The sequence below is a fragment of the Oricola thermophila genome, from assembly GCF_013358405.1.
GTDB classification, from domain to species: Bacteria; Pseudomonadota; Alphaproteobacteria; order Rhizobiales; family Rhizobiaceae; genus Oricola; species Oricola thermophila.
Window position 1 is genome coordinate 1,523,789 of record NZ_CP054836.1, and the last position, 113,919, is coordinate 1,637,707.

The 113,919-nt window shown below is 64.1% G+C and carries 104 protein-coding genes and 2 tRNA genes (2 of these 106 only partly in view); 42 read left to right on the plus strand and 64 right to left on the minus strand.

The window, feature by feature from the left end; genetic code table 11:
• The 14 genes from HTY61_RS07420 to HTY61_RS07485 all read right to left on the minus strand — a co-directional run.
• Positions 1–1,132, minus strand: the 5' portion of a protein-coding gene (locus HTY61_RS07420) for a GIY-YIG nuclease family protein (RefSeq protein ID WP_175276190.1). Its footprint begins 53 nt before the window's first position; only the first 1,132 of its 1,185 coding nucleotides appear in the window; the start codon lies at positions 1,130–1,132; its stop codon lies off the left edge, out of view.
• Positions 1,125–3,179 carry a DEAD/DEAH box helicase gene (locus HTY61_RS07425; RefSeq protein ID WP_175276191.1) on the minus strand — a complete coding sequence of 685 codons (2,055 nt, stop codon included), beginning with the start codon at positions 3,177–3,179 and terminating at the stop codon, positions 1,125–1,127. The genes HTY61_RS07420 and HTY61_RS07425 overlap by 8 nt, the downstream gene beginning before the upstream one ends.
• Positions 3,176–4,915 (minus strand): DUF262 domain-containing protein, encoded by a 1,740-nt coding sequence (locus HTY61_RS07430; RefSeq protein WP_175276192.1) that lies wholly within the window; start codon positions 4,913–4,915, stop codon positions 3,176–3,178. Before HTY61_RS07430 ends, HTY61_RS07425 begins: the two co-directional genes overlap by 4 nt.
• A gap of 69 nt (positions 4,916–4,984) precedes the next feature.
• Positions 4,985–7,783: a class I SAM-dependent DNA methyltransferase gene (locus tag HTY61_RS07435; RefSeq protein ID WP_197945375.1), complete on the minus strand. Its 2,799-nt coding sequence runs from the start codon at positions 7,781–7,783 to the stop codon at positions 4,985–4,987.
• Between the two features lie 438 nt (positions 7,784–8,221).
• Positions 8,222–8,295: transfer RNA gene (locus HTY61_RS07440), tRNA-Gly, on the minus strand.
• 222 nt (positions 8,296–8,517) lie between these two features.
• The gene (locus HTY61_RS07445; RefSeq protein WP_246272960.1) at positions 8,518–9,555 is read right to left on the minus strand and encodes a DUF475 domain-containing protein; all 1,038 of its coding nucleotides are present in this window, start codon (positions 9,553–9,555) and stop codon (positions 8,518–8,520) included.
• A 40-nt stretch (positions 9,556–9,595) separates the two neighbouring features.
• Positions 9,596–10,603, minus strand: coding sequence for an ABC transporter ATP-binding protein (locus HTY61_RS07450; protein ID WP_175276193.1), 1,008 nt, complete (start codon positions 10,601–10,603; stop codon positions 9,596–9,598).
• The gene (locus HTY61_RS07455; RefSeq protein WP_175276194.1) at positions 10,600–11,568 is read right to left on the minus strand and encodes an ABC transporter ATP-binding protein; all 969 of its coding nucleotides are present in this window, start codon (positions 11,566–11,568) and stop codon (positions 10,600–10,602) included. The genes HTY61_RS07450 and HTY61_RS07455 overlap by 4 nt, the downstream gene beginning before the upstream one ends.
• The gene (locus tag HTY61_RS07460; RefSeq protein WP_246272961.1) at positions 11,565–12,407 is read right to left on the minus strand and encodes an ABC transporter permease; all 843 of its coding nucleotides are present in this window, start codon (positions 12,405–12,407) and stop codon (positions 11,565–11,567) included. Before HTY61_RS07460 ends, HTY61_RS07455 begins: the two co-directional genes overlap by 4 nt.
• A gap of 5 nt (positions 12,408–12,412) precedes the next feature.
• Positions 12,413–13,330, minus strand: coding sequence for an ABC transporter permease (locus HTY61_RS07465; protein WP_175276196.1), 918 nt, complete (start codon positions 13,328–13,330; stop codon positions 12,413–12,415).
• 81 nt (positions 13,331–13,411) lie between these two features.
• The gene (locus HTY61_RS07470) at positions 13,412–14,920 is read right to left on the minus strand and encodes an ABC transporter substrate-binding protein (protein WP_175276197.1); all 1,509 of its coding nucleotides are present in this window, start codon (positions 14,918–14,920) and stop codon (positions 13,412–13,414) included.
• Positions 14,921–14,968: 48 nt separating this feature from the next.
• Complete coding sequence (locus HTY61_RS07475; RefSeq protein WP_197945376.1) at positions 14,969–16,405, minus strand: aldehyde dehydrogenase family protein; 1,437 nt, start codon at positions 16,403–16,405, stop codon at positions 14,969–14,971.
• Positions 16,402–17,544, minus strand: a complete 1,143-nt coding sequence (locus HTY61_RS07480) for a mandelate racemase/muconate lactonizing enzyme family protein (RefSeq protein WP_175276198.1) — start codon at positions 17,542–17,544, stop codon at positions 16,402–16,404. The genes HTY61_RS07475 and HTY61_RS07480 overlap by 4 nt, the downstream gene beginning before the upstream one ends.
• Positions 17,541–18,650: an alcohol dehydrogenase catalytic domain-containing protein gene (locus tag HTY61_RS07485; RefSeq protein WP_175276199.1), complete on the minus strand. Its 1,110-nt coding sequence runs from the start codon at positions 18,648–18,650 to the stop codon at positions 17,541–17,543. The genes HTY61_RS07480 and HTY61_RS07485 overlap by 4 nt, the downstream gene beginning before the upstream one ends.
• 123 nt (positions 18,651–18,773) lie before the next feature.
• Here HTY61_RS07485 and HTY61_RS07490 point away from each other — a divergent pair, with 123 nt between their 5' ends.
• From HTY61_RS07490 to HTY61_RS07500, 3 genes are all read left to right on the plus strand, one after another.
• Positions 18,774–19,766: a GlxA family transcriptional regulator gene (locus tag HTY61_RS07490; protein WP_175276200.1), complete on the plus strand. Its 993-nt coding sequence runs from the start codon at positions 18,774–18,776 to the stop codon at positions 19,764–19,766.
• 380 nt (positions 19,767–20,146) lie between these two features.
• Entirely contained in the window at positions 20,147–21,640 is a 1,494-nt protein-coding gene (locus tag HTY61_RS07495; RefSeq protein ID WP_175276201.1) for a hypothetical protein, read from the plus strand.
• 19 nt (positions 21,641–21,659) lie between these two features.
• Positions 21,660–22,553 carry a hypothetical protein gene (locus HTY61_RS07500; RefSeq protein ID WP_175276202.1) on the plus strand — a complete coding sequence of 298 codons (894 nt, stop codon included), beginning with the start codon at positions 21,660–21,662 and terminating at the stop codon, positions 22,551–22,553.
• Positions 22,554–22,695: 142 nt separating this feature from the next.
• Here HTY61_RS07500 and HTY61_RS07505 read toward each other — a convergent pair whose 3' ends face one another.
• Positions 22,696–23,127 (minus strand): VOC family protein, encoded by a 432-nt coding sequence (locus HTY61_RS07505; RefSeq protein WP_175276203.1) that lies wholly within the window; start codon positions 23,125–23,127, stop codon positions 22,696–22,698.
• A 98-nt stretch (positions 23,128–23,225) separates the two neighbouring features.
• Entirely contained in the window at positions 23,226–23,678 is a 453-nt protein-coding gene (locus HTY61_RS07510) for an Lrp/AsnC family transcriptional regulator (protein ID WP_175276204.1), read from the minus strand.
• Positions 23,679–23,797: 119 nt separating this feature from the next.
• Here HTY61_RS07510 and HTY61_RS07515 point away from each other — a divergent pair, with 119 nt between their 5' ends.
• Positions 23,798–24,799: a nucleoside recognition domain-containing protein gene (locus tag HTY61_RS07515; protein ID WP_175276205.1), complete on the plus strand. Its 1,002-nt coding sequence runs from the start codon at positions 23,798–23,800 to the stop codon at positions 24,797–24,799.
• A 26-nt stretch (positions 24,800–24,825) separates the two neighbouring features.
• Here HTY61_RS07515 and HTY61_RS07520 read toward each other — a convergent pair whose 3' ends face one another.
• Positions 24,826–25,638: an enoyl-CoA hydratase gene (locus HTY61_RS07520; protein WP_175276206.1), complete on the minus strand. Its 813-nt coding sequence runs from the start codon at positions 25,636–25,638 to the stop codon at positions 24,826–24,828.
• A 102-nt stretch (positions 25,639–25,740) separates the two neighbouring features.
• Between HTY61_RS07520 and HTY61_RS07525 the strand changes: the two genes are divergently transcribed.
• From HTY61_RS07525 to argC, 5 genes are all read left to right on the plus strand, one after another.
• Positions 25,741–26,187 (plus strand): PaaI family thioesterase, encoded by a 447-nt coding sequence (locus tag HTY61_RS07525; protein WP_175276207.1) that lies wholly within the window; start codon positions 25,741–25,743, stop codon positions 26,185–26,187.
• A gap of 220 nt (positions 26,188–26,407) precedes the next feature.
• Complete coding sequence (gene rplM, locus HTY61_RS07530) at positions 26,408–26,872, plus strand: 50S ribosomal protein L13 (RefSeq protein WP_175276208.1); 465 nt, start codon at positions 26,408–26,410, stop codon at positions 26,870–26,872.
• A gap of 5 nt (positions 26,873–26,877) precedes the next feature.
• The gene (gene rpsI / locus HTY61_RS07535; protein ID WP_175276209.1) at positions 26,878–27,363 is read left to right on the plus strand and encodes a 30S ribosomal protein S9; all 486 of its coding nucleotides are present in this window, start codon (positions 26,878–26,880) and stop codon (positions 27,361–27,363) included.
• 111 nt (positions 27,364–27,474) lie between these two features.
• Entirely contained in the window at positions 27,475–28,428 is a 954-nt protein-coding gene (gene speB / locus HTY61_RS07540; RefSeq protein WP_175276210.1) for an agmatinase, read from the plus strand.
• A 59-nt stretch (positions 28,429–28,487) separates the two neighbouring features.
• Positions 28,488–29,414, plus strand: coding sequence for an N-acetyl-gamma-glutamyl-phosphate reductase (gene argC, locus HTY61_RS07545; protein WP_175276211.1), 927 nt, complete (start codon positions 28,488–28,490; stop codon positions 29,412–29,414).
• Between the two features lie 10 nt (positions 29,415–29,424).
• Here the strand turns inward: argC and HTY61_RS07550 are convergent, their stop codons facing one another.
• Positions 29,425–29,832 (minus strand): OsmC family protein, encoded by a 408-nt coding sequence (locus HTY61_RS07550; protein WP_175276212.1) that lies wholly within the window; start codon positions 29,830–29,832, stop codon positions 29,425–29,427.
• Positions 29,833–30,291: 459 nt separating this feature from the next.
• On the opposite strand from HTY61_RS07550, the gene HTY61_RS07555 reads away from it, so the two are divergent.
• Together HTY61_RS07555 and HTY61_RS07560 are read left to right on the plus strand one after the other, a co-directional pair.
• Positions 30,292–30,828, plus strand: a complete 537-nt coding sequence (locus HTY61_RS07555; protein ID WP_197945377.1) for a hypothetical protein — start codon at positions 30,292–30,294, stop codon at positions 30,826–30,828.
• A 288-nt stretch (positions 30,829–31,116) separates the two neighbouring features.
• Complete coding sequence (locus tag HTY61_RS07560; protein ID WP_175276214.1) at positions 31,117–32,091, plus strand: hypothetical protein; 975 nt, start codon at positions 31,117–31,119, stop codon at positions 32,089–32,091.
• A 306-nt stretch (positions 32,092–32,397) separates the two neighbouring features.
• Here the strand turns inward: HTY61_RS07560 and HTY61_RS07565 are convergent, their stop codons facing one another.
• Positions 32,398–33,534, minus strand: a complete 1,137-nt coding sequence (locus HTY61_RS07565) for a COX15/CtaA family protein (protein WP_428978282.1) — start codon at positions 33,532–33,534, stop codon at positions 32,398–32,400.
• Between the two features lie 128 nt (positions 33,535–33,662).
• Here HTY61_RS07565 and HTY61_RS07570 point away from each other — a divergent pair, with 128 nt between their 5' ends.
• Positions 33,663–33,887 (plus strand): DUF2842 domain-containing protein, encoded by a 225-nt coding sequence (locus HTY61_RS07570; RefSeq protein WP_175276215.1) that lies wholly within the window; start codon positions 33,663–33,665, stop codon positions 33,885–33,887.
• On the opposite strand, the gene HTY61_RS07575 is transcribed toward HTY61_RS07570, so the two are convergent.
• Positions 33,877–34,896: a polysaccharide deacetylase family protein gene (locus HTY61_RS07575; protein WP_175276216.1), complete on the minus strand. Its 1,020-nt coding sequence runs from the start codon at positions 34,894–34,896 to the stop codon at positions 33,877–33,879. The two genes, HTY61_RS07570 and HTY61_RS07575, sit on opposite strands and share 11 nt — an antisense overlap.
• A gap of 127 nt (positions 34,897–35,023) precedes the next feature.
• Between HTY61_RS07575 and HTY61_RS07580 the strand changes: the two genes are divergently transcribed.
• On the plus strand, positions 35,024–36,196 hold the full coding sequence (locus HTY61_RS07580) for a GNAT family N-acetyltransferase (RefSeq protein WP_175276217.1): 1,173 nt from the start codon (positions 35,024–35,026) through the stop codon (positions 36,194–36,196).
• 6 nt (positions 36,197–36,202) lie between these two features.
• Here the strand turns inward: HTY61_RS07580 and HTY61_RS07585 are convergent, their stop codons facing one another.
• Positions 36,203–38,356: a GumC family protein gene (locus tag HTY61_RS07585; RefSeq protein ID WP_175276218.1), complete on the minus strand. Its 2,154-nt coding sequence runs from the start codon at positions 38,354–38,356 to the stop codon at positions 36,203–36,205.
• Between the two features lie 194 nt (positions 38,357–38,550).
• Here HTY61_RS07585 and HTY61_RS07590 point away from each other — a divergent pair, with 194 nt between their 5' ends.
• From HTY61_RS07590 to HTY61_RS07605, 4 genes are all read left to right on the plus strand, one after another.
• A complete protein-coding gene (locus tag HTY61_RS07590) occupies positions 38,551–39,126 on the plus strand; it encodes a polysaccharide biosynthesis/export family protein (protein WP_175276219.1) in 576 nt (191 codons plus the stop codon).
• A gap of 19 nt (positions 39,127–39,145) precedes the next feature.
• Positions 39,146–40,288: a glycosyltransferase family 4 protein gene (locus HTY61_RS07595; protein WP_175276220.1), complete on the plus strand. Its 1,143-nt coding sequence runs from the start codon at positions 39,146–39,148 to the stop codon at positions 40,286–40,288.
• An 84-nt stretch (positions 40,289–40,372) separates the two neighbouring features.
• Entirely contained in the window at positions 40,373–41,905 is a 1,533-nt protein-coding gene (locus HTY61_RS07600) for an undecaprenyl-phosphate glucose phosphotransferase (protein ID WP_175276221.1), read from the plus strand.
• Entirely contained in the window at positions 41,902–43,176 is a 1,275-nt protein-coding gene (locus HTY61_RS07605) for a hypothetical protein (protein WP_175276222.1), read from the plus strand. Before HTY61_RS07600 ends, HTY61_RS07605 begins: the two co-directional genes overlap by 4 nt.
• Here the strand turns inward: HTY61_RS07605 and HTY61_RS07610 are convergent.
• The 8 genes from HTY61_RS07610 to HTY61_RS07645 all read right to left on the minus strand — a co-directional run bounded on the left by HTY61_RS07610 (position 43,139) and on the right by HTY61_RS07645 (position 48,764).
• A tRNA-Pro gene (locus HTY61_RS07610) sits at positions 43,139–43,215 on the minus strand. The two genes, HTY61_RS07605 and HTY61_RS07610, sit on opposite strands and share 38 nt — an antisense overlap.
• A 174-nt stretch (positions 43,216–43,389) precedes the next feature.
• The gene (locus tag HTY61_RS07615) at positions 43,390–43,983 is read right to left on the minus strand and encodes an FkbM family methyltransferase (protein WP_175276223.1); all 594 of its coding nucleotides are present in this window, start codon (positions 43,981–43,983) and stop codon (positions 43,390–43,392) included.
• A 372-nt stretch (positions 43,984–44,355) separates the two neighbouring features.
• Positions 44,356–44,919 (minus strand): MerR family transcriptional regulator, encoded by a 564-nt coding sequence (locus tag HTY61_RS07620; RefSeq protein ID WP_175276224.1) that lies wholly within the window; start codon positions 44,917–44,919, stop codon positions 44,356–44,358.
• Positions 44,920–45,048: 129 nt separating this feature from the next.
• On the minus strand, positions 45,049–45,381 hold the full coding sequence (locus HTY61_RS07625; protein WP_175276225.1) for an integration host factor subunit alpha: 333 nt from the start codon (positions 45,379–45,381) through the stop codon (positions 45,049–45,051).
• A 98-nt stretch (positions 45,382–45,479) separates the two neighbouring features.
• The gene (locus HTY61_RS07630; protein ID WP_175276226.1) at positions 45,480–46,451 is read right to left on the minus strand and encodes a beta-ketoacyl-ACP synthase III; all 972 of its coding nucleotides are present in this window, start codon (positions 46,449–46,451) and stop codon (positions 45,480–45,482) included.
• A 12-nt stretch (positions 46,452–46,463) separates the two neighbouring features.
• Positions 46,464–47,528, minus strand: coding sequence for a phosphate acyltransferase PlsX (plsX, locus tag HTY61_RS07635; RefSeq protein WP_175276227.1), 1,065 nt, complete (start codon positions 47,526–47,528; stop codon positions 46,464–46,466).
• Positions 47,529–47,652: 124 nt separating this feature from the next.
• Entirely contained in the window at positions 47,653–48,213 is a 561-nt protein-coding gene (locus HTY61_RS07640) for a YceD family protein (RefSeq protein WP_175276228.1), read from the minus strand.
• Positions 48,210–48,764 (minus strand): ubiquinol-cytochrome C chaperone family protein, encoded by a 555-nt coding sequence (locus tag HTY61_RS07645; RefSeq protein WP_197945378.1) that lies wholly within the window; start codon positions 48,762–48,764, stop codon positions 48,210–48,212. Before HTY61_RS07645 ends, HTY61_RS07640 begins: the two co-directional genes overlap by 4 nt.
• Positions 48,765–48,915: 151 nt before the next feature.
• Here HTY61_RS07645 and HTY61_RS07650 point away from each other — a divergent pair, with 151 nt between their 5' ends.
• The gene (locus HTY61_RS07650) at positions 48,916–49,395 is read left to right on the plus strand and encodes an outer membrane protein assembly factor BamE (protein WP_175276229.1); all 480 of its coding nucleotides are present in this window, start codon (positions 48,916–48,918) and stop codon (positions 49,393–49,395) included.
• Positions 49,396–49,474: 79 nt separating this feature from the next.
• On the opposite strand, the gene HTY61_RS07655 is transcribed toward HTY61_RS07650, so the two are convergent.
• The 11 genes from HTY61_RS07655 to HTY61_RS07705 form a co-directional block, all read right to left on the minus strand.
• Positions 49,475–51,607, minus strand: coding sequence for a sodium-translocating pyrophosphatase (locus HTY61_RS07655; protein WP_175276230.1), 2,133 nt, complete (start codon positions 51,605–51,607; stop codon positions 49,475–49,477).
• A 154-nt stretch (positions 51,608–51,761) separates the two neighbouring features.
• Positions 51,762–53,000, minus strand: coding sequence for an MFS transporter (locus HTY61_RS07660; protein WP_175276231.1), 1,239 nt, complete (start codon positions 52,998–53,000; stop codon positions 51,762–51,764).
• Complete coding sequence (gene nusB / locus HTY61_RS07665) at positions 52,997–53,476, minus strand: transcription antitermination factor NusB (RefSeq protein WP_175276232.1); 480 nt, start codon at positions 53,474–53,476, stop codon at positions 52,997–52,999. Before nusB ends, HTY61_RS07660 begins: the two co-directional genes overlap by 4 nt.
• Positions 53,469–53,915 carry a 6,7-dimethyl-8-ribityllumazine synthase gene (locus HTY61_RS07670; protein WP_175276233.1) on the minus strand — a complete coding sequence of 149 codons (447 nt, stop codon included), beginning with the start codon at positions 53,913–53,915 and terminating at the stop codon, positions 53,469–53,471. Before HTY61_RS07670 ends, nusB begins: the two co-directional genes overlap by 8 nt.
• Positions 53,916–53,954: 39 nt before the next feature.
• Positions 53,955–54,581, minus strand: a complete 627-nt coding sequence (locus tag HTY61_RS07675) for a riboflavin synthase (protein WP_175276234.1) — start codon at positions 54,579–54,581, stop codon at positions 53,955–53,957.
• A complete protein-coding gene (gene ribD / locus HTY61_RS07680) occupies positions 54,581–55,687 on the minus strand; it encodes a bifunctional diaminohydroxyphosphoribosylaminopyrimidine deaminase/5-amino-6-(5-phosphoribosylamino)uracil reductase RibD (RefSeq protein ID WP_175276235.1) in 1,107 nt (368 codons plus the stop codon). Before ribD ends, HTY61_RS07675 begins: the two co-directional genes overlap by 1 nt.
• 18 nt (positions 55,688–55,705) lie before the next feature.
• Positions 55,706–56,200, minus strand: a complete 495-nt coding sequence (gene nrdR, locus HTY61_RS07685) for a transcriptional regulator NrdR (protein ID WP_175276236.1) — start codon at positions 56,198–56,200, stop codon at positions 55,706–55,708.
• Positions 56,201–56,209: 9 nt separating this feature from the next.
• A complete protein-coding gene (gene glyA / locus HTY61_RS07690) occupies positions 56,210–57,529 on the minus strand; it encodes a serine hydroxymethyltransferase (protein WP_175276237.1) in 1,320 nt (439 codons plus the stop codon).
• Positions 57,530–57,702: 173 nt separating this feature from the next.
• Positions 57,703–58,974 (minus strand): L,D-transpeptidase family protein, encoded by a 1,272-nt coding sequence (locus HTY61_RS07695; RefSeq protein WP_175276238.1) that lies wholly within the window; start codon positions 58,972–58,974, stop codon positions 57,703–57,705.
• A gap of 299 nt (positions 58,975–59,273) precedes the next feature.
• Positions 59,274–59,786 (minus strand): transcriptional regulator LdtR, encoded by a 513-nt coding sequence (gene ldtR / locus HTY61_RS07700; RefSeq protein ID WP_175276239.1) that lies wholly within the window; start codon positions 59,784–59,786, stop codon positions 59,274–59,276.
• A 137-nt stretch (positions 59,787–59,923) separates the two neighbouring features.
• Complete coding sequence (locus HTY61_RS07705; RefSeq protein WP_175276240.1) at positions 59,924–60,355, minus strand: DUF6163 family protein; 432 nt, start codon at positions 60,353–60,355, stop codon at positions 59,924–59,926.
• 105 nt (positions 60,356–60,460) lie between these two features.
• Between HTY61_RS07705 and hemB the strand changes: the two genes are divergently transcribed.
• The 4 genes from hemB (at position 60,461) to HTY61_RS07725 (ending at position 63,743) form a co-directional block, all read left to right on the plus strand.
• Positions 60,461–61,465, plus strand: a complete 1,005-nt coding sequence (gene hemB, locus HTY61_RS07710) for a porphobilinogen synthase (protein WP_175276241.1) — start codon at positions 60,461–60,463, stop codon at positions 61,463–61,465.
• A 59-nt stretch (positions 61,466–61,524) separates the two neighbouring features.
• Positions 61,525–61,998, plus strand: coding sequence for an RDD family protein (locus HTY61_RS07715; protein WP_175276242.1), 474 nt, complete (start codon positions 61,525–61,527; stop codon positions 61,996–61,998).
• 70 nt (positions 61,999–62,068) lie between these two features.
• Positions 62,069–62,818, plus strand: coding sequence for an arginyltransferase (locus HTY61_RS07720; RefSeq protein ID WP_175276243.1), 750 nt, complete (start codon positions 62,069–62,071; stop codon positions 62,816–62,818).
• Positions 62,819–62,846: 28 nt separating this feature from the next.
• Complete coding sequence (locus tag HTY61_RS07725) at positions 62,847–63,743, plus strand: DMT family transporter (protein WP_175276244.1); 897 nt, start codon at positions 62,847–62,849, stop codon at positions 63,741–63,743.
• Here the strand turns inward: HTY61_RS07725 and HTY61_RS07730 are convergent.
• The gene (locus HTY61_RS07730; protein WP_175276245.1) at positions 63,724–64,227 is read right to left on the minus strand and encodes a flavin reductase family protein; all 504 of its coding nucleotides are present in this window, start codon (positions 64,225–64,227) and stop codon (positions 63,724–63,726) included. The genes HTY61_RS07725 and HTY61_RS07730 overlap by 20 nt on opposite strands.
• A 366-nt stretch (positions 64,228–64,593) precedes the next feature.
• Here HTY61_RS07730 and HTY61_RS07735 point away from each other — a divergent pair, with 366 nt between their 5' ends.
• Positions 64,594–65,271, plus strand: coding sequence for a hypothetical protein (locus HTY61_RS07735; RefSeq protein ID WP_175276246.1), 678 nt, complete (start codon positions 64,594–64,596; stop codon positions 65,269–65,271).
• On the opposite strand, the gene HTY61_RS07740 is transcribed toward HTY61_RS07735, so the two are convergent.
• From HTY61_RS07740 to HTY61_RS07750, 3 genes are all read right to left on the minus strand, one after another.
• A complete protein-coding gene (locus HTY61_RS07740; RefSeq protein ID WP_175276247.1) occupies positions 65,228–65,977 on the minus strand; it encodes a glutamine amidotransferase-related protein in 750 nt (249 codons plus the stop codon). The two genes, HTY61_RS07735 and HTY61_RS07740, sit on opposite strands and share 44 nt — an antisense overlap.
• Complete coding sequence (locus HTY61_RS07745) at positions 65,974–66,948, minus strand: glycoside hydrolase family 25 protein (protein WP_175276248.1); 975 nt, start codon at positions 66,946–66,948, stop codon at positions 65,974–65,976. The genes HTY61_RS07740 and HTY61_RS07745 overlap by 4 nt, the downstream gene beginning before the upstream one ends.
• A 222-nt stretch (positions 66,949–67,170) precedes the next feature.
• Positions 67,171–68,199, minus strand: coding sequence for a hypothetical protein (locus HTY61_RS07750; RefSeq protein WP_175276249.1), 1,029 nt, complete (start codon positions 68,197–68,199; stop codon positions 67,171–67,173).
• Positions 68,200–68,597: 398 nt separating this feature from the next.
• Between HTY61_RS07750 and HTY61_RS07755 the strand changes: the two genes are divergently transcribed.
• Genes HTY61_RS07755 through HTY61_RS07765 form a run of 3 tightly spaced genes read left to right on the plus strand, consistent with a single transcriptional unit; the run spans position 68,598 to position 71,529 of the window.
• On the plus strand, positions 68,598–69,590 hold the full coding sequence (locus HTY61_RS07755) for a tripartite tricarboxylate transporter substrate binding protein (protein WP_210268626.1): 993 nt from the start codon (positions 68,598–68,600) through the stop codon (positions 69,588–69,590).
• A gap of 1 nt (position 69,591) precedes the next feature.
• Entirely contained in the window at positions 69,592–70,047 is a 456-nt protein-coding gene (locus tag HTY61_RS07760) for a hypothetical protein (RefSeq protein WP_175276251.1), read from the plus strand.
• 3 nt (positions 70,048–70,050) lie between these two features.
• A complete protein-coding gene (locus tag HTY61_RS07765; RefSeq protein ID WP_175276252.1) occupies positions 70,051–71,529 on the plus strand; it encodes a tripartite tricarboxylate transporter permease in 1,479 nt (492 codons plus the stop codon).
• Here the strand turns inward: HTY61_RS07765 and HTY61_RS07770 are convergent.
• Positions 71,513–72,430 carry a LysR family transcriptional regulator gene (locus HTY61_RS07770; RefSeq protein ID WP_175276253.1) on the minus strand — a complete coding sequence of 306 codons (918 nt, stop codon included), beginning with the start codon at positions 72,428–72,430 and terminating at the stop codon, positions 71,513–71,515. The two genes, HTY61_RS07765 and HTY61_RS07770, sit on opposite strands and share 17 nt — an antisense overlap.
• A gap of 74 nt (positions 72,431–72,504) precedes the next feature.
• Between HTY61_RS07770 and HTY61_RS07775 the strand changes: the two genes are divergently transcribed.
• Positions 72,505–73,287 (plus strand): LamB/YcsF family protein, encoded by a 783-nt coding sequence (locus tag HTY61_RS07775; protein ID WP_175276254.1) that lies wholly within the window; start codon positions 72,505–72,507, stop codon positions 73,285–73,287.
• Positions 73,288–73,297: 10 nt separating this feature from the next.
• Here the strand turns inward: HTY61_RS07775 and parC are convergent, their stop codons facing one another.
• Positions 73,298–75,580, minus strand: a complete 2,283-nt coding sequence (gene parC / locus HTY61_RS07780) for a DNA topoisomerase IV subunit A (RefSeq protein ID WP_175276255.1) — start codon at positions 75,578–75,580, stop codon at positions 73,298–73,300.
• 183 nt (positions 75,581–75,763) lie between these two features.
• On the opposite strand from parC, the gene HTY61_RS07785 reads away from it, so the two are divergent.
• On the plus strand, positions 75,764–77,152 hold the full coding sequence (locus HTY61_RS07785; protein ID WP_246272962.1) for a putative bifunctional diguanylate cyclase/phosphodiesterase: 1,389 nt from the start codon (positions 75,764–75,766) through the stop codon (positions 77,150–77,152).
• On the opposite strand, the gene galE is transcribed toward HTY61_RS07785, so the two are convergent.
• Positions 77,145–78,152 (minus strand): UDP-glucose 4-epimerase GalE, encoded by a 1,008-nt coding sequence (galE, locus tag HTY61_RS07790; RefSeq protein ID WP_175276256.1) that lies wholly within the window; start codon positions 78,150–78,152, stop codon positions 77,145–77,147. The genes HTY61_RS07785 and galE overlap by 8 nt on opposite strands.
• A gap of 107 nt (positions 78,153–78,259) precedes the next feature.
• Between galE and alc the strand changes: the two genes are divergently transcribed.
• Positions 78,260–79,279, plus strand: coding sequence for an allantoicase (gene alc / locus HTY61_RS07795; RefSeq protein WP_175276257.1), 1,020 nt, complete (start codon positions 78,260–78,262; stop codon positions 79,277–79,279).
• A gap of 9 nt (positions 79,280–79,288) precedes the next feature.
• Here alc and HTY61_RS07800 read toward each other — a convergent pair whose 3' ends face one another.
• Entirely contained in the window at positions 79,289–80,479 is a 1,191-nt protein-coding gene (locus HTY61_RS07800; protein WP_175276258.1) for a pyridoxal phosphate-dependent aminotransferase, read from the minus strand.
• A 70-nt stretch (positions 80,480–80,549) separates the two neighbouring features.
• A complete protein-coding gene (mscL, locus tag HTY61_RS07805) occupies positions 80,550–80,963 on the minus strand; it encodes a large conductance mechanosensitive channel protein MscL (protein WP_175276259.1) in 414 nt (137 codons plus the stop codon).
• Positions 80,964–81,135: 172 nt separating this feature from the next.
• On the opposite strand from mscL, the gene HTY61_RS07810 reads away from it, so the two are divergent.
• Complete coding sequence (locus HTY61_RS07810; RefSeq protein ID WP_175276260.1) at positions 81,136–84,645, plus strand: NahK/ErcS family hybrid sensor histidine kinase/response regulator; 3,510 nt, start codon at positions 81,136–81,138, stop codon at positions 84,643–84,645.
• Positions 84,646–84,651: 6 nt separating this feature from the next.
• On the opposite strand, the gene HTY61_RS07815 is transcribed toward HTY61_RS07810, so the two are convergent.
• Positions 84,652–85,320: a response regulator gene (locus tag HTY61_RS07815; protein WP_428978283.1), complete on the minus strand. Its 669-nt coding sequence runs from the start codon at positions 85,318–85,320 to the stop codon at positions 84,652–84,654.
• Positions 85,321–85,547: 227 nt separating this feature from the next.
• Between HTY61_RS07815 and HTY61_RS07820 the strand changes: the two genes are divergently transcribed.
• Entirely contained in the window at positions 85,548–86,537 is a 990-nt protein-coding gene (locus tag HTY61_RS07820; protein WP_175276261.1) for an alpha/beta hydrolase, read from the plus strand.
• On the opposite strand, the gene HTY61_RS07825 is transcribed toward HTY61_RS07820, so the two are convergent.
• The 3 genes from HTY61_RS07825 to HTY61_RS07835 all read right to left on the minus strand — a co-directional run bounded on the left by HTY61_RS07825 (position 86,527) and on the right by HTY61_RS07835 (position 88,637).
• A complete protein-coding gene (locus HTY61_RS07825) occupies positions 86,527–87,021 on the minus strand; it encodes a lytic transglycosylase domain-containing protein (RefSeq protein WP_175276262.1) in 495 nt (164 codons plus the stop codon). The genes HTY61_RS07820 and HTY61_RS07825 overlap by 11 nt on opposite strands.
• 141 nt (positions 87,022–87,162) lie before the next feature.
• On the minus strand, positions 87,163–87,930 hold the full coding sequence (locus HTY61_RS07830) for an N-acetylmuramoyl-L-alanine amidase (protein WP_175276263.1): 768 nt from the start codon (positions 87,928–87,930) through the stop codon (positions 87,163–87,165).
• Entirely contained in the window at positions 87,927–88,637 is a 711-nt protein-coding gene (locus HTY61_RS07835; RefSeq protein WP_175276264.1) for a J domain-containing protein, read from the minus strand. Before HTY61_RS07835 ends, HTY61_RS07830 begins: the two co-directional genes overlap by 4 nt.
• A gap of 98 nt (positions 88,638–88,735) precedes the next feature.
• Between HTY61_RS07835 and HTY61_RS07840 the strand changes: the two genes are divergently transcribed.
• From HTY61_RS07840 to HTY61_RS07860, 5 genes are all read left to right on the plus strand, one after another.
• Positions 88,736–89,620 (plus strand): DMT family transporter, encoded by an 885-nt coding sequence (locus HTY61_RS07840; protein WP_175276265.1) that lies wholly within the window; start codon positions 88,736–88,738, stop codon positions 89,618–89,620.
• A gap of 72 nt (positions 89,621–89,692) precedes the next feature.
• Positions 89,693–93,340, plus strand: a complete 3,648-nt coding sequence (locus HTY61_RS07845; protein WP_175276266.1) for a hydantoinase B/oxoprolinase family protein — start codon at positions 89,693–89,695, stop codon at positions 93,338–93,340.
• Positions 93,337–93,864: a cupin domain-containing protein gene (locus HTY61_RS07850; RefSeq protein ID WP_197945380.1), complete on the plus strand. Its 528-nt coding sequence runs from the start codon at positions 93,337–93,339 to the stop codon at positions 93,862–93,864. The genes HTY61_RS07845 and HTY61_RS07850 overlap by 4 nt, the downstream gene beginning before the upstream one ends.
• Before the next feature lie 122 nt (positions 93,865–93,986).
• Entirely contained in the window at positions 93,987–94,487 is a 501-nt protein-coding gene (locus tag HTY61_RS07855) for a lytic transglycosylase domain-containing protein (protein ID WP_428978284.1), read from the plus strand.
• 460 nt (positions 94,488–94,947) lie between these two features.
• Positions 94,948–95,859, plus strand: a complete 912-nt coding sequence (locus tag HTY61_RS07860; protein WP_175276267.1) for a mechanosensitive ion channel family protein — start codon at positions 94,948–94,950, stop codon at positions 95,857–95,859.
• Here HTY61_RS07860 and HTY61_RS07865 read toward each other — a convergent pair.
• Positions 95,849–97,225: a serine hydrolase domain-containing protein gene (locus tag HTY61_RS07865; RefSeq protein WP_175276268.1), complete on the minus strand. Its 1,377-nt coding sequence runs from the start codon at positions 97,223–97,225 to the stop codon at positions 95,849–95,851. The genes HTY61_RS07860 and HTY61_RS07865 overlap by 11 nt on opposite strands.
• Before the next feature lie 193 nt (positions 97,226–97,418).
• Between HTY61_RS07865 and HTY61_RS07870 the strand changes: the two genes are divergently transcribed.
• Complete coding sequence (locus HTY61_RS07870; protein ID WP_428978285.1) at positions 97,419–98,213, plus strand: glycoside hydrolase family 25 protein; 795 nt, start codon at positions 97,419–97,421, stop codon at positions 98,211–98,213.
• A gap of 37 nt (positions 98,214–98,250) precedes the next feature.
• Entirely contained in the window at positions 98,251–99,429 is a 1,179-nt protein-coding gene (locus HTY61_RS07875) for a lytic murein transglycosylase (protein WP_175276269.1), read from the plus strand.
• A 300-nt stretch (positions 99,430–99,729) separates the two neighbouring features.
• Here HTY61_RS07875 and HTY61_RS07880 read toward each other — a convergent pair whose 3' ends face one another.
• From HTY61_RS07880 to HTY61_RS07895, 4 genes are all read right to left on the minus strand, one after another.
• Entirely contained in the window at positions 99,730–101,496 is a 1,767-nt protein-coding gene (locus HTY61_RS07880) for a bifunctional helix-turn-helix transcriptional regulator/alpha/beta hydrolase (protein WP_175276270.1), read from the minus strand.
• A gap of 105 nt (positions 101,497–101,601) precedes the next feature.
• Positions 101,602–101,847, minus strand: coding sequence for a hypothetical protein (locus HTY61_RS07885; RefSeq protein WP_175276271.1), 246 nt, complete (start codon positions 101,845–101,847; stop codon positions 101,602–101,604).
• Between the two features lie 61 nt (positions 101,848–101,908).
• On the minus strand, positions 101,909–103,111 hold the full coding sequence (locus HTY61_RS07890) for an MFS transporter (protein ID WP_175276272.1): 1,203 nt from the start codon (positions 103,109–103,111) through the stop codon (positions 101,909–101,911).
• A gap of 2 nt (positions 103,112–103,113) precedes the next feature.
• Positions 103,114–104,334 carry an alanine racemase gene (locus HTY61_RS07895; protein WP_175276273.1) on the minus strand — a complete coding sequence of 407 codons (1,221 nt, stop codon included), beginning with the start codon at positions 104,332–104,334 and terminating at the stop codon, positions 103,114–103,116.
• A gap of 82 nt (positions 104,335–104,416) precedes the next feature.
• Here HTY61_RS07895 and HTY61_RS07900 point away from each other — a divergent pair, with 82 nt between their 5' ends.
• Positions 104,417–105,655 carry an amidase gene (locus HTY61_RS07900; RefSeq protein WP_175276274.1) on the plus strand — a complete coding sequence of 413 codons (1,239 nt, stop codon included), beginning with the start codon at positions 104,417–104,419 and terminating at the stop codon, positions 105,653–105,655.
• A gap of 397 nt (positions 105,656–106,052) precedes the next feature.
• On the opposite strand, the gene metF is transcribed toward HTY61_RS07900, so the two are convergent.
• Entirely contained in the window at positions 106,053–106,973 is a 921-nt protein-coding gene (gene metF / locus HTY61_RS07905; RefSeq protein WP_175276275.1) for a methylenetetrahydrofolate reductase [NAD(P)H], read from the minus strand.
• Entirely contained in the window at positions 106,970–107,989 is a 1,020-nt protein-coding gene (locus HTY61_RS07910) for an ArsR/SmtB family transcription factor (protein WP_175276276.1), read from the minus strand. The genes metF and HTY61_RS07910 overlap by 4 nt, the downstream gene beginning before the upstream one ends.
• A 76-nt stretch (positions 107,990–108,065) precedes the next feature.
• On the opposite strand from HTY61_RS07910, the gene HTY61_RS07915 reads away from it, so the two are divergent.
• Entirely contained in the window at positions 108,066–108,407 is a 342-nt protein-coding gene (locus HTY61_RS07915; RefSeq protein WP_175276277.1) for a DUF2293 domain-containing protein, read from the plus strand.
• On the opposite strand, the gene HTY61_RS07920 is transcribed toward HTY61_RS07915, so the two are convergent.
• Both HTY61_RS07920 and HTY61_RS07925 read right to left on the minus strand, forming a co-directional pair.
• On the minus strand, positions 108,395–108,988 hold the full coding sequence (locus HTY61_RS07920) for an MOSC domain-containing protein (RefSeq protein WP_175276278.1): 594 nt from the start codon (positions 108,986–108,988) through the stop codon (positions 108,395–108,397). The genes HTY61_RS07915 and HTY61_RS07920 overlap by 13 nt on opposite strands.
• Before the next feature lie 20 nt (positions 108,989–109,008).
• The gene (locus HTY61_RS07925; protein WP_175276279.1) at positions 109,009–109,689 is read right to left on the minus strand and encodes an SDR family oxidoreductase; all 681 of its coding nucleotides are present in this window, start codon (positions 109,687–109,689) and stop codon (positions 109,009–109,011) included.
• A gap of 248 nt (positions 109,690–109,937) precedes the next feature.
• Here HTY61_RS07925 and HTY61_RS07930 point away from each other — a divergent pair, with 248 nt between their 5' ends.
• The gene (locus tag HTY61_RS07930; protein ID WP_210268627.1) at positions 109,938–111,092 is read left to right on the plus strand and encodes a hypothetical protein; all 1,155 of its coding nucleotides are present in this window, start codon (positions 109,938–109,940) and stop codon (positions 111,090–111,092) included.
• 57 nt (positions 111,093–111,149) lie between these two features.
• Here the strand turns inward: HTY61_RS07930 and HTY61_RS07935 are convergent, their stop codons facing one another.
• Positions 111,150–111,770, minus strand: a complete 621-nt coding sequence (locus HTY61_RS07935; RefSeq protein WP_175276281.1) for a pyroglutamyl-peptidase I — start codon at positions 111,768–111,770, stop codon at positions 111,150–111,152.
• A 21-nt stretch (positions 111,771–111,791) separates the two neighbouring features.
• Positions 111,792–113,585, minus strand: coding sequence for an aspartate--tRNA ligase (aspS, locus tag HTY61_RS07940; protein ID WP_175276282.1), 1,794 nt, complete (start codon positions 113,583–113,585; stop codon positions 111,792–111,794).
• Between the two features lie 242 nt (positions 113,586–113,827).
• On the opposite strand from aspS, the gene HTY61_RS07945 reads away from it, so the two are divergent.
• A protein-coding gene (locus HTY61_RS07945) for an MFS transporter (protein ID WP_175276283.1) crosses the window boundary here: on the plus strand, positions 113,828–113,919 show its beginning. 1,192 nt of this gene lie beyond the right edge of the window; the window shows 92 of its 1,284 coding nt (coding positions 1–92); its start codon is at positions 113,828–113,830; its stop codon lies beyond the right edge, outside the window.

Consider the following 113,919-nt stretch of genomic DNA (forward strand, 5'->3'; position numbering starts at 1 on the left):
CGGCAATCGTCCCATCCCTGATTTTCCTGATGGCCTCGTCGATGGCCGAAAGCGGAACGAGGAACCACTCCCGCGGCACGACCGGATTGCCGAACCGGTCCCTGATCTCGATGTCCAGCCTCGCCGGATCGAAGATGCGATGGATCAGCTTTTCAAGCCTGGAGCGGTTGATGTTGAAGAGTTTGTAGGTTGCGACCACCTCGACATCCGCCATCAGGAAGGTCGGCTGCAGCCGCGCACCCGCTATGCGTTGCTCGACGCTCATGTTGGTGACGCCGATCTTGTGAACCAGATCGCGGTTCTCGGCTACAAGCGGCAGATCCGACTTGCTGCGCAGGACATAGATCGTGCCACTCGCCTGGTCCTCGTCACCGTGCTGATCGGAAAACAGGGGGCCGGCAACGGGCTCCGTGATGCGCCGCCCCGCCTCGTCCTTGTTCAGTGCCCGCTGGAGCGAGCGCATGAGCATGTTGCTTTCCGTTCCGTTGTCGAAGATCACGCGCAGCCGTGCATCGGATCGCCCCTGATCGTTTGTGAAGACCTCGCCCATGTCCGCGACATAGGCCTTCTGGCCACCAACGATGAACCATGCGCCCGGCCTGATTTCGGCTTTCAGCTCAAATGGCCGAGTTTCGCGAACTCCGGCATCAAGCTCTTCCTGAACTTTCTGGAACAGTGGTTTGAATTTACTGAAGTCTTCGCAGCGCTGACGACTGGCGATCTCCTCTGCCGCCCGCTTCTCTGCGCTCGGGCGGACATGGCGAAGCTCGGTGATCTCGAATCCGTTGATGGTGCCGAGTTCGGCTGCGAGCTCATCCTCGTCCATATCGTCCGACCCGGCATCAGCTGTCGTCCCGGCTCCACTCAACAGGCCTTGTCGGTCCAGCGGCGCGAGCAATGTCCGGCAATCCTCCAGCTTGCGTATCCGGTCAAGCCGCACTGCATAGAGCCGCTCGAAGATGTCTCGGTCCTCGCCGTGCCGGGGCGCGCGGCCATGCTCGTCCACGAAGCGCTGGATCTCCTCGAAACCGGCAATGATGCGCTCCTCGCGAGGCGATCGACTCGCCTTCTTCTCGGGCTGGGCAAATTCTTCAAGTTCGGCGCGAAGCTCATCAAGATCGGGATCACGCATAGCGGCCCTCGTCCTTGTACCGAACGAACGCCGCCGCGCCTTCCGCCAGATGCCGCTCCCATGGATCCGTCGCGGTCACAGAAGGCAGACGCCCCCTCTCCCGTTTGAACTCGACTGCCCGCTTGGCGATCGCTTTGGCATCTTCCGGCGAAATGCGCGTCTTCTTTGCCGCGATGGCCGTCGCGACCTGCTTGAGACTGTCCTCGCTCATCGTCTTGGCAAGAATGGCGTAGGCCTCCCCGAACGGATTGATCCGGTCGATGAGGTCGATATCCAGCTCGCGGACATCCATTGCGAAACGCCGAACACCGTCGATCAGCGCCGTGTTGCCCTTCACCGCGTCTTCACCCTCGATGATCGCCTTCTTGGCCTGCTGGGTCAGGTTGAGCGCCGCGATGGCATGCTGGCGGATCGCTTCCTGGTCCTCGTCCTCAAGTTCCGGGTATTTGTCCTTGACGATCTTGCCCATGCGTACCTGGGTCAGTTCCTCGGGCACGAGTTCCTCGTCGAACAGGCCGCGCTCGATCGTGTTCTTGTCCTGCACAAAGGCGGCGATGACCTCGTTCAAATCCTCCTGGCAGATGCGTTCGGCCTCCTTGCTCTTTGGCTCCGCCAGTCCCTTGATCTCGATCTGGAACTGCCCGGTTTCTTCATTGAACCCGACATTGCATTTTTCCGGATCGTAGCCCCCCTCCCCGTAATCGTAGCCTTCGGCGGGGCCACTCGTATCCGTCTTCGGCGTAAAGTTGAAGCGCGGCGCCAGCACCTGCTCCATGAGCAAGCTTGCGGCAATCGCCTTCAGCGTGTCGTTCACCGCCTCGGTCACTGCCTCTTCGGAAGCGTCCGGCTCGGCGATCAGGTTGGTGAAGCGAGCCCGCGTCTTGCCCGGCGCATCGCGTGTCGCCCGTCCGATGATCTGCACGATCTCCGTCAGGCTGTTGCGATAGCCGACTGTCAGGGCGTGTTCACACCAGATCCAGTCGAAGCCTTCCTTCGCCATGCCCAGCGCGATGATGATGTCGACATGGTCGCGGTTGTTCTTCTGCGCCGGATCCTTGAGAGCGGCGAGCACCTTGGCATGCCGATCCGGTCCGTCATCGACAAGATCGGCAATCCTGAGCACGCGGCCATCCGCGCGCTTGACCAGGTCGAAGCCTGTCACCGGATCCTTGCCTTCCCAGGTTCCCAGCGCATCCATGATTTCGCTGACCTCGGTGGTCTTTCCGCGCTGGGTGCTCTCGCGCGAATTGACATTGGGAATGTGAACGATGGTCTTTTCGTCGGTGTCGAGCACCTTGGCGATGTCGTCGACATAGGGCCCGTTGTAGAAGAAATAGCCGATGTCAAGCGACTTCAGGTGCTCGTAGCCATTGAGCTGCTCATAGTAGGTATAGGTAACGGTGTCGAACTTTGCCTCGTCATGGGGCGCCAGCACGGGCTCGGCATCGCCCCGGAAATATGAACCTGTCATCGCCACGATATGCACCTTGTCGCGCGCGATGAACTGACCGAGATGCTGGCCCAGCTTGTTGTCGGGATTGGCCGAGACGTGGTGGAACTCGTCCACGGCGATCAGCCGGTCGTCGAAGGCCTCCACGCCGAATCTGTCGACGGCGAAACGGAACGTCGCATGGGTGCACACCAGCACCTTGTCACCGCTTTGAAGGAATGAGCCGACGGCATCGACCTTGCCGCCATTGTCACCGCCGGGCGCGTTGCACAGATTCCATTTCGGCTCCACCTTCCAGTCGGCCCAGAAACCAAACTTGCTCAGCGGCTCGTCGTGGAAGCTGGCGCCGATCGACTTTTCCGGCACGACGATGATTGCGTGCTTCAACCCCTGGTTCTCCAGCTTGTCGAGCGCGATGAACATCAGCGCACGGCTCTTGCCGGATGCAGGCGGCGACTTGATCAGCAGGTATTGCTCGCCGCGTTTCTCGTAGGCGCGCTCCTGCATCGGCCGCATGCCGAGCTCGTTGGACCGGGTCGAACTGCCGGTTTGCGCATAGGAGACGGAGACAAAGGGTACGGAGCTCATGTCACTCATTGCACGGTTCCAGGGTTTGTCGGGAACCATGACGGAATATGTCCATCGCATAACGCCTTCATGTGGCACGCAATCAGCTCGGCACGTGCATTCAGGAAAGCGTCATAATCGCCGGCTATCAACGCATCATACGGTATCAGATGAGTTGCCAGCCTTTGGCGGACAACCTCTTCACCGAGATTTGCCGCTTCGGCCCGCGCCTCGATATATTCCCTTGGCGTCTTGGCGGCCACTTTCCGGTTGGTCCGCCACGTGATGAGTGCGCAATTGAGTGCGCGATTGACCAGCGCGTCGCGACGGTCTCCGCTCAGTATCGCGACGGGATAGAGATGGTGATACTCGCGCCGGGCAATATTGCCCGGACCGATCGGGGCACCGTCGGCGAAGTCATGCCCGCCGGCACGCAATGCCGTTGCAAGGATTGCGCGAGGCAGCCGATCCTTGCGACCTGGCCAGCCGGCGCCAATCAATTGGCTGACGTCGGCAATCGGATACTGTTCCTCGTCAAAGAGCTCACAGGCATCCGCGCTGCCCCCGCCGTCGAGCGCACCTGACAATCTTGTAAAATCGGCATAGGCCCGTGTGGCGGAAGTCTTGCCGTATCGGTCGGTATAGCATGCGCGCCACAATACCTTCCTGATCAGCGCGCGGGCATTGCCTTCCGCATCGAACCCTTCCTCGGGCGCCCGTGCCCAAAGCGCGCAGGTCAGATAGACGGCGACGTCCGTCGGCAGGCATTTCTCGTTGAACAACGCCTCCTGCTGCAGGAACGGAAGCCCGCGCGCGAAGCCGCGCTTCACCTCCTGCCAGACATTCGCAAGCTCGTTGCCGAAGCCTTTCTCCAGATATGTCTTCTTCAGGGGTGCACGCCCCATGAGAAGGGCGCCGACAGACAGGACGATATCCTCGACCTTGCCGTATTCGCGCGCCTGCGGAGCGTCGTCGAGCAATTCTTCCACCATGTCGTGCAGGGACTGGCCTGTCGCCTCCTCCAGCTGGGCCACGACGATATCGAAATCCTTCAGCGGTGAGGCGGACGTATTCATGCGAATGAAGACATCGAGTGCGGTTTCGCGTCCGGTCTCCACGCCAAGGGCCAGGAAAGGAATCATGTAATTGGCAACGCGTCCCCTCAACTCGTAGAGACGCGGCAGCATTTCCGCCGTGCTGGCGCCGCTCTCGCCGACCGTGGCAAGCCATGTCTTCAGGGCCTTTTCGCCGCCACTGCCCGGAACGAGAAGCGAAGCCGGAAACAGGCCACGCTCGAATTGCTGAACCGGGTCATCCGCCCAGACGGGCTGCCGTATGTCCTTGCGGAACCACCGCTTGACCGGAACCACCTGCGGCGCATCCACCTGCGCGGCCTCGTCTGGATCGATTTCGGGATCGGCCTCCCTGAACGAGATGAACAGCGTCAGGTCGTCATAGTCGTCGTTGAGGCTGCGCCAAAGCGCCGTCATGCGCTGCTGGCCGTCCAGCAGGTGCATGGATGGCCGGGTTCCCGTGTCCGGGGCGGGTGCGCCAACGATCGGGCGAGAATGGAACGGCTCCTCGTTCCCGATCTCCAGTACGAGCAGCGTGCCCATGGGCAGTGGCGGCTTGCGGACAACGTTTTCGAGCAGGGCCGCGATCTGCCCCCGTCCCCAGGCCTCGTGGCGCTGGAACCTGGGCAGCACCACCTGCCCCTGCTGGATCATGGAAAACCACTGCTCAATGGTCTTGTTGCGCGCTTCCAATGTCTCCTCCTTGATTTCGTGCCCGGCCTTCCGGCTTCACTCCTGCCTGGCGCTCTGCGACGTGCAAGCTCAATGGAACTCGTGCTCGCCATTCCCCTTCTGCGAGGCCGAAGCGGTCGGCCGCCCCTTCCCCTTCGTCATTTTCGTGTATAGCTCGAACAACTTCTCCAGCCGCTCGGTGTCGTTGCGGAAGCGGCGGCCTATGTAGATGCGCTCCAGTACCTCATCGTTGCGGTCATGGGCGGCGCGGAGGTTTTCGGGCATGGCGTCGGGTTTGTAGAGGTCGGCGATGGTGGCGGGAAAATGCGCCTCGCGGGCCAGAAGGATATCCTCGGCGCAGCGGGTCAGGTCTTCCTTGTTCTTCTCTGTCAGCTTGGGGACGGGGAAGGTGTTCCAGCCGAGGGTGTTGGAATAGCGGTATCGGGTTTCCAACTTACCGCAGACCGTGGCGATCCAGACAAGGTGGAGGCGTGACGCGATCAACGACATGTTCCACAGCGGGGCATCGTAGAGGGCGAAGGCGAGGTTTGATACAATTGTATCTCCGCTCAACAAAGACGCAGGCAAATAGTGCCTATTCTCGGAAGTGACCGTCGGCACAGCAAGTGAATGCACCTGCGCCGTTCCTGCAATTTGCACAAACCTATGCGGTCTCTTCGCGAACTCTTGAGTTGAAGCCGCAGGACTCTTCATACGGTTTTCACTGACAGCGGCAAGTACGCTCGACAAGTAAGCATGCCCCGCCGCGAATTCTTGATCTGAATCTTCGATCCAAAAACACCACCGCACTTTACCTTGGATAATTTCTTCTGACCCGAGATACGGACGAATGAAGCGGTCAAGGTCCGGATACTTCTCCAAAAGGTTTTGTTTTTCTGTGTCTGACAACACTAAATGACCGCCATCTCGGGGCATGTTTCCAAACAGCATTTGGCTGAGACCACTGAGATTATCTCTGCGCTGCGAAATAAATGCACTTGGCCCCTGAACAAGATAGCCGTTAATTTGTTCAACCTCCTTCATTACGGTCTCGCCGTCGGCACCTAAACTGTAGAGCCTGAACGTCTGGTTGGTCATATTCGAGACCGCTATGATCGCCACGGTGACACCTGCATTATGGCTGGCAAGATTGGCCCATTTGAACGAGGTATGGGCAAAGGCGATGTGGAACCCCATCTCGAAGATCGCGGGCCAGAGGATTGGCACTTGCTGCCCCTGACAGATCGAATTGGTGGACACGAAAGCGGCGGTGCAGTCTGTGTGCTGGCCGTAATCGGCGGCCTTCATGAACCAGCCCGCGACATAGTCGAGCGATTTCCAGCTTTTCACCCGCCCGTCAAAGATGACTTTGAGATCCTCTTTCTGTTCCTTGCTCTGCCATTTCGAGCCAAGATAGGGCGGGTTGCCGCAGATATAGGTCTCGCCGCCCTCGTTCTCGAAATCTATCTGCGCCTGATCGAGCGGCGAGTGAAACAAGTCATCAGCATGGTGCTTCACGCCCGTTCCGGCCGGCGGGCAGATGCTCAGCCAGTCGAGCCTGAGGGCGTTGCCGCAGGTGATCCAGTTCTGGCTGTCCAGCGGCAGAAACTCGGCCAGCGCCTCTTTCTGGCCGCGATAGAGCACGTCGCACTGATACTCGGCGATGATCAGCGCCAGCCGCGCGATCTCGGCGGAGAAATCGCGCAGTTCGATGCCGCGGAAATTGGTCAGCGGAATGTCGCTGCGGCGGTCCGGCTCGCCGCGGCGGCGGTTGATCTCCGCCTCGATCTCGCGCATCTGCTTGTAGGCGATGACCAGGAAATTGCCCGAGCCGCAGGCCGGGTCGAACACCCGGATGCGCGCCATGCGCTTGCGCAGGTTCAACAGCTTGCGCGGATTGTCGCCCGCCTCGTCCAGCTTTTCACGCAGATCGTCGAGAAACAGCGGATTCAGCACCTTCAATATGTTCGGCACGCTGGTGTAGTGCATGCCGAGCGCGCCGCGCTCTTCGTCATCCGCGACCGCCTGGATCATCGAGCCGAAGATGTCCGGGTTGATCATCTTCCAGTTCAGGCTGCCGATATGCAGCAGATAGGTCCGCGCTATCTTCGAGAAGCGCGGCACAGCAACGCTGCCCGAGAACAACCCGCCATTCACATAGGGAAAGGCATCGGCCCAGCGCGGTATCCTGGCGTCAGCCCGGTCGGCGGGCTTCGTGTTCATGGCCCGGAAGATTTCCGAGATCACCTCATGCGTGTTGGAGGAATCCCGCGTGCTCATCTGGTCGATGGTGGCGGTAAACAGGTTGTCCCCCATGAAGATGTCCGTATCCTCGGCGAAGAAGCAGAAGATGAGCCGCGCCATGAAGTGGTTCATGTCGTGCCGGCGATCCACCTTCGCCCAGTCGGGGTTGTCCTTCAGCAGCTGGACATAGAGCCTGTTCAGCCGGCCGGTGGCCCGGATATCGAACGAGCTTTCCCTGATCTGCCTGACGGTCGAAATGCCGGCAAGCTGCAGAAAGAAGCCGAAATGGTCCGGAAAGTCGGGATAGGCGCAGGCCACCGTTTCGCCCGAACCGAGATCTTCGGCCTCGAAGTCCTCGCCATCGGTCGCCAGGATGAATTTTGCCTTGTGCTTCGTCGTGGCAGCGCTTTCGCGAAGGGTCGCAAGCGTCGCCGTGACCTCTCCCCTCGAACAGGTCTTGATGTGGATCTGGTTGGCATGCAGCACGCCACCTATGTCCGACTTGTTGGCTGCTCCTTTGCGCAATCGCTTGAGCGTCGCGTCCTTGTGCCCGAATGCCTGCAGGAACGCATAGGGAAACTCCTCCGCGTCGAACGGCTGTTCGGCCAGTTGGGATACCGCTTCCTCGATCTCGACCGGATTCATGTCCGCCTGCCCCTTGCCCGAATCTGTCGTCTCCCGACTTTCGAGATGAACGAAATTCCCTTCTGCACAGTCAAGACATCAACAACCGGGCTGCCTGGTGGCTGTCAATGGGAGCGTGCGGATTGGTGGCAGTGTCGTGAGGGCTGGAGGGCCGGTAGAATGAATGCCAGGGCATGATCGCCCCTGAAGGCCCTACCCGGCCGCGCATTATCCGAATCGCGCCGACGATATCCGGATGACCGACTCACCCGATCAGACATCCAGCGCTATCGAAACACAGATCCCGACCGAATCGAGAACCCGCCGCTGCGGGCAAAGCCCAGCCAAATCGCCTCAATTGTTGCACAGTTTGTTACACAAAAAACAGTCCTACAACAAAGCTGAAAACTTGGAATTGGGGCAATCTGTTGATTTTTATAGGCTTCTTTGAGGAGGCATTGGAGCGGGTGAAGGGAATCGAACCCTCGTCGTCAGCTTGGGAAGCTGCTGCTCTACCATTGAGCTACACCCGCGGCGGCCGGAAATTAGCCACGGCATGAACGATTTGACAACCGGAAAATCGCAAGCCGCCCCTTTGCATTCACGCGAACTCCCGCCGAAACGGTTTTCCGCCTGCCGGCGCCCGGCCCGGACGCGACCGCCAATGCCGCGTCCGTTCCGCAGTATCCGCGCGTTCGACCACCCGGCAGAACCACCCGTCACCGGCTGCGCGTCCCCGACCGGGTCGCGACCGGTCAGGTCGACATCGCCCGGTTGAAGCGGATCGACGACAGCAGCGACAGCCCGATTATCGATGCGCCGATCAGTCCCGTGACCACTTCGGGTATGTGAACCAGGCTCTGGCCGAACATGACGACGGCGAGACTCAGGATTGAGTAGAACGCCCCGTGCTCGAGAAAGCGGAAACGATTCAGTGTCCCCCTCTCGACAAGCATGATCGTCATCGAACGGACATACATCGCACCGATGCCCAGCCCGATCGCGATGAGAAACAGGTTCTGCGTCAGCGCGAAGGCGCCAATGACGCCGTCGAAGGAAAAGCTGGCGTCCAGGACCTCCAGGTAGAGAAAGGCGCCCAGCCCTCCCTGGCGGGCGGCTGCGCGGATCGCGCTGCCCTCGTCGAGGACATGGCTCAGCGCATCGACCATCAGGAAGACGACCAGCCCCAGGATCGCCGACCGGAAGAACGTCGCCTGCTCGGCCGGGGGCAGAGCAACGGAAAACGCCAGCACGACCAGCAGGACGAGCCCGTAGGCGACGCCGCGAATGTCGGCCATGCGGCACAGGCGCCCCTCGATGGAATGGAGCCAGTGAACCTCCTTCTCGTGATCGATGAAGAAGCTGAGCGCGACCATCATCAGGAAGGTGCCCCCGAAGGAGGCGATCGCCAGGTGGCTCTCGTGCATCAGGCGGGCATAGGCGCGCGGTTCGGTGACCGCGAGGATGACTGCATCGAAGGGGCCGGTCCGCGCCGCGACGGCGACGACGGCAAGCGGAAAGACGATCCGCATGCCGAACACCGCAATCAGGATTCCCCACGTCAGGAATCTCCGGCGCCAGACCGGCGACATTGTCTTCAGCTTGTTCGCATTGACGATGGCATTGTCGAAGGAAAGCGAAATCTCGAGCACGGCGAGAACCGTCCCGATCAGCAGGAATGTCAGCGCGCCGCCGGCCGTGCCGACATGCTGCCACCCCAGCCAGAAGCAAGCGACCAGTCCGGCCGCCGTGGCGACGAACGCCCATTTCAGGTAGGCGAACAGCGATTTCACTCGATATCTCCGATGCAGTTCGTGGACGATGAGCAGCCGGCTAGCGGCCACTGTCGGCAGGAAAATGACAGGCGGCGAGATGGGTCTCCTCGACTGTCTCCAGCGCCGGCTGCCGGTCGCAAGACTGTCGCGACCTCCAGCAACGCTTCTGAAACACGCACGCCTCGCTTTTCGTGGACGGACCGGGTGGATCGCCGCGCAGTATGATCCTTTCCCGCGCCGCGCCCTTGCGCGCGAGCCTGGGCTCGGACGAGACGAGCGCCTGCGTATATGGATGTGCCGGATGCCTGAGTACAAGGCCCGTCGGCCCCGTTTCCACGATTCGCCCGAGATACATCACCGCCACGCGGTCGCAGACCTGCCTCACCACGGAGAGATCGTGGCTGATGAACACCATCGACAAACCGCGCGTTTCCCGGATGTCGGCAAGCAGGTTCAGTACCTGAGCCTGGATCGAGACATCAAGGGCCGATACCGGCTCGTCGCAGATCAGCAGGCTCGGATCGACCGCGAGCGCGCGCGCGATGCCGATCCGTTGCAGTTGGCCGCCCGAGAGGCCGCGGGCGCGGCGCCCCATGTACTGCTCGCCCAGCGACACTTCCTCCAGCCGCTCGCGGACGATTCGCTGCCGTGCCGCCCGGTCAAGTTCCGGGCGCTGGAGCAACAGGGGTTCCTCGACGATTTCCGCAACCGTCATCCGCGGATTGACCGAGGCATAGGGATCCTGGAAGACCATCTGTACCGCCCTGCGGTATTCGGCGGCCTGGGCCCTGTCCGCCGGGTCGACCGCTCGGCCGCCGAGTTCGATTGTGCCGCCGCTCGCCCGCTCCAGAAGCAGAAGCGTGCGCGCGAGGCTCGTCTTGCCGCACCCCGATTCCCCGACTATGCCGAGCACCTCTCCGCGTCCCACGACGAGATCGACCTCTTCCACCGCCCGAATGTCCACCGGGAACCGTTTCAGACCGTGACGCTCCTTGATGCGGAACGTTTTCGACAGCTTCCTGGCCGCAAGCAGCGGCGCCATCCCGTCGCCATTTGCATGGTTCATGCCGGCACCTCCAGGGCGTGATGACAGAGTGCCGCATGGGTGCCGTTCTCCACACGGGGCGGAGAAACCCTGCCGCAGAGTTCGGACGCGCGCGAGCAGCGGGGGGCGAAGGCGCATCCTTCGCCCAGCCCGGTCAGGTTCGGCGCAGTGCCGGGAATTGCCTGCGGCAACCGCCCTTCCTCCTCGGTCGGCGATGCGGCCAGCAACGCGGAGGTGTAGGGATGGAGCGGCCGGAACAGCACGTCTTCCATGTCGCCCACCTCGACCACCCGCCCCGCATAGACAACGGCAATCCTGTCGGCGATCTCGGAAGCGACGGCAAGATCATGCGTTACCATGATCATCGCCGCGCCGCTTTCGCGCTGATGCCGGTTCAGGAGCTCGAGAATCTGCGCCTGGATGGTCACGTCGAGCGCCGTGGTCGGTTCGTCGCAAACCAGCAGCGACGGTCCGGAGGCAAGGGCGATCGCGATCATGATGCGTTGTCTCATCCCGCCGGAGAACTGGTGCGGAAACGCCCTGTAGCGTTTTGCCGCGTCCGGGATGCCGACATCCTGCATCAGCTTGATTGCGCGATCCGTTGCAGCGCCCCGGGCGACGCCCTGCATCCGCAGGCGTTCGGCGATCTGCCAGCCGACCGTGAACACCGGGTTCAGCGAGGTCAGGGCGTCCTGGAAGACCATTCCGATCTCCTCGCCGGCCAGCCGGCGCCACTCGCGCAACGGCATTGACAGGACGTCCCGGCCGTTGAACCGGACAGAGCCTCCCGTCACACGGAAGGGCGGATCGGAAAGAAGGCGCATTGCCGACAGCAGGCCGACGCTCTTGCCGGAGCCGCTTTCGCCCACGATGACAAGGGTCTCGCCCTCCCCGACCGAGTAGCTGAGCTCGTCGACAGCCCGCACGGCCCCGCCCGGGGCGCCGATCTCGATCCGGAGACCTTCGATATCCAGTACCGGTTTCAACGGTCTCCTCCATCGGATTGTTCACGGAACCAGTTCGAAACGATGTTCGCCGACAGGGCCGTGAGCATGATCGCCAGCCCCGGCAGGAAGGCGAGCCACCACGCCTGGGCGACGTATGTGCGCCCCTGCGACACCATCAGCCCCCATGTCACGTCGGGCGGCTGAATGCCGATCCCGAGGAACGAAAGGCCGGCTTCGGCAAGCATGACGACCGCGAAATCGACCGTGGCGATCGACAGCAGGGTCGGCACGACGATCGGCGTGATGTGCCTTCGCAGGATGTAGGCCCCGCTTCCGCCGAAACTGCGCGCCGCGTCGGTGAACAGCCGGGTTCGAAGCTCCAGCGTGAGGGCGCGCGCCGTCCGCAGATAGACCGGAGCGCGGGTCACCGCGAGTACCATCACGATATTGAGCGGCCCCGAGCCGAAGATGTAGAGCACGACGATCGCGAGCAGCACCGCCGGGAAACTCTGCAATATGTCGGCTATCCTCATGAGGACAGCGCCGACGACCCCGCCGAAATAGCCGGAGATCAGCCCCAGCGTGCCGCCGACGACAAGCGAGAACAGCACGGCGCTTCCGGCGATCAGCAGAGTCATTCGCGCGGCGAATGCGAGGCGGGCGAGCATGGAGCGTCCGAGCGAGTCGGTTCCCAGTATGTTGAGAAACCCGCCTTCCAGCGTGCCCGGCGGGACCATGCGCGCTCCAAGGTTCATTTTCGTCGCGGCGCTCCCCGCCAGTGCGGAACCGAAGACGACGCAGATCAGAAGGAGCGCGAGGAACCCGAAAGCCAGCCAGGGAAATCCGGCACCCGGTCGCATCTTGTTTAGCCAGTTCATTGAGGTCACGGCCGCACCCGCGGATCGAGCCATGCGTAAAGCAGGTCTATGACGAGGTTGATGGTGAAGACGGTTATCGCGACGACGATGATGACAGCCTGCACCACCGAGAAATCGCGCTGCTGGACGGAATCGATCATGACGCGTCCAATCCCCGGCCAGCCGAACACGGTCTCGACGATCACCGCGCCGTTGGCGATGGCAACCGCCTGGTCTCCGGCGACCGTCAGGACGGGGAGAAACGCATTGCGCAACGCATGCACATATATCACCCGATGCTCGCCCACCCCCTTGGCGCGCGCGGTCTTGACATAGGCCGAGGAGAGCGCATCCAGCATGGAGGCACGAACGACCTGGATCATGACGCCGAGCGGTCTGAGGAGCAGCACCGCGACCGGCATGACCCAGTAGGCAGGTCCGCCTGTTCCCGAGGTCGGCAGCCAGCCGAGCGTGACGGCGAAGAGCGTGATCGCTGATATCGCGATCCAGAAATCCGGCACGCTGGCGGCGAAAAGCGACAGAACGCCCGCCGTCCGGTCGACGAGGCTCCGCGGACGGTAAGCCGCGATTCCGCCCAGCGCCACGGCGACCAGCATGGCAATGACCATGGTCACCGCACCAAGACGGAGCGTCGTCGGGTAGGCGTCGAGCACCACGTCGATCGCCGGCCGCGCCTGGCGGATGGACTGGCCGAAATCCCCGACCATGAGACCGGAAAGGAATTCCCCCAGCTGCACGATGATCGGCTGGTCGAGACCGTGGTTGCGGGCAAAGTTCGCGCGTTCCTCGAGCGAGGCGTCGAGGGGCAGGTAAAGCGCTGCCGGATCGCCGGTCAGCCGCACCAGGAAGAACACGATGAGAAGAACCGCCACGAGGGCGATCAGTGTCTGCAAGCTGCGCCCTATGAGGAAATTGTCGTTCATTTGCAGCCTCTGGGGTTCGATACAGACAGCGGCGGGACCGCCATGTTGGGGACCGGCCGCGAAGGGCCGGCCCCCGTTGTCCTACTTGAAGCTGATCTTTTCCAGCGGCAGCTCGGAATTCGTCGAGATGTCCGGCGTGAAGGACAGCCGCTCGGAAACCCGCGTGTAGCCGACCATGTGGAACAGCATGACATCGGCGATGATCCGCTCCTCGATGATCGAGAACGCCTTCTGGAACAGCTTGCGCCGCTCGTCGCCCGTCGCCTGCTCGGCGGCGCGGATCGTCCGGTCGAGTTCCTCGTCATGCAGCGTCGAGTTGGCACCCTCGGAGTGGTACTTGTTGAAGACCGTGAACACCGCGTCGCCGTTGTTGTTGTCGTGCTGGTCTATCAGCAGGATCGGCGGCCGATCCTCTGCATAGGGCTTGAGGATGAGTTCAAGCCACTCGCCGACCTCGACCATCCTGAGCGACACGTTGAATCCCGCGTCCTGGAAGAATGCCTGCAAGGCCTCCATGGTCTCCGCGGAGTTCGGGAACATGCCTGTTCGGCCGATCAGATGAATCTCGGAATCCACCGGTGTCCCGTCGGCCTTGGCCTGCGCGATCAGTGCGCGCGCCTTTTCCACGTCGTAGCCCCAGGACACGATGTCCGGATTATGACCGTTGATCGACGGAGCCACGAGCTGTGTCGCCAACATCACATCGGGCGAAAGTATCGTGCCCTTGATGGCGCTGCGGTCGACGGCAAGGTTGAGCGCCTCGCGGATACGGATGTCATCGAGCGGCGCCGTTTCGGTGTCGATGCGCAGCCGCGTCGTCTCCGAATTCGGGTAGGAGAAATCCGCGGCCGGATCCGCATCCTGGACCGAGATGTTCGGCGCGATGTCGGCTTCGCCGGCAGCCACCATCGCGGCACGGACCGGGCTTTCCGAGCGGAAGATGTACTTCGCACCTTCAACCGCCGGCATATCGCCCCAGTAGCCGTCGAACCGCGACAGCGTGATCGAATTGCCGACATCCCACGCCTCGAACGTGTAGGGGCCGGTGCCGACCGGCGAACGCGTGTATTCGCCCATCGCGGTATTCGGCGACACGATCACGACCGTACCCATCATCGTCGGAAGGATCGGCGACGGCGCGTCGGTCTTGATGTCGACGGTCAGCTCGTCGACCGGCGTCACCTCCAGCGCGGTGCCGCCGAAGAACTTGGTCCGGATCTCGCAATCGATGGAAGTGTCCATCATGCGGTCGATCGAATGCTTGACCGCTTCCGCGTCGAAGGCCGCACCGTCATGGAACGTCACGCCCTCGCGCAGCGAGAACCGCCAGGTCAGATCGTCGACCTGTTCCCAGGCGGTCGCCAGCCTGGGCGCGATCCCGCCATCTGTCGGATCGATCTGCGTCAGCGTCTCGACTACGTTCTGCTTCAGTACCTTTCCGACATCGGAGCGGCTTGCCTCGCATGGCTCCACGAAGGACGGTTCCTCCGCCAGCACGATCGTCACCGTCCCCCCGTCCTGTGCCAGGGCAAGCCCCGGCGCGACGAGATACGTCGCAACGGCCAATCCCGCCATCTTGAGTATTCGCATTGCACTTCCTCCCGTTATACTGCGCCATACGGCGGCGCGACCGATCTGCTAGCTCAGCGCAAAGCAGACATTCTTCGATTTCGCGTAGTTCATGACGGCTTCCGCGCCGCGCTCGCGGCCGAAGCCGGAACGACCGAAGCCGCCGAAGGGCGACGCGATCGAGGCGGCATGCCAAAGGTTTCCGTACACCTGCCCGGCCCGCAGGCGTTGGGCGAGCCAGAGCGCGTCGTTCAGACGATCGGTGAAAATCCCGGCGGCAAGCCCGTACTGGGTGCCGTTCGCCAGCTCGACCGCCTCCTCACGCGTGTCGAAGGGCATTACCACCAGCACGGGACCGAATATTTCCTCCTGGGCGAGGCGGCTGGTGGCGGGAACGTCGGCATAGACAGTGAAGTCCATGAACCATCCCGCCCGGTCAGGCACCCCTCCTCCCGTGACTAGGTCGAGCTTTTCGTTCGCGCCGATCGAAAGGTATTCCTGCACACGGTTGCGCTGTGTTTCGGACACGAGGGGCGTGAGAACCGAATTGTCCATGCCGGGGCCGACCGTGATCTCCTCGGCAAGCTTCCCGAGCTCGGCCAGCGCCTCGTCGTAGCGGGAGCGATGAACGATCAGCCGCGTCATGCCGGAGCAGATCTGCCCGGCATTGGAAATCGTCGAGGCGCGAACGGCCGCCATGACCTTCGACATGTCTGCATCGTCGAGCGCGATGCCGGCGGACTTCCCGCCCAGCTCCATGACAGTCGGCACGATGTTCTCGGCCGCGGCCGAAAGGATCCAGCGTCCGGTTGCAACGGATCCGGTGAAGGTGATCTGGTCGATGGCGGGATCGGTTACCAGGTGGCGTCCAGCGTCGCCCCCGGTGGCGCAGATCACCGAGACCGTACCAGCGGGCGCACCCGCAGCGTCGATGGCGCGCGCCATGTAGTGCAGCCCGACCGGCGTTATCTCCGGGCTCTTGAGAATGACGGAATTGCCGGTCGCCAGCGCAGCCGCGACCGACCGCGCCGCGATGGACACCGGGAAGTTCCACGGCACGATCTGCAACGACAGGCCAAGCGGCTCCAGGATGGTGAAATCGACCATCCCGTCTCCGAGCGGTATCTGCCGCCCCTCCGCCTTGTCGGCGAGGCCACCGTAATATTCGAATGCCGCCGCCGCCTTCTCGAACTCGTCCTCGGCGGACTTGAGCGACTTGCCCTGCTCGAGGCAGAGCATGCGACCGCCTTCCTGCTTGACCTTCCGCAGCTCGGCGGCAATGTCGAACAGCAGGCGCATGCGAACCGTCGGCTTCGCCCGGCTCAGTACGCCGCTTGCGAACGCGGCTCGTCCGGCCTCCACCGCGCGGGCGCAGGTTTCCGCCCCGGCAAGCGCGTGAAGGGCGACGGTCTCGGCGGTCGCCGGGTTTTCGACTTCCAGTGTCCGGTCGTTTTCCCCCGTGACGAATTCACCCGCCACGTAGTTCTCGTAAGCGCCCTGTGTCACGATATGGCCTTTCCTGCATGCCTTGTTTCCATGTCCGCCAGCGCCGACTCTCGCCACTGCGCGCCCGCCAGCCAGTCATCGTCCGGCGCGACGCCCCAACCCGGCGCGTCGCCGAGCGCCACCGCGCCGTCGTCGACCGCAAGCGGCGGGGAAAAGAACCGGTCGAGCGAAACGTCGTGAAACGCGTTTGGCTCGATGTTGAATTCGCAATGCGAGCCGGCATTCGGCAACGCGGCCATGACATGGAGCGAGAAAAGCGTGACCAGCGAGGAATTGGCCGCGTGGAACATGACGGGCTTGTTCCCGCCCTCGGCGATTTTCGCGACCTTCAGTGCCCGCGAGACGCCGCCGACATAGCAGAGGTCGGGCTGGCAGACATCCACCACGTCCGTCGCCACCATGTACTGCCAGGCCGGCAGGTAGTTGTCCTGCTCGCCGCCGGAGACCGGTATATCGAGCTCTCGGGCGACTGCTCGCGTGTCGTCATACTGCCAGTACGGGCACGGTTCCTCGAACTGGGATATGCCGGCGTCCTCCAACATGCGGCCGATCCTGAGCGCATGCTCCACGTCGTAGCAGGAGTTTCCGTCGACCAGCAGCTTCACGCGGGTGCCGGCGAAGGCCTCGCCCACCGTGCGGATCATCGCCGGCGTCCGCCCTTCCCAGGCGTCTCCGTTCCGGCCGTTTTTCTGGCCGATCCTGAACTTGAAGGCACGGAACCCGTACGCGTCCCCCAGTCGCCGGAAACGTTCGACCTCGCCATCCGGCGTGATTTCCCGGCTCATGGATGACGCATATACCGGCACGACACCCCCGCCCGCACCGAGCAGCGCCCATACCGGCTTTTCCTCGCGCTTGCCCGCCGCATCCCAGAGGGCGGTGTCGAGTCCTGCAATCGCCCGGCACAGGAACGTGCCGGGGAATTTCAGCTGCTCGGAGAAGACATGCTCCACGACGGCCTCTATCCGGGTGCCGTCCTGCCCGAGCGCCTTCGGCGCCACGAGGCGGTGGAACACCTCCGTCGAGATGTCCGCGTGATAGGGCGACATCTGTCCGAAGCCCTGGCTTCCGTCCTCGAGCGTCACCCTGACGATGGCAACGAACGGGCGTGTGAAGGTCTCCAGGCGCACGATCCTCATGCGTCACCCCCGAACTCGATGACGCATTTCAGCTCGCGACCCGAGCGCACGAGGTCCAGTGCCTCGTTGATGTCGTCGAGGCGGAACCGGCGCGCCACCAGTTCGTCGAGATGCATGTGGCCGGCGTGGTGGAGATCGACCAGGCGCGGCACGTCGACATGCGGCCGCGCGGATCCCATCTTCGATCCCAGGATCGAGATGCCCCGGCCGCCGAAAGTCCGCGCGATGATCTCCGCGATGTCGTCGCGGCCGGGGATGCCGGCGACGATCACCTGCCCCCCGTCGCGCGTCAGGTCCACCGCCTGCTGGATAGCAGGTGGATGGCCCACGGCCACGAAGGCGAAATCGACGCCCCTGCCGTGCGTGAGGGCTTTCACCTCCGCGGCCAGGCTCGCGCCGTCCATGTCGGCGCGGAAGGCGTGGGTCGCGCCGAACCGCCTGGAGATCTCCAGTTTCTCGTCATGGATGTCGAGGGCGATCACCGGCGTCGCACCGGCCAACGCGGCGCCCTGCACGCAATTGATGCCGACGCCGCCGGCACCGATCACCAGGGCGGAGGAGCCCGCGGCAACCTCGGCGGTGTTCGCGACCGCGCCGAACCCCGTCATCACGCCGCATGAGAGCGTGCAGGCGATGTCGCCGTCCAACCGCTCGTCCACCGGAACGCATTGAGACTGGTGCACGACCGCCTTTTCGGCGAATGCGCCGACCTTCATTCCGTGCACGACCGGCGTGCCGTCGGAAAGCGTCAGCGGCGACCTCGACGCCAGACCGAATTCCGCTTCGCAGAACGCCAAGTCGCCCTTCTGGCAGTAGTAGCAACGGCCGCAGAACCGGATCAGGCTGAGAACGACCCGATCGCCTGCCGACAGCCCCGTCACCGCCTCGCCTACCGCCTCGATTCGCCCCACGGCCTCGTGGCCGAACACGGCGGGAAGCTTGCCCTTCCAGCGACCGGAAATGGCCATGATGTCGCTGTGGCATATCGCGCAGGATTCCAGTGCGACCAGCACCTCGTCCCTGACGGGATCTGCAAGCTGCACGGACTCCACGGAAAGCGGTTCGCCAAACAAGCGGCACACTGCCGCCCTGATCGCCTGGGGCATCATCGTTCCTCCTCTAGCGACCGGAGGATTGACGCAAACGAACGCGACAACTTTCGATTTTTGTTGCCCGACTTTCAAAAATTGCTGCTATGGTGCGATTTCCGCGTGGCCGAGGGAGGAACGATGCGCCGGATCGATAATGTCACGCGTTTCGGCGTGGTCATCTCCAACGGCTTCGGCATGCTGTCCTACGCCTCGGTCGTCGATGTTCTCAAGCAGATGAGGGACTATCATTCCGGGCGGGCGATCAGCTGGACGACGCTCAGTTCGAGGGCCGAACCCGTGCGCGCGGCCAACGGGCTGCGCGTCCTTCCGGACGAGACCTTCGAATCGTCGCCCCTCTACGACTATGTGGTCGTCATCGGCACCGTCGACGCCTCGGTGATGGTGGACCCCGTTCTCGAGGCATGGGTGCGCCAGCAGCACAGCCACGGGGCGACCACATGTGCGACCGCGTCCGGCACGTGGGTACTGGCACGCGCCGGTCTGCTCGCCGGGCGCAGCTGCACCCTCCATTGGCGCGACATCGACGTGTTCAAGGAGGTGTACCCGGACATCGAGATCCTCGACGAGGTCTATGTCCATGACGGGCGCATCGTCACCTGCTCGGGTGCGCGAACCGCATCGGACATGATCTACTCGGTCCTCGGGCAACGTTTCGGACGGGAGTCCGTGCAGCGCGTGCGCGAGATCCTGTTCCACGAACGTCTCATCCAGCCGCACGAGAGCCAGCGGCCGCTGCAGGAGCGCCTGCGGACGCTTTCGCCGCCCGCCTACCGCCTGCTTCAGGAAATCGACGACGGCGTGGACACGCACGAGTCGATCGCGTCGATCTGCCGGCGGCTCGGTCTGGCACGGCGCCCGGTCGAAAGGGCTTTCCGCGAGCACGTCGGTGTCACACCCAAGCAGTATCAGCTCGATCTGCGCCTGCTTCGCGCCGCGAACCTTCTCAAGAAGAGCAGCCTGGCGATTTCGGAGATATCGGAAGCGATCGGCTTTTCATCGCCGGGCGCCATGTCGACCGCCTTCATGGCGAAGATGGGCTGCTCGCCCCGCGAATACAGGAAAATGGCACCCGCCCTTGTCCCGGCAAAGGTCTGGCGAAACAGGGAATGAGCGCCGCCTTGCCATCGAATTTCGCGGTCATTTCCGGGTCGTAGCGGACGATGCGAAACACGGATTCGTACTTCGAAGGTTGATACACGTGCGGCCCCTTCACGGGATCGTCATGGCGGACCTGCCCCGGCCTGCAACGTAGCCCGCAGGCAGGCATGACCGGCCTGCGCAAAGCGATAGGGCAGCAAATGCGCAACCGGGTGGGCCTCCCAATGGTGACCGCTGCAGCACGTTATTTGCCTGCTGTCCGGAAACCGGCAGGCCGCCGCTTCGGTTCGATGACACTTGATCTGGCTCAAGCCGAAGCCGGTCGATCACGGATATGAACAGGGAGGCCCCACCGACGACAGAGAGGATCAGGACAACAAGCAGGAGGCATGATGCGCGGATTTTCAGGCTTGCGGGCCGCTTTCGTCGCCCTTGTTGCAATGTCGCCGTTGGCCACAATGGTCCGGGCAAACGAACTGCCGGAACGGTTCTATCTTTTCTCGGCCATCTACTACGAGCCAGGGGTGGGGCTTTATTCCGAGTGGCCCGAGGAATTCGGTGGCGGTCCGGCACCGATCCCCGAAGAGGTGGCGGCGCTCGGGCTGACCACCGGGCAACGCACGGTGTCGTGGGCAAACGGTTTTGCCATTTTCGACATCGTCTGGCCGTGGATCGTTTTCGACGGCGGCCGTCCCGTCGCCTTTTCGCTCGACCACGACCACCCGGCAGATGCCGCGTTTCCCGATCGACGGACCGTCGAAGCCGAAGTCGGCGATCACCAATCCCGCAATCAGACCTACGAGAGGATCCGTGAACTGTCCTACGAGAGATCGGGCGAGGCGATCCGTTTTCGCGCACGTTATTTCACCGGTGACCACTACATGACGAAAGCCGGCGAGCGGATCTACGGAATCAACATGCGGGAGGGCGAAATCGCGCCCGAAAATGAGCCCGGTTGTTTTCGCATTTCGAACGAAATGTCACGGGAGGAGTACTACATCGGCACCACCACCCTTTTCGACCGGCGCTTCGATACAGAGCCCCATGCCCGGGTGACGGTCTGCCTCAACGTCGTCGAAAGCGCGGATTTGCCTGACGGCAGCAGTGCGCATCGAATGGAGGCCCGCATCAAGGGCATATGGGGCCTGAAAAAGGCCAAGAAAGCGCCGATCGACATCACGAGATACATGATCGCGGTGGCTCCACCGCACGACGACACGTCGGGGCCCTATCTCGCGGCCAGCGGCATGGATGGTCTGCACGGCGAAACACTGGTCGACGACATCAACCGTTTCGCCGCCGAGCTGGAACGCAGCATCACGGCACACCGGTTCGACCTGGCCGCCCGACAGATCGAGAGCATCAACGCCTACCTGGCGGAACTGGAGACCGAGGGCGTCGACTGGTACTGGTCGCGTCGGCCCACCGCCGTCGGCGTCACGCGCTACAACGAGCTGATGGAGGCGACCGAACTGTATCGCCTGGCCCACCTCGACATTCAGGCTCGCCTGAACGACGTCCGCCAGCAATTGCTTGTGCTGCGCACCAACTTTTCCGCCAACGTCGTAAAGTCCATGCTGAAATCGACGATCAACTGGCTGGACATGGTGCCGACCGATCCCGTTTCGGGGCTGGCCGGCTATTCCGACATCGCCGGCGCGTTGCTGATGCCGCAATCATTGCTGGAATGGCAGGAGACCGCGCGGTCCGATGCCTCGATCCTGGCAAATCAGGCTGCGGCGATCCGGCATTTCGAAGCGTTGGAAAGCAAGCTGGAGCAGCGCCTCGACACCGTTACCGATGCGCGACGAGCGCTGTACGAGCGCATTCGGGAAAACGACGAGCAGCGCGCGCTCGCGCTCGATGCCGCGCTGCGCAGCGATTGAAAAGGAAAGGAGATCCGAATTGTTCGTCCGTTTCTGTCTCGCCTTCGCCGCGCTTGCCATGGCGCCGTGGCCAACCGCTGCGCAATCGCTCAACCCCGGATACAGGCTGGTGCTGGAGCCCGGCGAACTGACCGTCACGCTTGACGGCGAGGTGGTGTTCGAGGTCAGCCAGGATCCGGCAGACCCGCTCTTCATGGTGCGCGGCGTGCGCGACATGACCGGAAACGGTCACGCCAACCTGGCCGTGATCTGGCGCCGGGCACGCAGCGCCGCGCAATTCGTCCTGGCCGAGATGCGCCCCGGCGACTTCGCAATCCTGCACCGCGCGCAGGGCATGACGTCCGACATCCTGTCGACCTACGAAGCGCTGAGCGATGAACAGGCCGCCGCGCTGGCCCGCGGCGAAAGCCTTGCGCCCGGCCCCGAACTGCGCCGGCCGTTGCCGGCGGATGTCGCGCCAGTCGAACCGGAAACCGGGCATTGGTCGTTCCAGCCGGGCAGTTGGGACTCGGGCGCGGCCGGCTTCCTGGGGTGGGTCGCGGAAGAGGATGCCGAGGACAACTTCTCCCAGATATGGTTTCGGTGCCCCGACAATGGCGACCCGATCTGGGTGCTGCCCGACAGAGAGCACGACAACGTCGAAGACGTGCCGGCGCACGTCTCTCTTGTCGCGGACGGCATGGAAATGCCCATTCACATGATGCCGCAGATCGACGACCAGACCGGCGCATGGTATCCGATCGGCACACTCGACCGCGATACCGACCTGTTCGCACGGCTGTTAAGCGCGGGGTCGGTCGCGCTGGCCTATGGCGAGGAATGGATTCCCTTGGTGAGGAACGGCCCCTCCCCCCGCAACGAGGCGGCGCTCAGGATGTTCATCGCCCGGTGCGACCTGCCCACCGGAAAATGAGGTCCGTCCGGCGCGGAGCGGCATCGCCTGCATGTGCACCCTTCCGGCGCAACATCCACCCGCAGACATGGCTGGTGGCCGGACGAGGACGGATCGCGGGTGCCGGATAAGCCATACCCCTGGCCATCGGGCACCGGGCCGCTCACTCCGGCAGTAGCATGAAGCCGTTTTCGTCGTTGGGCGCGAAGGGGTTGAAGGCCAGCTCCCACAGGTGCCCGTCCGGGTCGGCGAAATAGCCCGAATAGCCGCCCCAGAACACCTTTTCCGGCCTTTTCACCGGTTTCGCACCGCAGGACAGCGCGTGCTCAAAGGCAGCATCGACCTCCGCCTCGCTCGAAAGGTTGTGCGCCAGCGTCACGCCGGAAAAGCCGGGTTCAGAATCCTCCACGCCGGCGTCCTCCGCCAGGTCCGCCCGCCCGAACAGGCCGAGCACCGTGCCCTTCAGCTTCAGGAAGGTCACGCTCTCCTGCGAGGCCGACGACTTCTCGAAACCGAGCCGCTCGTAGAACGCGGTCGATGCGGCCACATCCGCCACGCCGAGCGTGACCATGGTAATGCGGGGATCTAGGGGCATTGCGGACTCCATGACAGAACATAGAGCGAACGTTACGCGACCATCACCCTGCGCGCAAGCACCAGCCCGCCGTGTGATTGCGTGCCCGCCATGTCCCATCAGAGGGGAATCGCGGTTTCATTCTTCGCGGTCCTGATGACCATCATGGTGACGAAGCGCGCGACATTGGTCTGGTCGCGGAACAGCCGGTCGCACAGCGCATCGAATTCCTCCATGTCGCGCAGATGCAGCAACAGGACGACATCCGTTTCGCCCGTGACTGCATAGGCCTGCGAGACCGCCTCCTCCGAGCACGCGAGGTCGAGGAAACGGCGCATGTGCTGTTCCCCGTGAAGCTTCAATTCGACCGTGACCAGGGCCTTGATCACGCGTCCGGCCCTGGCCGGATTCAGGATAGCTACGATCCGGTCGATAACGCCCGACCGGCGCAGCCGCCGGACGCGGCGCAGGCAACTGGACGGCGACAGACCCACCTCGTCCGCCATGTCGACATTCGTGCGCGAGGCGTCGCGCTGCATGATGTTCAGGATTTTCCGGTCAATCCGATCCACTGATGCTTCCTCCCGCCCCACCAGTCCATGCAATAAAATTGCACAAGATTGCAATCTTTGACGAAAAATGCGCAGCGGTCCGGGCTAGCAAGTCGGAATATCGAAACGGGGAATCAGGGATGCGGTTCATCATGTCCGGCCTGCGCAGGACGCGCGAAACCATCGAGGTCTACTGGCTGCTCGTGCGGATCATGGTTCCGATCATGATCGCGACGGAGCTGCTCTCGAGAATTGGTGCCATCGAGGCAACCGCCCCGGCGTTTTCCCCCGTCATGCATGCCCTGGGATTACCGGCGGAACTGGGGCTGGCATGGCTGACCGGAATGCTCGTCGGCGTGTGGGGAGCGGTCGCCCTGGTTTTCGTTCTCGTTCCGGCCTCCTCGCTGACCGTGGCGGACGTCACCGTCTTCTCGTCGCTGATCCTGTTCACGCATGCCCTGCCGATCGAGCAGAAGATCATCCAGCAGGCCGGCCCGGGAATGATCGTGACGACGCTGCTGCGCATCGCGGGCGGCCTCGTCTACGCCTTCCTGCTTCATCACTTGCTCGCGGCGACGGGGTGGCTGTCGTCTCCCGTGGACCCGGCATGGATTCCCATGACCACGACCGCCGACTGGATGGACTTCTTCACCGGGCTCTTCGAGACCCTGACCTGGATGCTCGTCATCCTTGTCGCCCTGTCCTGGGGACTTGACATCCTGCGCGCCACCGGCGTCCTGAACCTGATGATGAAGGTGCTTTCGCCCGCGCTGCGCCCGGTCGGGATAAAGGGCGAGGCCGAGCACCTCACCGCCGTCGGCCTGTTTCTGGGAATTTCCTATGGCGCCGGGCTGCTGATACGCGAGGCGCGGTCGGGCGCGGTCTCGCCGCGCCAGGTCTTCCTGTCATGCACCTTCATGGGATTCGCCCACAGCGTGATCGAGGATACGCTCGTGGTCATGGCGATAGGTGCGGATATCGGCGGCGTCCTGTTCGGACGGCTGGTCTTCGCCCTCGTCGCGATCGCCGCGGTCGCCGCCCTGCTTCGAAGCGTGTCGGACAAGACGTTCCACAACTGGGCGTTCCGCTCTGCGCCGCGCGCTCCTGTCGATCGGAATGTACGCACCCCGGCCGACGTGTGACGGGCCGGCGGCTGGATGGGCTGCCCCTACTCCCCCTTCCACTCCGGCTTGCGCTTCTGCAGGAACGCCCCGATGCCCTCCTCGGCGTCGCGGAACATCATGTTCTCCACCATGACATTGGCGCAGTAGTCATAGGCGTCGGACAGGCTCATCTCGGCCTGGCGGTAGAACGCCTCCTTGCCGGTCTTCAGCGTCAAGGGTGATTTGGAAGCAATGACTTCCGCGTATTTCTGAACAACCTGATTCAGGTACTCCTTCGGCACGATACGGTTGACCAGGCCGAACTCCTTGGCTGTCGATGCGTCGATCTGCTCGCCTGTCAGCAGCATCTCCATCGCCTGCTTGCGGTGGACATTGCGCGACAGCGCCACCATCGGCGTCGAGCAGAACAGGCCGATATTGACGCCGGGCGTGGCAAAAGACGACGTGTCGGTGCACACGGCGAGGTCGCAGGAGGCGACCAGCTGGCAGCCCGCCGCCGTCGCCAGGCCGTCGATCTCGGCGATCACCGGCTTGGGGTGCGTCACGATCATCTGCATCATCTCCGCGCACAGCCGCATGGTCTTCTCGAAGAAGGCCCTGCCCCGGTCCTCGTCGGCGCGGTGCAGCGTCATCTCCTTCAGATCGTGGCCGGCGGAGAACACCTTGCCGGCCGCCGCGATGACGATGACACGCACCGCCTCGTCGTTCCGCGCGTCCTTCAGCGCCTCCATCATCGCCTCCATGGTGGCGATCGACAGCGCGTTGGCCGGCGGGTTGGACAGCGTGAGGCGCATGACCGGCCCCTGCATGTCGCGGGTGACGGGCGGCGTCTCGACGAGGGCGGGCTTGGCGGTCATGCAGGGTTCCTCCCGGAAAGTATCGCTTGACCGGGAACCTACCAGCGGGTCAAACGCGTCCGCAAGCGAGGATTCAGTCGGCAATTCGTTGGAGGCACGCCCATGGGCAGGACACCGGTTCCCGTCGTCACCATCGAGGAACTCGAGGCGTTCATCGAGCGCGAATTCGCGCAGGTTCACGCGGACGGCCGGGTCTATTCCATCACCGAGCTCGGCCCCGGTTTCCTGACGCTCCGCCTCGACCCGAACGAGCGGCACCTGCGGCCCGGCGGCACCGTGTCGGGCCCGGCGCTGTTCACGCTCGCCGATCTTGCCGCCTATTACGTCATCCTCGCCCATGTTGGGCTGAAGGGCCTGACAGTCACCACCGGCTTCCACATGGACTTCATGCGCAAGGCCGCGCCGGGGCCGGTCTTCTGCACCGGCACCATACTCAAGCTCGGCAAGCGGCTGGTCGTCGTCTCCATCGCCATACGCGACGAGGCGGAGGAACTGGTCGCCCACGGCTCCTGCACCTACTCGATCCCGCCAGGCGATTCAGAGCGGTAAAATATTACCTCATTTGCAAGCCGTTGTTTTTGCACACTTTTCCCCCAAGGACCCGCAAAAGCACACTTGACGCGGCGGCAAAATGGCCGTAAGTGACCCCCAATCGCGCATGGATCCGTCCGGCGCGGTTTGTTTTTGCCGGGGCAGCCCGGCAATCCAAGCAACAAGAAAAGCCCGTTCCGGCCCCGCCGGTCCGGGATGAAGCCAAAGGAAAACCCCAATGCGGACATTCTCGCAGAAGCCCGCGGACGTGCAGAAGAAATGGGTGCTGATCGACGCCGAGGGTCTCGTCGTCGGCCGTCTCGCATCCATCGTCGCCATGCGTCTGCGCGGCAAGCACAAGCCGACCTACACCCCGCACGTCGACGACGGCGACAACGTGATCGTCATCAACGCCGACAAGGTGGTGTTCACGGGCCGCAAGCGCGCGAACAAGAAATACTACTGGCACACCGGCCATCCCGGCGGCATCAAGGAACGCACAGCGGCGCAGCTGCTGGAGGGCCGCTTCCCCGAGCGCGTCATCGAGAAGGCCGTCGAACGCATGATCCCGCGCGGCCCGCTCGGCCGTCGCCAGATGAAGAACCTGCGCGTCTATGCCGGCGCCGAACATCCGCACGAGGCCCAGCAGCCGGAAGTGCTCGATGTCGCCGCGCTCAACGCCAAGAACAAGAAAGTGGCCTGACCATCATGGCTGAATTGAACTCCCTCGAAGAACTCGGCGAAGCCGCCGGCACCGCGCCGGCCGAAACGCAGGAAGCCCCGGTCCACGTCCAGAAGCTGGACGAGCACGGCCGCGCCTATGCCACCGGCAAGCGCAAGGACGCCGTCGCCCGCGTCTGGATCAAGCCCGGCACCGGCCGCATCACGGTCGGCGGCAAGGACTTCACCGAATATTTCGCGCGGCCCGTCCTGCAGATGATCCTGCAGCAGCCGCTGGTGGCCGCCAACCGCAAGGGCCAGTACGACATCGTCGCCACCGTCACCGGCGGCGGCCTGTCCGGCCAGGCGGGCGCCGTGCGTCACGGCATCTCCAAGGCTCTGACCTACTACGAGCCGGAACTGCGCGGCGTGCTCAAGAAGGGCGGCTTCCTGACCCGCGACAGCCGCGTGGTCGAGCGCAAGAAGTACGGCAAGGCCAAGGCCCGTCGCTCGTTCCAGTTCTCCAAGCGCTAGGGCGCCCGGAACACGGACACTTCGAAAGCGGGGCCATCGAGCCCCGCTTTTTTGTTGCACGGCGCCGGCGCGACGATACAACAGCCCCGCAGCGACGCGAGGAACGACACCATGCCGACCAAGTCCATCGACCACGCCTTCACCGCGAAGGGCCTGACCGGGGCCGCCACCGACCCGACATATGCGGGCGCGCTCTCCTTCATGCGCCGCAAGTACACGAAGAACCTGAAGGGCGCCGACGCGGTCGTCTGGGGCATACCCTTCGACGCCGCCGTCTCCAACCGGCCGGGCGCGCGCTTCGGCCCGCAGGCGATCCGCCGCGCCTCCGCCATCATGGACAACGACCCGCAATATCCGTTCGCGCGCGACCTGTTCGCCGAGATGGCGGTGATCGACTATGGCGACTGCCTGCTCGACTACGGCAACCACCAGAAGACGCCCGCCACCATCGAGCGCGAGGCGGCGAAGATCCTGAAATCGGGCGCCTTCCTGGTGTCGCTGGGCGGCGACCACTATGTCACCTGGCCGCTGCTCAAGGCCCATGCCGCCAGGCACGGCAAGCTGGCGCTGGTCCAGTTCGACGCCCACCAGGACACCTGGTACGACGACGGCAAGCGCATCGACCACGGCTCCTTCGTCGGCCGCGCGGTGCGTGACGGCGTCATCGACCCGGCGCATTCCATCCAGGTCGGCATCCGCACCCACGCGCCGGAGGATTGCGGCATCGCCATGCTCTACGGCGAGCAGGTCGAGGAGATGCGGGCGGCGGAAATCGTCGAGGCCATAAAGGCCCGCGTCGGCTCCATGGCCTGCTACATCACCTTCGACATCGACTGCCTCGACCCGGCCTATGCGCCCGGCACCGGCACGCCGGTCGCCGGCGGCCCGTCATCGGCGAAGATGCTCTCCGTCCTGCGGCAGCTCGGCGATCTCGATATCCGCGGCGCCGACATCGTCGAGGTCGCGCCGGCCTACGACCATGCCGACATCACCGCCATTGCCGGCGCGGCGGTCGCGCAGCACTATCTGGGCCTGCTGGCCGAGAAGCGTGCGCGCAGCCGATGAGGCCGCGCTGACAAAATGATTCCGCTTTCCGGCACAACCCATTGAGACGAAACGACAAGATGAAACCGAAAATCTATATCGACGGCGAACACGGAACCACCGGCCTGCAGATCCGCCAGCGGCTCGCCGGGCGCGACGACATCGAGCTGCTCTCGATCCCCGAGGCCGAGCGGCGCAACCAGTCGATGCGGCAGGAGCTGCTGCGCGAGGCCGATTTCGCGATCCTGTGCCTGCCCGACGACGCCAGCCGCGAATCCGTTGCCATGATCGGCGACGCCGGCACCCGCGTCATCGACGCCTCCACCGCCTTCCGCACCGCCGAGGGCTGGACCTACGGCATGGCCGAGCTGGACCGCGAACAGGCCGGCAGGATCGCCACCGCGCAGTTCGTCGCCAATCCGGGCTGCTGGCCGCAGGGGCCCATCGCCACGCTGCGCCCGCTGGTCAATGCCGGGCTGGTCCCGGCGGATTTCCCCGTCACCTTCACCGGCATCACCGGCTATTCCGGCGGCGGCAAGGCGATGATCGCCGACTACGAGGCGATGGGCGAGGATGCGCCGGAATACCTGCCCTACGGGCTGACCCTGTCGCACAAGCACCTGCCGGAACTGAGGAAATATGCCGGCCTTGCCCGCGACCCGCTGATGGTCCCGGTGGTCGGCGACTTCGCCCAGGGCATGGTCACCATGGTGCCGCTGCAACTCGGCCTGCTCGACACGGTGCCGACCGGCAAGCAGCTCCACGAGGCGATCGCCGACCACTATGCGGCGCTGGACCACTGCGTCATCGAGGTCGCACCCTACGAAAAGCTGGAGCGCGTGCCCGAACTGCAGCCCGAGGCGCTCAACGGCACGGACGGCATGAAGCTTTACGTTTTCGCCAATGACGACCGCGCCCAGGCCGTCCTCATCGCCGTCTACGACAATCTCGGCAAGGGCGCGTCCGGCGCGGCGGTGCAGAACCTGGACATCATGCTGGGGGCCTAGCGCCCCCGCCTCACCCGTCCTTGCGGCGGATGGTGCCTTCCAGCTTCGTGGCGGCGGCGACGGTGTTGTAGATGGTGCCGTACTTGCGCACGTTCTTGTGCATCAGCTCCAGCCGCCGGTCGTCCTCGTCGGTGTCGATGATCAGCTCGTAGGTGATCTCGGCCATGAAGGGCGGCGAGTCCTGGCGCTTGCCCTTGAGCCGTACCTCGACGCCGCGATATTCGAACCTGTTGACCGGCGCGATGCGCTCGATCCCCTTGATCATGCAGGCCGAGAGCGCGGCGAGAAGAAGCTCCGCCGGGTTGAACGCATCGGCCCGGCCGTCGACGCCGGTGTCGAGCACGATCTCCGCGTCCTTGGTCCTCGCAACGCTGCCGCGCGCGTCGACGCGGCTGGTTTCGACGGAATATTCGAGCATGGGTGAGCCTTTCCGCTTGTTTCGCCGTGCCGGTTATGCGGGCATCAGGGGCGGATGGCGTTGACCGGGGTCAAGGGTGAAGGGGATGTGGGAGGAGATAATTGCAGAGCTGGTGTCGTTCTTCAGCTATCTGAAACCAGTACCGATATATCCTTCCGCCACAATTAGAGATAGCTACTTTTCACCATGGGAAAACACCTTACAAAGCTACGGAAGCGCACTGAAGCTAAACGGCGCCTTGAGGCTATTGCCTCGCGCCGAGATCTCACACTCATCATTCATTATTCATGTGAATCATTTTACGATATAAAAGATGGTCGCACACCTCGGATTACGTCGATTGCGATACGTAATTTCGACACCGGACAAACGCAGTCATTCTCGATACACAAATCCGCTGAACAAGAACATGTACCTATTTCTGACATTGCAGATAACTACGACAGGCTTGAGAGGGTCATGCTTGATGAGTTCTTTACATATCTGAAGACCGTCAACGCCTATACGTTTGTTCATTGGAATATGAGAGACATTAACTATGGGTTTCAGGCCATTGAGCACCGCTATAAGGTTTTGGGCGGAACACCTGTGATTATTGATGACAACAGAAAGTTCGATTTAGCTCGAGCGTTAATCGCGATATTTGGAGTTGGATATGCGCCCCATGGAAAATTCGGCCGAATGCACAGCCTTATGGAGATCAATTCGATAACCGCCAAGGATGCACTTACCGGCGCTGAGGAGGCCGAGGCATTTGAGAAAGGAGAGTTTGTGAGACTTCATCAATCGACGCTGCGTAAGGTCGATTTGATCGCAAATCTTTTAGATCGCACCTTGGATGGTTCATTGAAGACTTCTGCTACTTGGTGGGAGAAACACGGCATTCACCCCGCTACGATTCTAGAGTTTCTAGACGAACATTGGATTTGGCGTCTAGTTTTGGCTTTGAGCGCAATAATCGGCATAATAGCGGGGATTGCCACATTAGTTTATTAGCCGGTGCGTCCAACCCGTTACGATCGCCATTTGCGACAATATCGGGATCCTCGATACCCACACTCTTTCGATTGCTTCCTTTCGATTGCTTCGGATGCTAGCAGCATACTGCGGGGATAATTACCTGCCTATAGCCGCCATACTCTCCATCTTGTACTGCCCCCTCACCCGCCGCACATCGCATCCCACCTCCTCCTCTCTAAATCCCCCACCCAAAACTTTTCCACCTTCCATCCACCTCCCCTATCCTGTTCCCCGCCCGCGAAACCGGGCGGAAAGGAGGCAGGCATGGCGTTCGACTGGGAACGGGCGGTGGAAAGGAACCTGGACGATCTGTTGCGGATCGTCGCGCGGCTGTTCTTCATGGCCGGGATCAGGACGGGCCGCTCGCTGGTCTTCCTGCCGCGCGGGCTGCGCCTGCGCATCCTCGCCATGCTGCGCCCCGCCGAGTTCGCCGCCCGCCGCCTGGTCGCCATGGCCGCCTGCAAGCTGGTGACGGTCGTCACGCGCAGGGCGGAAGCGCGCGGCAAGCAGCCCCCGGCCGTACGCGGCACCGATCCCGAAGGCGACGAGGCCGCCCCCTCCCCCGTCATCCCCGGGCCTGATCCGAGGACCGAGGATGACCCGAGCGCCCATTCCGTGAATCCCGCGCCCGTTCCGAAGCCGAAGAACTGCGCGCACACGGTCGTCCTCCGCGACGAATGCCCGGACGGGCATCCGGGCGCGGCGCCGGCAGGCGCGCCGGAACCGCGGCCGGACATGGAACCCTCCGACGCCGAGCTGCTCGACCTCTTCCGCGACCGGCCGTGTTTCGCGCTGTTCGACCCGTGGAAGCGTTACGCCCCCTTCCTGTTCGACGTGACCGGGCTGGACGGCCCCTTCGGCCATGTCTTCCTCGAATACGACGAGGACGGCGACGACTGGCCCGAACCGGACACCGACCCCGACGAGCTGGTGGATGCCCGCGGACTGTCGCGCCGCATCCGCGCGCTGGCACTGGCGCTGGACGATCTCGACGGCCAGGCCGCCCGCCTCGCTCGCTGGAAGGCGCGCTTCGAGCGAGCCATCGAGCGCATGCAACTGGCGGATGCCGGAAAGCTCGGCGGCGTGACGCCGGATGCAGTGCGGAGACCGTCGCCGTGGCGCTTCCGCCCCTTCCGCCCCGGCCTGCCGCCGGGCTGGCGAAGGCGCCCGCGAACCGAGGCCGAGGAAATCCTCAAGGAATGCCACACCCTGGCCCTCGACGCCTGGAACACGTCATGAGCGGCGGAAGACAATTCGCGCCCGAGAAACCGGCTTCGGAGACGAGGCGCGGCAGCAGCGGCGCGCGCCTATCTCCCCCCTTGCGGGGGAGAAAGCCTTTTCCTGCATTTGCGAGGGCAAGGCCCGAGCAAGTGCTTGGAAAAGGCAAGAGAGGGGCTCGCGATGTTTCACACGGGCGCGGAGGCAGCGGCCGACCACCCCCTCTCCGGTCCTGCGGACCACCTCTATCCCGCAAGGCAGGGGAGAGGAAGCGACGGCAATTCCGCGCGCGCCTATCTCTCCCGCAAGGGAAGAGAGGCCCCTTCCTCAGTCCCGCACGCCCACCATTTCCAGCCGGTGCGGCGTGCCGTCGGAGAGCGGCAGCGGGCCCTTCAGGCCGCGCCAGTGGGCGACGGCGAAGCCAAGCACCACCAGCGCCATCGCCTGGTGCAGCAGCGCCCAGCCCATCGGCACGTAGGTCAGCAGGGTGACGATGCCGAGCACCGCCTGCATGGTGACGAGGACGAGGAGCAGGACCGCGCGGCGGGCATGGGTCGATCCCGGCGCCCAGCGCCAGGCGGCCACGGCATGGGCCAGCGCCGCCAGCCAGACGACATAGGCGAAGGTGCGGTGGACGAACTGGACCACGGCCGGGGTGTCGAGGACGTTGCGCCAGCCGAGCGCGGCGTCCCACTGCGAGGCCGGGAAGAAGCCGTTGTCCATGGTCGGCCACTCGTTGAAGACGAGACCGGCATCGAGGCCGGCGACCAGCGCGCCGAGATAGATCTGGACGAAGACCAGCAGCACCAGCAGCCCGGCGACCCGGTCCGAGCGCGCGGTCGGCTTCAGGTCGGCGCCGTGCGGGGCGATGCCGCGCGCCACCCACATGCAGGCGGCGAAGATGAAGCTCGCCATCATCAGGTGGACGGCCAACCGGTAGTGGCTGACATCGACGCGCTCGGTCAGGCCCGACGAGACCATCCACCAGCCGATGAAGCCCTGCAGCCCGCCCAGCGCGAGGATGCCGGTCAGCGGCAGCTTCAGGCGGGGGTCGAGCCGGCCGGTCGCCCAGAAGAAGGCGAGCGGCAGGGCGAAGACGAGGCCGACGCCGCGCGCCAGCAGCCGGTGGGCCCATTCCCACCAGAAGATCGCCTTGAACTCGGCGAGGCTCATGCCCTTGTTGACCAGCTCGTATTCCGGGATCTGCCGGTACTTGGCGAATTCCTCCTGCCACTGCTCTTCCCCGATCGGCGGGATGACGCCGTGGATCGGCTTCCACTCGGTGATGGAGAGGCCGGAATCGGTCAGCCGCGTCGCGCCGCCGACGATGACGAGCGCGATCAGCACGGCCAGCATCACGTAGAGCCAGCCGCGCACCTGGGCGCGGTGGCGAAGCTCGGTCTCGAGCGCGGCAGGCGGTTTGGGGTGGCCGGTGGCGGCCGCATCGGTAGAGGTCATGGTCATGTCGGAAAGCCTGTTTGGCGGTGACATAGCGCCCGGCGGCGCGGCTGTGAAGCGGCCTCTTGCCGCACGCGCGGGATTGGCTTTGGCGGGCGGGATGCTAAATAGCCCCGGAAACAGGAATTCGACCCATGCCCCAAAGGCTCAAACGATTCATCGGAATGCTGCTGCTGCTGGCGCTGGTGATTCTCTACGCGCTGGTCGCGACAACCATCGCCACCTACCGGCTGGCCGAAAGCCCGTGGTACGTCCACCTCGCCTTCTTCGCGCTGTCCGGCCTGGTGTGGGTGCTGCCCGCCATGGGAATCATAAGCTGGATGGAGCGCAAGCCGAAGGGCGGCGGCGCTACACGGTGATGAACCTGCGGCCGAGATTGGCCGCCGGGACGGTGATGCCGGTCAGCATGGTCTCGACATAGGCCACGCGCTGGTAGTTGCCGTTGACCGAGATGCGCGGCAGCGCATGCATGTGGCGGGCATGGGCCGGCATCAGCATTCCGTGGCGGGTCGTCACGGCGGTGTCGAAACCGGCCGCGCGGGCGATCTCCGCCTCCCGGGCACCGGCCGCCCTCGGCCCGCCATAGGGATAGGCCAGGTGGCGGGGCCGGGTGCCGAGCCGTTCGGCCAGCACGTCGCGTGAGCGGACGATCTCCCGCTCGGCGCGCTCGCGGTCGAGCCGGCGGAGCTGGTAGTGGCCCATCGTGTGGGCGCCGATATCGCCCAGCGGCTCGGCCTGGATGCGCTGCAGCTCGTGCCAGGCCATCAGCCCGTTGCGCCGGTGGGCATCGCGGTCGATGCCGTATTCCTCGCAGAGCTGCCGGGTCAGCGCGCGCTGCGCGTCCTCATCGATTTCGGTCAGAGCGTGCTTCATCAGCGCCGCATAGGCCCGGTGCTTTTCCGCGACCGTCCGGCAGGAAAGAACCCTGCGCCCCTCCGCCGTGTCGAAGGCGACCTCGTCGTTTTCCTCGACGATCCGTTCCAGCAGTTCCCACCACAGATCCGCATCGCCATCCGTCAGGCCGGGGCTTACATAGATGGTGAACGGCACCTCGTGCGCGCGGAACACCGGCGCGGCATGGACCAGGTTGTCGCGGCAGCCATCGTCCAGGGTCACGGACAGGAAGAACTCGTCCGTGTGCCCCGCCCTCAACCGCTCGGCGACCTCGTCCATGGAGACGAAGCGCGCGCCGCCGCGCTTCAGCGAATCGAGCAGCTCGTCGAGGAACTCCGGCTCGACATGCAACAGCCGGTTGAGGCCGGCGCCCCCCTCGTTCGGGCGCACGTGATGCAGCATCAGCACCGCGCCCATGCCTTTCAGCAACGGACTCAGCGCCGCGGCGAGCCCGCTGTAGCGGGCGCCGTTCATGTACGCCTTTCGCATAAAGGTTTTGATAACCGACATAAAAAGTCCGGTCCGATTCTGTCGCCCGCCGTTCGAAACAAAGGAATTTCGAAACCTCTCGGTGCCATATGTCCCAGCAAAGGATTGAGAGATGGTTGACGCCCATATTCCGGCATTCCCCGACCGCGTGGCCGCCGCACCCGACTGCACCGCCATTCGCCCCCGGTTCCACACCGATCGCGAGGCTGCACTCGCAGCGGTTGATTCACTTCCCGCGGACATCATCTGTTCGGGATACCAGCGCCCCGACTTTCTCCGTGCATGGTTGCATCACTCTCCGCACGAACCCCTCTTCGTGACACTGTCCGCGCCCGGCAGAGGCCCCGTCCTCCTGCCGCTGGAAAGGGCCTGCGGCAGAATCTTCTGCTTTGTCGGTGGGCACCATGCCAACGCGAACTTCCCCGTCGGACGCGCCGAGGACATCGCCGCGCTCGCTGCCGCCGGCGAGACGGCCATCGTTGCCGCGCTTCGCGCCGGCGGCAGTCACGGGCATGCCATCGCGCTGGAGCGGCAGTTGCCGGACTATCGCGGCGTGCGGAACCCATTTGTGTTCGAAGGATCGACCGTCAGCCCCGATCCGGCCCTGTCATTGTCACTCGAGGGGGGCTTCGACGCCGTCCTTTCCCGCCACAACGCCAAGAAACGGCGCAAGCGCTTTCGCAGCCAGGAAAGGGCGCTGGAGGCCATCGGCGGATACCGATTCGTATCCTCCGTTGCGGTTGAAGACATACCGGAAACGCTGGACCTGTATTTCACGATCAAGGCAAGACAGTTCGAGGAAAACGGCGTTCACAACGACTTCGCCGATCCCCATGTACGCGAATTCTTCACCGAACTGTTCGTCGAGGGCGCCCGCACGAATCCCAAGGGCCGCACGATAAAAGCCATCGAGGCCGAAGGGAAAACCATTGCCATCCAGGGATGTTCGATACACGACGGGCGGATCACCGTTGAATTCTGTTCATACGATCCCGATTACGCCCGATACGTGCCGGGCGAACTGCTGTTCTACCTGGCCATTCGCGAAGCCGCGGAAACGGGGCTCGACATCTTCGATTTCAGCGTCGGCGATGCCCGTCACAAGAGAACGTGGAGCGAGTTCGAGGTCTGGCACCGCGACACAATCATTCCGCTGAACACGATCGGCGTGCTTGTCGGCATGATGATAAGGGCTCGAAACGGCGCAGTGCGGACCATCAAGCGCGATCCGACGATGTGGAAGGCAGCGAAGGTGCTGCGCAAGCACCTTCCCTTCATAGGCTAGCCGCTATCAGCGTGCATTGGCACTGCGCGCCGGCGGTTCGACCTCGATCCGGTCGGCGGCCGACGCACTGATCAACGTGAAATCCTCGTACCCGGCATCAACCAGATCTTCTGCTGCCTCAACGACAGCCTGCGATTTCGGATCGACGACCGAGAGCACGATCCGGCTGCCGTCCCCGACAACTCGGTCCAGCTCCCGGGCGTTGCGCGGACCGCATTCGACAACGACGATGTCATAGGCGGAAACGAGCGAGTCGAGGATGATCGACAACCTGTCCATGGTCCGCGAGGCGCGCTCGAAGCCGGCGATGCCCGTTGGAATGACGTGTGCGGTGGTGACGACATCGGAATAGATGACATCCGCATAGGACGAGGAGGATGAAAGCAGGTCGGTGATCCCGGGACAATCCGGATCCTCCAGCATCCGACGGGACGCGGCACCGTCATCCGTCAGGTCCACGAGCACAGACCGAAGCCCCTCGCCAGCAAGCGCGCGCGCCAACGCAACGGATGCAGCAGTACCCGCATCGCCCTCGGGCGACAACACGACAGCGCGCGTGACACCGCTATCGACCAGGCGGCGAAGTACGGCGTCGACACCGTAATTGTCGTTGGCAGCCGCCTTCGCGGATTCATCGTTTGCCATAGGATCTTTATCCCCGCCGGCATGGACGGCGGGCATGACCACGGCCGGAGCCTCCATGGCTGGCGGCATTGCGGCTTCCGGATACGCCATGGCCGGCATCGCGCTTGCGGGAACTAGCGCACGTCCCGAAAACAGTTCACGCATCAATGCGGACAACATCAGAATGATCGTTGAAACGAAGAATGCGGCGCCAAGCAGCGGGATCATCTTCGGAAACGAGGGCTCCACTGGGACGATCGCGCGAGAGATCAGGCGCGCCTTGGCCGGGGCGTACTGCCCCTCGTCCCGCGACGCAGCCTCGCGATATCGGACCAGATAGCTTTCAAGCAACGCGCGCTGGGATTCCGCTTCACGTTCGAGTGCGCGCAACTGAACTTCGCGCTCGTTGGCGGTAGCCGCAGCCGCCTTCAGTTCGGCCACGCGTTCCATCAACTCCTCCTCCCGGGCACGAGCGATTTCGGCGGCGCTTCGGATACCCACCAGAACCTTTTGCGCTTCCTCGTCTATCTGGCGCGACAGGTCCTGCAGCTGGGAGCGCAGCCCCTTGATGCGGGGATGTCCAGGGAGCAGGGTCGCCGACAGGTCGGCAATTTCCGCGTTGAGCGATATCTCCCGTTCACGAAGGCGGGCGATCAGCTGGGAATCCACGACTTCGGGGATGGTGTCTATCGAGGCACCGCGCTCAAGTGCCACCTCGATGTTGTTCGCACGAGCCTCGGCGCTCGACCGCTCGGCACGCACCCTGGACAGTTCCGTAGACAGTTCGGCAAGTTGCTGGGTGGCGAGATTGGAATTGTTTTGGCCCAGCAGGAGATCGGAAGACGCGCGGAATTGCGCAACGGCAGCCTCCGCCTTTCTCACGCTTTCCTGAAGATCTGCGATTTCGTCGGCCAGATAGGATGCGGCCTTGCCCGTGCTCTCAAGCTGCGCCTTGCTCTGAAGCGCCAGATACGCCTCGGCAAGCGCATTCGGAAAACGTGCCGCCAGCTCCCGGTCGCTGGAGCGGAACGAGATGACAATGACACGAGAATTCGCAATCGGGTAGACTTCCAACCGCTTGCGCACATTGTCGAGTATGCGCTTCTCGGATGACACGAGCGCCGGGTCGCCGACCAACCCTAAAGAGATAAGCCCAGACTTCAGGCTTGAAACCTCTACGGTTTCATCGAACTCCGGGCTCTCTCCCAGCTTCAGATCCCGGGCCACCTGGATCAACAGATCGCTTGAAGTCAGAATCTCGACTTGGCTCGTAACACCCTCGCGGTCAAGCAACGATGAGTCCGATTCCTGAGACTGCCCGGACGATTGCGGTCGCGTAAAGATGGATTCGCTCGATTCGATAAGGATGCGAGCGTCGGACTTGAACTGCGGCGTCACGATGCTGATCAGCGCAAACGCGAGCCCCGTAAGCACGATCGCGCCGCCAAGTATCCGCAACCGGTTGCGCCACACCGCCCCGAATAGCCTGCCGATATCGATATCGGCGTCCTGCATTCTCGACTCTACTCGCGACATGGAAATCCCCGGTGCACTCAACTGGATGAGTCCATCTGTAAACAACCATGGTTTCCGACGGGTAAATGGCCGAGCCCGGTGCCGTAACTGCGCGTGCCTTGCCCGGCACCGCCGCCTTTACCGGACATTAACCGTAATCAGGCAACAAATTGGCAGCTGCAAATGGCAGCTTGATCAATCTCCTGGGGAATCCAATGAACTGTTTCAGGCGCGATCTGCTCGCTTTTGCAGCGGGCGCCCTGTCGGCGGCAATGTTGACCGGCTGCGCCGGTTACCGCCCCCCGCCTGCGGCGTTTCACGAAGCGATCAATCAACCCTACATGCTTGGCGCCGGTGACAAGGTCCGCGTGACCGTTTTCGGCCAGAGCGATCTCAGCAACACCTATTCCGTCGACCAATCCGGCTATATCGCCTTCCCGCTTATCGGAGCCGTGGCGGCGCGCGGACGGACTGTGCAGGAACTCGAGGGCGCCATCGCCGAACAGTTGCGCAACGGATACCTGCGAGATCCTGACGTGTCCGTGGAAGTCGACCAGTACCGCTCCATCTTCGTCATGGGCGAAGTTGGCGCGGCAGGCCAGTATCCGTACACGCCCGGGATGACCGTACAGAACGCAATCGCCACCGCCGGCGGGTTTACCGCACGCGCCAAGCAGTCGAATGTGGACATCACGCGACAGATCAGCGGCAATGTCATGACCGGAAGCGTTCCGCTCAGCGACCCGGTACTGCCTGGCGATACGATTTTCGTGCGCGAACGCCTGTTCTAGGAGCGCAAAGAGCCGGTCAATGCCCAATCATGAATCCTTACGCATCATCCACGTGCTTCGCGCACCGATGGGAGGGCTGTTTCGACATGTGCGGGACTTGGCCGAAGCCCATGCAGCCGAAGGGCACATGGTTGGCGTGATCTGCGACGTTCCCGGCACGACGGGATACAATGAGGAGATGGCCGCCGGCCTGGCTTCATCGCTTCCACTCGGTCTGCACCGCGTAGGAATGCGGCGCGAAATCGGCATTCGCGATCTGGCCGGCGCCGGGGAATTGTTGAGACTGATAAAGAGCTTGCAACCGGATGTCCTGCATGGACATGGCGCAAAAGGTGGCGTGTACGCCCGCGCACTCGGTTCGCTTGTACGGGCAGGAAGGTCTCGCGTAGCCCGTCTCTATTCACCCCATGGGGGAAGCCTGCACTACGACCGGGCATCCCGGTCGGGGCAGGTGTATTTTCGCATAGAACGCGCCCTGGAACGGCTCACCGATCACATACTTTTCGTCGCCGAGTACGAACGGCGAACCTATCGCGAAAAAGTCGGCGAGCCGCGCTGTTCCTGGACCGTCAACTATAACGGATTGCGCGACACCGAATTTGAACCCGTCAAGCCGGTGGCCACACCCGCCGACTTTCTCTTTCTTGGCGAAATGCGCATGCTGAAAGGTCCCGACCTGTTCCTTCAGGCATTGGACAAGGTTAGAGCCCGCGGCAATCCGGGTGTTCGCGCGATAATGGTCGGCGCCGGTCCGGACACATCTGCGATCAGATCCTTGGCTGACAGTCTGGATCTTTCAGGCAGTGTCGCGTTTCGTCCGCCAATGACTGCGCGCGAAGCCTTTTCCATGGCGCGGGTCTTCGTCATGCCATCTCGCGCCGAAGCCCTACCCTATGTGACACTCGAAGCCCTGGCGGCGGGAATGCCCGTTATCGCCACTGCCGTCGGCGGCATCCCGGAGATTTTCGGAACAGACAGCCTTGCGCTAGTCGCTCCCGACGCAGACGATTTGGCCGAAAAAATGGCCGCAGCGATTGCTGATCCCGCTGGATACTCCGCGACCATGCCTGACCGGGATACGCTGACCGCGCGGTTCTCGGCCCGGGCAATGGCCGACACTGCCATGCAGGCCTATCGCTCCGCCCTGGCGCTCCGAAGGTAAAAGCCCGGCCGACAAGATACCGCATCAAGCGTTTCTTAGGGCATTTCCACTACACAAATGCGCAGTATGTTTCAAAGGCGCCCAATGAAAAATTTCGATCCGCATTCGGAAAAGGCTTCGCCGGCGCCTGAAGAAAGCGATGCCGGCGACAAGCCACCAGTCCAGGAGAGCCGGCTCGATTCCCTGGTCGACCGCATCGCAGGCGAATTGCGCACGGATACGATTTCGCCGGTCATGGTCCGTGGGTGGCTTCGGATCGGGGAATTCCTCGGGCTCGCAGCCATCGCCACGATCATCATGCTGGCCTACCCCCAAACGGAAGCGAATCTGCAATACGCGCTCGCCATAACCGGCGGAAGCCTACTCTACATAATCCTCGCCGAGATCGCGGACGCCTATGAACTGCGCGCATTGCGACGCCCGCTTCGCTGGTTTCCCCGCATCGCCCTTGCCTGGGCGTCCACATTCGCATTGCTGGCATTGATCGGATTCCTGTTGAAGGTTTCCGGCGATTTCAGCCGCCTGTGGAGCGGCTCGTGGTTCATCGGCGGAATGTTCTTCCTGCTTGCGACCAGATTGTTGTTGGCACTGCGCATACGCGACTGGACGCGCAGCGGAAAACTGGAACGCCGTGCCGTGATCGTCGGCGGAGGCAGGCCGGCGGAAAGACTTATCCGCGCGCTGGAAAAACAGCGCGACAACGACATCCGCATTTGCGGGATATTCGACGATCGCGATGACGAACGCTCACCGCCGATCGTTGCCGGCTATCCCAAGCTCGGCAACGTCGAGGAACTGGTCGCTTTCTCGCGCAAGGCGCGTATCGACATGCTGATCGTTTCGCTACCGCTGGATGCCGAGGATCGCGTGCTCATGATGCTGAAGAAGCTGTGGGTGCTGCCGGTCGACATCCGCCTTTCGGCTCATTCCAACAAGCTGCGATTCCGCCATCGCACCTATTCCTTCATAGGATCGGTGCCGATGCTCGATCTTGCCGACAAGCCTATTCGCGACTGGGATTCGGTTGCCAAGCGGAGCTTCGATGTCGTGTTTTCACTTCTCGGCATTGTCGCGTTCTCGCCGGTCATGTTGGTGACGGCGATCGCGATCAAGCTCGACAGCAGAGGCCCGGTCATCTTCAGGCAGAAGCGATACGGCTTCAACAACGACGAGATCTGGGTCTACAAGTTCCGCTCCATGTACACGGACCAGTGCGATCCAAGCGCGCGCGCCATGGTCACCAAGGGCGATCCGCGAGTGACTCGCGTCGGTCGCATCATCCGAAAGACTTCCATCGACGAGTTGCCACAGTTCTTCAACGTGCTCCGCGGAGAACTTTCACTCGTCGGGCCCCGCCCGCACGCAATCACCGCCCAAGCCGCAAACCGCCTATACAACGAAGTCGTGGACGGATATTTCGCGCGTCATCGGGTCAAGCCCGGCGTTACCGGCTGGGCACAGATCAACGGATGGCGTGGCGAGACCGACACCGATGACAAGATCCGCAAGCGTACCGAGTTCGATCTCTACTACATCGAAAACTGGTCGGTCCTGTTCGACCTCAAGATTCTTTTCCTCACTCCGATTCGGCTGTTCAATACGGACAACGCATATTGACGGACATTGCCCAGAGCCTACCCCCAGCCGCAGCCAACCGGGCGCTGAACGCATACCTCGCGGCAGCGGCGGTATGGATCGGGGTGTTCCTGTCGGGCTTTGTCCTGTCGGAACCTGCCCCCTACGAACTGATCATGACCGGAATGATCGGCATCTGGATCATGCTCGGAATGGTGATTCCGCGCAGCGTCATGGCAATGTTCGTGCTTCTGATCTTGTTCAATGCAGGCGGCGTCATCGCGACGACCCAGCTCACCGAGCAGTTGAGCGACGCGGTACTCTATGTCGCTGTCTCGGCATTCCTCGCGTTGACGGCAGTGTTCTATGCCTCGGTCATCGCCACAAAACGTTCAATGCTTGCGATCATCTTCAATGGCTGGACCGCGGGCGCGGTCGTTACCGGTCTTGCCGGCATCGTAGGCTATTTCGATGTCTTTCCGGGCAGTGACATTTTCACGCTTTATGGCCGAGCCAAGGGCATGTTCGCGGACCCCAACGTCCTGGCACCCTATCTGGCCCTCCCCATACTTTTCGGCATGCATACCGTCATGACGGGCCGAGCGCGCCAGATCGTTCTGACCCTGCCAATACTGATGATTCTTCTGCTGGCGCTTTTCCTGTCATTCAGTCGTGCCGGCTGGGGCCTGCTGATTGTCTGCACGGTGCTCCTCGCAGGAGGGCTATTCCTTGGAAACTCGTCGGGCCGTTTCCGGCTGCGTATCGTCCTGATGACAGTATTCGCCTTCACGGCCGTTGCGGCAGTCGTCATCGTCGCACTGCAATTTGACGCGGTTCAGGACCTGTTCGTCCAGCGTGCCCGGCTACTTCAAGACTACGACGCGGCACGCATGGGCCGTTTCGAGCGACACTGGGCCGGATATGTGAAGGCAACGGAATTGCCGCTCGGACTGGGACCGCTGGCATTCGGGCGTCTTTTCGGCGAGGATCCGCACAATATCTGGCTGAAGTCGCTTTATGCCTATTCCTGGCTCGGTTTCGCAGCCTACTTAACGCTGGTGCTGCTGACGCTTGGCGGAGGCTTTCGCATCCTCTTTCGCCACCGGCCCTGGCAGCCATATCTGCTCTGCGCCTATATTGTCTTCCTGGGCCACGTGCTGATCGGCAATGTCATCGACACCGATCATTGGCGCCACTTCTACATGCTGCTGGGTATCATCTGGGGCTGCATTGCGCTGGAAGCACGGCACATGCGCGATGCCCAAAAAAGGAAAATGGTCGGAGCGGCGGGATTCGAACCCACGACCCCTTGACCCCCAGTCAAGTGCGCTACCGGGCTGCGCTACGCTCCGAACCGCGAGCAGGCTTAAAATATCGAGAGTTTTCGGGCAAGCGGTAATTCGGCTCCATTGAAAAAATGTGGCGCACTTCCCCCGCCGGACGGATGCGCGCCGCGACCCGCATGTGCTTTCGGTCCGCGTTCGGCGCAGAAGACATCTGGCAATACATGCCACTCCGCCTGCCGGTCAGTTCACCAGAACGATGTCCTGATGATTCGCCGCCGAGAACAGTTCATCGAAACGGGCCGGCACCAAGCGTCCGTCAGACACCACATGCAGCGAGGAGAAGTTCGTTTCAAGGAATGCGATGAATTCCGCCTTCTTCCGCTCTCCGTAGAACCGTGGCGTGAACTCCACATTGAAAAGGGCGTCGCGAATACCTGCATTCAGGACGCTTCTCAGGATCTCGAACTCGAATCCCTCGGCATCAATCCAGAGACAGCCGACGTCGCTCGCGGGCACGTTCGCGCGCGTTGACAGGAGCCGGGCGACGTCGAGAACCTCAACCTGCACCGATTGAGCACCGGTTTCCCCTTCCGGCTCCCGCAGGCTGTGCCCGCCGGAATTGAAGGTGTCGAAATACATGGACGCCGTACCCGGTTCCTCTCCGATCGCGCAGGGTACGATCGTGACAGTTTCCTCGAGGCCATTGATTTTTACGTTATGCGATAGAGCCTCGAGATTGTCGGGCACCGGCTCAACGGAAATCACTTTCCGGAACAGACCCGATTCAGCAAACTGAAGTGTTTGAGTTCCGATGTGGGCACCTATCTCGAGCATGACGCCGTCGGTCGCGCGCTTGTTGTTCGACCGATAGAATTCGAGGAATGCGTTGGTGTCGACCGAATTCCAGCTTCCGTCGACAGCGATCCTGTTCCCGACAAAGTCCCTGGGATCGAACAGCAATTCGCCGTGCGGCCCGTCTATCACGACATATTTGAATCGGCGGGGCAGGCTCTGCGACAACCACCGCGTTCCGACAGACGTTTCGAGAACGGACCGGAAAGCCGCTGTCCGCATCCTGCGAAATCGGGCTTCCATTTTCTTGAGCATCGCAGACCACCTACTTTGCAGGCATCGCGGATGCCTTGCAGCGTCTTCGCCAAATCGGCATCCCCTATCGTGCAACGAAAGAGGGGTGCCAAGCTTTGATTACCGCGCCTGATCAAGAAGCCGCTTGCATTCCAGAAGATCGAACAGGGCCTCCTGTAGCAATGCTCGGTTCTCCCGCGACAGGCCAGGCTTGCCCGAATTGTCACCTTCCTCGGCTTCCTTGCCACCGAAACCGAATATTCCCTTGCCACGAGCTTTCGCCTGACCGACGACCATGTCCTGCTCAGCATCCGCTGTCGCAGCCTGACGCGCCGTCCGCTTCGATTTTTCCTGCTCCGCGGCCCTCGCGGCCTCCGCGTTCTTCCGGGTCAGTTCCTCGAAGGCCGACATGTCGCCGGTGCCAATCGCAATGGCGAAATGCACCCCGTTTTCCCGCAGAATCTTTTGTACACCCTTGATCGTGTAGCCTTCCTCATAGAGCAGATGCTTGATGCCGCGCAGCATGTCGACATCGTTGGGCCGGTAGTATCGCCGGCCGCCGCCCCTTTTCATTGGCTTGATCTGGGAGAACCGCGTTTCCCAAAAACGCAGGACATGCTGCGGAAGATCCAGCTCTTCGGCAACCTCGCTTATCGTGCGAAAGGCATCAGGGCTTTTTTCCATGGGAACTTTGCCTTCTTAGCGATTCTCGGGAAGTTTATCGCCTGAGGAGACGAGCGCAATGCCAACCGCACAATCCGGCCATTTCTTGCAATCGTTGTCGAGTGGGCCGGTACGAACGCGGAAAAGGCTCTATTCACCAGCAGTTTCTACCGAAGCGGCACGCTTGGCATGCGCGTCGGCGATTTTCTGCTTGAGAACGTTGGACGCCTTGAAGGTCATCACCCGGCGCGGCGAAATCGGCACTTCCTCACCGGTTTTCGGATTGCGACCTATACGTTCCGACTTGTTCCGAACCTGAAAGGTCGCGAAGGATGAGAGCTTGACCGTCTCGCCCCGAACGATGGCATCGGAAATCTCGTCGATGATCATCTCGACCAAGGCGGCCGATTCGCTCCGGGACAACCCCACCTTGCGGTAAACCGCCTCTGCCAGATCCGCACGTGTAAGCGTTTTGGCTCCCATGTGACCCGGCTTCCCTCAACACACTGAAAATTCAACGGAAAGGCTAGCGTGTGACCGATCACTGGTCAAGCAAGCTTCCACGAATTGGCCAGAAATATTTACCATCGCAGCAAAACGGCTCCCCAAGTAAAGCCGCCTCCCATTGCTTCCAGCAATACAAGATCGCCTTTCCGGATACGCCCCTCCTCTACCGCGACCGAAAGGGCCAACGGGACCGAAGCCGCCGAGGTATTGCCATGGCGATCGACGGTTATGACGACCTTTTCCTCAGGAATTCCCAGCTTTTTGGCGGATGCCTCGATAATCCGGCGGTTTGCCTGGTGCGGAACGAACCAATCGATGTCGTCGGCAGTTATCCCGGCAACAGCAAAGGAATCCTCGATCACGTCGGTGATCATGCCGACAGCATGCTTGAAGACCTCGCGTCCCTGCATGCGCAGATGCCCGACAGTCCTCGTCGTCGACGGTCCGCCGTCGACATACAGCTTTTCCTTGTGGCAGCCGTCCGACCGCAGCTTGCTCGCCAATATCCCGGTATCCGAGGTCAGTCCCACGCCCTCGGTCGCTTCGAGCACCAGCGCCCCGGCCCCGTCACCGAACAGGACGCAGGTGGTGCGATCTTCCCAATCGAGCAGGCGTGAAAAGGTTTCTGCGCCTATGACAAGGACACGGCGGGCCATCCCGCCTCGTATGTACAGATCGGCTGTCGCAAGCGCGTAGATGTAACCGCTGCAAACCGCCTGGACATCGAAGGCCGCGCCGTGATGCATGCCGAGCCGGTTCTGGATGTCGACGGCGGTGGCGGGGAACGTGTTGTTCGGCGTCGACGTCGCAAGGATGATCAGGTCGATATCGGACGGATCACGCCCGGCGGAGGCAAGCGCGTTGCGTGCGGCCTCTTCGCCAAGCGAGGCCGTTGTCTCGTCGTCGCCCGCGATATGACGCTGACGAATCCCGGTACGCTGCACGATCCACTCGTCGGAAGTCTCGACGATATGCTCGAAATCCTGATTCGTCATGATGCGCTTCGGCAGCGCGCGCCCGATACCGGTTACTGCAGATCTGATCATGATTCCCGAGAGCTACCCTGATGTTTGACCGGGCGCGTCGCTCGATGCTCCGCCGCGCGCACGGCGTCCGTGGAAGTTTTGCAGATCGGTCTCGATCTTTTCGAGAAGCGAATTGCGCACCATGTCGTAGCCAACGTCGATCGCGGCCGCGAACCCTTCGTCGTCCGTACCGCCGTGGCTCTTGATGACGATCCCGTTCAACCCGAGAAAGACACCGCCATTTACCTTGCGGGGATCCATCTTGTCGCGCAGCCGGTTGAACGCTCCGCGGGCAAGCAAGTAGCCGATCCGGGCCATCAGCGTACGGCTCATCGCGGCACGCAGATATTCCGCGATCTGCTTCGCCGTACCTTCTGCCGTCTTCAGCGCGATGTTGCCGGAGAAACCCTCCGTGACAACGACATCAACCGTTCCCTTGCCGAGATCGTCCCCTTCCACGAAGCCGAGATAATCCAGCGTTCCCAGATCAGCTTCACGCAGCAGCCGCCCGGCTTCCTTTACCTCTTCCTGCCCCTTGATCTCCTCCACGCCGACATTGAGCAATCCCACTGTCGGCCGGCTCACCTCGATGAGCGCGCGCGCCATCGCGGCCCCCATAACGGAGAAATCGACAAGCTGCTGGGCATCGGCCCCGATTGTCGCGCCGACATCAAGCACGATGCTCTCGCCGCGCAGCGTGGGCCAGATCGCGGCAATCGCCGGACGCTCGATATCCGCCATCGTCCGCAGGCAGAATTTCGACATGGCCATCAGCGCGCCGGTATTGCCCGCGGAAACGCAGGTATCGGCGTCACCTGTCTTGACGGCCTCGATCGCCTTCCACATGGACGACTTCCAGCGCCCACGGCGCAAGGCCTGGCTCGGCTTGTCGTCCATGCTTACGGCAATATCGCAATGCTCGAAGCGCGAGGCCTTCTTCAGCTTCTCGTAGCGATCGAGAACCGGAAGAACCTTGTCCTCCTGACCATAGAACAGAAAACGCAATTCCGGGTGGCGATCCAGCGACTTTGCCGCACCTGGAATGACGACCGCCGGGCCGAAATCTCCGCCCATCGCGTCAATCGAAATTGTTATCAAACCGTCCGATCCCGTTTCAGTTGTCCGCCCGTGGGCGGTTGGCCGGGCGCGATGGGCCGCGGCGCGCAGACCATAGCCGTTCTGCCGGATGTCTCAACACCTTATTTTCAGGCCCTTTTTGCTTTCACAGCTTATCGCGCAGTCCGGCCAGCCTGGCGAAGGGATTCTCCGATCGATCTTCGCCCTCGTCGTCGGCGGCACCGACGAATTCTTCCAGTTCGACGCCCGGCGCACGCGGATAGGGATCGATCTCCAGTTCGAAGAACTCTTCCGCCACTGCCCCGACATCGATAACGCCGCCCTCGAAGGTTTCCGGCAGATCCGGCCCCTCGGGATCGACAATCAGCGCACCCTCGTCATCAAGCGGCCTCGCGAGGCGCGACCCCTCGGGCACAAAGACCGCATCGATCTCGACATTGATGTCGGACTTCACCGGATCCAGCGACACGATACATGCCTGCACGATCCGCGCACTGGCCGTTCCCTGTATCCGCACGCCATCCTTGCGCCAGCGCTTCACGACCAGATCGGCCGTGAATTCGTCCACGGATACCAGTGCATGGGCTTCCGCCAGCGCCGCGCGCTGCTCGGAGGTCGCCTCGATCCGCACCGGGAAGCCCCCGGACGGAAGAACGGAAACGACAACAGGTCGGGAAATGGGACTGTCGGATTCGGAACCGGTCATGATCTCTCCAGCGGCAACGGTTCGGCAAAGCGCACGACGCCTGCCAGCAACTCCTCGTCCGGAACATCGGCAAACGACCGCGCGGAGCGGATCATGTAGTCGGCCAGCGCGGAACGGTCGATGGACTCGGGCGCTTCCGGCGCGATGTTGTGCGCAAGCGCGTTTCCAAGCTCGACGGCATCGCCGGCGTCCAGCGCCGCCCAGTACCGCCCCATGCGCCCGTAGAACATCCGGGCCAGCTTCTTCATCCGTTTCGGCACACCCGGGTCGCCGACCCCGAGTTCGCGAATCGAATGATCGACATCCTTGAAGAACTCGTCGAGGACATCCTGAGCCAGCTCATCGGCCGGCGGCGGCGCCGACCGGGCACGATAAAGGAACAGGATGAGATGAAGCCCTACGCTCTCGTAACGGCCGAGCGGCGTATCGGGAATGCCCCAGTCGCGAAACAGGACGGGCTGGCGGGCCGCTTCGACCACCGCGCCATAGACCGTATCAATGATCCGGCGATTGAGGTTTTTCGGCGAACGCCGAAACAGTGACATAATCATCGTGCAAACGCACCTTCCGTCGCAGAGGCAGCGCGCTCCGGTACGCTTGCAACCGTACACGGTTCGCGGTACCGATCCAGACCCCAAGCAGGCCTGTCGGCCGAGATACGTAACGGAGATGATGGTGGCGTCGGAAAAAATCAAGCACAGAATGCGTCTGACGAGCGCCCTTCCAGTCGTGCTTGCGGCCGGCGCGGTCGCGCTGGGCGGCTGTTCGAGCACGGGCGTCTTGTCCCCGGCCGAAGTCTACAAGCAGGGCTATGTCATTGACGAGCAGACCCTGGCGCTGGTGCCGCCGGGTTCAAGCCGCGAACAGGTGCTCCTGACACTCGGAACACCGACGACGACCGAAACCTTCGACAACGAAGTGTTCTACTACATTTCCCAGACCCGGCGGCGCGGTGCGGCCTTCATGAAGGCCAAGCTCGTCGACCAGCGCGTTCTCGCCGTCTATTTCAACGACGAGGGAACGGTCGAGCGCATCGCAAATTACGGGCTCCAGGACGGAAAGCTGTTCGATTTCATCTCGCGCACGACGCCGACGGGCGGCCGCGACCAGACCTTCCTTTCGCAGATCCTTTCCGGAACGCTCGGCGGTCCGTCCGCCGAAAGCGTTGTCAGGGGCCTCTGACCGATACCGGTCACAGGCAGCCTAAAGAAAAAGCCGGCGGATCGCTCCGCCGGCTTTCTCGTCTCGTGCGTTGCGCAGATCAGTGCGCCAGGATCGCCAGCAGCAACAGCGCCACAATGTTGGTGATCTTGATGGCCGGGTTGACGGCGGGACCGGCGGTGTCCTTGTAGGGATCGCCAACGGTATCGCCGGTCACCGACGCCTTGTGCGCCTCGGACCCCTTCTCGTGCTTGACGCCATCCTTGTCGACGAAGCCGTCCTCGAAGGACTTTTTCGCGTTGTCCCAGGCGCCGCCGCCCGAGGTCATCGAGATGGCGACGAACAGGCCGTTGACAATCACGCCAAGCAGCATGGCGCCCAACGCGGCAAATGCCGAGGCCTTCGATCCGGAAATCAGCAGCACGCCGAAATAGACGACCAGCGGAGCGAGGACCGGCAGCAGCGACGGAATGATCATTTCCTTGATCGCGGCCTTGGTCAGGATGTCGACCGCACGGGCGTAGTCCGGACGGTCCTTGCCTTCCATGATACCCGGCTTCTCGCGGAACTGACGGCGCACTTCCTCGACGATCGAGCCGGCTGCACGCCCCACTGCTGTCATGGCGATGCCGCCGAACAGGTAGGGGATCAGGCCACCGAAGATGAGGCCCGCAACAACGTAGGGATTGGACAGCGAGAAGGAGATGTCGCCCATACCCTGGAAGTAGGTGAACCGGTCGGAGTTCTCGACAAAGAACGCGAGGTCGTTCGAGTAGGCGGCGAACAGAACCAACGCGCCGAGGCCTGCGGAACCGATCGCGTAGCCCTTGGTGACGGCCTTGGTCGTGTTACCAACCGCGTCGAGCGCGTCCGTCGACCTGCGAACTTCCGGATCGAGACCCGACATTTCGGCAATACCGCCAGCGTTGTCGGTGACCGGGCCGAAGGCGTCGAGAGCGACGATCATGCCGGCGATGCCGAGCATGGCCGTAACCGCGATACCGGTGCCGAACAGGCCGGCCAGCTGGAAGGTCCCGATAATGCCGCCGACGATGACGATCGCGGGAAGCGCCGTTGACTCGAGCGACACGGCAAGACCCTGGATCACGTTGGTGCCGTGGCCTGTCACGGATGCCTGCGCGATCGAGACCACCGGACGTTTGCCGGTACCGGTGTAGTACTCGGTAATCACAACGATCAGAGCCGTGACGAGGAGGCCGACAACACCGCAGATGAACAGGTTGGTGCCGGTGATGACCGAACCGTCCGCAAGCACTATATCGCCCCAGCCAACGGTCAGCGACGTGGCGCCACCGAGGCCGATGACCGACAGGATGCCGGTGACGATCAGTCCCTTATAGAGTGCGCCCATGATCGAGCCGTTGGCGCCGAGCTTGACGAAGAAGGTACCGATGATCGACGTGATGATCGACGCGCCGCAGATTGCCAGCGGGTAAACCATCACCGATTCGAGGATATCGGTGCCGGCGAAGAAGATCGCGCCGAGAACCATGGTGGCAACGACAGTCACCGCGTAGGTCTCGAACAGGTCCGCGGCCATGCCTGCGCAGTCGCCGACATTGTCGCCGACGTTGTCAGCGATGGTCGCCGGGTTGCGCGGATCGTCTTCCGGAATGCCTGCTTCCACCTTGCCGACGAGGTCTCCGCCGACGTCCGCACCCTTGGTGAAGATGCCGCCGCCGAGACGGGCAAAGATGGAGATCAGCGATGCGCCGAAGCCGAGTGCGACAAGCGCGTCGATAACCGTACGATCATTTGCCGGAACGATGATCTCGGTCAGCACGTAGTAGTAGACCGCAACGCCGAGCAGCGCGAGGCCGGCGACGAGCATGCCGGTGATCGCGCCCGCCTTGAAGGCGATGCCGAGACCCGCCGCCAGACTGTGCGAAGCGGCCTGCGCAGTGCGCACATTGGCGCGGACAGAAACGTGCATGCCGATATAGCCGGCAACGCCGGACAGGACGGCGCCGATAAGGAAGCCGAACGCGGCTTCCGCGGTCAGCAGCAGCCATGTCGCGACGAAAACAATCGCCCCGACAACGGCGATCGTCGTGTACTGACGGTTTAGATAAGCCTGCGCGCCCTCCCGGATCGCTCCCGCGATCTCCTGCATCCGCGCATTTCCCTGGTCAGCGGCCAGGACCGACTGCGTTGCCCAGATCGCATAGACGATCGAAAGCAGTCCGCAAGCGATGACAGCTAGAAGAACCATTACCGTTTCCTTTGATCTCCCCGGGCCCGAATTCCCCTCCCAGGCCCTTCAGGTACGATCGGCAGCGCAACTACACGCCCCGATGTTCAGGCATTGGTAGTTTACCGCGCAAGTCGAGGTCAAGCGGATAGAAGTACCGGTCCAGCGGGAAATCCTATTCGCCGGCCTGTGACGCAGCGGAACGGCGCGATGCGACTGCCAGAAGCCCGAGCAATGTCAGACAAAAGGCGGCAACGGGAAAGACGATCCAGTTGAGCATTTCCCAGCCAAAGACATTCAGCGTGAAGCCGGACATCAGCGAGGCGAAAGCGACCGTGGAGAACAGCAGGAAGTCATGCAGACCCTGCACCTGGTTCTTCTCGCTGGCATGATAGGAGTCGGTCAGCATCGCCGTCGAACCGATGAAGGCGAAATTCCAGCCGACCCCGAGAAGGACCAGCGCCGTCCAGAACTGCCAAAGCGCGATGCCCGACAGGGCGACGACAGAGCAGCCGACCAGCAGGAGCATGCCGACGGCAACGATGCGTTCCTTGCCGAACTGCGCGATCAGGCGCCCGGTCACGAAGCTCGGCGCAAACATCGCCATGACGTGGAAGGAAATGCCGAGCGCGGCCTCGTCCGTCGTGAAGCCGCACCCCACCATCGCCAGCGGCGCGCCTGTCATGACGAAGCTCATCAGCGCATAGGATCCGACGCCGCAGGCAAAGGCGACGATGAAACGCGGCTGAAGAATGATCCTGGCAAGCGGCCGCGGCGGCGGCCCGGAAACCGCATTCTCGCCCACCTTGTCCCGGCCGACATTCAGGGTGGACAGTATGCCGACACCGAGCAGACCGAGCCCGATCAAGGCCACGAAAGCACCCGCATATTGGACCGGATCGAACAGGTCGCGAGTCCACACGACGGCCTGGGGGCCGATGACCGCGGCAAAGACCCCGCCGCCGAGGACCCAGGAGATAGCCCTCGGCCTGAAACGGGGCGGCGCATTGTCTGCGGCCGCAAAACGGTATTGCTGCACGAACGACCCGCCCATGCCGATCACGAGCAGGCCGGTGGCAAACAGCCAGAAATTGAGCTGGAACAGCGCGATCGCCGCAATGGCACCGCCAAGCGCCGTCACCATCGCGCCCGACATGAAGCCGACGCGGCGGCCGAGCATGCGCATCAGCAACGCGGCCGGCAGCGCACCGAGCGCGACACCGACATTGAACCCGGTGACCGGCGCGGTGGCGAAGGACGGGTCGGCATCGTTCACGACGAGCAGATATTGCCCGGCCAGCCCGCCAAGCGAAATCGAGATCGGCGCAGCCGCCCCGACAACGGATTGCGCCACTGCAAGCGTGAGCGCCGTGCGCCTGGCCGCTGCCTCCCGTATTTCGCCGTCTGTCGTCATGTCCCGGCCCGTTTCTCCTTCGCGATCCTGTCGAGCACCGCATTGACCATCCTCGGCTCTTCGCCCTCCTCGTAGAAGGCGCGCGCGATGTCGACATACTCCGAAATCACGACGGCGGGCGGAACGTCCTTGACCGCGGTCAATTCCCACGCCCCTGCCCTGAGTATCGCGCGCAACGTCGAATCCAGCCGCGAAAGCGGCCAGTCGCCGGTCAGCGCGTTGCGAAGGACCGGGTCGAGCTGCTTCTGTTGCGCAACAACGCCGGACAGGATCGACCTGAACCAGCCAGGATCGGCCTCGCGATACAGCAACCCGTCGATCTCCTTGCCGAGACGAAAGGCCTCGTACTCGGCGGCGGTCTCAAGCACGCCGCTTCCCGACAGGTCCATCTGGTAGAGCGCCTGCACGGCCGCCAGACGCGCCGCGCCGCGCTTGTTGGCCGGCTTGGCGGCCGGTTTTTTTCGGGAATCAGTCATCGACACTCATCTGCCGGCGCAGTTCAATCATCGTCAGGGCGGCCCTTGCGGCGAATCCGCCCTTGTCCTTCTCCTCGCGGCGCGCCCGCGCCCAGGCCTGCGCCTCGTTCTCCACGGTGAGAATGCCGTTTCCGATGGCCACGGCCCCGTCAACGGCGAGTTCCATCAAGGCACGGCTGGATTCGTTTGCGACGATTTCGAAGTGATAGGTCTCGCCACGAATGACGACGCCCAGCGCAACGAATCCGTCATAGTGGCGGTCACCCTCGATCGCGAAGGAGATCGCCGCCGGAACTTCGAGTGCGCCCGGCACGGTGACGACATCCCAGGTCGCGCCGGCCTCTTCGAGCGCAGCTGTCGCGCCCTCGAGCAGCGCTTCGGACAAGCCCTCGTAGAAGCGCGCTTCCACGATCAGCAAATGCGGTGCATCATCGGCCATGAAGGGGAACTCCGGAGCGTTTGGGTTTCGGGCGGTGGCCTACGCCTCTTTGGCGTGGTCCGCAAGGCGATTCATGTAGCGTTCGACATAGCGCGCCATCTGGTCGACCTCCAGGTTCACTGCGTCTCCCGCGGCCCGCTCGCCCCAGGTCGTCACCGCCAGGGTATGGCGGATCAGCAGCACATCGAACACGTCGCCTTCCACCGAATTGACGGTCAGCGAGGTTCCGTCCAGCGCCACCGATCCCTTCGGCGCGATGTAACGGGACAATTCCGCCGGCGCCTCGATCCGGAAGCGGACCGCCTCCCCCTCCTCCTCGCGCCCCAGGATTACCGCCTTGCCGTCCACGTGGCCGGACACCATGTGCCCGCCGAACTCGTCGCCCGCCTTCATGGCGCGCTCGAGGTTGATGCGCGTGCCCTCCTGCCAGGCGGAGGCGGTGGTGAGCCGCAATGCCTCCTCCCACGCCTCGACCTCGAACCAGCGCTCGTTGGAACCGGTGTCCGGCAAGGCGACGACCGTGAGGCACACCCCGGCACAGGCAATCGAGGCCCCGATCTCAATGGTGGCAGGATCGTAAGCCGTCCCGATGCGTATCCGCCTGCCCTTCGGGCGGTCGGTCACGGCGGCTATGCGGCCTATGTCGGTAACGATCCCGGTAAACATCACTTCTCCTGCACGAATTCGAAACAACGATCGGCACCGAACCTCCATTTCCCTGCGGGAACGTAGCCCGCCGGAAGGCTGGCGCGCCCGACGGGCGCGGCAATGCCGTTCGGACCAATCCTAACATCGCTCTCGAACAGGAGGATACGATCCGCCAGCCCCTCGTCGAGAAAGGCCCGGGCGACACCGGCTCCGCCTTCCACCAGAAGATTCGTGATCCCCAGTGCCGCGAGATCCTCGAGCAGCTCGGGCAACGCCACGCGGCCCTCATGCTCCTCGCAGGCGATCAGCCGCGCACCCGCACCTTCGAGATGCCGCGCATTCCCCGACTCCGGCGCAATCGTCGCAATGGCAAGCGGGGCCAGATCGATCGAGCGCACCAGCCGCGATTCAAGAGGCAGGCGCGCCCGGCTGTCGAGAACGATGCGCATGGGCGAGCGGTCGCCAAGTCCGGGCAGCCGGCAGGTCAGCTGCGGATCGTCGGCCAGTGCCGTGCCGATGCCGACCAGAATCGCGTCATGTTCCGCCCGCATCACGTGGCTTTGCGCGCGGGCGACCTCTCCGGTGATCGGGACCTGGCCTTCGCCTTCCCGGCCGATCATGCCATCGGCCGACACCGCCAGTTTCAAGGTCAACCGGCAACGCTTCCTCGCGGAACGGGTCAGGTAGCCGGACAGGACCGATCCGGCCTCGTCGGCCATGACTCCGGATACAACCTCGATACCCCCGTCGCGCAGGATCCGGTAGCCGTTTCCCGACACGCGCGGATCGGGATCGGTCGCCGCGGCCACGACGCGCGCCACGCCTGCCGCCACCAGCGCCTCTGCGCAGGGCGGCGTGCGTCCGTGATGAGCGCACGGCTCCAGCGTCACATAGGCCGTCGCACCGCGCGCGCGCTCGCCCGCCTCGGCAAGCGCGATCGTCTCGGCATGGGGACGACCTCCGACGGCGGTCACGCCGCGGCCGACGATGACCGGGCCGTCGCCCGTGTCGGCCACGATCAGCGTTCCGACCGACGGATTGGTTCCGGTGCGGCCAAGGTGACGGCGCGAGTAGCGGATGCAGGCCGCCATGAAACGGCGGTCGAGTTCGGTCGTGGTGTCCATAGCGGCGCGAAAGTGGAGCTATTCCACGCCCGGCGCAAGCGGCTCTTCGTCCTCCGGCGGCAAATTGCCGCCGAGTTCGCCGAGGAGATCCTGAAAGTCCTGCGGATCGCGGAAGTTCTTGTAGACGGAGGCGAAGCGGACATAGGCGACGTCGTCCATGCCTTTCAGCGCCTCCATGACCAGCGTTCCGATATGCTCGGCAGCGATATCCTGCTCGCCGGAACTTTCCAGCTGACGAACGATGCCGGAAACGGCGCGCTCCACCCTCTCGGGATCGATCGGACGCTTGCGCAATGCCACCTCGAACGACCGGGCGAGCTTGTCCCGGTCGAACGGCACCTTGCGACCGCTCTTCTTGATCACGTAGAGATCGCGGAGCTGGACGCGCTCGAAGGTCGTGAATCTGCCCCCGCAATCCGGACAGACACGGCGTCGGCGGATCGCCACCCCGTCTTCCGCGGGGCGACTATCCTTAACCTGCGTATCCAGGGACTGGCAAAACGGGCAGCGCATGTGCGCTTGCTATCCCAAGTAGCCGTAGAGCGGGAAGCGCTCGGTCAGCGCAATCACATCTTTTTTCACGGCGCTCTCGATGCCCGAATTGTCGCCGTCCGGTCCCGCCTGCCTCAAGCCGTCGAGAACGCGGGCGATCATCGCGCCGATCTCTCGGAATTCCGCGGGGCCGAAGCCGCGGGTGGTCCCCGCCGGTGTGCCGAGCCGGATACCGGAGGTGACGAAGGGCTTCTCCGGGTCGAAGGGAATGCCGTTCTTGTTGCAGGTGATGTTGGCCCGTCCCAGCGCCGCCTCTGCCGCCTTGCCGGTGACGGTCTTCGGGCGCAAGTCCGCAAGCATCAGGTGATTGTCGGTTCCGCCCGAAACGATGTCGATACCGTTCTGCTTCAGGCTGTCGGCGAGCGCCCGCGCGTTGGCGACGACATTCTGCGCATAGGTCTTGAATTCGGGGCGCAGCGCCTCGCCGAACGCAACGGCCTTCGCGGCGATGACATGCATCAGCGGACCTCCCTGCAAGCCGGGGAAAACGGCCGAGTTGATCTTCTTCGCGATCGCCTCGTCATTGCACAGGATCATGCCGCCGCGCGGCCCGCGCAGGGACTTGTGCGTGGTCGTGGTGACGACATGGGCATGGGGAACCGGCGACGGATGGACTCCGCCTGCGACAAGCCCCGAAATGTGCGCCATGTCGACCATGAGATAGGCCCCGACCGAATCGGCGATCTCCCGGAAACGCTCCCAGTCCCAGAAACGCGAATAGGCGGTGCCGCCGGCAATGATCAGCTTCGGCTTGTGCTGCTCCGCCCTGGCGGCGATCGCGTCCATGTCGAGCAGATGGTCATCCTCCCGCACGCCGTAGGACACGACGTTGAACCACTTGCCGGACATGTTCACCGGCGAGCCGTGGGTCAGGTGCCCGCCGGAATTCAGATCGAGTCCCATGAAGGTGTCGCCCGGCTCCAGCAACGCCAGGAATACCGCCTGATTCATCTGCGAGCCGGAATTGGGCTGGACGTTGGCAAAATTGCATCCGAACAGCTTCTTCGCGCGCTCGATGGCAAGTTCCTCGGCGATGTCGACGAACTGGCAGCCGCCATAGTAGCGCTTGCCCGGATAACCCTCGGCGTACTTGTTCGTCATCACCGAGCCCTGCGCTTCGAGAACAGCGCGGGAAACGATGTTTTCCGATGCGATCAGCTCAATCTCGTGGCGCTGGCGACCCAGCTCCTTTCGGATAGCGTCAAATATCTCGGGGTCACGTTCGGCCAGCGTTTCGGAGAAAAACGCATCCGAATACGCATTGGAGTTGGCCGCGGCGTTCTGGGACATCGGTTTCATTCCTTTCCGGGAAACGGGAGAAATCCATTAGCGCGGGCGCATTATCACGTATCCCGCCGCACTTCCATTGCCTGATCGCGAATTGGTTCCAGCCGGTTCCCGACAGCCGGAAAAAGAAAATGCCGGCACGAGGCCGGCATGGAAGAAGGCCCGACGCAAGACGGTCAGAGCGTGGTCGAGGTCAGCATCAGCTCATCGACACCGTCGCGTCCGTATATGTCGTCACGGAAATGGACCACGCCATCGCCCGTCGACCACGCGGATATGTAGACGAAATACACCGGAACCGGCTCGACGAGTGCGACTTCGGTGTTCTCGCCGGTCGCGATCACCTCCTCGATGCGGTTCCGCGTCCAGCCGGGCGTGTCACGCAGCAGCCAGGTCGTCAGCTCGCGCACATTGTGGACGCGAACGCATCCGGAGGATTCGAACCGCAGCAACTTGCCGAACAGGCTCTGCTGTGGCGTGTCGTGCATGTAGACCGCGTGCGGATTGTGGAAGTTGATCTTGGTCGATGACATCGCGTTGATCTTGCCGGGATCCTGGCGAAACCGCAGGTTCACCGCCTCGTTCGTCGACCAGTCGACCAGTTCCGGCGGCACCTCGTTTCCATCCCGGTCGAACAGGCGAATCGAGTTGCGCGTCAGATAGGTCGGATCCTTGCGCATCAACGGAATGATGTCCTTTTCGATGATCGACTTCGGCGCGGTCCAATACGGATTGAGAATGACCTCGTGGATCTTCGAATTCAGGATCGGCGTCTGGCGATCGATCTTGCCGACAATGGCCTTGTGGTACTGCGCCACGCGACCGTTTTCCACGGCTTCGATCTCGGCCGCCGGAATGTTCACCACGACATAGCGATCGCCAAGGAAACCCGACATGGAACGCAGCCGGACAAGGTTGGTCTCGAGCTGACCGAGCCGGATATCCGCCGGCACGTTCAGCGCCGCGAGCGTCACATTGCCGATGATGCCATCGGCAGGCATGCCATGGCGCTGCTGGAAGCGCTTGACCGCTGCATCGAGAAACGTGTCGAAGACCGGGCTGTCGCCAGAATTGCGCGGCAGGTCGCCGGATATCATCAGGCGGCGGCGCAGCTGGCGCACCGCCGGATCGCTCGAACCGACCGTGACGCGCTGGGTCAGGTTCACATGAGGCCACCCGCCCTGCATGACAATGCCGCGATAGGTGCCGATCGCACGCTCGACATAGGACACGGTCGCCGGGCTCAGGATCGGCTGGCGGGACTTCACTTCCGGCGCCCTCGTCCCGACCGCGTCAAACTGGTCGTCCCAGTTGCCGCGCCGGGGGGACTGGAAGATCTCGTTCAGCGTGTCCTGGGACCTTGCCGGAACTATGCCCGCAGCAATCGCGCCTACGATCCCGGCATTCCTGAGGAAAGAGCGACGGCTGGTTTTTCCGGTTCCGTTCATCGATCACCTGCGTGTGCGCATTCAAGGGTACAGACCACCCGGTCTTATTGTGCCCGGCTGGTAACAACGTCAACTTAACAAAGCGGAAACCACATTCACGGTTCCGCGAGCGAGAAAGCAGCGATTGCATGATGAACGCTGTGCTCTTCGTCACGCCCGCCGTTGCCGCCGCAGTGTTCACAGGAATATGGCCAATCCGTGTCGCGAAACGGTATGCCGGCCCCGAGCGGCCAACCCGAACGGCAAGAGGGGCGCGGTTGCCCGCACCCCTCTCGACAATGCGCCGGCAGGCCAGAGATTCAGAGACGATAGAGAATCGTGTCGTTCCAGAAGCGATCAAGACGCTGCATGGCGCGGTTCATCGCCTGGAATTCGTCGGCACCGATACCGCCGACAGCCTCGATGGAAAGGATGTGCCGGTTGTAGAGCTCGGCAACGATATCGGCGATCTCCTTGCCCTTCTCGGTCAGGCTGATGCGTACCGAACGACGATCCGTCTTGGACTTCTCGTGATTCACGAAGCCGAGCTCGACGAGCTTCTTGAGGTTGTAGGAAACATTCGAGCCGAGATAGTAGCCGCGCGAACGCAGTTCACCGGCAGTCAGCACGCTGTCGCCGATATTGAACAGCAGAAGCGCCTGAACGGCATTGATATCGGAGCGGCCGGCACGATCGAACTCGTCCTTGACCACATCAAGCAACCTGCGATGAAGACGCTCAACAAGTTGCAGGGATTCCAAGTAAAGATCGCGAACTTCTTGCTCAGACGGCTTGTCGGGCTTTGCGCCCACCATATTGGTCGCATTCATCATGATCTTATTGCCTCTCTGTTATGCCGGTGATTGTTTTTTCTTCTCACCGTTGAGGGGCAAACTACCGAATGCGAATAAAATTCGACTTAAACGCCAGAGTTAACAGGCGATTACCAGACACACCTTTCCAAACGTCCTTAATATTCGTTTAATCGTTCGCGGAAGCGCCGGACCGCCAATATGACGATGAAAACGAAAAGCACCGACAGCGCACCAACTAGGCCGGCGACCAGTCCGGGCCGGGACATGTAGCGGTCGGCCCATATGCCGTAGATCGATATCTCGATGAGGCAGGCGAAGGTCCAGAGCACGATTCCCCAGGAGGTCAGCGTCCAGAGTCCCATCGAAGCCACAGGCAACAGGACCGCGAGCGTCACGCAAGGCACCTTCCAGTGCACCGGCAACCGGTCGAAGCGCGGCAGGGAGTCATTGTCGAGACCGATCAACTGGGCCCAGTAGGACAGGCCGGCGATCATGGCGACAGCCGCCATGGCGCGCAGGAACCACACAAAGACCGCCTGCACGACGGATTGCTGCTGTTCCCTTATCTCGCCGGTGAGCAATGCCACGAGGTTCCCCCCTTCGCCTTTCCCGGTGCGTCGACCAATGGCAATAGCCGATTTGCCATGCTAGGCAAACCCGCATCGCAGACAGAAACTGGACAGGACTTGACGATGAGAAGCGTCGATGAGGTTACCGGCAGCAGGCGCCTGCGCCGCATGCGCAAGACGGATTGGGCACGCCGACTGGTGCGCGAGACCGAGCTGACGGTCAACGATCTGATATGGCCGATCTTCCTGATAGAGGGGGAAGACGCCGCCGAGGACATCGCGGCGATGCCGGGCGTGCAGCGGCTGACTGTCGACCGAGCCGTCAAGGCTGCCGAGGCTGCCGCGAAACTCGGCATTCCCGCGATTGCCACATTCCCCAATGTCGCAATGGAAAAGCGCGACACGACCGGCAGCCACGCGCTCGACGAGGACAACCTGATCAACCGTGCGACAAAGGCTATCAAGGCTGCCGTTCCGGAAATCGGGATCATCACCGACGCGGCGCTCGACCCGTTCACCGATCACGGCCATGACGGGATCCTGCGCGACGGCGTCATCGTCAACGACGAATCGGTGGAACAGATCGCCAGGGCCGCCGTCGGCCAGGCCGCCGCGGGCTCCGACATCATCGCGCCGTCGGACATGATGGACGGTCGGATCGGCGTGATCCGCGACGCACTCGACGAGGCCGGTTTCCAGGACGTGGCGATCATGTCCTACGCCACCAAGTTCGCCTCGGCCTGCTACGGCCCCTATCGCGAGGCGATCGGCACTTCGGGACTGCTGAAGGGTGACAAGAAGACGTATTACATCGACCCCGCCAATACCGAGGAAGCGCTACGCGAGACGGAAGCCGACATCGAGGAAGGCGCCGACATGGTCATGGTCAAGCCGGGCCTGCCCTATCTCGACATCTGCCGGAGGGTGAAAGAGACCTTCCAGCTCCCGACATTCGTCTACCAGGTGTCCGGTGAATACGCGATGATCGAGGCGGCGGCGGCCAATGGCTGGATCGACGGGGAACGGGTGATGCTCGAGAGCCTGCTTGCCTTCAAGCGCGCCGGATGCGACGGCATCCTGACCTATTACGCGCCCCGCGTTGCGGAAATCCTGGGCAGCGGCGCCTGACCAGCCGCCCTTGATAATGCCGGCGGGCGATCCCACGTCGGAGACGGAAAGGATCGCCCATGCCCTACACACAGACCCAGGCCTCCCCGCAGGATTTTCCGGACCGCTACGACGACTGGCGGCTGTTCGAGGGCGTGCGCACGCGGCGCATCATCGCCTTCCTCATCGACTACGCGATGGTAGCCATCCTGATCATCATCGCAGTTCCGCTGATTTTCCTGCTCGGCATCGCCACCTTCGGGATCGGATGGCTGCTCTACGCGATCCTGACTCCCTTGGTTGCGCTCACATATGTCGGCTGGTCGGTGGGCGGGCCGTCGCAGGCAACGATCGGCATGCGGATGGCGGGCATCCGCCTCAAGCGCTACGACGGCCGGCGGATCGATTTCGTGACCGCGGTTGTCCACGCGGTGCTGTTCTGGGCCTCCGCCGCCATCTTCATGCCGCTGCTTCTCGCGCCGCTGTTCCTCGAACACAAGCGGACATTGCACGATCTTGCCCTCGGCATCGTTGCCGTGCGGTCCCAGGACTGAACAGAGATGCGCATCTATTGACCTTTCGACCGATCTCGCCAAATCTGATGCGTGAAGCGAGACTGGCGGCATGACACAGCATTCCCCGAAATCACCGCAGTTCTTCCTGACGTCGCCGTCGCCGTGCCCCTATCTGGAGGGGCAGTACGAACGGAAGGTGTTCACGCACCTGGTCGGGGAGAAGGCCGGGGAGATGAACGACCTGCTCACCCAGGGCGGGTTCCGCCGCAGCCAGAACATCGCCTACCGTCCCGCATGCGAAACCTGCCGGGCCTGCGTGTCGGTGCGCATCCTTGTCGACGGCTTCGCGCCCTCGAAGAACATGCGCCGCATTCTGAGGGTCAATGACGACCTTGTCGGCACGGAACACAAGGCAGAGCCGACAAGCGAGCAATACTCGCTGTTCCGCCGCTATCTCGATGCCCGCCACAAGGAGGGCGGCATGTCGGAGATGACCGTGCTCGACTACGCGATGATGGTGGAAGACACGCATGTGCCGACCGCGGTCATCGAGTACCGCAAGCGCGGTCCGGACAGCTTCGTGACCGGGCGTGGCGAAGGCCCCCTCGTCGCCGTCGCCCTGTCCGACAGGATGTCCGACGGCTATTCGATGGTCTATTCCTTCTACGACCCGGACATGCCCGAGCGGTCGCTGGGCACATGGATGATCCTCGACCACATCTCGAGGGCGCGGGCGCGCGGGCTGCCGCACGTATATCTCGGCTACTGGGTCGAGGGTTCGCGCAAGATGGAATACAAGACTCGCTTCCGGCCGCAGGAGCATTTGACCTCGGCCGGATGGGAACTCTACAAGGGCTGACTTTTCGTTCCCAGCGGCTTCGACGTTCATGTCCCCCCATCAAAAAGGCCTGCTGCTGACCGGCATCGGCGGCTTCGTGCTCACCTTCGACATACCCGTCCTGCGGCTTGCTGCCGCCGACATCTGGACCGTGCAATTCGTGCGCTCGGGACTCGGGATCGGCGTGGCGCTGCTGGTCTGGGGCATTGCCGGATTGTGGCGGAAACGGGCCATAACCTTTCTGCCGGGACGAACGGGCATCATCGTCGCCGCGCTCTACGGTTGCTCGGCGGTCCTGTTCATCGGAGCCGTGTTCAACACCGCAGCGGCCAATGTCGTGTTCATCCTCGCCTTCAACTCGATGTTCGCCGCACTGCTCGGCTGGCTCGCGCTGGGCGAGCGGCCGCACCGCGTCACGCTGGCCACGATGGCGGTCATGATGGCCGCGGTCACGCTGATCGTCGGGGACGGGCTGAGGACGGGCAACTATCTCGGAGATCTCATGGCGCTGGCAGCGGCGTTCCTGATCGCCATTGCCATCACGATCACCCGCAAGAGCGGCCGGGACATGGGATTCGCCCCGATGGCCGGCGGCGTGATCCCAGCCTCCATCGCCGCCGTGATGCTGGCCGCGGGCGACGCCGGGCAACTCACGGTCGAGGCGCCGTGGTGGCTGATCCTCAACGGCGCCATCCTGATCCCCGTCTCATTCTGGCTGCTGGCGACCGGGCCGAAATATATCAGCGGCCCGGAGGTGGCGATGTTCTACCTGCTCGAGACCGTGCTGGCACCGGTGTGGATCTGGCTGATTTTCGGGGAAACCCCGACGGCGGCCACCCTGACCGGCGGCGCGATCCTCGTCACCGCTCTCGCCGCACACAGCGCCTGGCAATTCGCGAGGCAGCGCGGGCGGCAGGCGGAAGCGGTCAGGAGCGCAGCTTCGTGAAACGGCCGCGAAGGTAGCCGAGCGTATCCTTCAGGGTCGAGTCGAATTCCAGAACCCGACCGATCAGTATGTCGTGATCGCCCGCCTCGACGACATTCTCCAGCGAACAGTCAAGCCAAGCGGCCGCGCCTCCGATCACCAGCCGGCCGGTGGGCAGCCGCTCGACCGGCAGATCGGCGAAACGTTCCTCCTGGCTGCCGCGGGTGAAGCGGTTCGCTATATCCTCCTGATCGGCGCCAAGGATGCTAACCGTGTAACCGCCGCCATGAACGAAGGCGTCGTGACTGGCGGCCGCGCGGCGCACGCTCCACAGGACCAGCGGCGGCTCCAGCGAAACCGTGTTGAACGAGTTGCAGGTCATCCCGAGATCCGCGCCGCCATGGCGGGTCGTCACGACGGCAATGCCGGTCGCAAAACAACCCATCGCCCGCTTCAGGTCGGCGTGGTCCATTTCCCCGATCTCGAGACGGGCGTCCGCGTTCATTCTGTCGGTGTTCCTCAAGGGACTTCCTTGCCTTCGGCGCGTTTTCCATGTTCGCGCCGCACATTCGCGTTCGCGAGCGTTATCATGACCGCGAGATGCGCGATAATCCGCCGCTTTGCAACCACCTGGGCGGCAGGCGGACGCGCAGGAGCGACCGACCGGCCCCGATTCGGGGACCGAGTGGCGGATATGGCCCCGAATTCCGCCGAGACAAGGCTTCCGGCACAGAATGCCTTTCGGCAGCGGGAACCAACAGCCTTAACAATTCCTCAATACCTGATGGTGATTATTCGCCGTCAGATTTGCCAGCCGGCCGGCCCGGCCACAATTGCGAGAAGACCTTTGCCCTGTTCCGGGGGCGCATCCATGTTCAGATCAGATATCATTCTCAAGTCCTCGCCCGACGGCACACCCGAGGTATCGACCGGATCGGCAACGGTCGTCGAACCGATTGATGACGATCTTGCCGGTTCGCACGGAACCGGGCCGGTCGCTTTCGTTCCACCGGCAACCGGCATCCTGGAACCGGCAATCGTTTCGGCCCTGCAGGAAATCCTCCGATTCAAATCGACGCCACGCAACGGCGGCAACATCGTGGACAGCCTCGCCAAGCTGGAACGTTGCGCGCGCGATGCAGACGACCCCGCAGCCAGGCAAATGGCCGAACACGCCCGCGCCGCAACCATGACCCGCAAGTCGATCCTGGACGAGATGCGGAGCGGCGAATGGCTCAGGCGCGGCGACCGGGCCGAACGCGAAGCCAATATCCGAATGGTCGAGGCGATGCGCAGCGGTTCGGCCAGCGTGCTCGACCTGGAGGACATCGGGCTGCGATCCCGCGGCATCTACACCATCCATTTCACGGCGACCGGCACATTCGCCGGCGTGTCATCGGAGATCGTGGCCGATTTCGATGCGATCGCCCGCTTCCAGGAGCGGAGCTTCCTGCGCAGCGGCGACGGCTCGATGACCGACAAGGCGACCGGGCGAAACGCCAACTTCATTCAGGACGGGCACAAGTTCCTGTACGTGGTGTGGCCGTAACGGACCGGTCATCCTGCCGCCCGAACCAGTCATCGAGGAAATCCGAATACCAGGCCTTCAGTGCCGCATCGTGCGCGGCAAAGCCGGCATCCTGCTGCTCCACCGACTGCGTCCCCGGCCTGCCGACAAGCGACGCGAACTCTTCCTGCCACTGGTCGAGGATCGGCCGCGTCACCTCCGGGTGAAACTGCAACGCCACCGCGGTGCCATCCGCAACGAAGGCCTGGTTGGGGAAAAGATCGCCCCGGGCAAGCGGCGTGACGCCGGACGGCATCTCCCAGCCCTGGGAATTGCCGGCGAGAACCTTCATGCCCTCCAGGAACCACGCCCTGCCCTGCTCGGTGGGCAGCAGGTCGTAGAAACCGAGGGCGGTGCAGCCCTCGGGGTGGAAACCGACCCGCGCGCCGAGCACGTGGGCCAGGATCTGAGAACCGAGACAGATGCCGACGGTCCTCACGCCCTTCGCCATCGCCGCCTCGGCGAATCGAAACTCGTCCAGTAGGTAGGGCGCCTCGTCGGTTCGGGTGACGTACTGCGGGCCGCCCATCACCATGACGCCCGCCTCATCGCCGGTCAGCTCGGGCAGTCTCTCTCCCCGCCAGGGCTCGACCACCTGCACATCGAAGCCGCGCGCGGCGAGATGCCGCCGGCCGAAATCGGGCTCGGCCAGATCCCAGTGTTCAATAACGATAATCTTGTGTTTCAACGCACGCGCCGACTCAACCATTCATGCCAGTCGCGTTCCGTACCATTGAAAACATTCAGGTCAATATGGGTGGACACGCCTTTTGCGCGACCGGTGCCGGAGTATTGCCAGAACACCCAGTCGCGGCCCGGATAGACCTTTTGCGGATGCTCGGCGACGGCGCGCAGCCAGAAGGGATAGTCGCGGAACCGGCCCTGCAGGTTGTCGCGGTAGAAGTCCGGCGAGGTGTAGATGATCGGGCGCTGGCCGTAGTGACGCTCCAGCGCGTCGAGGAAGACCTGCATCTTCTCGAGAATGTCCGACTTGTCCGGCCGGTGCTTGCAGGTGCGCGAGTGGGAGTTCCATTCCACGTCGAGAACCGGCGGCAGGGCACCCGCCTCCTTCGGCACGTTGCGGATGAACCATTTCGCCTGGTCGCGCGCGGTGCGGCACCAGTAGAAGAAGTGATAGGCGCCGCGCGGCACGCCGGCCCGCTTCGCCTCGATCCAGTTGCGCCTGAAGGCGTCGTCGACGTGATCTACGCCTTCGGTCGCCTTGATCCATGCGAAGTTGGCGCCCTGCTTGCGCAGGGTGTGCCAGTCGATGTCGCCCTGCCAGCGCGAGACATCGACGCCGTGAACCGCGAAATGCCTCGGAGTGACCCGGCCGAAACTGACCGGCTTGGCATCGGAGAATCTTGGCGGATGGATCCTGCTCACCGCGGAACGGATCGCCCCGGACGGCGCGACGAAGGCGACTTCCTCCTTCGGCAGGACCTCGGGCGGAAACAGGGCGGAGCGCGCCGGCGATTCCGGCGTGCTGCCAGCCAGCGCGGTAACGGGTGCCCCCTCACCGACCGGTGCCGGGGGCGCGGGCGCAGTGATGGAACTCACCGTCTCGCCGGAGGGCGCGATGTCGAGCACATCCATCTTTGAGGACGCCGTGCAGCCGCCGAGCGCGGCGGCAAGGACGGCCGGAAGGAGAAAACGCATGTTCACCCGATACGCGAAACTGTTTGAGGTCCTTCGCCATTCGCGGCGCAACCCTCAGCGTTAACGGAACTTTACTAAGGCCGAGTCAATTCGAATGATTAACGAACGGTAAAGCCCGAATGCCCCTCGCCTGCCCCGCTCGGGAGACAGTGACGCGCGCCACCATTCCCGCGTCCCGTCTCCGGAAGCGGGTTCACCCGTCCGCGCGCAGCTTCTCCGCCGTCAGGGATCGCCGTTCTCGGCCCAGACCGCCACGCGGTGGCATTCCCTCAGAACCTCGTCGATGGCGTGGCGGTTCCGCTTCCGGTGCCCCGGCGGCGGGCCGGGGCGCAGCGCGGTGTAGATCACCCGGCGGCTGTCCGGCGGGCGGTGGCGGACGCGCGCCTCGTGGCGGGCAAGGCGTCGCGCCTCGTTCTGGATGTTGTCCAGCGCCATGCGCGCCGAAACCAGGCGGCGCAGCAGGGTCGCGGCCGGGACGTCATCGCCCGGCAGGCGCATTTCGGGTTCCGGCTCCGGCGGGCGGCGCATGTAGACCGGGAACGGGTTGTCGCCCAGCAGGCGGATGCGCGGGCGCGTGCGTGCGTAACGGCGCCGGGGGCGGGTGAAATCGAAGCGCTTGCGCGGATCGACCAGCGGGAAGGCCGGGATGGGGCCGAGCGGCACCGGCCCTTCCGGCTCTTCCTCCGGTTCCGGCTCGGGATCGGGGATGATGCGGATGTTGGCCAGCCCAAGGTTCACCGGTACGCGGACGAGCTGCGGGGCCGATGCCGCGGCCTCTTCCGGCAGCGGCGGCTCGGGGCGGATGGTGACGGTGACGGGGGTGGCGGGTTCGCTCCTCCCCTCTCCCCTCGCGGGAGAGGGTGGCGCGCGCAGCGCGTCGGGTGAGGGGGAAACGGCGTTTGCCGGTTTCACCGGCCCTCCGCCATCGCGCCCCGTCTTCGGCTTCAAGGCAGGCGCATGGCGGACCTGCACCTCGATGTCGCGCGCGGCGATCACGATCAGGCGACGCACGGCGGCCTCGGCGGAGCGCAGGATGCGGCGGACGTGGAGAACGGCGTAGCGCGGCAGGGTGGCCGGGAGGACCGATGGAGGGGCGAACGAGCCGGCGTCGGCCTCGGGGGCGGCAACGGGACCGGACGCGGGTTCGGCAGCCGTCTCGAAATCCAGCCCGGCGAGCACGAACAACTCACGCAGGATGCGCAGCAGGTCCCTGCGGTTCCTTTCTATCGCCAGTGCCCAGTCGAACTGCATCGCCTGCCTCCACGCCGCACCATGCGGCGCGAACAAGGATAGATGCGTGGCGGGAACGGTGGACCAACCGGGTGCCCCGAAAATGGAGAGTCTTTCGGGAACAATGTGTTAGCGGCGAAAACGAACAGATTTCATCCACCGCGGACGGGTTCCCTTCCTGCCCGCCCGGCGCCCACCGCCCTTTCCGTGCCATGTCCGGCGGACATACCGGGCAGCCGGGAACTGCCGGATCCGAAAAGATTCCCGGACTCCTTTACTTCAGACGGGCGGGCGCGCAGGCGCGAAACCTGCTACACCGGACGCTCGTCCGGACGCCTTTCCTGCAATTTCCCGTTCCCGATGATGCACCGAGCGCATGAATATGGCTGCGCATAATGCATTGGACAGCATAGATCGGGATGCTCCAAGGTTACGCGGTACGAGACCTGCAGCTTGCGATGACCAAGGAGAACCCGATGAAACTCTCGCTTTTCAACATGGTGGCCGGGATCGGCGCCGCCCTGATCGCCTCCTCCGGGGCGGCGGTAGCCGAGTATCCCGAGAAGGAAGTCACCATCACCGTCGGGTTCGGCCCGGGCGGCGGTGTCGACACGATCACCCGCGCGGCGGCCGACGCGCTATCGACGGCGCTCGGTCAGTCCCTCGTGGTCGAGAACCAGCCCGGCGCGGGCGGCGGACTGGCACTGACGGCGCTGATGTCCAAGCCGGCCGACGGCTACAACCTGGCGGCGGCGATCACCACGACCGTGTCGTTCGACCCGCACACGTCCGACCTCGCCTACAATATCGACAATTTCGACTATATCGGCGCGTTCGGCGTCTTCCCCGAGGCGATCGTCGCCCTGCCGGCCAAGGGCTGGAAGGACTTCTCGGACGTCATCGCCGCGGCCAAGGAAAGCGACAGCGGCCTGACATACGCCTCCACCACCTCGCTCGACCGCGTCGTCATGGCGGCGATCGCCGAGCAGGAAGGCGTGATGCTGAAGCCGGTTCCGACCAAGGGCGGCGCCGAAGCGGTCGCGCAGACGCTCGGCGGCCATGTCGATTTCGCCTACAGCTCCGGCACCTACTACGCCCAGGCGAAGGCGGGCGAACTGGCCGTAATGGCCGGCCTCGGCACCAACCCGATCCCCGGCTTCGAGGACGTGCCGACGCTCACCAGCCTCGGCTACGACATGTCGAGCGTGAACATGGTGATCTATGCCGCGCCCGCCGGACTGCCGGACGACGTCAAGGCCAAGCTGGTCGAGGCCTTCGAGGCCGCAGCCAAGTCCGACAAGGTCCTCGAGGTGCTGGCCGGCCGCAACATGGGCAGCTACATCCTGACCGGCGACGCCTTCGACGAGCAGATCCGCGCCCAGAGCGCCCAGTTCAAGGCGGCGATGAAGTAGCGTGCCGGACACCGACACACACAGGAACGAAAGACCCGGCACGAGCGCCGGGCCTTTCGTCGAATGCGGGATCATCCTGGCGCTGTGCGCGATCGCGCTGTTCCTCGTGATCCCCGCGGGCACCCGCGAAAGCGACAATTTCGGCCTGTCGCCGAGAATGCTCCCCGACGTGACCGTCATCGCAATCGCGATCTTCGCGATCGTCGGCCTGCTGACCGACCTGCGCAAGGGTGCGCCAAAGGCCGCCAAGCGCAAGGGGCTCGGCGGCGTTGCGGCCCTGATGGCGGCCACCGCGCTGGGCGTCGCCGCAATCCATTTCGCCGGCCTCACGCCGGGCGGCGCCATTCTCGTGCTGGCATGTTCGCTGGCGCTGGGCGTCCGCCAGCCGCTGCGGCTGGCGACAATGACGTGCGCAGCAGCCGCATTGCTGCTGCTGATCGACTGGTCGGGAATCTGACGCATGGACATCTTTCTCCAGGGCGCCGCCGACGCCCTTCAGCCGCATTCCGTGTTCGCGGTGATCGGCGGCATCCTGCTGGGCTACCTGGTCGGCGTCATTCCCGGACTGAGCCGGCCCGCCGCGCTCTCCGTGGCCGTGCCCATCACCTATTCCATGTCGCCCATCGCGGCGATCGCCTTCCTCGTCGGCGTGACCAAGGCCAGCGCGGCCGGCGGCGCGACCGGCGCCATCCTGCTCAACACGCCCGGCGAGCCGAGTTCCGCCGCGACCACCTTCGACGGCTACCCGCTGGCGCGCAAGGGCGAGGCGACGCGGGCACTGAAGGTGGCGCTCTACGCCTCGGTCTTCGGCGACCTGGTGGCGACCGTGGTGCTGATCCTCATGGCGGCGCCGCTGGCCAGCTTCGCGCTGAAGATGGGGCCGGTGGAAATGACCGCCGTCATGATCTTCGCCCTGACCTTCATCGCCGCGCTGTCCGGACCGTCGCTTGCGCGCGGCATGATCTCCGGCGTGTTCGGACTGTTCCTGGCGACCATCGGCCTCGACCCGGAAAGCGCGACGCCGCGCATGACCTTCGGCATGATCGAGCTGTTCGACGGCATACCGCTGATCGCGGCGACGGTGGGCATGCTGGCCTTCACCGAGATGCTGGTGCAGACGCAGCAGTTCTTCGCCCGCAAAGGCGGCGACGCGGAGGACGTCCGCTACCAGGACGAGGCCAACAAGACGCTGAGCGCGGCGGATGTCAGGCGGGTGTTTCCGGTGACGCTGCGCGCCACCGGCATCGGCATCGGCGCCGGCATCATGCCGGGCCTCGGACCGACCATCGGGGCCTTTCTCTCCTACGCGATCAACAAGCGGATGGCGCGGCCCGGCGACCAATACGGCAAGGGCGACCTGAAGGGCGTCGCGGCGACGGAAGCCGCCGACAACGCCGTGCTGCCGGCCAGCCTGATCCCGCTCTTCGCCATCGGCCTGCCGGGCAGCGTCTCGGCGGCGATCCTGGTGTCGGCCTTCATGCTGCACGGGGTGCAGCCGGGGCCGCTCGTCTTCGAGCAGCATCCGCGCCTGATCTACGGCATCTATGTCTCGATGATCGTCGCCAGCTTGGCGATGCTTGTCGTCGGCCGGGCCGGGCTGACGCTGTTCGCGCGCGCCACGCGCATCCCGCTGCAGGTGATCATTCCCTTCATCATCCTGTTCTGCGTGGTCGGCACATACCTGCAACGCGACACCGCCTTCTCGGTCGTGGTCATGCTGATGCTCGGCGGGCTGGGATTCGTGATGCAGCGCTACGGCTACTCGGTAGTGACGTTCCTGATCGGCTTCGTCATCGGGCCGCTGTTCGAACTGTCGCTGCGCCAGGCGCTGATCGTGACCAACCACTCGGTCTCGGCGGTCGGGCAGCACCCGATCGCGCTGGTGTTCCTCGCCGCCTCAGCGATTGCGCTCGGCGTGTTCCTCAGGCCTGGCCGGTGAGCCGCTCGTTGCAGACCTCGACAAGGATGTCGAGGAAGCGCGACAGGTTCCGCGGGCGGTAGCGGCGCGGGTTCCACAGGGCCGACACCTCGGCCGAAGTCTGGCACAGGCCGGAACGGATGCGCACCGCATGGCCGAAGGGCGGGATATCCTGCGCCGACGAGGAGACGATGGCGACGCCGTGACCGTCGCGGGCCAGCGCGGCGAGCGTGTGGGTGCTCTCGCTTTCCAGCACGACGCGCGGGCGGATGCCGTGCGCGGCCACGGTCTGCTCGAACAGGTGCCGGGTCAGAAAGCCGTTGCGCATCACCAGCATCGGCTCGTCGGCGATGTCGTCGATGGTGATGGCGGAGCGGCCCTGCAGCGCGTGGCCGGGCGGCAGCACCGCATGGAGCCGGGCGTCGAAGAGCTTCTGCGCCGCCAGCACGTTGCTGATGCCGAGATTGGCGACGACGAGATGCGCCGCGCCGTGCTCGACCATCTCGACCAGCGCGTCGTTGTTGCCCTCGCCGACGACCAGATCGACATGGGGAAAATGCTCCCTGAACCGCGCCATGGCCGGCGAGACCAGCCAGGAGATCGTCTGCGGCGATGCGCCGATGCGCAGCTTGCCGCCGTTCTCCAGCTCGTTGCGGGACACCTGGTCGGCCAGATCGGCAGCGCGCTCGAGCAGCTCCGACGCCTGTATCGCGAAGTCCGCGCCCTCGGCGGTCAGCACCAGCCGCTTGCCCACCCGCTCCAGCAGGTCGACACCCAGCTTGCGCTCCAGCGCCTGGATCTGGCGGGAGAGGGCGGGCTGGCTGAGATTGACCTCGCGGGCGGCCGTGGTGATGTTCAGGCGCTCCGCGACGGCGACGAAATTCCGCAATTCCCTGAGTTCCAGCATAAGCCCGCCATCCATGCGCCCGTTGCATGAGGACGGCTATCACAAATGCATTGGACACACAAACACGCGCTCAGCAGTATGCGGCCATCATGGACACCAAGCACCGGAACATCTGCATCGATGCCGACATGGGCGAAGCCCTCGGCCCCTACAATACGGGCCAGGACGAGGCGCTCATGCCGCTGGTCACGTCGGCCAACATAGCCTGCGGATTCCACGCCGGGGACCCGCTGGTCATGGCGCGCTCCGTGGAACTGGCGCAGCAGCACGGGGTCTGCATCGGCGCCCATCCGGGCTTCGACGACCTGCGCGGTTTCGGCCGCCGCCGGATGACGATGCCGGCGCGCGAGGTGGAGTACATGGTCACCTACCAGATCGGCGCGCTGAAGGCGCTGGCCGAGGCGCGCGGCGCGAAGGTCGAATACGTCAAGCCGCACGGCGCGCTCAACAACATGGCGCACGAGGACCCGGAACTGGCCGACGCGATCGCGCGCGGCATACGCGCGGCGGGACGCGACCTGCTGTTCGTCGCGAACTGCCTGTCGGAAATGGTCGCGGCCGGCGAACGGGCCGGGCTGCAGGTGCTGCACGAGGCCTATGCGGACCGCCATTACATGCCCGACGGGCGGCTGATGCCGAGGAGCCGGGCCGACGCGGTCATCCGCGACGCCGAGGAGGCCGCCGAGCGGACATTGCGGATGCTGGAGGCGCAGGAACTCGCCGCCCTCGACGGAACCCGGCTGCCGAGCCGCATCGACACGTTCTGCATCCACGGCGACGAGCCGACGGCCATCGCCATAGCGCGCGTTATCCGCGCCCGGTGCGCGGCGATGGGCGTGATGCCGAAGACGGTGACGGAGCTGGCGGCTTAGCGGACCCGGGCTAGGAGAACCTTCCGTTGCGCGGGAAGCCCTTCGGCACCATGCGGCCGGCGGCGGCGCGCACGCCCATCCACTCCAGAAGCTCTTCCCTGCCCCGGTTGAAGTTGCGGCCCGAGGCATCCTGCCAGGTCAGTCCCTCGTCCAGGGCGAATACGCGCAGATCCGCGATGCCGCCATCCTTGTAGCGCTGCAGGCGCACGCCCTTGCCGCGGCTCATCTCGGGAACCTGCTCAAGCGGGAATACCAGCAGCTTGCGGTTCTCGCCGACGACGGCGACGTGATCGGCGGCGGCATTGCCGTCCTCGTCCACGGGCAGCGGCACGCAGAGCTTGGCCTCGTCCGGCATCTTCACGTTCATCACCTGCTTGCCCTTGCGGGTGTTGGCGACGACATCGGCCTCCGGCACCACGAAGCCGTTGCCGGCGGCGGAGGCCAGCAGCAACCTGCCCTTCGGCCGGTGGACGAAGGCCGAGACGATGTCCTGGTCGTTGTCCATGTCGACCATGATGCGGATCGGCTCGCCGTGACCGCGTCCGCCCGGCAGGCGATCACCGGTGAGAGTGTGGAACTTGCCGCCGGTGGTGAGGACGAGGATCTTGTCGGTGGTCTGGGCGTGGAAGGCCAGCTTGAGCTTGTCGCCCTCCTTGAAGGACAGCGACGAGGTATCGGCCAGATGGCCCTTCATCGCGCGGATCCAGCCCTTCTCGGAGACGACCACGGTGATCGGCTCCTTCTCGATCATCGCCTGCTGGACCGACTCCAGGTCGATCTCGACCGCCTCGGCGAAATCGGTGCGGCGGGCACCCAGCTCGGTATCCTTGGAGAACTTCTTCCTCACGTCGGCGACCTGCCAGGCAACCGTCTTCCACTGAAGCGCCTCGGAGGCCAGAAGCTTCTCGATGCCTTCCTTCTCGGCGGTCAGCTCGTCATGTTCCTTGCGGATCTCGACTTCCTCGAGCTTGTTGAGGGCGCGCAGGCGCAGGTTGAGGATGGCCTCGGCCTGGACCTCGGACAGCTCGAAACGCTCGATCAGCTTCGCCTTGGGCTCGTCCTCGAAGCGGATGATGCGGATCACCTCGTCTATGTTGAGATAGGCGATCAGGAAGCCGGCCAGCACCTCGAGGCGCTTCTCGATATTGGACAGACGGTGCCGGGAGCGGCGGAGCAGGACCTCGCGACGGTGGTCCAGCCACTCGCGCAGGACCTCGCGCAGGTTCATCACCTTCGGCACGATGCCGCCGGACAGCACGTTCATGTTCAACGGGACCCGGTTCTCGAGATCCGTCAGCTTGAACAGCGACTCCATCAGTATCTGCGGGTCGACCGTGCGCGACTTCGGCTCCAGCACGATGCGGATATCCTCGGCGCTCTCGTCGCGGATATCCTCCAGAAGCGGGATCTTGCGGGCCAGCATCAGCTCGGCCACCTTCTCGATCAGGCGCGACTTCTGCACCATGTAGGGAATCTCGGTGACGACGATCACGTAGCCGCCGCGGCCCGTATCCTCCCGGTGCCAGCGGGCGCGCACGCGGAATGCCCCGCGACCGGTGGAATAGGATTCCAGAATGGATTCCCGCGATTCGACGATGGTGCCGCCCGTGGGGAAGTCCGGCCCCGGAACGAACTCCACCAGCTTCTCGATGGATGCGTCCGGGTGATCGATGAGATGCAGCGCGGCATCGCACAGCTCGGCGGCATTGTGCGGCGGGATCGAGGTCGCCATGCCGACGGCGATGCCGGACGATCCGTTGGCCAGCAGGTTCGGGAAGGCGCCCGGAAGGACGACCGGCTCCTCGTCCTCCTCGTTGTAGGTCGGGCGGAAATCGACCGCGTCCTCGTTGATGCCCTCCAGCAGCAGCGTGGCGACCTCGGTCATGCGCGCCTCGGTATAGCGCATGGCCGCCGCGTTATCGCCGTCGATGTTGCCGAAATTGCCCTGCCCGTCGACCAGCGGATAGCGGACCGCGAAATCCTGGCTGAGACGCACCAGCGCATCGTAGATCGCCTGGTCCCCGTGCGGGTGGAACTTACCCATCACGTCACCGACGATGCGGGCGCATTTCTTGTAAGCCTGCTGCGGATCCAGCTTGAGCAGCCGCATCGCGTGCAGGATGCGCCGGTGAACCGGCTTCAGCCCGTCGCGCGCGTCGGGCAGCGCCCGGTGCATGATCGTCGACAGGGCATAGGCCAGATAGCGCTCCTCGAGCGCCGCCTTGAGGTCGATAGGCTCGATTTGCTTGCCGGCGCCGTCGCCGGAGCCGGGCGGAGTGACTTGCTTTGACATGGCTTCCGGTTACCCCCGAAGCCGATTCGCGGCAAGCGCGGTCGGCGATTCGGGCGCCGCATTCCCCGGTTTTCGGCACATTCGCGCCCTCCACGGGAATTTCAATTGCACACGGACCGGCAAACCATCCGTTAACGCAAAGATGCTACGCGGATGTGTACATTCGTCTAAAGGGTAACGTGAATGACCTATGCTGGCTCCGGCCTTGGTCTGCTCCCGGATGAACGGATCGACCTGTCCGAACGGATCATCCGGAACGAGGAAGACAACGGCAAGACCATGACCGATCCGGTGACAGGACTTGGCAACCTGCGCCGGATGAAGGTCAAGACCGAGAAGCTGATCGCAAGCCGCGCGGACGATCCAGCGCCCTTCACTGTCGGCGTGTTCGACATCGACCGGTTCCGCCCGGTCAACGACCTGTTCGGCCGCAAGGCCGGCGACGAGATCCTGTGCCAGGTTGCGCTTCGCATCTCCGCAGCCCTGCCGGAGGACGCGACGCTGGTACGCATCACGGGCGATACATTCGGCATGGTGCTGCCGACCTGCTTTTTCGAGAAGGACGCCGACCGGATGGGCCGCCTGCTCAGCGAGGTGTTCGCCGCCCCGTTCGACCTGGGCGATCGCACCGTGCGGATGTCCGCCTCATTCGGCTTCTGCCAGTATCCGTTTGCCGGAAACGGGTTCGACGAACTTTTCGACAAGTGCGAGTCCGCGCTCTACCAGGCGCGCAAGGGCGGCGTGGGCAGCGTGCAGGTATACACGCACCAAATGGCCGAGGAGATGCGCCGCCGCACGCAGATCGAGCAGGCGCTGCGCAAGGCCATCGCCGCGGAGGAGATCGAGGCACACTTCCAGCCGATCGTCGACATCCGCACGGGAGCCATCCAGGGTTTCGAATGCCTTGCACGATGGACGGACCCGGATTTGGGCCCGATCTCGCCGGGAGTGTTCATACCGCTCGCCGAGCAGGCGAACATCATCGACTCGTTGACGAAGCTGCTGTTCGTCAAGGCGCTGGAGACCGCCAAGGCCTGGCCCAGCGACGTGTTCCTGTCCTTCAACCTGTCGTCGCTGCAGCTCATGGACCCGATGACCGGCCTTGCCGTCCTGGCGATGCTCTCGAAGTCGGATTTCAACCCGCGGCGCGTCGAGATCGAGATCACCGAGACAGGCATCATGTCCGACCCGGAAACGGCGCAGCGCATCATCGACGAAATGCGCGCCGTGGGCATAAAAGTCCTGCTCGACGACTTCGGCACCGGCCAGTCGAGCCTCGGCCGCCTGCGCGACTTCTCCTTCGACAAGCTGAAGATCGACCGGTCCTTCGTTTCCTCGCTCGGCGAGGATCCGCAAGCCGAACACATCATCTCGGCGATCCTGTACATGTGCAAGGCGCTGAAGCTCGACGTGATCGCGGAAGGCATCGAGACGGCCGAACAGGCCGAAAAGCTCGTGGAACTGGGCTGCACGACCGGCCAGGGATTCCATTTCGGCCGGCCGGCCGACGCGCAGACCACGCTGAGCTATTTCCGCGACGCGGCGCCGCAAAGCACCGCGCCCCTTATCTGACGGGCGACCGGGCCGGGCTGTTCAGCCGGCCCAGTTTTTCCTCCCAGGCCAGCGCCGAGGACACGATCCGCTCCAGATCGTCATGCTCCGGTTGCCAGCCGAACTCGGCACGCGCCCGTCCGGGGTTCGCGACGACAGCGACGGCATCGCCGGGCCGACGCGCGCCATAGCTGACGGGAAGCGGCCGACCGGTGACTTTCTGCACGCAATCGAGCACCTCCAGCACCGAGTAGCCACGGCCATAGCCGCAATTGGCGACGATGCTTCCGCCGCCGGAACGCAGGCGCTTCAGAGCCAGCAGGTGGGCGTTGGCGAGATCCGTGACGTGGATGTAGTCGCGGATGCAGGTGCCGTCGGGCGTCGGGTAATCGGTGCCGAACACCTCGATACCGTCCCGCTTGCCGAGCGCGGCCTCGCAGGCGACCTTGATGAGATGGGTCGCGCCCTTCGTCGACTGCCCGGTGCGCCCCTTCGGGTCGGCACCGGCGACGTTGAAATAGCGCAGCGCGGTGTAGGCGAAGTCATGCGCCTTCGCGACATCGCGCAGGATGATCTCGGTCATCAGCTTGGACATGCCGTAGGGCGAGTCCGGGTTCTGCGGCTGCTCCTCGGTGACCGGCTCGTCGCCGACCGAACCATAGACGGCGGCGGTGGAGGAGAAGATGAAATGGCGCACGCCGGTGGCGACCGCCGCGGCGATCAGCGTGCGGGAATTGGCGGTGTTGTTCTCGTAGTAGGAAAGCGGATCGGCGACCGATTCCGGCACCACGACGGAACCGGCGAAGTGGATGATGGAATCGATGCCATGCTCGCGGATGATCTCCTCCACGCGCTCCCGGTCGGCGATGTCGGCGACGACCAGCTTCGCGTCGGGCGCCACGGCCCAGTCGAACCCTGTCGACAGGCGGTCGATCACCACGACCTCCTCGCCCGCCTCCAGCAGCGTCCAGACCATGTGGCTGCCGATATAACCTGCTCCGCCGGTGACAAGTACCGCCATTCGAACCGCTCCTTCTATGCGTCCCTGCCCCGCCATGCTAATTGCACGCAACAGGCTGCCGGACCATCCCCGGCGCAGGAAACGTAACCGCCAAGGCTTAATACTCGATGGACAACACCATGGATGCACGGCCCGAATTCGCCACCCGCTACCCGAATCTCGCCTCCGCCGGCCTCGGCGCCTCGATCGTCTCGGTAACCGACGACTTCTTCGCCGAGGCGCCGCGCATGCTCGCCGACAGCGATCCGGTCTTCATTCCCGACAAGTACGACGACAACGGCAAGTGGATGGATGGCTGGGAATCGCGGCGCAAGCGCGGGTCCGGCCATGACCACGCCGTCATTCGGCTTGCCGCGCCGACCGTGATCCGGGGGTTCGACGTCGACACCAGCCATTTCACCGGCAACTATCCGCCGGCCTGCTCGATCGAGGGCTGCCGGATGCCCGCCGGGAGCGATCCGGACGGCTCGACCGAATGGCACAGGCTGGTGCCGATGACACCGCTCGGTCCCGACTCGCACCACTTTCTCGGCCATGACGGCGACGAGGCCTGGACGCATCTGCGGCTCAACATCTTTCCCGACGGCGGCGTGGCCCGGCTGCGCGTCTACGGCCTCGCACGTCCGGCCGGACCGGTGGAGGGCGAGGAAACCGATCTCGCATCGCTGCTCAACGGCGCGCGGATCGTCGGCTTCTCCGACGCCCATTTCGGCAACTACCACCGGCTGCTGACGCCGACGGTGCCTCAGAACATGGGCGACGGATGGGAAACGCGCCGGCGCCGCGAGCCGGGCAACGACTGGATCATCATCGCGCTGGCCGCGCCCGGGCACATCGAGCGCGCCGTCGTCGACACCGCGTTCTTCAAGGGCAATTTCCCGGAAAGCTGCTCGATCGACGCGGCCTGCCTGCCGGACGCGCTGGCCGCGGGGCCGGATGCCGACGCGATGCTGGTGACGGCGTCGATGTTCTGGGAGCCGCTGATGGGCCGGCAGAAGCTGCAGGCCGACCGGGTGCACGAGTTTGCCGAGCTTGCCGACATCGGGCCGGTGACGCATGTGCGGCTCAACATCCACCCCGACGGCGGAGTCAGCCGGTTCAAGCTGTTCGGCCGCGTGGCCAAGTAGCGGGCCTGTTCAGCCGCGGCGGCCGATATACTCCGCCAGCCGCCCGACCGCGGTCCCGACCTGTCCGAGATCGCGGTTGAAGCATAGCCGGAAGTACCCCTCGCCCGCCGGGCCGAAGGCGCTGCCCGGCGCGAGCCCCACCCCGGTCTCGTCGACGATGCGCTTCGCCTCGGCCATGGTGTCCGAGATGCCGTCGACCGCGAAGAAGAGGTAGAAGGCGCCCTGGGGGCGTGCCACGCGGACGCGCCCCGTCGACCGGAGGCCGTCGAGCACCACGGAAAGCGCCGTGCCGGCGCGCTCGCGCTGCGAGGCGATGAAGCCGTCGCCTTGATCGAGCGCCGCGACGGCGCCGCGCTGCAGGAACTGCGGCACGCCCGAGGTCGAGTACTGGACCAGGTTCTCGAACATCGGCATCAGCGCCGCGGGCGCCTTGATCCAGCCGACCCGCCAGCCGGTCATTGCCCAGTTCTTGGAAAAGGAATTGACGTAGAGTATGCGGTCATCCTCCCGCGCCACGTCGAGGAAGGACGGCGCGCGGTGGCCATCGCCGTACCAGAACAGCGCGTAGATCTCGTCGGCGATGATCCAGATGCCGTGGCGGCGGGCGATGTCGAGGATGGCGGCCAGGGTCTCGCGCGAGGCGGCCCAGCCGGTCGGGTTCGACGGCGTGTTGACGAACAGCGCCTTCGTGCGCGGCGTGATCGCCGCTTCCAGCCTCGCAAGGTCGAGCGTCCAGCCGTCTGCCCCGAAATCGAGCCCGACGGGCACCGCCCGGCCGCCGGCGATCTCGACAGCGGCGGCGATGTTGGGCCAGGCCGGCGCGAGATAGACACACTCGTCGCCCGCGCCGGCAACGGCCTGAAGCGAGAGCTGGATCGCCTGCATGCCGGAACCGGTGACGACATAGTCCGCCAAGCCGGACTCTATGCCGAACTGGCGCCGGTAGTAGCGGGCCAGGGCCTCCCGCAGTTCGGGAATGCCCTGCTGCCACGTGTAGAAGGTCTCGCCGCCCAGCATTGCCTCGGCCGCGGGCCGGGCAATGAATTCCGGCGTCGGCCGGTCGCCCTCGCCCACCCACAGCGGAATCACGCCCTCGCGCGTGCGGGCATGATCGACAACGGCGACGATGCCGCTCGGCGGCGCCTCCACCGCCTCCCGGCGCAGGGCGAAACCGTCGAGCGACGCAGCGAACACGTTCATGGCAAATCCCCGTAGAAAAAAGAAAACCCCGGCGCCCGGCCGGGGTTTCCATCGCAACCTTGCAGGCTGTCTACTTCTTCAACAGATCGCGGATTTCCGTCAACAGGGCAACATCGGCCGGCGGCGCGGCCGGCGCTTCCGGCGCCGGCTCTTCCTTGCGGCGCATGTTGTTCACCGCCTTGACCATCAGGAAGATGACCCAGGCAAGAATCAGGAAGTTGATGACCTGCGTGATGAAGTTGCCGTAGGCGAGTACCGCGCCCTGCTCCCTCGCCGCCTCGAGCGTCGTGGCGGTAACACCGGACGCAAGCGGAATGAAGTAATTCGCGAAATCGAAACCGCCGAAAATTGCTCCCACGATGGGCATGATGACATCGTCGGTCAGGGACGAGACTATCGCCCCGAAGGCCCCGCCGATAATCACGCCGACGGCAAGGTCCATGACATTGCCTTTAGCGATAAATTCCTTGAATTCGTTGAGCATGAACTTTCCTCCGCCGTGCCCGTTGCGCAAATACCCGCCAACCACATGGCGTTACGGAAGTTCTACTTGAAAGCTTCCGCAATGTTAACTCCCGATAAATCGTTTTAAACAGCAAGATGTTGGACAGGCCGTCCGACGTTTGCTTGAATGATGCCGTCGCACGGGAGGAGACATGCAAGGCGGCCTCATCATCATCGTCGCGCTGGGCTACCTGGCCCTGCTGTTCGCCGTCGCGGCCTATGGCGACCGCAAGGCGCATGGCGGCGCGTACAACGTGCCGCGCCCGAACATCTACGCGCTCAGCCTCGCCGTCTACTGCACCTCATGGACCTTCTTCGGTTCGGTCGGCGTCGCCTCGCACAGCGGCATGCTGTTCTTCACGATCTATCTCGGCCCGATCCTCGTCTTCACCTTCGGCTACCGGCTGGTCGAGCGCATGGTGCTGCTGTCCAAGGCGGAAAAGATCACCTCGATCGCCGACTTCATGGCCTCGCGCTACGGCAAGAACGCATGGGTGGCGGCGCTTGCCGCGGTCATCGCCGTGATCGGCACCCTGCCCTACATCGCCCTGCAGCTGAAGGCGATATCGGACTCGGTGACGCTGATGGCCAACCACTACGGCATGTTCGTCGCGGACCAGCACGCCTTCCGCATCGACATCTCGCTGGTCGTGGCGCTCACGCTCAGCGCCTTCGCCATCCTGTTCGGCACGCGCCACGCGGATGCCACGGAGCACCAGGACGGGCTGATCCTCGCCGTCGCGCTGGAGTCGCTGGTCAAGATCACCGTGTTCCTGGTCGTCGGCAGCGCGGTGGTGTTCTTCATGTTCGGCGGTCCCGGCCCGATCCTCGAGGCGATGCGCAGCAACGAGCAGGTCCTCGGCGCGCTGAAGAACGGCAGCAATCCCGCGACATGGCTGGTGATGACGCTGCTCAGCGCATCGGCGATCCTCGCGCTGCCGCGCCAGTTCCACGTGACGGTGGTGGAAAACCGGGCGGAAGTGGAACTGCGCAGGGCGCGCTGGACCTTCCCGCTCTACCTGGTCGTCATCAACCTGCTGGTGCTCCCGATCACGGTGGCCGGCATGCTGTACCTGGATCCCGACGTCGCCGCCGATTCCTACGTGCTCGCCCTGCCGCTCTCGGCCGGACACGATATCCTCGCCTTCCTGACCTTCACCGGCGGACTGTCGGCGGCGACCGCGATGGTGATCGTCGCCTCGGTCGCGCTCGCGGTGATGATCTCCAACGACCTCGTGATCCCGCTGTCGCTGTGGATGTTCGGCAGCCGGCTGCGCACCAGTTTCGGCGACTGGACCCGGGTGATCCTCAACATCCGCCGCGTCGCCATCTTCATCATGCTGGTCGCCGCCTTCGCCTATTACCGCGCCGCGGCGGACACTACGCAGCTCGCCTCCATCGGGCTGTTGTCCTTCGCGGCCGTGGCGCAGTTCGCGCCGGCCCTGGTGATCGGGCTGTTCTGGCGCGGGGCGAACGCGCGCGGGGCCATCCTCGGCATGGGAACCGGGTTCGCCGTCTGGGTCTATACCCTGCTGCTGCCGACGCTGCTCAGCCCCGACACGCCGTTCATCCAGCACGGGATCTTCGGCATCGATGCGCTCAAGCCGCAGGCATTGTTCGGCATGGAGGCGGAACCGCTCAATCACGGCGTGTTCTGGAGCCTTCTGTGCAACATCGTCCTGCTGGTGGCCGGCTCGCTGTCGCGGGAGCAATCGCCGCTGGAGCGGCTGCAGGCGGTGACATTCGTGCCGCGCGACCAGGCACAGGGCGTCAAGATCCGCCGGTTCCGCACGACCATCACCATCAATGACCTCAAGGCGACGCTGAGCCGCTATGTCGGCCGGGCGCGCACCGAGCGCGCCTTCGCGGCCTTCGAGGAACGCGAGGGCCGCGTGCTCGACGGGCGGCAGACCACGGACATCGCCGTGGTGCGCTACGCCGAGCAGATCCTCGCCAGCGCTGTCGGCTCGTCCTCCGCGCGACTGGTGCTGTCGCTCCTGTTTGAGAAGGACGGCGCATCCTCGCGCGAAACCGTGCAACTGCTCGACGACGCATCCGAGGCGCTGCAGCAGAACCGCGACCTGCTGCAGATGGCGCTCAACCAGATGGACGAGGGCCTGTCGGTGTTCGACAAGAACCTGCGGCTGACCAACTGGAACACGCAGTTCCGCGCCCTTCTCGGCCTGCCCAGCAAGATGGGCCAGTTCGGCTTTCCGCTGAAGTCGATCATGGAGCGGCTGGTCGAGGACGGGCAGATCGACGAGGACACGGCGATAAGCGCGGTCGACAACATCGCCACGTTCAAGCGAGGCTGGGAATTGCCGCTGAAACGCAGTGGGCGCATCCTCGAAATCCGTTCCAACCCCATGCCGGACGGCGGCATCGTCATCACCTACACGGACATTACCGGCCGCGTGGAGGCCGACGAGGCCCTGCAGAAGGCAAAGGAAAGCCTGGAGCAACGGGTGGCGGCACGCACGGCCGAACTGACGAAGGTCAACCGGGAACTTGCCAAGGCACGGGCCCAGGCCGAGGAGGCCAACCTCAGCAAGACGCGCTTCCTGGCCGCGGCCGGCCACGACATCACCCAGCCGCTCAACGCCGCCCGGCTCTACACATCGTCGCTCGTCGAACGGACGGCGGGAAAGCGCTCGGCCGAACGCGAGATCGCGCAGAAGATCGACTCATCGCTGCAGGCGGTGGAGAACATCATCGGCGCGGTGCTCGACATCTCCCGCCTCGATGCCGGGGCGATGACGCCAAGCCCGTCCGTGTTCTCGCTCGGCGACCTGCTGGCGCAGATCAAGACCGACTTCCAGCCGCTGGCCGACGAGAAGAAGCTGGAACTCATCGTCGTACCGTCATCGATCATCGTCGAATCCGACCGCAACCTGCTGCGACGCCTGGTGCAGAACCTCGTCTCCAACGCGATCAAGTACACGGAAACCGGCAAGGTGCTGGTCGGCGTGCGCCGCAACGGCGACGACGCCGCGATCTGCGTGTGCGACACGGGTATCGGCATCTCCGCCAAGAAGGCAAAGACCGTGTTCCGCGAATTCGAGCGCCTGTCCGAGGGCGCCCGGATCGCCAGCGGCCTCGGACTCGGCCTGTCCATCGTCGACCGGATCTCGCGGGTGCTCGGCCTGACGATCGAGATGTCTTCGCGGCCGAACAAGGGCACCGTATTCTCGGTACGAATTCCGCGCTCGTCCGCCCTGGAGGTCGACAAGCCGACCCGCGTCAGCCGCCTGCCGAAGGCGCAGAAGATGCTCGCGGGCATGGTGGTCGCCTGCATCGACAACGAGGGCTCGATCCTGTCCGGCATGACCGTGCTGCTGGAAGGCTGGGGCGCCAAGGTCATCTCGGCGGCAACGCAGGCAGAACTGCTGAAAAGAATCGCCGATGCCGGCACGACACCCAAGGTCATCATCGCCGACTATCACCTCGAGGACGGCGAGAACGGTCTCGACGTCATCGCCGCCGTCAGGGCGCGGCTCGACCCGGACATGGAGGCTGTGCTGGTCACTGCGGACCGCTCGACGGAACTGCGCGCGGCCGCGACCAGCAAGGACATTCAGCTGCTCAACAAGCCGCTGAAACCCGCGGCGCTGCGCGCCCTGCTCACAAGCGTGTCGTCCGAGAAGATCGCGGCTGCGGAATAGGTGCGGTCAGTCCTGCTCGTCGCGCAGCATGTCGGCGCCGATCTTCGACAACAGGATCACCGCCTGGGTACGGCTGTCGACATCAAGCTTCTGCAACACGGCCGAAACATGCGCCTTGATGGTCGCTTCCGAAACGCCGAGCTCGTAGGCGATCTGCTTGTTCAGCAATCCCTGGCCGAGCATGCCGAGCACGCGCGCCTGCTGCGGCGTCAGCGTGCGGATGCGACGGATCAGCTCGCCGATCTCCTCGTCGTGCTCGCTGCCGAGATCCATGCCCTCGGGCAAGGCAATCTCGCCGGCCAGCACATCGGCGACTCCCTTGCGGATGGCATCCGTGCGAGCCGACTTGGAGATGAAACCGGACGCCCCGAGCTCGATTGCCCGGCGCACGGTGGATGCATCGTCCGTGCCCGATATGACGATGACCGGCACAGCCGGAAACGCGGCGCGGACCGACATCAGTGCCGAAAGACCGCTGGAGCCGGGCATCGTCAGATCGAGAAGGACGAGGTCCATGTCCGGCCGGTCCTTGAGCGCGGCCATGGCGGAACCGAAATCCCCCGCCTCGGTGATGACGGGCGGCTCGAACTCCTCGCCAAGCGGGATGCTGATGGCGGACCGGATCGCATCCCTGAACAAGGGATGGTCGTCCGCAACCAGTATGTGTACCGCCATTATTGTTCTCCCCCTTTTCGTCCGCGCGCGTCCGCGCGGGCCGGTCAATTATGACGAGGCCAGTGCCCCTGCTGTCAAGGCAGGCGCGCCCGACTTTGCCATTGCGGGCCATCTTTCATCCCCAAAGGGCACGGAATCGCGAGACAGTCCAGACCCATGGCGAAAGGCGGCATGTCATGATACGCCGCACGCGCCGATTTCAGATCCTTTTCGTGCAGGAGCGGACAATGACATTTCCAGGCACCCCGGACTGGCCCGATGCGGCGGTGTTTTCGGAAGCCGCCATCGCGCCCGAGGTCAGGGCCTTCAACGCGCAGATACTCGAAAGACTGACAAGGGCGCCCGACATCTGGAAATACCCGCTGCCGGACGTGCGCAAGGCGAGAGCGGCCGGGCGCGGCTCCTTCCCGCCATCCCCGCCCGACCCGTATGCCGAAATCCACACGGTGGCAGGCCCGGACAGCGAGATTGCGCTGAGGGTGCTGTATCCGCGCAGCCGCCCGGCACGTGGCGCCTACCTGCACTTCCACGGTGGCGGCTGGGTGATGGGCACGCCGGCGGAGAACGACAAGCGATTGCGACGGCTGGCCGAGAACACGGGACTCGTGACCGTGTCGGTGGATTACCGGCTGGCGCCGGAACACCCCTACCCGGCCGCGCCCGACGATTGCGAGGCCGCCGCGCTGTGGCTGACTTCATCGATGGGCCACGACATGCCGCGCGACTTTCTTGCCATAGGCGGCGAATCCGCCGGCGCGCACCTGGCAACGGTCACGCTGCTGCGGCTGCGCGACCGGCACGGGATGACGCCGTTCCAAGCCGCCAACCTGGTCGCCGGCTGCTACGACCTCGGCGGAACGCCATCGGTTCGCAACTGGGGACCGGACAAGCTGATCCTGTCCACGCGCGACATGCTCAAATTCGTCGAGAACTACCTGCAGCACGGCGAGGACACACGCGATCCGGACATCTCGCCGCTCTACGCCAACCTCTCCGGCCTGCCGTCGGCCCTGTTTTCCTGCGGCACGAGAGACCTGCTGATCGACGACACGATGTTCATGGCGCAGCGCTGGCGTGCCGCCGGCAACGGTATCGAGCTGGGCATCCATCCCGGCGGCTGCCACGTGTTCCAGGGTTTCGACACGCCGCAGGCCGAGGAAAGCCTCGCCCAGATGGACAGCTTCCTCAACCGGGCGATCGAGCAAACTAGTCGATGAGCTTCGCGACCTTTTCGCAATAGGCCTTCGAGACCGGATTCATGCGCTTCGCCGCGTGGCCGGCATTGTATTTCAGGATGGTGCCGCAGGTGGTGCCACCCGAAAGCTCGTAGGCCCTGGCGAGATATTTCATGCCATAGGCTATGTTGGTCTCGGGATCGTAAAGGCCCTTGGCCGATCCCTTGTATCCGACACCGCGCGCGGTCGCGAGCTTGAGCTGCATCAGGCCGATTTCGCCGGCCCGGCCGCGCGCGTCGGCGCGATAGGCGCTCTCGGTAAACACGACGGCGTGAGCGAGGTCTTCCGGCACGCCGTACTCGCTCGCATATTTGGCGATGATGTCGCCGTAGGGCTTCGCGCTCTTTCCGATCCCCGCCTTGCCGGCATAGGCAAGCGGCTCGACATCTTCATTGCCCGTGGTCTGACAGCCGGCGATGGCCAGCGAAACAAGCACAAGCGTGCCGATGGCAGCATGTCTGGACATTTCGTTCCGTTCGGTTGTTTACGACGAAACGCGCTGATCGGGGGGAAAAGTGGCGCGGTTCCGGCAATGCCGGTCAATCATTGTGTTCGACTGCAATATTTCCGTGTGGAAATAATGCGTTACCGCAGCGCAGCAAGAAGCTCAGGCCAGCCCCGGCAGGGCGGACAGAAGGCGGTGCAGCGTTTCTATGGTGGAGATGTCGGCAACGCCGTCGACCCGCTCCGGGCGGAAATGGCGCTGAAAGGCAGTCACGGCGGCGGCAGTGGTCTCGTCGAACACGCCGGTGATCGGGGCGCGATAGCCGTAGAGCGCGAGCATGGATTGCAGGGCCTCTACCGGCTGGCCGCTGTCGCCCTGCGCGAAGAAGCGGCCGCTGCCCAGCGGCACGGGCTCCGCCCAGTGGCCTATTCCCTCGGCGGCCAGCGTTCCCCACGGAAACAGCTCGCCGGGATCGCGCTTGCGTCCGGGTGCGACATCGGAATGGGCCAGCACTCGCTCCGGCGCGATGGCGTGGCGGGCGACGATGCCGCGGGCGAGCGCGATCACCGCCTCCACCTGGCTGTCCGGAAAGGCCGGCAGGCCGTAATCGTGTCCGCCATTGACGATCTCGACGCCGACGGAACGGGAATTGATGTCGGTCTCGCCCTTCCAGAAGCTTCTCCCGGCATGCCAGGCGCGTTTTTCCTCCGGCACCATCTGGACGATCCTGCCGTCCTCGTGGACGAGATAGTGGCAGGAGACCTCGCTGCGCGGATCGCACAGCCAGTCCTCCGCGGCCCCGCCGGTTTCCATGCCGGTGTAGTGCAGCAGCAGGATGTCGACGGACTTGCCGTCGCGCCTCTCGCCGAAATTGCCGGATTGCCTGATCTCTGCACCGGGATGATCCGGCGCGAATGCCGCCGTCGTCATGCGCGCTTCAACTCCGGCTCAACCGTCTCCCACGCATCGTTGATCGCGGCGATACGGTCATTGGCGATCTTGATGAACTCCTCCGGCAGGCCGCGCGCGATCAGCTGGTCCGGATGGTTCTCGCGAACGAGCTGCATGTAGCGCTTTCGCGCCTCGGCGTAGGAAACGTTCGGTTCCAGATCGAGAATGCGCCAGGGATCGCGCGCGCCCCGGTCGACATGGCGGGCGACGATGCGGTCGAAGGCAGCACCGGATATGCCGAAGATACCGGCTACATCGGCGAGGAAGTCCAGCTCCTTGCGGTGGATCACACCGTCTGCCTTCGCGATGTGGAACAGGCCGTCCAGGACGTCGATCAGCAGGGGGCAATCCTGCTCGCAGGTACCGCAGAGATCGGCGACCTGGCGCGCATAGGCGCGGTAGCCGGCAACGTCCTGCTTGGCGAGGTTGTAGAGGCTGGCGACGCGACGGGCATCCTCGGCGGGGATCTCGAAGATCTCGCGAAACGCCTCGACCTCGTCATCGGTCACGATGCCGTCCGCCTTCGCCATCTTGGCCGACAACGCAATCATGGCGATGGAGAAGGCCACGCGCCGGCGGGTCTCCGGATCGCCCGCAAAGGCCGTGCGCACAGCCTCCACCACGCCGGTCAGCGCAGTGGCCGCCTTGGCAGATACAAAATCGGAGATTCGGACCCAGATCGACATGAAAATTCCATAGCGGAACGAATCGCGATTTGTAAGGGCGGTTGCATCCGATCCGGCAGATGTGCATCTTCGCACGTCACGTCGAGTTTCCGCCCTCCATGCCGTCCAACACACGCAACATCCCGCTCGGCTACGCGCTCGGACTATTCGGGGTCGTCATCTTCGGCGGCACGCTTCCCGCAACCGTCCTCGCCCTGCCCTCATTCGGCCCGCTGTTCATCGCCAGCTCGCGCGCAGCAGCGGCAGCCCTGATAGCCGTGCTGGTGCTCGTCGTGCGGCGGCGGCGGCTGGATCGCCGCGACCTCGGCTCCGTGTTCGTGGCGGGGCTGATGGTGACGTTCGGATTTCCGGCGTTATCGTCACTCGCCATGCAGACCGTCGATGCCAGCCACGGCGGCGTGGTGCTCGGCATACTGCCCCTGGCGACAGCGGCCTTTGCGGTGCTGTTGACAGGCGAGCGGCCCGGCACGGCATTCTGGCTTTGGTCGATCGCCGGCGCGGTGCTGGTGACATGGTTCGTGCTCGGCCAGAACAACGACGGTGAACCCGGGTTCGAAAGTGGCGATTTCTGGCTTGTCGCCGCCGCATTGTCGGCGGCGTTCGGCTACGTTGTCATGGGACGGCTTTCCGACCGCATGCCGGGCTGGGAGGTGATCTGCTGGGCGCTGGTGCTCACCGCGCCGCTGAATTTCGCGCTGACCGCCTGGCTGTGGGAGGATCGCTACCTCGACCCGCAGCCGGTCGCCGCGCTGGCGCTCGGCTACCATGCCCTGTTCTCGATGTTTCTCGGCTTCTTTTTCTGGAACGCCGGACTGGCGCTGGGCGGGATCGCGCGGATCGGCCAGGTGCAATTGCTGCAGGTGTTCGTCACGGTCGCACTGTCGGCGGCACTGCTGGACGAGACGATCACGGCGCGTACCGTGCTGTTCGCTGCAGCTGTCGCCGCAACGGTGTGGTTGGGGCGCAAGGCGCGCGCCGCGTAGCACCCCGTTGCGCAAGGGTTGCCCGCGCCGAAAATCTCCTCCACAAAACCGCGACCAAACGGGGAGCAATACATGACAGGCAAATGGGATTTCTGGATCGACCGCGGAGGCACCTTCACCGACGTACTGGGCGTCGATCCGTCAGGCAACATCCATCCCCACAAGCTGCTGTCGGAGAACCCCGAAGCCTACCGGGACGCGGCCGTGCAGGGCATCCGCGACCTGCTCGGCGTACCCAATGGCGAGCCCGTACCGACGGAGCGCATCGGCACGGTGCGCATGGGCACGACGGTCGCGACCAACGCGCTGCTGGAGCGCAAGGGCGACCGTACGCTGCTGCTGATCACGAGGGGATTTCGCGACGCGCTGAGGATCGCCTACCAGGCGCGGCCGGACATCTTCGCCAAGGAAATCATCCTGCCGGAACTGCTCTACGAGCGGGTTATCGAGGTGCCCGAGCGCGTGCTCGCAGACGGAACGGTCGAACTGCCGATTGACCTGTCGGCCATCGAGCCGGAGATGCGCGCGGCTTTCGACGGCGGCATCAGGGCGGTCGCCATCGCCTTCATGCATGCATGGGCGCATCCGGCGCACGAACGGGCCGCGGAAGAACTGGCGGGAACCATAGGCTTCACGCAGATATCGGTCAGCCACAAGGTCTCGCCGCTGGCCAAGCTGGTCGGGCGCGGGGACACGACGGTGGTGGACGCCTACCTGTCGCCGATCCTGCGACGCTACGTCGAGCAGGTGGCCGAGGAACTCGGCGTCACCGAGGCGACCGAAGGCACCCGGCTGCAGTTCATGATGTCGTCGGGCGGGCTGACGGCGGCCGAACTGTTCCAGGGCAAGGACGCGATCCTGTCGGGTCCCGCCGGCGGCGTGGTCGGCATGGTCGAAACCGCCAAGGCGGAAGGCTTTTCCGACGTGATCGGCTTCGACATGGGCGGCACATCGACCGACGTGGCGCACTATGCGGGCGCCTACGAGCGCGCCTTCGACACGGAAGTGGCCGGCGTGCGCATCCGCGCGCCGATGATGCGCATTCACACGGTGGCCGCCGGTGGCGGCTCTATCCTGCATTACGAGGCGGGACGCTTCCAGGTCGGGCCGGACTCGGCGGGCGCCAATCCCGGGCCGGCGGCCTACCGGCGCGGCGGGCCGCTGACGGTGACCGACGCCAACGTGATGACGGGCAAGCTCGACCCGGCCCATTTCCCGGCGATCTTCGGCCAGAACCAGGACCAGCCCCTGGACGCCGACACGGTGCGCGCGAAATTCTCCGAACTGGCGGAAAAGGTCGGCGACGGGCGCACGCCAGAGGAAGTCGCGGAAGGCTTCATCACCATCGCGGTGGAAAACATGGCCAACGCGATCAAGAAGATCTCGGTGCAGCGCGGCTATGACGTGACCGGCTACGCACTCAACTGCTTCGGCGGCGCGGGCGGGCAGCATGCCTGCCTCGTGGCCGACGCGCTCGGCATGAAGGCGGTGCTGATCCATCCCTATTCCGGCCTGCTGTCCGCCTACGGCATCGGGCTGTCGAAAACCCATGCCTCGCGCCAGCACGCGCTGGTGGCACCGCTGGCGGAGGAAAGCCGGGAAGCCATCGACGGGCTGATCGCGGAACTGGCGGCCGAGGCTGCCGGGGAACTGGAGCGGCAGGGCATCACGAGGGACAGGGTGGAGACCCGGCCGGTGCTGCACATCCGTTACGACGGCACAGACACGACCATCGAGGTTCCCCTGGACGGCAACGACATTGGACGGGCGGCCAGGGATTTCGAGGCGGCGCACCTGGCCCAGTTCGGTTTCACGGACCCGTCTCGCGGCCTGGTCGTCGAGGCGGTCGGCGTGGAAGCCTCAGAGAAGACACCGGAACATTTCGAGGCCGGCAGCGACGACCGGCAGGAGCCGGTCGACCGCGAACCCGACGCCGTCCGGAAGGTCTTCACTGGCGGCGAATGGCGGGAGGCGGGCCTGTTCCTGCGCAAGGCGGATGCCGACGCCCCGCTCGGCCCCGGCGACCGGGTGAAGGGCCCGGCGATCATCGTGGAGGACAACCAGACCATCGTCGTGGAACCCGGCTGGCAGGCGGTGGTGACCGGCCACAACCAGATCCTGATGACGCGCTTCGTCGAGAAGGAGCGCACCGCGCCGATCGGTACCCATGCAGACCCGGTCATGCTGGAGGTTTTCAACAACCTGTTCATGTCGATCGCCGAGCAGATGGGCGTGACGCTGCAGAACACCGCGTCCTCGGTGAACATCAAGGAGCGGCTCGATTTCTCCTGCGCCGTGTTCGACCACACCGGCGCGCTGGTCGCCAACGCGCCGCACATGCCGGTGCACCTCGGTTCCATGGACCGGTCGGTGGAATCGATCATCCGCCAGAACCCGGAGATGAAGCCGGGCGACGTCTACGCGCTGAACGCTCCCTACAATGGCGGCACCCACCTGCCCGACATCACGGTAGTGACGCCGGTCTTCGACGAGGCGGGCAAGGAGATCCTGTTCTTCGTCGCCTCGCGCGGCCACCATGCCGACGTGGGCGGCATGGCGCCGGGATCGGCAACGCCGCGCGCCACCCATGTCGACGAGGAAGGCGTGCTGATCGACAATTTCAAGCTGGTCGAGAACGGGCGGCTGCGGGAGAAGGAATTCATCGACCTGCTGACGAACCACCCGTGGCCGGCGCGCAACCCGCAACAGAACCTCGCCGACATGCGCGCCCAGATCGCCGCCAACGAGAAGGGCGTGGCGGAACTGCGCAAGATGGTGGCCCATTTCACCCTGCCGGTGGTGCGGGCCTACATGAACCACGTGCAGGACAATGCCGAGGAAAGCGTGCGTCGGGTGATCGACGCGCTGAGCGACTGCGAGGCGGAATACCCGACCGACAACGGCCAGGTCATCAGGGTCAAGATCACGGTCGACAAGGCGAAGCGCGAGGCGACGGTCGACTTCACCGGCACGTCGCCGATGGAGAAGAACAACTTCAACGCGCCGGAGCCGGTGGCGCGCGCCGCCGTTCTCTACGTGTTCCGGCTGATGGTGGAAGGCAACATCCCGATGAATGCGGGCTGCCTGCGCCCGATCAACATCGTGATCCCGGATGGCTGCATGCTGAAGCCCAGCTATCCGGCCGCCGTCGTCGCCGGCAACACCGAGACGAGCCAGCACGTCACCAACTGCCTGCTCTACGCGCTCGGCGCGCTGGCCAACGCCCAGGGCACGATGAACAACCTGACCTACGGCAATGCGCGATACCAGAACTACGAGACCATCTGCTCGGGTTCACCGGCGGGGCGGATGAACTCGGGCCGCGGATTCGCCGGCGCATCGGGCGTGCACACGCACATGACCAACACGCGCATGACCGACCCGGAAATCCTGGAGATGCGCTACCCCATCGTGGTCGAGGAATTCTCGATACGCGACGGGTCGGGTGGCGGCGGCAAGTTCCGCGGCGGAGACGGCACGCGGCGCGTGCTGCGCTTCATGGAAGACATGGAATGCGCGATCCTGTCATCGCACCGGGTCAACCCTCCGAAAGGGCTGGCCGGCGGCGGAGACGGGGAATGCGGCAGGACGGAAATCCGCCGCCTCGACGGCACGCTGGAGACGCTGAAGCATTGCGACCAGACAAGCGTGAAGGCCGGCGAGGCCGTGATCGTCACCACGCCGACGCCGGGGGGATACCTGGAGGACGAGACATCGTGACCGGCAGGCTGCAACCCGTGCCGCGCGATCGCGTCGGCATCCGCAGGCTCTCGGCCCCGCGGGGCGACGCGATCCCGAACAACGATCGCTACCCGGCGCTTGTCTATCCCGGCGTTCTGGGCGGGGCGAACGCCCCCGCCGACATCCACGCGCTCTACGCGCGGAACGGCTGGGGCGGCGGCTGGACTTGGGAGGTCTTCCCCTTTCACCATTTCCACCCGGACGCCTTCGAGGCGCTGGCGGTTGCCAGCGGCAGCGCCAGGCTGATGCTCGGCGGCCCACAAGGCGAGGAAATCGATGTGCAGGCCGGCGACGTCATCGTGCTGCCACCCGGATACGGGCACCGGCTGATCGAAAAACGGGACGGATTTGCCGTTTGCGGCGCCTACCCGGCCGGACAGGAAGACTACACGACCCTGCGGGACAGCGACGGGTATGACGATGACGTGCTGGCGGAAATGCGCAGGGTGCCGCCTCCGGAAAGGGACCCGATCCACGGCCTGCCCTACGCGGAAACCGCCTGAACCGGGCGCCGGCGAGGCGTTGAGGGTCGCGCACCTGCCGGGCGCCTCCGCACTTCCGCCGCATTTGCCCCGGAAAAGCCGGGAAAGCCGCCCGCCGGGCGAGAAGCGTTCGAGGAGCATTCGTGACCACCATACGGGCAATCAGGACCGGGATGACCGGTCTTGCACTGGCAGGACTGGCGGGCTGCACGACCGGTGACGGCGCGGGTTCGCCGGGCGCAATGCCCCTGCCCGCCGACAGGCCGGAACAGTCCGCTGCCGCGACCGGCCGTCCGGTGGACACGCTGATCGCCCGCTACGCGGCCGAATATGGCGTGCCGGAAGCGCTGGTACACCGCGTCGTCAAGCGCGAGAGCACATACAATCCGAAGGCCAGAAACGGTGGCCACTACGGCCTGATGCAGCTGAAGCCGGAGACCGCGCGCACCATGGGCTACCGGGGTGACGCCGCCGGCCTCTACGACGCGGAAACCAACCTCAAATACGGCGTGAAATACCTGCGCGGCGCATGGCTGCTGGCGGATGGCAGCCACGACCGCGCTGTCCAGCTCTACTCCGCCGGCTACTACTACGTCGCCAAGCGGCGCGGCATGCTGGTCGAGACCGGGCTAAGACCGGGCTGACACAGGCTCACGGTGGGAACAATACTCCGCTCCGCGGGGCGTGTTTCCTGCCTTTCATTTGCCCCAATCGGCAGCCATCGAAGCATCATGTCGAAGCGAACCTGTCATATCCATTTCAGGCGATTCCGGAAGACGCATGTCTTTACCCGGAACGGGTTCGCTGCGGTCCGCTAGGCACTGTCACCACCCCGTTCCGGGTACCCCCACAAAATCGAACAGTCATTTCGTTGCGCATCCAAACGCGCGTGGGAGTTGGAACCGTGTCACCTCATTACAAGTCCTTCTTTTGCGACCATTGCAATCGCAACGTGCCAAGGGCAGCCATCCGGTGCCCGTGGTGTTTCAGGCCAGTCCACTCGTTCGGCAGCAGCAGGCTCACCGACGAATACCGTTCCCGCTCGCGCGAAGCGGTGAGGCTGCATGGGCGTTCGCCGAAAGTGACGCCTCGAAAGGAAACGCCATGAGCAACAACAACGCCATCCGGCGCATCGTCTGGCCGACAGTGACGGTGATGGTCAGCATTGCCGCCCATGTCCTGCACCCGCAGATCCTGCAAGTCGTACAACCGGAGATCGATCCCAAGGCCATCCGCATCCTTTCTGGCGCAGCAAGCTACTTTTCCGCGGCCTGGCTTGGCGGCCGCCTGACGGGCATCGCCCTCGAGCATGTCGGCTCGGCCCGGCGCCGCGTACCGAAGCTTCTTCAGGAACTTGTCTCGGCAACGCTGTTTATCGCCGCGGCGATCGCTACAATCATCCTGGTTTTCGGGCAATCGATGAGCGGTGCGCTCGCCGGTTCCGGGCTGGTTCTGGCCGTCCTCGGATTTGCCATTCGCAATGCCCTTGCAGACGTGCTGTCCGGTATCGCTCTCGGACTGGAAGCCCCATATCGCATCGGCGACTGGGTCGAAATCGACAGCACAACCCGTGGCCGGATTGTCGAGATCGGCTGGCGCACGACCCGGTTGTTCACACGTGACGACACCTACACGATCCTTCCGAACAGCCAGATCGCTCGCCAGCGTCTCACCAACTACAGTGCTCCACGCCGCCAATACCGAAGCAATGTCCAGATCCTGCTCAGCCATGACGTGCCGGTCGCATTAGCCAAATCCGTCCTGACCGAGGCCGCGGCAACGCCATCGATAATCCTCTCCACACCGGCACCCGACGTGAAAGTCGTATCATATGATGCCGATGGCATTCGCTACGCTGTCAGGTTCTGGGTTCCCAGCTTCGCCGAGGACGTGGATTGCAGGGATGCGGTTCTTTCGGCAATCGACGTTGCCATACGCGAACATGGCTTGCCGCCTCCACATACGGGCTTCCGCCTGTCAGGTGACACCCAGAGCGGTTCTCTTGTCAGCCAGTGAGTGCCGCGATCACCGCCTTCATCAGCCAGCCCACCTTGTAGCCGCGATCGGTCGGCGTAAGGCCGAGGCGGACGACGACGAGGTTTTCCGACGGCACGACCGAGACCGACTGGCCGTCATGACCGGAAAGGAAGAAGGCATCCTCCGGCAGCTCGGCATTCGGCCCCGGAAGCCTGGCATTCGGCGCCCTGCGCCAGACATGGCCCTTTCCGTATTCGCCGCCCGAGGCGGGATGCGGCTCGACCATCCAGTCGACATAGCCGACCGGAAGCAGCGAGCGGCCCTGCCAGACGCCGCGCTGGAGCAGGAACTGGCCGAAGCGCGCCCAGTCGCGCGCCGTCGCGTAGAGATAGGAGGAGCCGGCGAAGGTGCCGCGCGCGTCCGTCTCCAAAACGGCCGAGCGCATGCCGAGCGGATCGAACAGCACCTTGTACGGCCAGGCCAGCGCCTCGGCGGGATCGTCAAAAGCGTCCTGCCAGATGCGCGACAGCAGGACGGTCGTTCCGGAGGAATACTCGAATACCTCGCCGATGCCGCCGGAATTGGCCTCGTCCAGAGGCATGGAGGCGGCGAAGCCGGCCATGTCGGGCTCGAGATAGAGCATGCGGGTGACGTCAGATACGGAGCCGTATTCCTCGTTCCAGAGGAGGTCGCTGGCCATGCCGAGCAGATCGGACAGCGCAATCCCGGCGCGGCCATCTGCCCAACTGTCGAACAGGGCGCGATCTTCGAGCGACATCCGGCCGTCGCGAACCAGGGTTCCGATGATCGCGGAAGTGACCGTCTTGGTCATCGACCAGCCGAGAAGCGGCGTCCCGGCATCGAAGCCGTCGCCGTAGCGCTCGGCGACGATGCGCCCGTCCTTCACCACGACCACCGCGCGCATACCGGGGCCCGTCAGCGCCGGATCGTCGAGAACGGCATCGAGCGCCGCGCTCGCCGCCGGCTCGACCGTCTCGCCGTCGGGCCATGCCCCCTCGCCCGGTGCGAGAGCCGTGCGCGGAGGCAGGGCGGGAACGGCGCGCGCGGCAGCAAGATCGCCATCGGGAACGGACGCACATCCCTGCCCCTCGCGGTAAAGCGCCAAGCCTTCCCCGAACAGGCCGAACAGCCCGGCACGAACGATGCCGCTTTCGCGATCCACCGATACGCGCACAAGGCGCAACAGGGGATGGCCCGGTGCCTGGACATCGACCGCCAGCACCTCCTGCGGATCGCGTCCGGCGAGGAAGACATTGGAACAGACCATCTTGGCCGAGTAACCGGACGCCACCCGAATCAGCTCCGGCGGCGCGAGGTACAACCAGCCGGCCAATCCGGCCACGACGACCAATACCAGCAGCAGCAACGCCTTCAGAATGCGCATGACCAGATCTCCCCGTCCCGTTTCAGGCTCCGGGTGTTACACGCGACGGCAAGCCTCGCGTCAACCATATCAGGGACTTACAGGCAGATAACGACAGCCGGGCCATCGTGGCGACACAATTGGCCGCCTTTGGTAAAGTGACGTTAAGGCCCTTTTGCGCTAATAGGGGCCGGGGCGGTCGGGGGATGAATCGGTGTCAAGGCGCATAGTTCGCATTGCTGGTCTGCTTGCCACGCTCGCCGTCACGGGCTGCTCGCAGGTTTCGTACGACTTCACGGAATCGGTGCTGCCGCTGGCCGCGCCGCGCTTCGCGGACAACGACCCGGTGGATGCCTTCGAGGGCGGTGCACCGCACCGCTACGCCGTCCACGGCATCGACGTTTCCAAATACCAGGGCACGGTCGACTGGAAAGCGGCCAGGCGTTCCGGCGTGTCATTCGCCTTCATCAAGGCGACGGAGGGCGGAGACCGCGTCGACGACCGCTTCAAGGCCTTCTGGCGCGAGACCAGGGAAGCGGGCATTCCGCGCGGTGCCTACCATTTCTACTATTTCTGCCGCCCGGCCATCGAACAGGCCCGCTGGTTCATCCGCAACGTGCCGAAGGAACGGGGCGCCCTGCCGCCGGTTCTCGACATGGAATGGAACCACATGTCGCCGACCTGCAAGCACCGTCCATCCCCGGCCAAGGTGCGCGCCGAGATGAAGATATTCCTCGACGCGTTGGAACGACACTACGGCAAGCGACCGGTGATCTACACGACACCGGATTTCTACAAAGAGAACATCGCCGGTCATTTCCGGAACGAGACCTTCTGGCTGCGCACGGTGAAAGCGCATCCGCGCGTCGCCTATCCGGGGCGCGACTGGGCATTCTGGCAATATACCGGCACCGGCATCGTGCCCGGTGTCTCCGGCAACACCGATATCAACGTGTTCGCCGGTTCCAAGGCCGACTGGCAACAATGGGTTGCCGAGAACCGCATCTGACCCGAGACAACATCCGCATCGCAGGAGTTTCACGACTATGAACAATCGTGTCCGCACAGCCATGGCCGCAGCGGCCCTTCTCGCCACAGCCCTGCCCGCCCAGGCGCAAACGCCGTGCGGCGGCGATTTCGCCGCCTGGAAAAAGGGCGTGATCGAGGAGGCACGGGCGGCCGGCGTTGGCGATGCCGGATTGCGCGCCCTGGGGTCGGCGCAGGTCAACCCCGCGGTCATCAAGCGCGATCGCGCGCAGGGCGTCTTCACGCTCGATTTCGTGACCTTCGCCGGCAAGCTGATCTCGCAAAATCGCATGGACGTGGGCCGCGCCAAGCTGAAGCAGTACGCCTCCACGTTCGAAAGGGCGAGGACCGAGTACGGCGTTGCGCCGGAGGTGATCGCCGCCTTCTGGGGGCTGGAAACCGATTTCGGCGGCTACCAAGGCGATTTCAACACGCTGAACTCGATCGCGACGCTCGCGCATGACTGCCGCAGGCCGGAACTGTTCCGGCCGCAGCTGATCGCACTGGCCAAGCTGATCGACCTGGGCGTGGTGCCGCGCGACATCACCGGCGCATGGGCCGGCGAAATCGGCCAGGTGCAGGTGCTGCCGGAGGACTATCTCACCAAGGGGCGCGACGGAGACGGAGATGGCCAAATTCGCCTGAAGACCTCGGCTCCGGACGCGATCATGACGGCGGCAAACTTCCTGAAATCGCTGGGCTGGCGCGCGAACGAACCGTGGCTGGTGGAGGTGAGCGTTCCGGCCGAGATGGAATGGTACGATGCGGGGCTGCACGCGGCGCTGCCGGTCGCGGAATGGCAGGCGCGCGGCGTGAAGGGGCGCAACGGACCGCTGCCGGCGAGCGCCGAAACCCACCTGCTCCTGCCCATGGGCCGCAAGGGCCCGGCATTCATCGCGTACCCGAACTTCCGCGTCTTCCTCGAGTGGAACCAGTCCCTCACCTACGTGACGACGGCGGCCTATTTCGCCACCCGGCTGGGCGGCGCGCCGCGTTTCGACACCGGCAACCCGGAACCCGGCCTGAACCAGGCGCAGATGAAATCGCTGCAGAAGAAGCTCGCCGCGAAAGGATACGACGTCGGGAAGATCGACGGCATTCTCGGTTCCGGCACCCGCGATGCGGTGCGCAAGGAACAAAGGCGGCTGGGACTTCCGGCCGACGCCTGGCCGACCGCCAAGCTGCTCGACGCACTATGAGGTTGCCGAGGCGCGGTTGGGGCATTTAAGCCGCGCCTCGGCAAAGTACCCTCCCCTCCGGCGCGAAGACCGGCCCTGGGCGGCACTTTCGGTGGCGTATCGATCCGCTACGCGAAACGAGACGCAATTCACGGGATCCAGCGGGGCAGTTGCCGGATTAATTCCGTCCGTGCCGCCGCTGCCGGTCGTATCGGAAGGAGGACCGAGCGCCGGTACGACCAGCGTCCACGTAAAGTTATGACAGAAGGGATTGCGACCCGTCATCCCCCCACCGGGGGATGGATTATGAAATGTGCGTGATCAGTCCAGGAAGGATTCCACCTGATCGAGTATCTGCGGCCAGTCCTTGAAGAATATCAGCTGGCCGGCATCCGGGTCCTCGTGGAAAACGAAACGTGGAAACTCAGCCTGCATCTCGCGGACGGTGCCCATCGGCATCTGCGGATCCTGATGGCCTTGCCAGATATGGACGGGAACGTTGCAGGCATCGACCACGGGGCGCCAGTCGCGCTGCTGCAAGATCGCCTCGCTGGCAAAGGCCTCGTGGGCGGAATGCCAGTCCGACAGGCAGACCTCGGAGCCGAGGACCATGGCTTCCATGACCTCCGGATTTTCGAAGGTCCGAACATCGGCCGGCGACTCGCCGTAGACGGCGTGCACGAAGCCGCGCTTGCCGATGCGGCGGGCAAGCGAAAAGCCCGCCTTGACCATGAAGGGCAGCATTGCCGGCGCGTAGCGGGCATTGGCGAGTATGAAGCGATGCCACTTGTGCATCCGCTGATACTGCGTCCTGTTGAACAGCGGCAGTCCCGTACTGCAGTTGATGATTGCCGAAACCCGTCCGGGATGCGCATGGGCAAGATGAAAGACAAAGAAGGAATCCGCCGACAGTGCGATCACCGGGCAACGCTCCACGCCATAGTGGTCAAGCACGGCGACGGTATCGGACACGATCGTATCCACGAGTTCCTCGCGGCTGCGCGCCGGGGATGTATGGCCGTAGCCAGGCCTGATCGGCACGATCACCTTGAGACCACGCCGTTCGGCAGACACCTCCGCGGAGGCCGGCCAACGGATCAGGCCGTAGTCCAGCGGGAAGTAGAGTACCGGGCGCCCCTCATCGTCGCCTATGACGATATGGTCGGCACGGCGTCCGCCGGGACGGCGGAGCGTTCGGAACGGCCGCTCCTTCAGCCGGGTGGGGCCGCTGACTGTCTTGAGCGACGCATTGCGCTCGGTCACAGAAACGACATCCATCAAGCCCAGCGTGACACGAATGAGTTCGACCTGGGTGTGCGTCTCCGTCTTGGAGAGGATCGCCTTGATCTGACTTTTCACGGTCTCGCGGGACCGGCCGCGCATCTCCGCGATCTCCGTCATGCCCGCGCCCTCGACCAGCGCACGCAGAACCTCGACCTCCGCCTCGGTGAGGCCGAAGGCCTCGCGCACCGTCGCCGACAGGCCGTCCGGCCATGCCAGTTCGTTGGTAACGGCCAGCACATGCGCCTCGCCGCCGACCTCGTGCTCGACCGGCGACATGCGCATCACGATCGGGCGCCCCGTCGTCGTCAGGCGAAACCGCGCGAAGGAGCTTCCGCTCGCCCGCGGATCCAGTATCCGCCCCACTTCACGCTTCAGGTGCTCGATATCCTCCGGCGCCATGGGCAGATTGGAAAGCGGCTGTTGCGGCAGAACCCCGAACACGGCGGCGGCGGCGGCGTTAAGCGCGGACAGCCTGCCCGACGCCGAAATCGTGAAAGCCGCGGTCAGATCGAAAGAGCCGACGAGACCCTCCAGTACCCGGTCCGGAGAATGGCGATCCAGTTGCTCGAGGACCGAGGCAGCACGCGCCATGTGGCTTTCCAGCTCGACATCGCGCATGAGCAGCCGCAGGCTGCCCTCCTGCGCGCTACCAACCCCGCGCGACGGACCAAGACGCTCTTCCCAAATGTCGAGGAGATCCTCGTAGCGCTCCGGCTCGATGGCCACCTGGTAGATGCGGTCTATGATCTCAAGCTTGTCGCTTTGTCCGACACCCCCGGAGGCGTCGCCCGGTTTGTATTCCATGACGGCTTGATCTCGCGACGTTACGTAAACAGCAACATTTTAGGATGACAAACCGGCTCCAAGTCAATTCTTTTTCATCGTCCCGCAAGAAACGGCAAACAAGACTCAAAGTTTGTCGAAATCATCCTTGCTCGTCGGCATCAACATGACCGCCGTGGCGAGATAGGCAAATCCGAATGTAATGCCGAAAGTCAGCGCCAGCATGACAATGGCAGCGACCTTATGCTGCGTGTGGTCAAGCAATTCGCCAAGGTTGGCAACATTGAAATGCACGGCGGCCGCGGCGATCAGCCAGCCGATGGCGATACCGGTGAAGCTGTTGACCAAAACGAAGCGGACGAGTTTCGGCATGACAATGCACCCTGTGTCGCGGAACCGGGAGTCTACGCCGGTAAAACGGCAATTCAATGGGTCAGATTGAAGCGCCGGGCTCGCGGGGACCGAGCGCGCGGAGCCGCGCCATGGCCACGATCCCGAAGACCGGGCCCAGCGCCATCAGAACCATGACCGCGGGCCAGCCCCACCATTCGGCCAGCACCGGCGTCACCTGCACGGTGAAGAAGGTCAGCGCGAAGCCGAGCGCGGTCTGCAGCGTCATCAGGCTGCCTGCCCGCTCGGGCGGGGCATTGTCCGCGACAAGCGCCGAGAACTGCGCGGAATCTGGGCTGACGGACGCGCCCCAAGCGAGAACCACGAGGAACGTGATCCATGCCGGGCCGCCGAAGGTCAATGCCGCCAGGACGGCGCAGGCCCCGCTGACGACCATGGCCCACAGGGCGACATCGGCCTTGCCGATGCTGTCCGCCTTCCGTCCGCCGATCACGCTCATGACCGCGCCGGCCGCTATCGCGCAGAACGCCGTGATCGAGGCCAGTTGCATGGCCTCGCCTTCCGGAAGCGACGCGCGATAGGAAACCGCGGTCGCCACCGCGATCCAAGCCCACATGGCGTAGAGTTCCCACATGTGGCCGAAATAGCCCGCGAAGGCGAGCCGAATCCTGCGATCGGTCCAAGCGGTGACGATATCGCGCGGATCGAAACGAAGCGCCCGCGCGTGGTACGGACCGAGCGACGAGAACTGGGCGGCCAGCCCGCCCAGCACGGCCGCGCCGGACGCGACAACCACCGTCATTCGCCAGTCGCCGTCTCCGGCCAGCGAGAACAGATGCGGCAAGGCGTTGCCGAGAATGAGCGCACCGAGCAGCGTCCCGACGAGAAAGCCGCGGTCGCGCCGGCCCCACCCGACCGCTATCTTCATGCCGACCGGATAGACACCCGCTAGAAGCGCCCCCGTCAGAAAGCGCGCAACGATGGCCGCAGCGCCGCCCGGAACGGCGACCAGAAGGACAAGATTGACAAGTCCCGCAGCGACCGCCGAGATGCCGAGCACCCGACGCGGGTCGAACCGGTCGGGTATCCCCATGACGGCCGAAACCAGCGCGCCAACCACGAAACCGAGCTGGACCCCGCTCGACAACGCAGCCTGGCGAAACGGGGATATGGCCACTTCCGCCGTCATGCCGGGCAGGATGGCCGCCGAGACGAACCAGAGCGAAAGGGCAAAGCACTCCGCCACCAGCAGGACGGCAATCGAAACGCCCTTCCCCGCCGCCATGCTCAGTCCGCCATGGTTTCGAGGCTGGCGAAGCTTTCCGGCGCCTCGCCCGAATCGAAGGGTTCCGCCACCTCCACGAAAGTGTCGGGATAAAAGCCGTTGAAGCGGGTGCGCAGCGCCATCGAGTATGCGCCGATATGACCGATCTCGATCCAGTCGCCCGTATCCACGGTCTCCGGCAGGTAGAACGGACGCGTCAGGATGTCGACGGAATCGCATGTCGCGCCGCAGACCTTGAAGGGCACAATATTCTCCGGGTCGCCATTGCGGCGGCGAATGTTGGGATCCGGAATGAAGCGCGCCGGCAGCGTGATCTTCCCGGTCCAGGAGTCCGACAACGAGGCCCAGATTCCGTCATTGATGTAGAGGCGCTTTCCCTTTCGCAGGAGCACGCGCACGATCAACGAAAAGGCGCGCGCGACGATAACCCGGCCCGGCTCGGCCACCAGCGGCAGATCGCCGAATTCCCATTCGTCGAGGCCGGCGCGAAGCCTTTCCATGATTTCTTCCAGTGAAGGAGGCTGCGGCGCGCGACTCCGCGGATCGTGGCCATAGGCAGCGGGGAAACCGCCGCCGACATCGAGTCCCGCGAGCGGGACGCCCGCCCTGTTGCGCACCCAGTCAGCCGAGGCGAGCGCCTTCTCGTAAGTTTCCGGATCCTCGACCTGACTTCCGACATGGAAACACAGCCCGGTCCCGAAACCGATGTTGTGCAGACGCTGAAGCAGCTCGACGGCGTGAGCAGGCGCGGCGCCGAATTTCTTCGAGAGTTCGTAGGCCGCATGCCCCTTTGTGGCGATGCGCACGAAAACCGTGATTGTCGTGTGATCGATATCGAGCGCCCGCGCGACGCGCAGGATCTTGGCGATCTCGTCCTCGTGATCCACCACGAGCGTGCGGATGGCGAAGCGCTCCAGCGCGAGACGGATATCGGATTGCGCCTTGACCGGGTGCATGTAGAGCAGCTCCGCGTCCGGCGAAACGTCGCGCACGGTGGCAAACTCGGCCGGAGATGCCACGTCGAAGGTATCGATGCCGGCCTCGACCAAAGCCCGGATTACCATAGGCTCGCCGTTGGTCTTGACCGCATAGGCCGTCTTGCCCGGGAACAATTCCTTGAAACGGCGGGCATCCTCGCGCAGCACATGGGGACGAAAGCAATAGACCGAAACATCCGGCCGCATTTTCAGGGCGGCGTCGCGCGCCGTCGCATAGCGGTCCATGAAATGAACTCCCGTTTCTTCCGCTCGGCCGTCATGTGTGGTTAGAGCAGAGAACGCAACCGTGCGCAAAGGGAGGAATGCCGTGCTGTCCGTAACAAAACTGCTCGAGGATATCGCCGCAGGGCACGACAGCGCCGAGGCCGCCGTCGCCCGTTGTCGGGCCGAAATTGCCGAACACGACGGCACGCTGAAGGCCTTCGCCGCGCTGGCGCCCGGCAACGCGCAGGTACCCGTGGCCGGACCGCTAGCCGGCATCGCGGTCGGCGTGAAGGACATATTCGACACCTACGACATGCCGACCGAATACGGCTCCCCGATTTACGCCGGCTTCCGGCCGCGCGCGGACGCCCCGGTCGTCGCGATGGCCCGGGCGCGCGGCGCCCATGTCATCGGCAAGACGAAAACCACGGAATTCGCCTTCCTCAATCCGACGGACACGGTCAATCCGCACGACCCCGCGCACACGCCGGGCGGCTCTTCTTCCGGATCGGCGGCGGCTGTTGCGGCAGGCATGATCCCGGCTGCGATCGGTACGCAGACAGGCGGCTCCGTCGTCCGCCCGGCATCGTTCTGCGGCGTCGCCGGATACAAGCCCAGCTTCCGGCTCATGCCCACGGGCGGGATGAAGACCTTTGCCTGGACGCTCGACACGACGGGCCTGTTCGCCGCGTCCGCGAGGGATGTCGCGCTGTTCGCCGCGCGGCTGACGGGCCGCGACTTGGCGGTGGACGAAGCCGACGCGCCACGCCGGATCGGCCTCTACCGGGCGGCGATCGACGGCGAGGCTTCCGACGACATGCTCGGCGCCGTGGAGAAGGCCGCGAACGCCGCGGCAAAGGCCGGCGCGACAGTGATCGAGATCGCCGAACCGGAGGAACTGTCCCGCGCGCGGGACATCCACGCCATCATCCAGAATTACGAGGCGGCGATTTCAATGGGCCATGAACTCGCCTTCCATGCCGACAGCCTCAGCCCGATCCTGCGCGATACGCTGGAGGAAGGGCGCGGGATACTCCCGGCAGAGTATGACGACGCAAGGCGCATCGCGCGGCGGGCGCGCAAGGCCGCGACAGAGCTGTTCAACGATATCGACGTGCTGCTGGCCCCCTCCGCACCGGGGGCCGCGCCGCGCGATCTCGGCACGACCGGCTCGGCGCTGTTCAACAAGCTGTGGACGCTGACCGGCAATCCCTGCGTGAACGTGCCCGGCCTCGCGGATGCGGCCGGCATGCCCCTCGGCGTGCAAGTGATCGGCCGGTTCGGTCGTGACAAGCAGACCCTGTCGGCCGCCGGATGGCTGGAGAACCTTCTCGGCAACTGACTTGCGACGGATTGCGCGGGAAGCATGGCGAAAATCGCGGGACTGGAAAAATATTCCTCACAGATCGGCAGCACGAAAAAATGTCGCTGCAATGGGGATTTGGCGCAAATCCCTGCGAAAACGATTCAACGGATTTCGCGTTGCAGCATGGAATGTTCTTGTACCTTCGTCCCAGTCGCTTAGATTCTAAGTGCCGAAGCAAGGAGGCTTGCCATGGGACTCACACGTTCTATCAACGTCATGATGGTGTGCGCCGCGTTCGTATTTCTTGGCGCCCTGGTATTTGGAGTCCTGCCCTGACCGGGATCCCTAGCGGCGCATTCGCCGCCCCCTGAAAATTCGAAACCCGGGCCGCTTGGCGAGCCCGGGTTTTTCAATGCAAATCAGAGGCTTGCAGTCAGGCCGCATTCAACTCCGACACCGGCTTGTCGGCACGTATGCCGATGAGGCGGCATATGGCGAAAACGAGATCCGGACGGTTCATGGTGTAGAAGTGGAAATCGCTCACGCCACGGTCCACCAGGTCGAAAACCTGCTCGGCGGCGACTGCGGATGCCACCAGGGCATGGGTTTGCGGGTCGTTCTCCAGCCCCTCGAAGCGGTCCGCCAGCCAATCCGGCACGGTCGCCCCGCACTTGGAGGCAAAATTGCGCAGGGCGGAGAAGTTGTGGATCGGCGCTATGCCCGGCACGATCGGGATATAGATGCCGGCACGACGCACGCGCTCCACGTAACGCTCATATATGTCGTTATCAAAGAAGAACTGGGTAATGGCCCGCGTGGCACCATTGTCGACCTTGCGCTTGAGCATGTCGATGTCGGTCGCGAAATCCGGGCTTTCCGGATGACGCTCGGGATATGCAGCCACCGAAATGTCGAAATCGCCGAAGGCCTTCAGCCCGGCGACGAGATGGGCGGCGTTCTGGTAGCCGTTGGGATGCGGCTGGTAACGCGTACCGACACCGCCGGCCGGATCGCCGCGCAGCGCAACGAAGCGGCGAATGCCAAGGGCAGCAAACTCGCGGACGACTGCATCGACCTCCTCGCGCGTCGCATCCACGCAGGTGATATGCGCGGCCGCCGGCGTATTTCCGGTCGCCAGCACCATTTCCAGCGTCTTCCTTGTGGTATCGCGCGTCGAGCCGCCGGCACCATAGGTGACGGACACGAAATCCGGCCCGAGCGGGTTGAGCCGCCTTATGGTCTCGGAAAGCGTCGCCTCCATATGCGGTGTCTTCGGCGGAAAGAACTCGAAGGACACGCGGATTTCCTGCCCGCTGCCGCGATTGCCGGTGACCGACCTGACGTAATTTCTCATGCAACATACTCCAGGGGCGACTGCGTTGAATCCTCGTCTTCGGCGATTTCCATGCGCGGGTCGGTCGCGATCCAGATCTTCACCGTGAGCCGGTTGGGCTCGACCTTGCCGGCGGCAAGCGCTTTGGAAGGGCCCGTTTCCAGCTCCGCGGCCTCGAACCAGCCCGCGATATCGTTGTCGGAGAAGCCCATGCGCTGGTGTGCGTGCTCCTCGCGCAGAAAATCGAGATCGTGCGGCGCGAAATCGACAATCACGAGGCGTCCGCCGGGGCGCAGCGCGCGCGCGGCTTCCCTGATCACGGCAGCCGGATCATCGAGGAAGTGGAGCACCTGGTGGATGGTCACAAGGTCAAAGCCGTTGCGCACGATAGGCAGGTTGTAGACATCGCCAAGACGCACCTCCGCATTGCGCACGCCCGCCGCGTCCAGATTGGCGCGGGCGACATTGAGCATGTCGCGGTTGGAGTCGATGCCGATTCCGTACTGGTAGAGACCCGAGAACAACTCAAGGATCCGGCCGGTTCCGGTGCCGAGGTCGAGCATGTATCGCACCGGCTTGTCGCCGACCAGGGCCAGCAATGCCTCCTCGACCAGCTTGTCGGCAACGTGAAGCGAGCGAATCTCGTCCCAGCTCGCAGCGTTCTTCGTGAAGTAGGCGGAGGCGACTTCGCGCCGCTTCGCCTTGACCTCGGCGAGACGCTCGGCATCGCGGGCGATGGTCTCGTCGGATGACGAGATGCGCCCGAGAAGCTCCTGGACCAGCGCGTCGCTGGCCGCATCCCGGCTCAGCCGGAATAGGGCCCAGGAACCTTCCTGCTGGCGCTTGATGAGCCGCGCGTCCAGCATCAGCTTCAGGTGACGCGACACGCGCGGCTGCGACTGGCCAAGAATGCCCGTCAATTCCGATACGGTGAGATCTCCCTCCGACAGCAGCTTCAGGATGCGCAGCCGCGTCGGTTCGGCTATTGTCTTGAGGACATCGACGATCGTGTCGAGATGGAAACCGGACGTGCTCATGCTTTCTCCGAAAAGATATAAAGATATGTTTATATCATTCCGGAGGTGAGTGCAAGCGGCCTCGCGGCGGGGCAACATGGCGACGAAGCGACAGACTGAAACGACGAAGGCGCTGAGGCGTCTCGTGCCGATGATCCCGTTCAATGAGGCGGAGGAGGTCAAGCAACTGGCGGGACAGCGTCACCTGCGCTCCCTTCCCGCCTCCGTGGCCGTGTGGCTGTCGCTGGTCGCGCATGTCCGCCACGTCCACACGGATTACGATCGACTGCTCGACGAGGGCTATGACCGCGACTCGGCACGCCATTTCGTTCTGGACGACATAAACGCAGTGCTGCAGCGCTGGCAGGCCACGCGCCTGCTCGACGAATCGGAAACCGATGGGAAGCTGCCGGACCCGGTCGAAGATCAGACCGGGTAAATCCACTGCTCCGGCAGTTGCACCCTCACCCCCTCGCCCATCACGATCGTACCCGGCTTTTCCACCCAGGCGACAAGCCCGCGCCGACGCCTGGCCGCCTGCACGAAGGCGAGCGCCAGTCCGGCATCGTCCGGACGCCCGACATGGCGGGCGACCGATGCGCCGGAAATCTTGCAGGGGCCGTTCTGAAAGTCGATCTTCAGCGTCGCGCCGCCCTCGAAGAACAGAAGCGTGGAGGCAGGCAACATGGATAGCATCGGGATGCCCGAGAGCGTGACATTGCCACCGATCCATTCCGGCTCGATCCTGTCGATCCCCATTTCGGCAGCGGTTTGCGCAAGATCGTCGCGCGAGAGCACCGTGACCTGGCGTTCGTTGCGGATCTCGGTACCGCGCGGATACCAGGGCTCCCGCCCGCCGGACCTGCGGGTCACGCCCCGATGAATATCGCCGGGAATTCCCTCTAAGGTCAGCGGCAACTCGCTGACAGGCGACGTGACGAAATCCGCGCCCCCGGCCATGAACAGCCCGTCCACGGTCGCGGCAAGCTTCCTTGATGGAACGATTTCGGGCCGCTTCATCGCCACAGTTCTCCCGTTTCCTACCAAGGCACAGTGGTGCCGTCCCAGTTCACGAAGGTGCCGGTATCGGCGATCGTAGTAGTGCGCGCTATCTCCAGGATTCCTGCCGCGCTTTCCTGTGGCGTGATATCGGCGCCCGGTCCGCCCATGTCGGTGCGCACCCAGCCCGGGTGAAGCAGCCGCACCGCAATCCCGTCTGCCAGCAGATCGGTGGCAAGGCCCTGCATGACCTTGTTTACCGCGGCCTTCGATGCCCGGTAGGCGATGCGATCCGATTTCGCATAGGACATGCGCCCCATGATCGACGAGATCGTCAGGATGCGCGGGCTGCCCGAAAGGCGCAAATTCGGGAGGAATGCCTGAACGACACGCAGTGGCGCGAGCGTATTGACCGCCAGGGTCTCGGCAAAGCCGTCGAAATCCATGTCGAGGGTCGACTGGCGCCCGGGCCCGATGACACCCGCATTGTTGACCAGGATGTCGAGCGAACCCCCATAGGCCGCGGCTGCATCCCGAAGTGCCTGCTGGTCGGTGACATCGAAGACAAACACCCTGAAGCGCTCCGGAAACCGCCGTTCAAGGCTCACGGCGACCTCCGGGTCGCGCACCGAACCGGCGACGTCCCAGCCGAGGTCCATGGCCTGGCGGACGAGTTCCAGGCCGATGCCGCGACCGCATCCCGTAACGAACAACGATGTCACCGCATGCTCCCCTGCCGTCTGTACGGATCGTTCCGCAGCCGGAGTAACCCGGACCGCCGCACCGGTCCACTTCAAATGCAAATGCGCGATGATAACCCTTTGACAGTCATGAGTCGCGGAAGCGCTGCCGCAGGCTTGCCATGACAATGTGTACTTTGTCACACTGCGGTCCATAGGGATGACCTAGAAACGCGCCCGATATGATCCTCCAGAAAGGCTAATCCATGCCCTCAAGTCACACCACATTCATGTCGACGACCGCGGCCGTGCTGCTCCTGGCACTGACGCCGCAAGCCCTTGCCGACGTCGACGGCGATGCCGTCTTCGACGCGCTGGCCGCACAGATGAAGAGACAGGGGCTCGAGCTGTCGTCCGATTCGGTGGAAACGCGCGGTGACGACGTGGCGCTCCGCAACCTGGAAATCACGGTGCCGGAAGGCGACGATGGCATCCGGCTGGACCGGATCCTGCTCGAGGACGTGACCGAGATCGGCAACGGCTCCTACCTGATCGGCCGCATCGCCGTGCCCGGTTTCACGCAGGCACATGACGGCTGGTCGGTCGGTTTCGAGGGCGGCCATGTCGAGGGCTACTATCTCGGAGGCGCGGACGGGACCGACCCGGTTGCCGCGCTGGGCCTCTACCGGTCCATGGAAGTCGGCGCCGTGGAAGTGGCGACCAACGGCAACACCGTGTTCAGGCTAGCCGGCATCACGTCGAGCATGAGCCCCTACAAGCCGGGCGCGACGCTGGACATGACGGGGGAGGTAAAGGACTTCTTCATCGACTTCGCCGAGTTCCCGTCGCCCGAGTTTCGCAATACCCTGGCGGAGATCGGCTACACCGAACTCAGCGGCCGCATGACGGGCACAGGCACGTGGGACACGAACAACGGCGACATGGCGCTGCAGCAGAATTTCGTCCTCGACGACGCCGCCCAGCTGAACGTCGAATTCGAGATCGGCGGCTACACGCCCCAGCTCCTCACCGCGATCCAGGAAATGCAGAAGAGCATGGAAGGCCAGAGCGAGGAAGCCATGGGCTTCGCGATGCTCGGCCTGATGCAGCAGCTGGAGATCGGCCGTATCAGCATCGAGATCATCGACGATTCCGCGACCAACCGCCTGCTCGATTTCGCCGCCAAGAAACAGGGCACGAATCGCGAGGGCGTCGTCGCCATGGCCAAGGGCACCCTGCCCTTCGCACTTGCGCAGCTCCAGAACCCGGAATTCGCGGCCAAGGTAACGGCCGCGATCGGATCCTTCCTCGACGAGCCCGGCTCGCTGAGCATTGTCGCCGCCCCGCCCGCACCGGTTCCGGTGGCGCAGATCATGGGATCGGCGATGAGCACGCCACAGTCCCTGATCAACGTGCTGGGCCTCAACGTGTCGGCGAACGACTAGGCCTTCATCTCGCATCTGCGCGAAAGGCCCGGCGGGACGACCGCCGGGCCTTTCGATTCATAGTCCGGAAATGCTGGCCCGCAGCACGATCTCGGCGCCACGAACGAGTTCGCCGAAACCGGGTAGCCCCGCTCCGTCGGGCTTTCCCGGCATCGCCACAGGCCCGACGTGGACAAATCCGCTTCTCGCGGTCTCCAGCCCCCGGCAAAGCCCCGCGGCGGAGTGGAAGAATACATAGTTGCAGAGATAGCCGCCCGCATCGTCCGACCATTCGACCGCGTGGCCGGCATCGCGCAGGGCGGCCTCCATGGCATTCAGCGGCAGGCCGGATGGCACATGCCCGCGCCCGGCACGTATTTCGCACCGGCCCGGCCGGTTGCCTGCATTGTCGGGGATGTCCGCGCCAATCCCGGTGCGCGCCCTTCTCTCGAGCCTGAAGCCCCTGGCCTCGCGTGCCAGGCCGAAATGCACGGCGACGTGCGGCCGGAAGACTGCCGATACTCTTTCCAGGGCCGGAATCGCCTGCCCGTAATCGACCGGCAGAACCGCGAAGCGGCAGGCGACATCCTCGTCCGCCAGCGGCGGCTCGTTCTCGAAGTGACGGACCAGGCGCTCGGTCGGGTTGACCGGCGCGCCGGGGAACGGCTCGAAGCCGGTGACGAGAAGGCGGACCGTCATCGCGAACCGCCTTCCATGCCGTCAGTCCTTGTCCTTTTCCGGCGCCACGGTGCGCAGGTGCAATTCGCGCAGCTGCGCCGGCGATGCCGGTGCCGGCGCTCCCATCAACAGGTCGGCGGCCTGCTGGTTCATCGGGAACAGCGTGACCTCTCGCAGGTTCCGCGCCCCGACCAGCAGCATGACGATGCGGTCGATGCCGGCCGCCATGCCGCCATGCGGCGGCGCACCGTAGTGGAACGCGCGGTAGAGACCGCCGAAACGCTCCTCGACCGTATTGGCATCGAGACCGACGATGCCGAACGCCTTTACCATGACCTCCGGCAGGTGATTGCGGATGCCACCCGAAGCGATCTCGTAGCCGTTGCAGACCAGATCATATTGCCATGCCTTGATGTTGAGCGGATCCTCGTTCTCCAGCGCCCCGAGGCCGCCGCGCGGCATGGTGAAGGGGTTGTGGCCGAAGTCGATCTTCTTTTCTTCCTCGTCCCACTCGTAGAACGGGAAGTCGACGATCCAGGCAAGTTCGAAACGATCGCGGTCGACCAGGTCGAGTTCCTCGCCGACGCGCGTGCGCGCGTCGCCGGCGAAGGAAGCGAACTTCTTCGGGTCCCCGGCAGCGAAGAAGCAGGCGTCGCCCGGCTTGAGGCCAAGCTGCACCCGGATAGCCTCGGTGCGTTCCTCGCCGATGTTCTTGGCGATCGGACCGGCGCCCTCGACCTTTCCGTTCTCCTCGCGCCAGAAGATGTAGCCGAGGCCCGGCTGGCCCTGCCCCTGCGCCCAGGAATTCATGCGGTCGCAGAATGCGCGGCTGCCGCCTGTCGGCGCAGGAACCGCCCAGACCGCTCCGCGCGGATCGTTGGCGAGAATGTTGGCGAAGACCTTGAAGCCGGAACCGCGGAAATGTTCCGACACGTCCTGCATGATGATCGGGTTGCGCAGGTCAGGCTTGTCGGTACCGTATTTCAGGATGGCCTCGTCATAGGGAATGCGCGGGAACTCCTCCGTCACCGGCTTGCCCTTGGCAAATTCCTCGAACACGCCGCGAACGACCGGCTCCATCGTGTTCAGGATGTCATCCTGCTCGACGAAGCTCATCTCGAGGTCGAGCTGGTAGAACTCGCCCGGAAGGCGGTCGGCGCGCGGGTCCTCGTCGCGGAAGCAGGGCGCGATCTGGAAGTAGCGGTCGAAACCGGAGACCATCAGCAACTGCTTGTACTGCTGCGGCGCCTGCGGCAGGGCGTAGAAATTGCCGGGATGAATGCGCGACGGCACGAGAAAGTCGCGCGCGCCCTCCGGCGACGACGCCGTCAGGATCGGCGTCTGGAACTCGGTGAACCCGGCCGACGCCATGCGCCGGCGCATCGACGAGATCACCTCGGAACGGGTCATGATGTTGTTGTGCAACGTCTCGCGGCGCAGGTCGAGGAACCTGTATTTCAGCCGGATGTCCTCCGGATAGTCCGGCTCGCCGAAGACCGGAAGCGGCAGTTCTCGCGCCTCCGAAAGCACTTCCATCTCGCGTGCGAACACCTCGATCTCGCCGGTCGGCAGATTCGGATTGACCGTCTCCTCGGAACGCGGCTTGACCTCGCCGTCGATACGGACCACCCACTCGCCACGCACCTTCTCGGCCGTGGAAAAGCAGTCGGAATCCGGGTCGGCGACAATCTGGGTGATGCCGAAATGGTCGCGCAGGTCGATGAAGAGAACGCCGCCATGATCGCGAACGCGATGGACCCATCCGGAAAGACGGACGGTAGATCCTGCGTCCGATTTGCGGAGAGCGCCGCATGTGTGGCTGCGGTAACGGTGCATTGGTAATCGCCTTTGTCTGCCGGGCGCGGTGTTCGCGCCGCAATTTCAGTGCTGCGGGAAATCGCGCGGAAAAGCGCACGGGCGAAGCGATTTGTCAAGGCGATCCGGCGTGGCAGCCGTTGCGAAAGCAATCCTCGAAACCGGCAGCAGCCAACTGACGGGGAAAGGCCAAAGCCGGCACTGGTACACGGCGCAAAGGGGCGGCATAGTGATGCCAGTCCGCCATGTCCACAACCGGTCGAATGAACCTACGTCCTCTCGTCCCGCTTCTAGTCGCGGCGTCCATCATGCTGGCCGGGAACGGCGTCCAGGGAACGCTGATCGCGATTCGCGG

What these genes read in the sequence shown, in the direction of transcription:
- HTY61_RS07915 (WP_175276277.1), top strand. Translation starts at nt 108,066, where the DNA reads ATGGCGACGAAGCGACAGACTGAAACGACGAAGGCGCTGAGGCGTCTC.
- HTY61_RS07480 (WP_175276198.1), bottom strand. Translation starts at nt 17,544, where the DNA reads ATGAGGATCGTGCGCCTGGAGACCTTCACACGCCCGTTCGTTGCCATC.
- aspS (WP_175276282.1), bottom strand. Translation starts at nt 113,585, where the DNA reads ATGCACCGTTACCGCAGCCACACATGCGGCGCTCTCCGCAAATCGGAC.
- HTY61_RS07890 (WP_175276272.1), bottom strand. Translation starts at nt 103,111, where the DNA reads ATGGCGGCGGGGAAGGGCGTTTCGATTGCCGTCCTGCTGGTGGCGGAG.
- rplM (WP_175276208.1), top strand. Translation starts at nt 26,408, where the DNA reads ATGCGGACATTCTCGCAGAAGCCCGCGGACGTGCAGAAGAAATGGGTG.
- mscL (WP_175276259.1), bottom strand. Translation starts at nt 80,963, where the DNA reads ATGCTCAACGAATTCAAGGAATTTATCGCTAAAGGCAATGTCATGGAC.
- HTY61_RS07425 (WP_175276191.1), bottom strand. Translation starts at nt 3,179, where the DNA reads ATGAGTGACATGAGCTCCGTACCCTTTGTCTCCGTCTCCTATGCGCAA.
- HTY61_RS07555 (WP_197945377.1), top strand. Translation starts at nt 30,292, where the DNA reads ATGCTTGATGAGTTCTTTACATATCTGAAGACCGTCAACGCCTATACG.
- HTY61_RS07885 (WP_175276271.1), bottom strand. Translation starts at nt 101,847, where the DNA reads ATGCCGAAACTCGTCCGCTTCGTTTTGGTCAACAGCTTCACCGGTATC.
- HTY61_RS07930 (WP_210268627.1), top strand. Translation starts at nt 109,938, where the DNA reads ATGTCGACGACCGCGGCCGTGCTGCTCCTGGCACTGACGCCGCAAGCC.
- HTY61_RS07630 (WP_175276226.1), bottom strand. Translation starts at nt 46,451, where the DNA reads ATGATCAGATCTGCAGTAACCGGTATCGGGCGCGCGCTGCCGAAGCGC.
- HTY61_RS07715 (WP_175276242.1), top strand. Translation starts at nt 61,525, where the DNA reads ATGCCCTACACACAGACCCAGGCCTCCCCGCAGGATTTTCCGGACCGC.
- HTY61_RS07645 (WP_197945378.1), bottom strand. Translation starts at nt 48,764, where the DNA reads ATGATTATGTCACTGTTTCGGCGTTCGCCGAAAAACCTCAATCGCCGG.
- HTY61_RS07845 (WP_175276266.1), top strand. Translation starts at nt 89,693, where the DNA reads ATGACAGGCAAATGGGATTTCTGGATCGACCGCGGAGGCACCTTCACC.
- HTY61_RS07765 (WP_175276252.1), top strand. Translation starts at nt 70,051, where the DNA reads ATGGACATCTTTCTCCAGGGCGCCGCCGACGCCCTTCAGCCGCATTCC.
- nusB (WP_175276232.1), bottom strand. Translation starts at nt 53,476, where the DNA reads ATGACTGATTCCCGAAAAAAACCGGCCGCCAAGCCGGCCAACAAGCGC.
- HTY61_RS07775 (WP_175276254.1), top strand. Translation starts at nt 72,505, where the DNA reads ATGGACACCAAGCACCGGAACATCTGCATCGATGCCGACATGGGCGAA.
- HTY61_RS07755 (WP_210268626.1), top strand. Translation starts at nt 68,598, where the DNA reads ATGCTCCAAGGTTACGCGGTACGAGACCTGCAGCTTGCGATGACCAAG.
- HTY61_RS07625 (WP_175276225.1), bottom strand. Translation starts at nt 45,381, where the DNA reads ATGGGAGCCAAAACGCTTACACGTGCGGATCTGGCAGAGGCGGTTTAC.
- HTY61_RS07720 (WP_175276243.1), top strand. Translation starts at nt 62,069, where the DNA reads ATGACACAGCATTCCCCGAAATCACCGCAGTTCTTCCTGACGTCGCCG.
- speB (WP_175276210.1), top strand. Translation starts at nt 27,475, where the DNA reads ATGCCGACCAAGTCCATCGACCACGCCTTCACCGCGAAGGGCCTGACC.
- HTY61_RS07550 (WP_175276212.1), bottom strand. Translation starts at nt 29,832, where the DNA reads ATGCTCGAATATTCCGTCGAAACCAGCCGCGTCGACGCGCGCGGCAGC.
- HTY61_RS07560 (WP_175276214.1), top strand. Translation starts at nt 31,117, where the DNA reads ATGGCGTTCGACTGGGAACGGGCGGTGGAAAGGAACCTGGACGATCTG.
- HTY61_RS07495 (WP_175276201.1), top strand. Translation starts at nt 20,147, where the DNA reads ATGCGCGGATTTTCAGGCTTGCGGGCCGCTTTCGTCGCCCTTGTTGCA.
- HTY61_RS07620 (WP_175276224.1), bottom strand. Translation starts at nt 44,919, where the DNA reads ATGGAAAAAAGCCCTGATGCCTTTCGCACGATAAGCGAGGTTGCCGAA.
- ldtR (WP_175276239.1), bottom strand. Translation starts at nt 59,786, where the DNA reads ATGATGAATGCGACCAATATGGTGGGCGCAAAGCCCGACAAGCCGTCT.
- HTY61_RS07735 (WP_175276246.1), top strand. Translation starts at nt 64,594, where the DNA reads ATGTTCAGATCAGATATCATTCTCAAGTCCTCGCCCGACGGCACACCC.
- rpsI (WP_175276209.1), top strand. Translation starts at nt 26,878, where the DNA reads ATGGCTGAATTGAACTCCCTCGAAGAACTCGGCGAAGCCGCCGGCACC.
- HTY61_RS07650 (WP_175276229.1), top strand. Translation starts at nt 48,916, where the DNA reads ATGCGTCTGACGAGCGCCCTTCCAGTCGTGCTTGCGGCCGGCGCGGTC.
- HTY61_RS07840 (WP_175276265.1), top strand. Translation starts at nt 88,736, where the DNA reads ATGCCGTCCAACACACGCAACATCCCGCTCGGCTACGCGCTCGGACTA.
- HTY61_RS07730 (WP_175276245.1), bottom strand. Translation starts at nt 64,227, where the DNA reads ATGAACGCGGACGCCCGTCTCGAGATCGGGGAAATGGACCACGCCGAC.
- HTY61_RS07875 (WP_175276269.1), top strand. Translation starts at nt 98,251, where the DNA reads ATGAACAATCGTGTCCGCACAGCCATGGCCGCAGCGGCCCTTCTCGCC.
- HTY61_RS07750 (WP_175276249.1), bottom strand. Translation starts at nt 68,199, where the DNA reads ATGCAGTTCGACTGGGCACTGGCGATAGAAAGGAACCGCAGGGACCTG.
- HTY61_RS07910 (WP_175276276.1), bottom strand. Translation starts at nt 107,989, where the DNA reads ATGAGCACGTCCGGTTTCCATCTCGACACGATCGTCGATGTCCTCAAG.
- HTY61_RS07835 (WP_175276264.1), bottom strand. Translation starts at nt 88,637, where the DNA reads ATGTCGATCTGGGTCCGAATCTCCGATTTTGTATCTGCCAAGGCGGCC.
- HTY61_RS07590 (WP_175276219.1), top strand. Translation starts at nt 38,551, where the DNA reads ATGAACTGTTTCAGGCGCGATCTGCTCGCTTTTGCAGCGGGCGCCCTG.
- HTY61_RS07505 (WP_175276203.1), bottom strand. Translation starts at nt 23,127, where the DNA reads ATGCCCCTAGATCCCCGCATTACCATGGTCACGCTCGGCGTGGCGGAT.
- HTY61_RS07865 (WP_175276268.1), bottom strand. Translation starts at nt 97,225, where the DNA reads ATGCGCATTCTGAAGGCGTTGCTGCTGCTGGTATTGGTCGTCGTGGCC.
- HTY61_RS07670 (WP_175276233.1), bottom strand. Translation starts at nt 53,915, where the DNA reads ATGGCCGATGATGCACCGCATTTGCTGATCGTGGAAGCGCGCTTCTAC.
- HTY61_RS07465 (WP_175276196.1), bottom strand. Translation starts at nt 13,330, where the DNA reads ATGAACGACAATTTCCTCATAGGGCGCAGCTTGCAGACACTGATCGCC.
- HTY61_RS07830 (WP_175276263.1), bottom strand. Translation starts at nt 87,930, where the DNA reads ATGACGACGGCGGCATTCGCGCCGGATCATCCCGGTGCAGAGATCAGG.
- HTY61_RS07520 (WP_175276206.1), bottom strand. Translation starts at nt 25,638, where the DNA reads ATGACCGCCAAGCCCGCCCTCGTCGAGACGCCGCCCGTCACCCGCGAC.
- HTY61_RS07675 (WP_175276234.1), bottom strand. Translation starts at nt 54,581, where the DNA reads ATGTTTACCGGGATCGTTACCGACATAGGCCGCATAGCCGCCGTGACC.
- HTY61_RS07745 (WP_175276248.1), bottom strand. Translation starts at nt 66,948, where the DNA reads ATGCGTTTTCTCCTTCCGGCCGTCCTTGCCGCCGCGCTCGGCGGCTGC.
- HTY61_RS07810 (WP_175276260.1), top strand. Translation starts at nt 81,136, where the DNA reads ATGCAAGGCGGCCTCATCATCATCGTCGCGCTGGGCTACCTGGCCCTG.
- HTY61_RS07580 (WP_175276217.1), top strand. Translation starts at nt 35,024, where the DNA reads ATGGTTGACGCCCATATTCCGGCATTCCCCGACCGCGTGGCCGCCGCA.
- HTY61_RS07725 (WP_175276244.1), top strand. Translation starts at nt 62,847, where the DNA reads ATGTCCCCCCATCAAAAAGGCCTGCTGCTGACCGGCATCGGCGGCTTC.
- HTY61_RS07615 (WP_175276223.1), bottom strand. Translation starts at nt 43,983, where the DNA reads ATGCTCGAGATAGGTGCCCACATCGGAACTCAAACACTTCAGTTTGCT.
- HTY61_RS07485 (WP_175276199.1), bottom strand. Translation starts at nt 18,650, where the DNA reads ATGCCCCAGGCGATCAGGGCGGCAGTGTGCCGCTTGTTTGGCGAACCG.
- argC (WP_175276211.1), top strand. Translation starts at nt 28,488, where the DNA reads ATGAAACCGAAAATCTATATCGACGGCGAACACGGAACCACCGGCCTG.
- HTY61_RS07695 (WP_175276238.1), bottom strand. Translation starts at nt 58,974, where the DNA reads ATGAACGGAACCGGAAAAACCAGCCGTCGCTCTTTCCTCAGGAATGCC.
- HTY61_RS07785 (WP_246272962.1), top strand. Translation starts at nt 75,764, where the DNA reads ATGACCTATGCTGGCTCCGGCCTTGGTCTGCTCCCGGATGAACGGATC.
- HTY61_RS07770 (WP_175276253.1), bottom strand. Translation starts at nt 72,430, where the DNA reads ATGGATGGCGGGCTTATGCTGGAACTCAGGGAATTGCGGAATTTCGTC.
- HTY61_RS07860 (WP_175276267.1), top strand. Translation starts at nt 94,948, where the DNA reads ATGAGCAACAACAACGCCATCCGGCGCATCGTCTGGCCGACAGTGACG.
- HTY61_RS07825 (WP_175276262.1), bottom strand. Translation starts at nt 87,021, where the DNA reads ATGTCCAGACATGCTGCCATCGGCACGCTTGTGCTTGTTTCGCTGGCC.
- metF (WP_175276275.1), bottom strand. Translation starts at nt 106,973, where the DNA reads ATGAGAAATTACGTCAGGTCGGTCACCGGCAATCGCGGCAGCGGGCAG.
- HTY61_RS07820 (WP_175276261.1), top strand. Translation starts at nt 85,548, where the DNA reads ATGACATTTCCAGGCACCCCGGACTGGCCCGATGCGGCGGTGTTTTCG.
- HTY61_RS07660 (WP_175276231.1), bottom strand. Translation starts at nt 53,000, where the DNA reads ATGACGACAGACGGCGAAATACGGGAGGCAGCGGCCAGGCGCACGGCG.
- alc (WP_175276257.1), top strand. Translation starts at nt 78,260, where the DNA reads ATGGACAACACCATGGATGCACGGCCCGAATTCGCCACCCGCTACCCG.
- HTY61_RS07640 (WP_175276228.1), bottom strand. Translation starts at nt 48,213, where the DNA reads ATGACCGGTTCCGAATCCGACAGTCCCATTTCCCGACCTGTTGTCGTT.
- HTY61_RS07460 (WP_246272961.1), bottom strand. Translation starts at nt 12,407, where the DNA reads ATGAACTGGCTAAACAAGATGCGACCGGGTGCCGGATTTCCCTGGCTG.
- HTY61_RS07490 (WP_175276200.1), top strand. Translation starts at nt 18,774, where the DNA reads ATGCGCCGGATCGATAATGTCACGCGTTTCGGCGTGGTCATCTCCAAC.
- HTY61_RS07525 (WP_175276207.1), top strand. Translation starts at nt 25,741, where the DNA reads ATGGGCAGGACACCGGTTCCCGTCGTCACCATCGAGGAACTCGAGGCG.
- HTY61_RS07655 (WP_175276230.1), bottom strand. Translation starts at nt 51,607, where the DNA reads ATGGTTCTTCTAGCTGTCATCGCTTGCGGACTGCTTTCGATCGTCTAT.
- HTY61_RS07815 (WP_428978283.1), bottom strand. Translation starts at nt 85,320, where the DNA reads ATGGCGGTACACATACTGGTTGCGGACGACCATCCCTTGTTCAGGGAT.
- HTY61_RS07600 (WP_175276221.1), top strand. Translation starts at nt 40,373, where the DNA reads ATGAAAAATTTCGATCCGCATTCGGAAAAGGCTTCGCCGGCGCCTGAA.
- HTY61_RS07435 (WP_197945375.1), bottom strand. Translation starts at nt 7,783, where the DNA reads ATGAATCCGGTCGAGATCGAGGAAGCGGTATCCCAACTGGCCGAACAG.
- HTY61_RS07935 (WP_175276281.1), bottom strand. Translation starts at nt 111,770, where the DNA reads ATGACGGTCCGCCTTCTCGTCACCGGCTTCGAGCCGTTCCCCGGCGCG.
- HTY61_RS07800 (WP_175276258.1), bottom strand. Translation starts at nt 80,479, where the DNA reads ATGAACGTGTTCGCTGCGTCGCTCGACGGTTTCGCCCTGCGCCGGGAG.
- hemB (WP_175276241.1), top strand. Translation starts at nt 60,461, where the DNA reads ATGAGAAGCGTCGATGAGGTTACCGGCAGCAGGCGCCTGCGCCGCATG.
- HTY61_RS07565 (WP_428978282.1), bottom strand. Translation starts at nt 33,534, where the DNA reads ATGACCATGACCTCTACCGATGCGGCCGCCACCGGCCACCCCAAACCG.
- galE (WP_175276256.1), bottom strand. Translation starts at nt 78,152, where the DNA reads ATGGCGGTACTTGTCACCGGCGGAGCAGGTTATATCGGCAGCCACATG.
- HTY61_RS07575 (WP_175276216.1), bottom strand. Translation starts at nt 34,896, where the DNA reads ATGAACGGCGCCCGCTACAGCGGGCTCGCCGCGGCGCTGAGTCCGTTG.
- parC (WP_175276255.1), bottom strand. Translation starts at nt 75,580, where the DNA reads ATGTCAAAGCAAGTCACTCCGCCCGGCTCCGGCGACGGCGCCGGCAAG.
- nrdR (WP_175276236.1), bottom strand. Translation starts at nt 56,200, where the DNA reads ATGCGCTGCCCGTTTTGCCAGTCCCTGGATACGCAGGTTAAGGATAGT.
- ribD (WP_175276235.1), bottom strand. Translation starts at nt 55,687, where the DNA reads ATGGACACCACGACCGAACTCGACCGCCGTTTCATGGCGGCCTGCATC.
- HTY61_RS07895 (WP_175276273.1), bottom strand. Translation starts at nt 104,334, where the DNA reads ATGGACCGCTATGCGACGGCGCGCGACGCCGCCCTGAAAATGCGGCCG.
- glyA (WP_175276237.1), bottom strand. Translation starts at nt 57,529, where the DNA reads ATGTCCCAGAACGCCGCGGCCAACTCCAATGCGTATTCGGATGCGTTT.
- HTY61_RS07585 (WP_175276218.1), bottom strand. Translation starts at nt 38,356, where the DNA reads ATGTCGCGAGTAGAGTCGAGAATGCAGGACGCCGATATCGATATCGGC.
- HTY61_RS07450 (WP_175276193.1), bottom strand. Translation starts at nt 10,603, where the DNA reads ATGAACCATGCAAATGGCGACGGGATGGCGCCGCTGCTTGCGGCCAGG.
- HTY61_RS07595 (WP_175276220.1), top strand. Translation starts at nt 39,146, where the DNA reads ATGCCCAATCATGAATCCTTACGCATCATCCACGTGCTTCGCGCACCG.
- HTY61_RS07920 (WP_175276278.1), bottom strand. Translation starts at nt 108,988, where the DNA reads ATGAAGCGGCCCGAAATCGTTCCATCAAGGAAGCTTGCCGCGACCGTG.
- HTY61_RS07470 (WP_175276197.1), bottom strand. Translation starts at nt 14,920, where the DNA reads ATGCGAATACTCAAGATGGCGGGATTGGCCGTTGCGACGTATCTCGTC.
- HTY61_RS07515 (WP_175276205.1), top strand. Translation starts at nt 23,798, where the DNA reads ATGCGGTTCATCATGTCCGGCCTGCGCAGGACGCGCGAAACCATCGAG.
- HTY61_RS07880 (WP_175276270.1), bottom strand. Translation starts at nt 101,496, where the DNA reads ATGGAATACAAACCGGGCGACGCCTCCGGGGGTGTCGGACAAAGCGAC.
- HTY61_RS07570 (WP_175276215.1), top strand. Translation starts at nt 33,663, where the DNA reads ATGCCCCAAAGGCTCAAACGATTCATCGGAATGCTGCTGCTGCTGGCG.